This is a genomic window from Polaribacter litoreus (assembly GCF_054584775.1).
On record NZ_JBTLRD010000002.1, the window covers coordinates 57672 to 173014 of the forward strand.

The window sequence follows — 115343 nt, forward strand, 5'->3', positions numbered from 1 at the left end:
ATAAAATGTCGTTTATTTTTACAATTACATAATCGTTTTTATGTGGAATTGCAATTTTTCTATTGTTTTCTTCTAACAATTTATAACGCAGAATAGCATTTCTGTTTTTTATATTTTGTGCTACTTTAGCAACAGCCTCTTTTAGTAAATCTATATCTATAGGTTTTAGTAAATAATCTACGGCTGCCACTTGAAATGCTTTAATGGCATAGTTATCGAAAGCAGTTACAAAAATTACTTGAAAGTTAATTTCATTGAATTGTTTTAACAATTGAAAGCCGTTTTTTTGCGGCATTTGTATGTCTAAAAACACCAAATCTGGCTTTAGGGTTTTTATTAAGTGTACAGCATCATCTACATTTGCGGCTTCTGCCAAAATAGTTACATTGGTGCAAAAGTCTTTTAATAAAAACCGTAGGTTTTCTCTTGCATTAATTTCATCATCAACAATTATAGTGCTAATTTTATTCATCTGAAAAAGAGTAGGGTATGTTTATAATTACTTTGGTTCCGTTTTCTATTTTTTCATATTTATAACCAATATTTGTTTTATAGTGGTCTTTTAAAATTTTTAGTTTGCTACTTATTGAGTTTGTAGAAAAAGATTTTTTGGTTCTATTATTTTTAGTATTAATAATTGTAGAAGCTTCTATGCCTATGCCATTATCAATAATAACACATTTTAATGTTTCTTTTAAATAAAATTTAATTTCTATTTTACCAATACCATCAGTTTTATGCAGCAAACCATGGTTTATGGCATTTTCTATAAACGGCTGAATAATCATAGTTGGTATTTTTACATTATCTATTGTTTCTGCACCTGTAATTTTATAGGTAAATCCATTTTGAAACCTCAATTTTTCTAATTCTAAATATTTTTTTATGATGGACAACTCTTCATCAAAATACACAAAACTCTTGTTGCTTAACATTAAATTTTCTCTTAATAATGATGAAAATTTTGTAAGGTAATTATAGGCATCTTGTTTTTTACCTTTTAGAACTAAATTCTGTATTGAGTTGAGTGCATTAAACGTAAAATGCGGATTCATTTGAGACTGTAAGGTTTCTAGTTTAGAGGTTATTAATTCTCTTTGCATTCGTTCTTTTTCAATAACTTGTTTTTGTTTTCTTTGTTTTTTTCTAAGATTTTTTAAAATTATGAACCATAAAATAACAAAGCAAAAACTAATCATTAAAAATATAAACCAAAGTTGTTTATAATAAGGCGTTTTAATTTTTAGTTTTATTTGTTTAACCATAGCTTTTTTGTCTGAGCCTTCTTGTATCGCTTTTAATTTGATGGTATAATTACCTGGAGCTAAGTTGTTAAACGTAATTTGATTTATTCCTTTTTCTATAGTGTTCCAGTTGTTGGAGTTGGTATCATCTAATAATTTATAAGAATAAATGATATCACTATTTCCTAAAAAACCATTGGTTTGAAAATTAATTTTTATTTTTGTTTGGTCGGATTTTAATACATAATCAGCTTTCTTTTCTACTTTTTTGTCATTGATTAAAATTGAAGTAATATAAAAGTCTAAATTTTTTCTTGTTATAAAAACTTTTTCTTTGTGTACTTTAAATAACCCTTTATTAGAGCTAAAAAAAATATAATTTTTAAACGGAATAATTTCTGAAATGCTGAAAGAGTTTATACCGTCTTTGAGTGTTATGTTTTTAAATGTCCCTGTTTGGGTATTTAATAATTGCAGACTTTTATCTGTTGCTACCCATAAAAAATTACCATCTCCTTTTATTTTACCAGCTTGGTTAGATAATAATCCGTTTTTAACAGTATAATTAAATAGAGGTTTGTTGTTTTTAATACCAATAATTCCATCTTTTAAAGTAGAAATCCAAATAATTCCGTTATCAGTTTCATCAATATCTATGGCAATTATGGGTTTTTTATTAAATTCAATTTTTATGTTTTGGTTATTATTGGGATGTTTTCTTACACCATCTACATACCCCACAAAAATTTCGTTGTTTTTACTATAATGTATTGTATATGCTCTTGTATTTCTTAAAATTGTTCTTTTTTTAGTATCAATATTAGTAATTCGAGCACCATTATGGGCAGCATAAAGTACGTTATGATTATCAGTTACAACAAAATCTTTTGCATTATCTAAAAACCTGTGTATTGTATATTTTTTTCTCTTTTTGTTATAAATTAACGAAAATTTGCTTAAACTAATAAAGATATTATCTTTACTAGCCTCTATATCATATACTTTGTATTTAGCTTTCTTGCGTAAATAATTTAATTTGTTACTTTCGATATTTAAGGTTATTAAGCCACCATCTACAGAACCAATAAATAATGAGTTTTTGTCTATTTTGGTCATTGCACTTATGTTATTCCTATCTTCTGGAATTTCATATTTTTGGATGTGTAAATTGGGCATTATATAAATACCATTCCTTAAAGAAATAAACCAGTAATTGTAATCTCTATCTTTTAATAGACCGCCAACATCTTTTCCTTTAAAATAGGTAGTAATTTGTTGCAATTGTCTGTTTTTAATAGTGTAGGTAAAAACGCCTGAATATGTACAGAACCAAAGTTGGTTATTGACCTCGTATATGTTTATAATTTCATTGCTCTCAAAAAACTTAGGCAGCTTAATTTCTCTAAGTTCATTATCAATTTCATAAAGTAATTTTGGTTTTATTTTATTATTATTTGCTCTATATGTATAGATTAACTCTTTGTTTTGGTAAGAATAAATTGCCCATTGATTAAGATTTAGTTCTTTGCGATTCTCAAAATTGTATATCGTTTTTGGTTCTGATTGTTTTGTAGATAATATTATTTTATTATTAACAATAGTATATAAACTATCGTTAGAGGTCTTTTGTTTTATTAGTTTTTCTGTGTTAAATTTTCGTTTTTTAGAAGAGTTATTTATGTTATAACTAACAATTCCAGAACCTGTACCTATAAGTATATTGTTATTATAAAAAGTAAAAAAGGTTAAAGATCCATTGGTTTCATCTCCTAAATCAGCAAAAAGATTTAGTTCATTATTTTCTATAAAAAAGAATTGTCCAGAAATATTGTTGCACCAAATTCTGCCTTTATGATCTTTTTTTAAACCAAACACAGAAAGACCTCTTTTCTTTTGATGTGTATAGTTTGTAAATACTTTTCCATCGTACCTAAAAAGCCCTTTATTTGCTGCCAACCAAATAAAACCTTTGTTATCTTCAATAATATCGTAAAATTCAATATCGGGTAAATTGTCTTTTTCTGTTAAATGATAGTAAACCGGATGTTGGGCTAAAGTTTTAGCGCCAATAAGCAAAAGATAGAAAAAAAGATAAAAAGCAATTCTTTTCATAAAGGTTACAATCAACATTTTAAAAATAGTTAATATAAATAATAAAACCCATTGCAAAAAATTGCAATGGGTTTTTATATATAGAAATGTTGTTTTTTGTTAATATCAGAATTATTGATTCAGATAAAAAGAATAAAACTTCTATTGCTTATTTTACTTCTTCAAAATCAACATCTTCAACATTATCTCCTTGATTTGAATTGCCTTCAGGTTGCCCTTGCTGTGCACCAGCTTCTGAGTTAGCACCAGCAGCTTGTTCTGCTTTGTACATTTCTTCAGAAGCTGCTTTCCAAGCTTCATTGATTTTTTCCATTGCAGCATCAATCTGAGCTAAATCTTTAGACTCGTGTGCAGCTTTTAATTCAGTTAAAGCCGCTTCAATTGGTTCTTTTTTATCTGCGGATAATTTATCACCAAATTCTTTCAATTGCTTTTCTGTTTGGAAAATCATAGAATCTGCACCATTCACTTTTTCAGCAGTTTCTTTTGCAATTTTATCAGCATCAGCATTTGCTTCTGCTTCACGTTTCATTTTTTCGATTTCTTCTTCAGATAAACCAGAAGACGCTTCTATACGAATATCTTGAGATTTTCCTGTTGCTTTGTCCACTGCAGAAACTTTAATAATTCCGTTTGCATCAATATCAAAAGTTACCTCAATTTGTGGTACACCTCTTTGTGCTGGTGGAATATCTGTCAATTGAAAACGTCCAATTGTTTTGTTATCAGCAGCCATTGCTCTTTCTCCTTGTAATACGTGAATATCTACAGAAGGTTGATTATCTACAGCAGTAGAAAATACTTGCGATTTTTTAGTAGGGATTGTTGTATTGGCATCAATTAATTTTGTGAAAACATTACCCATAGTTTCAATACCTAATGATAAAGGCGTAACATCTAATAACAATACATCTTTTACATCACCCGTTAAAACACCACCTTGTATCGCAGCACCTAAAGAAACAACTTCATCTGGGTTTACACCTTTACTTGGCGCTTTACCAAAGAATTTTTCTACAGCTTCTTGAATTGCAGGAATTCTTGTAGAACCACCTACTAAGATAATTTCGTCAATTTCTGAAGTTGATAAATCTGCATTTTTTAACGCCGTTTTACAAGGCTCAATAGTTCTTTTTACTAAATCATCTATTAATTGCTCAAATTTAGCTCTAGATAAAGTTCTTACCAAGTGTTTTGGTCCGCTTGCAGTAGCAGTTACATAAGGTAAGTTAATTTCAGTAGATGAAGAACTAGATAATTCAATTTTTGCTTTTTCAGCAGCTTCTTTTAAACGTTGTAAAGCCATTGGGTCTTTACGTAAGTCCATATTTTCATCAGCTAAAAATTCATCAGCTAACCAATTAATAATTTTTTCATCAACATCATCACCACCTAAGTGTGTATCTCCATCAGTAGCCAATACTTCAAAAACACCATCACCTAATTCTAAGATAGAAACGTCATGCGTACCACCACCAAAGTCAAAAACAACAATTTTTTTATCATCATTTGCTTTGTCTAAACCATAAGCTAATGCAGCAGCAGTAGGCTCGTTGATAATTCTTTCTACTTTTAAACCAGCAATTTCACCAGCTTCTTTAGTAGCCTGTCTTTGTGCATCATTAAAATAAGCAGGTACAGTTATTACTGCACCAGATACATCAGTACCTAAATAATCTTCTGCAGTTTTTTTCATTTTTTGCAATACCATTGCAGAAATTTCTTGAGGTGTATATAAACGACCATCAACGTCTACTCTTGGTGTATCATTGTCTCCTTGCACTACTTTATAAGGTACTCTTTTTACTTCTTGTGTAGATTCAGAAAATTTATTACCCATAAAACGTTTAATAGAATACACAGTTTTAGTAGGGTTTGTTACTGCTTGTCTTTTTGCAGGGTCACCAATCTTACGTTCTCCTCCTTCAACAAAGGCAACAATAGATGGTGTAGTTCTTTTTCCTTCAGCGTTAGGAATTACAACTGGCTCATTACCTTCCATTACAGAAACACACGAGTTTGTTGTTCCTAAATCTATTCCTATAATTTTACTCATAATATTTATTTTATATTAAATTTTGTTTTCAATTTTACAATTTCTATTAGTCAAATGCTGTGCCAACAGGTTTTTGCCTGAAAAATGTCAGTTTTTGAAATAAATACACTCATAGTTATGACAATATGACACAACTTGTTAATAGTGCAACTCAACGAAATGTGTTTTCCTTTACGCTTTAATTTTTATATATTTGAAATGTTCTATATGAAACAAAACAATATTTAATACATTAAACAAAAAATCATGAGTAAATTTGACGAGAAAGTTGCTTTGTACAAAAAATTTATGGACGATAGAGATATCCGTTCAAATACAGAATTATTAACTGCGGTAACTAAAGGTTTAGGCCCATCTATCTATAAAAAAGACGCAGAAACAGTTTCTGGTTCTGATGCAAAAGAATTAGCTACTGTTAAAAACAATTTTTTAATTAAAAAATTAGGTTTAGAAGATACACCAGAATTGGATGAAAAAATTGGAGAAGTAATCGAAAGAATTGGTAAATCTGAAAGAAATAAGTACAGAGCAGTAGTTTATTATATGCTTGTCAAAAAATTTGATAAAGAATCTGTTTACGGTTTTTAAATAGTAGATTTTAATAAATTGTAAAAATCCAGCTCAATTGAGTTGGATTTTTTATTTTTACAGTAAAATCTTTAATCTATTTTACGAATGTCGCAATTTATTAGTGTTTTTGATATACTTAAAATTGGTGTTGGTCCATCTAGCTCACATACTTTAGGTCCTTGGAGAGCTGCCCAAGAATGGATTAGTAAATTGAGAACTACTAACCTGTTTGATAAAATTGATGCAGTAAAAGTAGATTTATACGGTTCTTTGTCTTTAACAGGAAAAGGACATGCTACAGACTTGGCCATTTTATTGGGTTTAAGCGAAGCTGACCCAGAATACATTCCTATTGAAGATATTGCAATTATTGTAGATCGAATTAATACCCAACAAGAAATTTATTTTAAAGGAGGTAAAAAAATACCATTTTACAAAGATGCTATTGTTTTTAATCGAGATTTTTTGCCTTTCCATTCTAATGGTGTCACTTTTAGAGGTTTTTCTGATGGCAAAGAAATATCTACAGAAACGTATTATTCTATTGGAGGTGGATTTATTGTACAAGAAAACAATAATTTAGAAGAAGAAATAGAAATTAATAAAACCAATTTTCCTTATCCTATAAATCGTGCAAAACAATTAGAAGAGTATTGTGAAAAAGAAAATTTGCTAATATCTGACATCGTTTTTAAAAATGAATTAGAAATTAATTCAGCAGAAAAAATTGATGCTGAATTGCATAGAATTTGGGATGCCATGTTAGAGTGCATGTACATTGGCTGCCATACAAATGGTACACTTCCTGGTGGATTAAATGTAAAACGTAGGGCTTTTGATACTCATTTAAAATTGATAAAAGACGCAGCATATACCAATCCTAAAGAATGGATTACTGCTATAAGAAGTTCTGAAGTTAAATTTAGAGAAATTTTAAAATGGGTAAGTTGCTTTGCACTTTCTGTAAATGAAGTAAATGCAGCTTTAGGTAGAGTAGTAACAGCACCAACAAATGGAAGTGCAGGAGTTATACCAGCAGTTTTAATGTATTATTTGGTGATTGAAAATCACGATGCAGATTTTAAACAAATCAAACAATTTTTATTAACTGCTGGCGAAATTGGCAGTATTTTTAAGAAAAATGCTACAATTTCTGCAGCAATGGGTGGTTGTCAAGCAGAAATTGGTGTGTCTTCTGCAATGGCTGCAGGCGCATTAACAGAATTGTTAGGAGGTTCACCTGCTCAATCTTTAGTCGCAGCAGAAATAGCCATGGAACATCATCTGGGTTTAACTTGCGATCCTATAGGTGGTTTGGTACAAGTGCCTTGTATTGAACGTAATTCTATGGGAGCAATAAAAGCAATTAACGCAGCAGAAATGGCGTTAGAAACAGATCCTAAAGAAGTAAAAGTACCATTAGACAAAGTGATTGACACCATGTGGGAAACAGCAAAAGACATGCACAAAAATTACAAAGAAACTTCTGAAGGTGGTTTAGCCATTCATGTTGGTTTGGCTGATTGTTAATTCAGTCTACAGTCTACAGTTTGCAGTATTCAGTTTAATTAAGACTGCAAACTGAATACTGTAAATTAAGTTCTATCTAGTAAAAACCAATTCTGTATCACTAGACATTTCTTCAGAAAAACCATAACCTTCAACATTAAAACCTTTTAAATCTTCTAAAGTTTTTACGTTGTTTTCTATAATATAACGTACCATATATCCACGTGCCATTTTAGCATAGGTCATAATGGTTTTATATTGTCCGTTTTTAAAATCTTTAAAAACTGGGGTTATCATTGGTACTTTTAAAACTTTTTTTGGCACAGCTTTAAAGTATTCTGTACTTGCCAAATTAATGAGTAATTCATCATCTTCTAATTCATCATTTAAAGATTTTGCTAAAGTGTCATCCCAAAATTTATATAAGTTTTCTTTTCTGCCCACCTTTAATTTTGTGCCCATTTCTAATCTGTAAGGTTGTATTAAATCTAAAGGTTTTAATAAACCATACAAACCCGATAAAATTCGTAATCGATCTTGTAATAAAGGCAATTTTTCTTCTTCCAAAGAATTTACATCAATTCCTTGAAAAACCGCACCTGTAAACGCATAAATAGCTTGTTTGGCATTTTGTGGTGTAAATGGTGTTTGCCATTCTTGGTTCCGTTGATAATTTAATCTTGCCAAATCATCAGAAATAGACATTAAATCTGATAACTTATTTTTAGACAGTGTTTTTAGTTTTTTGTTTAGTTTTTCAGATTGGGCTAAAAAACGAGGTTGTGTATGCAAACTTGTAGGCACTTTACTTTCAAAATCTAAAGATTTTGCTGGAGATATAATGATTTTCATTTGTTTCTATTTTACTATTGTAAAAATACTAATGATTCTAAAAAACCTAAAACAATGTCATCAATTTATATTGATAAAACTATTCATAAAATTGATGCTATTTTCTATTTCGATTTTTTTTTCCAATTAAAATCAAACTATTTCATTTATATTGGGTCTAATGATTACAATTAACCAAAAACAACTTGAGTAAAGACGCTGAACTTGTAAAAAAGTTGAAAAACCCAGCACTAAAAGAGAGTGCTTTTAGTGAGCTGATCGATGCTTATCAAGAGCGGTTATATTGGCATATCAGAAAAATTGTTTATACTCATGAAAATGCAGATGATGTATTGCAAAATACCTTCATCAGAATTTATAAAAATATTGCTAATTTTCAAGAAAAGAGTACTTTACATACTTGGATGTATAGAATTGCGTTCAATGAATCCGTACGTTTTATAGAAAAAAATAATAAAAAACGTTATGATAATATTGAAACTATTTCTCAATCAAATTTAGAAGTTTTCTTTGAAGATGAATATTTTGATGGTGATGATATCCAGAAAAAACTAAACACAATTATTGAAGGATTTAAAGAAAAACAAAAACAGATTTTTCAAATGAAATACTTTGACGATTTAAGTTTTCGGCAAATTTCAGAGATTTTAGACGTATCTGAAAGTACTTTAAAATCTACCTATTATACTTGTGTAAAAATTATAGAAAAAAAAATAATAACCTAACACCAAACTATTGTTGAAAAGTTGGGTCTAAACTTATATACTATGCAAAAGTCTACAGAAAAAAATAACCAAAATAACTTTCTAAAAGAAGGCATACAAGATGGTATTTCTAAACATCATGCCGAATATTTAGGTACTACTATACCAGAAGGTTATTTTTCAACATCTAAACGTTCCATCTTAGATAAAATTAAAGAAGAAACAAAACAAGATGGAATTGCTGAGAAACAGCAAGCCAAAAAACAGTTGGTGTTTTACATGCAACCTCAATTTAAATATATTGCTGTAGCCTCTTTAGTGTTTGTTTTGAGTATAACAATATGGTTGCAAAATATAAATAATCAGAGTGATGTTACTACCAATATTATAGAATCTGTTGCTTATCAAAATGATGTTTTAATTGAATCATTATTAGTTGCAGATGAAGATGTAGATGCGTTTGCAGATGCCACTTTGTTTAACGAAGTTGTAGTAAAAGCAGAATTAAAAGAACAAAAATTAGATAATTTAATTTTAGATTCGTTAATCTTAGAAGATTCATTATTAGATGATTACATGGATAAAAAACTCATAGAAACAATCATTTTATAAAAAAATAAAAAACTTTCAAACTATTTTAAAAATTTTAGTTCTAAGTAAATAGAAACTTTAATCATTAACAAAATAAACAATATTATGAGAACTTCAATTTCAAAAGAAAACATTTTAAAATCGAGTATTTTATTTTTTACAATCAGTGCATTTGTATTACTAGCTTTGGTATTTACATCTTGTTCAGATACTGATGGTGTAGAGGTAATTGACGATACAGCCTTGATAGAAAAAATAGAAAGCGCTACAAAAATTACTGTAGAAGCATCAACTCTACCAACTGCAACAGTGTCTGTATTGAATAATGATTTTGCAGATACTTATGTAGAAAAAATACAATTAGCAGAAGGTTTAGGATTTAAAGTTGCTGTGGTTTCAGATGATCAATCTTTACAAGAAGCAACAAGTGATGTGTTTTTCACGATCCAAGGTAAACAATTAGCAGATACCAACGAAAAAAGATTTAGAAGAAGTAAATGTTTTGAGTTTGTATACCCTATCGTTTTAATTATGCCAGATGATTCTTCAATCACTTTAAATAGTAAAGAAGATTGGAGTTTAAAAAAGGACTGGTATACAGCAAATCCTGAGGCAACAGAAAGACCAGAATTGGTATTTCCTGTAGATGTAACACTAGAAGATGGTACTGTGCAAACCTTAATTGATAGTGATGAGTTAAGCACAATTAAAGATTCTTGTAAAAGAGGAAAAGATAGAAGAAAATGTTTTAAAATAGTATTGCCAGTTAGCTTTACAATGGCAGATGCAAGTGTAATTGAAGTTGCAGAAAGAGCAGATTATAAGTTGTTGAGAGAATGGAAAAAAGCAAATCCGGATGCTACTCAAAAACCAGTAATTAACTTTCCTGTAGATATTGAGTTTAGAGACGGAACTGTTGAAACTATTGAAGATTTAGCGTCTTACGTAGCAGCAAGAGTAAGTTGTAGAAATTAATTTGTAATTTTGTCCTCTAGGGTAAAAGAGTAAAATAAAAATAATGAAATTAAAAAGTATCATACACATAATTAGTTTTTTAGGTTTGATGGTATTTCATACAACAAGTTTTGCTCAAGATTCCAATTATAGTTTAATTAAAAAAGAGCTTACCCAAAAGCAAAGAGATTTACTGCAAAAAGAACGAGAGGTAATTAAAGCAAATCGCGAAGCTTTTAAAGCGTCTCTAACTCAAGAGCAATTGGCAATTTTAAGAGATAAAACCATTTCAAAATCAGAAATTAGAAAACGTTTAGTGGCTACTTTTTCTAGAAATCAAAAAAGTATGGTACAAAGTCAACAAGTTCGTTTACGTAAAACCAGAGAAACTTTTAGAAAAACCCTAACTGGTGAGCAACGTAAAATGTTAAAAGAACGGATTGACAAAATTAGAAATTCTAAAGATAGAGGAGAGTTAAAAAACGGACCGAGAATTACAAATGATAAAAATAAAAAAGTAAGAAATAGAGGTAATTAGCCTTAAGGCATTTATGACATATTTATATCAAGAATTAAAAACAACTTTAAAAGTTTTTGGGTTGCTACTATTTTCGGTAGCAACCTCTTTTTGTTCTTATGCACAAGAAAATTCAGTTGATAATTTAGATGATATAGATGAGTTAATTGACGAACTTTTTTTTGACGATCAACAATTTTTAGACGAAATACTAGAAAGCAGTTTATCCTATAACTTTTTATACACTTCAGTATCTTATAATAGCAACACTTTTTTTTCTGGTAGAGATTCTGGGACAGATCAATTTAATATAATTCCACAAGTTTCTTATTGTCATTCGTCTGGATTTAATGCCAGTATTTCTGGTATTTATTATCAAGAATTTGCGCCAGCTTGGGATTTTACAAGCGTTTCTTTAAGCTACTTTAATACTTTAGGAAAAAACAATTCTTTTGTTTATAACATAGGATACAGCAAGTTTTTTTATACTGATGAATTTGATGATTTTACCAACTCTTTAGATATCAATTTAGGGATAAGAAATAAAAAGAGAACTTTAGGAACAACCATTGCAGCCTCCTATTTATTTGGTTCAGATGAATCGTATCAAATTGTGTCTAGCAGTTTTGCCAACATCACTTTAAAAAGAACTCCTAATTTTGCAATACGATTTAGACCTAGTGTTAATTTTATAATTGCAGATCAAAGTATTACCTTTAAAAGTCTTACAAGAGTTATTGGAGGTTTTAAAATTATTACAATAACACAAAATGTATTTGATTTGTTAAATACTCAAATTTCGTTACCTATATCCTTTTCTACGAGTTCTTGGGATTTTGAGTTCGGATACAACTTAAACATTCCTAAAGCTTTACCAAACGAAACCAATCTGAGTAACACAGGTTTTTTTAATCTTTCTTTAGGATATATGTTTGATTTTGATACAAAGTAATAAGGTGTTTTTCAATCCATCTATTCATAAACAATGTATAAACAAATGCAAACACAATCAGAAAGATTATTTATTGATAATCGATTTTAAGTGATTGAGCTGAAAAAACTCCAATTTTTTAAAACGTTTTTATGTACAGATTAAATAATATGAGTTTGAGATTAAAAACGCTGATTATTAGTATATTATAGTTTTATGCTATCAAGTGAATATCATTTTTACTAAAATGGCGAAATCTTAATTTAAATTTGAGATTTCTCAGCCACACATCGTTTCTATCGAATTAACAACCTGCTGTTTTTTAGTAAATTAAGCCTACATCACGCTAAAAACTTATATCAAAATCACGTTAAAAATAACTTTTGTTATGAAACTGCCTCTTTATAAACTTTTAAACAGCGTTCTCTGGCAAATTTATGGTCAACAATTTCTTTATCGTAGTTTAATTCTTGAAATTCTGGAACCCATTTTTTAATATATTTTAAATCTTTATCAAATTTTTTGATTTGGGTTGTAGGATTAAAAATTCTAAAATAGGGTGATGCATCAACACCAGAACCAGCTACCCATTGCCAATTACCTACATTGCTAGACATCTCATAATCATGCAATTTTTCTGCAAAGTAAGCTTCGCCCCATCTCCAATCAATTAATAAATGTTTACATAAAAAACTACCAACTAACATACGTACTCTGTTGTGCATAAAACCAGTTTTGTTGAGTTCTCGCATACCTGCATCTACTAAAGGATAACCCGTTTTTCCTTTACACCAAGCTTCAAATTCAGTTTCATTATTTCTCCACTCTATTTTATCGTATTTGGCTTTAAATGCTTTGTTAGGTGTATGCGGAAAATGCCATAAAATTTGCATAAAAAATTCTCTCCAAATCAACTCTTTTAAAAAAGTGCTATTATCGCTTTCAGCTGCTTTTTCTACCATTCTGCGAATACTAACTGTGCCAAAACGCAAATGTGTTCCTAATTTTGATGTTGCATTTTTAGCCGGGAAATTGCGTGTTTCTTGATATTCATTAATTAATTTAGAAGAAACTGTATAAGAAGCTACTTTTATAGATGATTCTGTAAAACCAATAGCATCTAGAGATAAAAAAGGGTGATTTGTGTTTTTAACAAAATTATCCATTTTTTTTTCTGATGGATAAAACTGAATTTTTTGGTTTTGAAAAGCTTCTAACCATTTTTTAGAGTAGGGTGTATATACTTTATACGGATCTCCATCTTGTTTTACAATTTCATTTTCCTCGTAAATAACTTGATCTTTATAAGTCTTAAAGTCGATATTTTTAGAGGATAAGAACGTTTTTATTTCAGTGTCTCTGTCTTTAGCATAAGGCTCATAATCTCTATTTGTAAAAACGGTGTTTATGTGATTTTTTTCTGATAAATCTTTATAAATATCAATTGGTTTTCCATGAAAAACAGCCAAAGAGCTGCCTATTTTTTTTAATTGATTATTGATGTTTTCTAACTCTTGATGTATAAATGTAACTCTAGAATCATCAGAGGGAAGTTTAGAAAGAATTGTATCATCAAAAATAAAAATAGGAAGTACTTTTTTACCAGATGTTAAGGCGTTGAATAAACCACAATTGTCATTTAATCGTAAGTCTCTTCGAAACCAAAATATGTTTATTTGTTCTTTCATTTTAATATTTGTAATTTTTAAAGAAAGCGTGTCATTTCGACCTTGTGGAGAAATCTAAATTCTAATTTTTAAAGTAGATTCCTCAATTTCGCTATCGCTTCATTCGGAATGACAGATTGAATTTCAAAAAAAGTTTAATCCTCTTTAAACGCTCCAAAAAGTTCAGTCAATTTTTCTTGTCTATAATTAAAAATTTCTTCTAGTTTAGGCTTAACTAAAAACGGATGTACGAGTTGCCCCAAAAACCCGAGAGGTACTTTATAATGTATAATATCTTCAAACTCAACTCCTCCTTTAACTTCTTTAATAAAATGTTTGTGATCCCATAAGGCATATGGGCCATATAACTGTTCATCAACAAAATACGCTTTGTGTTTTACTTGCGTTATTTTAGAAACCCATTTTGTTTTGATGCCTAAAAGCGGCGTAACAATATATTGAATAATTTGTCCTGCATATAAAGGTCTATCTGCCCCAGATTCGATATTAAAACCCATATATTCTGGAGTAATAATTTTTAGATTTTTTGGGTTTGATAAAAAATCCCAAGCTTTATCTAAACTTATTGGAAATTTTTGTTTTCTATGGAATGTGTATATTTTCACAATTATTTAATTTAAAATAGGGCTAGGTTCAGAAGTTTTTTTTCTTTTGATTTGATCATTTATACCATTCCAAAGTTGTATTCTTTTTTGTAACGACTGTTGGGCTACATGGTTTGCCTCACCCCATTTTTTATTATCATTACCACAAAGTTCTTCAACCATTTGTAAAGAAAGTGGGCCATGCTCGTCTCCATCCAATTCAATATGACGTTCTAAGTAATATTTTAATTTGTTATAAGATGTATGTTCTGCACCAGAATTCTTTAAAATTTCTATAAACATATCAGGTATTACATCTTCTCTACCAAACGTAAACGCAGCAGCTATAAGATGAGGTTTATTGGTACGAATGATAGAGAATGTATATTTAACAAAATCAACAATTCTATAATCTAGATGTATTTCATTAAAAGCATAATCAATACTATTACCAACTTTTATAGCATTTAAAAAATGTGATATATTTTCAGTTTTTGCATCAATTTGTAGCATAGCATCAAGATACATTTCAAAATGACTTTTTGGTTCGCCAATTTCGTTAACATCACTTTCTTCCCCATGTACTATTTCATTGATAAACCTAGACAAGGTTGGGTTTTTTGGAGGAATCCAAGGTAAAGTTGTTGTAGTTAAATGGTTCTGTAAACTTTTTAAGAGAGACATAAAATCCCAAACTGCAAATACATGATGCTCCATAAAAATTTTAATATCTTCTACAGTGCTTAAATTTCTATACAATTCATGATTTTGGAGCTGTACCCTTAAGTTTTGTATGTTATGTTCAATTTGTTCTATGCCATTCATGCAAATGTATATTTTTTATTTAATTGTAAATTAACACGTACAGATTTAATGATGTTGCAATACATAACCAAATCATGTAAGGTAGTATAAGGTATTTATAATGGTTTATTTTTGTGCTAAATTTAAAGAAATAGAGGCATAATAGTGCAGTGAGGAAAGTAATATTTACGAGCCCCAAAAATACCCAGTGCTGGTTAAAAAAAAGGTAATTCCAACTTACATTCAAAATAAATTGAACAAAGAAAAGAACTTTCATTTTTTGAGAGTTATCAACCAAAAAAAGTTTCCCTAAATAAATAGAAAAACAAATCATAATTGTTGTCCATGCTACACCAAATACCCAACCTGGAGGTGTCCAAGGAGCTTTGTTAAGGTTTGCATACCAATCTGTCATTGGTCCATTATCCATCAACCAATTTCCAATGGCCAACCCACCAAAATTAATCACTAAAAATAAAAGGGTGAGCTTAATTTGTTTCATTATGATTTGGCTTGTAGCGCTTCAATTTTTTTCAGTAAATTATCGGCCTCTAGGTATTTTTGATCACTATCGCTTCTATTGATCGATTGCAATTTATAACCTTCTTCCATTAATTTTTTATACTTTTCTTGCAGTTTTTCTACTTCAGATTTCTTTTTAAATAATCCAAACATATTTTTAGTTTAAGAATTTAGTAATTTTTTTACTTGTAGGTTTGGTAATTGAAAAATAATAATCAATCAATTTACCCTCAGGAGAAACCAAATACTTTTGGAAGTTCCATTTTACAGAAGAACTTTTTTTTCCATTTAAACTTTTGCTTGTTAACCAAGTATAAAGCGGATGTTGATTTTGACCTTTTACATCAACTTTTTCAGTAATTAGAAAAGATACACCATAATTTACTTGACAGAATTCTTGAATTTCATCTGCTGATCCAGGCTCTTGTTTACCAAATTGATTACAAGGCACTCCGATTACAACAATTTTATCTTTATATGCTTTATGCAATTGTTCTAATTCTTTGTACTGAGGTGTAAAACCACACTTAGATGCCACATTTACAAATAAAATGTGTTTCCCTTTAAAATCAGAAAATTGTATAGGATTATTGGTGAGACTATTCATCTCAATTGCGTAAATATCTGTCATAATTAAAAGTTATATTTTAAAGCTTACGATTCCGCAGTCCAATTCAAATATTTGACCTGATATGGAGTTAGCTTTATCTGAAATTAAAAAACCAGCTAAATCTGCTACTTCTTTTGGGGCTAAGAATTTTTTAAGAGGATGACGCTCTTTAATACTTTCTATCATACGATCATTACGAAGTAATTTAGATGCTAAATCTGTATCAGTTACAGTGGGTGCAATAGCGTTTACACGAATGGTTGGAGCTAATTCTGCACCTAAAGATTTGGTTAAACCTTCAACACCAGATTTAGCAGCAGCCACACTAGCATGAAAAGGCATTCCTAGTTTTGCAGCAACTGTACTAAATAATAAAATTGATGGGTTATTTCCTTTTTTTAAGGCTGGTAAATAATGTTGTATTGCTTTTACGGCGCCAATAACATTTATTTCGAAATCGTTTCTAAAATCTTCTGCTTTTAACCTTGAAATTGGTTTTAAGTTGATACTTCCTGGACAATAGATTAAGGTATCTATTTGGTCTATTTCTGGTAAGTCATCTTTAAGAATATCACCATCATAATGGGTCAAGTTATTGTGAGGCTGCAAAGGAGCAGTCCTACTAATATTAATAATTTGATGTTCACTAACTAAAGCATTTACAATTGCATTACCAATTCCTTTGCTTCCTCCAATAACTAAAATTTTATTCATATTGCTTTAAGGTCTTCCTTTCAAGCGCTTTTCAATTTTTTGTTTAACTGCTGTTAAGCGCTTCATTTGATCCATTATAGCCGGATCTTTATCTACTTTGTATACTTCATTAAGCTCTAAGATAAGAGCTTTTACTTCTCTTGATGCTAAAATACGATCGCTGGTTGTTTTAAATGAAAACTTTCTGTTTTCAAACTCTACAGCTCTTTCTAATAAATTCATTCTTTGTTTTCTCTATTTTTATCTAATTCGGCAATATAGATATAAAAGTTAGAAATGCAAGAAAAATCTGAATTTATTATATTTTAAGCAGCGGTTAACGGTTTACCTTTTAAACGCTTTTCTATACGCTGTTTTATAGCAGTTAAGCGTTTCATGATATCCATTATTTTTTGGTCTTTATTTTTTTTATAGATTTCATTTAAATCAAGTATTAAAGATTTAGCCTCTCTAGAAGCTAAAATACGATCACTGGTTGTTGGAAATCTCATTTTTCTGTTTTCGAATTCTAGTGCTTTTTCGATAAGTTCCATAACTTAGTATTTTAAAGTGTTTTGTAATTCAACGATTTTTTGTTGGTTTTTAAATGTACCACCAAAGTAAGAAGTTACTGTGGATGAAGTATCATCTTTAATTCCTCTAGATGATACACATAGATGTTTAGCGTCTATAATAACAGCTACATCTTCGGTGTCTAAAATAGTTTTAAGCTCCTCTGCAATTTGGTTGGTTAAACGTTCTTGAACCTGAGGTCTTTTGGCATAATATTGTACAATTCTATTTAGTTTAGATAACCCAATTACTTTACCCGATGATATGTAAGCCACGTGTGCTTTACCAATAATTGGAACAAAATGGTGTTCGCAATTGGAATAAAATGTGATATTCTTTTCTACCAACATTTGGTTATATTGGTACTTGTTATCAAACAAAGCTACTTTTGGTTTATTGATTGGATTTAAGCCAGAAAATATTTCATCTATATACATTTTGGCTACTCGTTTTGGCGTTCCTTTTAAAGAATCATCAGTAAGATCTAAACCCATAACATCCATAATTTCGGAAAATAGATGCGTTATTTTTTCCTTCTTTTGTTCGTCAGAGAGTACAAAAGCATCTTTTTTCATTGGTGTTTCTAAACCAGTATATAAATGGTCGTTGCCAATGTCTTCAAACGAAAAACTATTTAATTTTTCTGATGCTTTTTTTTCTTTTAATGTTACTTCTGTAATCATCTTGTATCTTTTTAATGTGCTGTCCTTAAGTACTCTAATCTTAAAGGCAAAGCACTGTTTGTATTATCTTTTAGATATAGAGTTGTTAGATATTGTTCTTTGTCTTGTGCATTTAAACCTTCCTTTTTCGAAAGTTCTTAATTGTTGATGCTTTGTTTTTCTACCTTGTACTCTTTTCCTCCACATTCTAAAGCTTGATGGCTTCATTTCTCTTCGCATCAAATTGATTACTTCTTGTTCTTTCAATCCAAACTGAAATTGAATGGATTCGAAAGTTGTTCTGTCTTCCCAAGCCATTTCAATAATTCTGTCAATTTCAATTTCATTTAATTTCTTCATCTAGTAGAATTCGTATAATTTGTCGTTTTCTATTTTTAAATCAATAATTTTGTCGAGAAATTTTTTGTTTTCTTTCATTAGCTTATTGTTTTTGAAACGAACAAAATTCCCATGCGCGTGAATACTAAATCCGCTTGTTTTATAAATATGTAATTGATAAGTTGGTATTGCCCAACTAAAGTTTTGCAATCCTTTATTTATATGAACAATAATGCCTTTTTCTCTAATTTCTATATTACCATAATTGATATCAGAGACTGTATTCATATACTTTAGAAAACCTGGGCTAACAGTGTCAATCATCATTCTTTTAGAACCAACACCACCTAATTTAATTGCTTTAAAAAAAGAATAAGGCTTGCCTAACAAGTCGTTAAATATGGCGTCTGCTTCTTTGTTTGTATGTGTTGTGTTGTAAATCATAATTACTTCAAATATAAGAATGTTTAACTTATTTTAAAAAAGGTTAAACACAAATTAACAAAACATTATGAATCTATAAGATCTTGACTTTTTTAGTCTGTAAGTAGCTGATTTCTATCAGATAAAGTATGCTTTTTTAAGATTCTTTTATTTTCTAGAAGTACATCAAGTCTTTTTTTCATATTAAAGAGAATTTCGCTAGCTTTTTTACGAGCAGACGATCCATTTACAATAGGCAAAGGATAATCTTCTCCCAAAGTAAAGTTATTAAATTGCTGATCTAAAGGCGTCATTAAATATGGTTCATGAATAAAAGGTAAGGGCAATTTTGCCAACTCAGGAACCCATTTTTTAATAAAAACAGCATCTGCATCATGCTCTAAACTATTTTTAACGGGGTTATAAATACGCACGTTGTTAATGCCTGTTTCTGCTGCTTGCATTTGTAATTGCGGAAAATGTATACCAGGTTCAAAATCTAAAAATTGCTGCGATAAATGGTGGGTAGCAGCTTGCCAAGGTTGCCATAAAATATGAGTAAAAAATGAAACAAGTAAAGATCGCATTCTAAAATTTAAATATCCAGTTTCTACTAGGCAACGCATAGAAGCATCTACCAAAGGGAAACCAGTTTTGCCTTCTTTCCAAGCTTTTTGGTAACTTAAAGAAATACTTTTTTTTAGTTTATGGTAGCCTTTATTTATGCTAGCTTCTTCCATAGTATGCTCCATTTCAAATTTTTGTATAAAATGAGCTTGCCAGCGTAATCTAGATATAAATGCACCCAAAGAGCGTTTGTTTTTTTCAGTTTTATGTGCCAGTGCTTTTTGATAAACTTGGCGAATAGAAAGGTTTCCCCATGCAATATAAGGTGATAATCTGCTTGAACTTATTCTAGATAATGCTGGTTTAGAAATATGATACATATATTCTTTATGCCTTTCTTTAAAAAAACTATCTGCATATTTCCAAGCTGTTTTTGTACCTCCTTTTTGAAAAAAAGGATGTTTTACTGTAGTTAGATTTGTGGTAAAAAAACTTTGTTCTATCGTCTTAAATTCATCTAGAGTAATACATTGTTTGGGCTTTATTTGATATGTAAATTGGGGCGAACTCATATAATCATCCCATTTGTCAAACCAATCTTCTCTATTTAATAAACCTCTTAAAACGCCATTATTATTGTTTTCTACCCAATTAATTGTGTTGTTTCTGCAGTATCTAGCAAAATCTCTGTCTCTATTATATGTAATTAGTAAACCTGTTTCTTGATGCGAAAAAACGGTATCAATCTTATAATAATTTTGTAGTTGATTAAACGCAGTAATTACCTCAGTAGTAACTGAAAGTACTTTTGTATTGTATTTTTGTAAATCGTCATTAAGATCTGTAATAGATTGTTTTATAAAATCCCAATGGCGCTCTGAGTAATGAGGATCGTTCATTAAAGAATTTTCAAAAACATATAAAAATAATACACGTTTGTCTGATTTTAAAGCATTTTTTATCGCTTCATTATCTTGCAAACGCAAATCTCGTTTTAACCAAACTACATTTATTTTTTCTCTATCAGCCATTGTCTAATTCTTTAAAAAATTGTTTCGCATTTTTAAAATGCACTTCTTTTTTTTCTTGATTCATCTTGTCAAAAGTTCTAATTAGCATTCCTAATCTTGGGTTACTTAAAAAAAAGTCTCTGTGTTTGTCCATAAACGTCCAAAACAAACCATCCCAAGTTTGTTGCCAATCGCCTTTTTTGTAATTACTCATTTTCATAATGTAATTACTACTGCTTATGTAAGGTTTTGTGCTCATCATTCCACCATCTGCAAACAGACTCATTCCGTAAACGTTTGGCACCATTACCCAATCGTATGCATCAATAAAAAGCTCCATAAACCACTGGTACACTTCATCTGGGTCAAATTCGCACAATACCATAAAGTTGCCTAAAATCATTAAACGTTCTATATGATGTGCATAAGCGGTTTTATTTACTTTTTTGATGACATCGTCTACAGGCTGAATTCCAGTTGTTCCATCATAAAACGATTTTGGAATTTTTCTAGAGAATTTCCAAAAATTTTTGGTGCGTTCTTCAGTTCCTTTTGCTTCATAAACTCCTCTTATAAATTCTCGCCAACCCAAAATTTGACGTACAAATCCTTCAGTAGAATTGATAGGGATATCATTTTTATTAGCATATTCAATGGCCAATTCAATGACTTTTTTAGGATGCAACAAACCCACATTAATTAAAGGCGATAATAAACTATGATTCAAAAAATGTTCTTCTCTCACTATAGCATCTTCATAAGCACCGAATTCGTGAAATCGAATTTCAAAAAATTGTGTTAACCATTTTTCTGCAGACTCAAAATCAATTGGATAGACTGCAAAATCATTCAGTTTTCCGTAATTATCTGCAAAGTTTTCGTGTACATATTTTGCAGCTTCTTTATGATAATTTGTATGTTTAGGAAAGTGAATTATTGGTGGCGTTTTTCCTTTCGGATATTTTTTTCTGTTTTCGTCATCAAACGTCCATTTACCCCCAGTAGGATTTTTACCATCCATTAAAATAGCTCTTTCTTTTCGTTCATTTTTGTAAAATGAAGTTTGAAAAAATTTCTTTTTGGTAGGTTTAAAAAAGGATGATAATTTTTCTTTACTGTTGATGAATAATGGATTATTGTACCAAATTATCTCAAGCCTGCCTTTAGATTGATGAATGTGTTTTTCTAGCCAATTGTCTGTAGGATCTATAATATGGATTTTAGAAACGCCATCATCAGCTAATTTTGGCAGTAGTTTTCGAATATCACTCAACTCGTCTATGGCATCAATATAACGTACTTTTTTGTCTTGTTTGATGAGATAATTTTCATAAGCTTTCATGCTGGCTCTATGAAATGCAATTTTTTGTTGATGGAATTTATACTGATTGAAAAACAAATATTCTTCAATTAATATAATGTCATCAACCGTTTCTAAAACATCACTCGTTTTAAAAATTTGATGTGGAAAAATAATATGTACTTCAGTAATATTCATACTAAAACAAGGTTTTTTCTAACCATAAATTTCTAAATTTATGATTGCTGTCATAACGTTCTGCTTGCAGTTGTGTGTTAAATTTTCGATCTCTTGGGTCATTGCCCACTCCAGCCACATACATCCAATTGCCATAATTGCTATGTACGTCATAATCTAATAAAAGCGATTCGAAATAAGCTGCTCCAATTCGCCAATCTTGCAAGAGTTCTTTTGCAAAATACGAAGCCACATTTTGCCTGCCTCTGTTGCTCATCCATCCAGTTTCTTTGAGTTCTGTCATATTGGCATTTACAAAATCATCTTTTGTTTTTCCATGTATCCAACTTTGAATGATATATTGATCTGTATTCCAATGATATTCTCTTTCTAAAATTCCGCCAATTTTAAAGATGTTGTTGTTGTATTTTAGAGAAATGTATTTGAAAAAATCTCTCCAAATTAACTCAAAAATCACCCAATAGGTAGACTGATTTTTATCAAATTCGGTTTCGTATTTTTTTATTTGATGATAAATGGTTTTGGCAGATAGGCTTCCGTTTGCCAACCAAGGAGAAAATTTTGTAGCATAATCGAGCCCAACCAAACCATTTCTTGTTTTTTTGTAAAAACTGACTTTTTTACTTTCAAATAAGTAATAATTCAATCGTTGTAAAGCTTCAGTTTCTCCGCCTTTAAATGGAAAAGCAGTTTTATTCGGTATTGTAAAATCTTCAAAACCTAAATCACTAAGAGTTGGAATTGTAGTTGGATTATCAATTTTATGATGTTCAGGAAGTTTGGAAATCTCAACTTCATCTAAAATTGCAACGTACTTTTCTAATTTTTTTCGAAAACCCGTAAAAACATTAGGAATGTTGCTAAAGTTTTTAGAAACCGTATTTGGGTGATATAAAAATTGATCATAATCTTCTATAAAATCAATCTTTGGAATCGATTTTTTTACAGCTTCATTCGTGTTAATTTCTTCTTGAGTCCATTCTTTTTGAGTGTAGATGGCATCCACAGAAAATTCATCACACAATTGTTTTAATTTATTTTCTGGAGGATCAAAATAGGTGAGGAGTGTAATGTTTAATTTAGCCAAACTTTGTTGCAAATCAGTAATGGTTTCAAGCAAAAATTTGGCTCTAAATTTTGCAGTTTTTTGAAATCCGAATTCATCCAAAGAAAAATATTTAGGATCAAAAAAATAGACCGCAATTGTCTTTTCGTTTTCAGTTACTGCTTTTTGTAAAGAACAATTATCTCTTGTTCGTAAGTTATTACGAAACCAAACTAATCCTACTTTTTTTTGTTGCTGCTGCATTTTTTACTACAATATTTAACGTTTTCCCAATTCTTTTCCCACTTTTTTCGCCAAGTAAAAGGTCTTTCACAAACGATGCATATTTTTGTGGGTAAATGTTGTTTTTTCAAAAAATTACACTTTTACAATTTTGTTAATCATCCCATTAAAAATAAACCAATGAAAAGGCACAACAGCATACCAATACAATCTGCCAGCCAAACCTGTGGGCCTAAAAGTTGCGGTTTGGTGTAGTTTGCCATCTTCAATATTAAATTCTAGCCAAGCCTCTCCTGGTAAAATCATTTCTGCATAGAGTAGGAGTTTACCCTTTTCTTTATCCGCATAAATAACTCGCCAAAAATCTAAAGCATCACCAGCATTGAGTTCTGTTGGGTGTCTTCTGCCTCTACGCAAGCCTGCACCACCAAAAAACTGATCTAAAAAGCCTCTTATTTTCCAGAGAAAGGTTCCATAATACCAGCCAGTTTCGCCACCAATTGCCCAAATTTTGTCTAAGGTTTTAGCCCTGTCTTTTACTTTACGTTTCTTAAAATCTTTAAAACAACCAAATTTTGGAACATTGATAAACTCACCAACATAGTTTTTTAATTTTCCACTACTTACATAAGAATCTTTCCAACTCGAAACAATGCTATTTTGTTCAATTTTTTTAAAAGCTAATTTTACAGCCTGTTTATATGTCATTGGCTCAACATCTAAAATTTGATTGATGTTACTTTTTTTACCAATAACCTCTACACCCATAGAATTAACCAAAGAACTTGCTAGTTTGTATGAGGTTGATGTAACAAAATACAGCCAGTATGAAGATAATTTTGGGGTCATTACAGGAACTGTTATAATTGATCGTTTTAGTTTTCTTACATCTGCAAACTGCAATAACATGGTTTTATAAGTCAGTACTTCTGGCCCAAAAATATCATAAGAAGTATTGTACAAATCTTTTTGACCAAGTGCCTTGTGTAAAAAGGCCAACACATCTCTAATTGATAAGGGTTGGGTTTTGGTATTTAACCATTTAGGCGCAATCATTGCTGGCAGTTTTTCTACCAAATCTCTAATAATTTCGAAAGAGGAACTCCCTGAACCTACTATAATTCCCGCTTTAAAAGTAGTTAAAGCATAATTATTAGACCTTAAGGTGTTTTCTACATTTTTTCTTGATAATAAGTGTTTAGAGAGTTTTGTGTCGTTGGTAATTCCGCTTAAATAAATAACTTGTTTTATAGTGGTAGTTTCAGCAAATCGTTTAAAATTAAATGCGCATTTTTCTTCTAAAACATGAAACTCTTTTGCAGAATTAGACATAGAATGAATTAAATAATACGCAACATCTATATCTTTAGGAATTACTTTTAATGAGTTTGCATCTAAAAAATCAGCTTCAATTAGTGTGATGTTTTGTTGCTCTTTATAGTAATTTTCAGCTCTTTTTTTGTCTCTTACAGGGCATACGATTTTATGGCCATCATTTAATAAAAGTGGTATTAAACGTTTACCTATATAACCTGTTGCACCTGTTACGAGTATTTTCATATATTTTTTGTGGCTTTTGGTCTTTGGTAAGAAAGTTGTTTTTTAAATTGAGGAATAGCATAAGTATCTAACCCATTTATGGTAACCACTTTACCTTTTGATAGGTTAATTAACCCATCTTCTTGTAATAGTTCGTTTTTTACATATAATTCTTGAATTTGAGCAACAACAAGCATTACATCATTAGAAGGTACGTAAATTTCTTCTATAAACTTCATTGCCATTTGAACTGGTGCATTTTTTACAAAAGGCGCTTTAAAATTTCCTTTGAATTCGGGTTCTAAATTGGTCATATCAAATTCTGAAATAGCATCAGGATATTTTGCTGAGGTATGATGCGCATCTTCAAAAACATCTTCCCAAATATGATTTATGGTAAAATACCCTGTGTCTTTTAAGTTTTTATGTGTATTTCTAGGCACTGTAGTTGGTCTTAAAATAAAACCTAATGTTGGTGGGTTTGAGCCTAAATGAGTTACAGAGCTAAACACGGCTACATTGGTATTGCCATCCTCAGAAATTGAGCCTAAAAGATTTGCCGATTTAAAACCAGAGCAACTATTAATTAAGTTGATTCTGTAAATTTTGTTGAGTTTGTATATGTCTTGATTGCTAAAGAATTGCATTGTGTTGCTTTATATATACACAAAGATACAAATTGTTTAACTTATGATGTTTTAAGTTAAACAAAAAAAGCCGTTAAAGTTTCTATAGACGTTTATAAAAAAAATAAGGCTGTCTAAAAAGTAGTAAAACTTGTCATTTTAAATGTAATTGAGCAATCTTAATTTTTGATAATCAATTGTATAGTTTTTTTTTGCACAACTAGATTCTCTTTAAAATACCATTTCTAAAAAAGATTTTACCAAATACTTTATCGTTAAAATTTTTTTCTGTTGATGGCCATCATTCTAGTTTAAGAACTGATTTCTGCAACTCAATAAGAAGACTGTAAAAACTAAATCAGAGTAGTAATTATCCATATGTTTAGGTATTTAACTTTACTTTCACTCTTTTCGTTTTCTATTTTGTTTGTTAGGTAATGAAGTATTAGAAATGCGATATTTTTTATAAAATCGGCTAGATTAAAAAAAAATCAATAGTTTTAGAATCAGAAAATCAAAAGCATAATAATTTTAGTTAATTAAGTGTGATAACCTTTGATTTACTAAATTTTGTGCTTTTTTATTATTAAAATCTGAGTTCGTCTTAAGCACTGCTGTTTGTGAATTAGATTACCATTTTATTATTTATAACGAATGTCTTTTCAACTCAAATGGAAAAATCTTGGTAGTATTTTGATACTGTTTGCTTCACGAGCTATTTTCAAAAAATATTTTATTTCAGTAATTTTTAAAAAGATAACAATTTTAATTTCAAGCAAATAAACCTTTTTAAACCCAAAAGTTACATCTAAAATACCTTAAACACCGTAGTTAAATACGGTAAATACACTATTTACTCCCTTTTATTTCAGAAGTATTTTTGGAGTGTTAATTCATCCTACTTAAAAAAATACAGAACAGTATTCATTTCGCATTCTTTTCTAGGATGAATTAACAATTTAGAAATGGATGCTGTTTTAATTGTTGTCACTTTTAGTTGTGTTCTAAAATATTTACATGGTTACAGTTTCTAAGGACATTAAAAAAAAATGAAAAAGAATTTTAAAGAGTGATAAAAGGAAAATCTATTGAATAAGATTTGAATTTTTTGAAACAGCATAATTAAAATTTACAATAACATTTTAAATGAAGAGATATGAAAAGAAAATTAATAGTAGTATTTAATTTAGTAGTAACCACAATAGCTTTTGCTCAAATTGAGTTGGTTAAAGATATTAATGAAGGGAATAAAGATAGTTTTTCAACAAACTTTATTACTTATAAAAATCAGGTTTATTTTACAGCTTCGCAAAATTTTAGCAATTATTTGTTTAAATATTCTAATGGCATTGTAGAACTGGTAAAAGACCAAAATAACAATGAGGTAAAATCCTCTAATAAACCATTAGAATTTAATGGTATGCTTTATCTTAATGCTAGAATTAATAATGTTCAAGGTGCTTATGCTTTTGATGGTGATAATTTTACACTTTTAACAGAAACTTATTTTTATAAACCACAAGTACTCAATAATAAAATATTCTTTTACAATCAATTTAATTCCTTCGATTTTACTTTATGGTCTACAGAGGGTACACAAGCCAATACAAATAAGTTCTTAGACATACAAGTATATAGTTTTTTAGGATCAGGTTACGAAAACATGGTTATTGGAAATAAACTATTCTTTGTAGCTAAAAATTCCGAATCAGGAAGAGAACTTTGGGTTACAGACGGCTCTGTTTCTGGTACAAAATTGGTAAAAGACATCAATTCAGGTGCTTCAGGATCTGATCCTAAAGATTTTTTTAGTGCAACTGACGGTAAAATGTATTTTACTGCAGAAACTACAGAGTATGGTAGAGAGTTATATGTAACAGATGGCACAGAGAACGGAACATTTATGTTAAAAGATTTTTACGAAGGAACATCAGGTGGCGATTTTTATCTAGAAGAGCTAAATAGTACTATTTTTATCACTAAAAAAGATGGAACAACTGATGTGTTGTTTTCTTCGGATGGAACTACAGCCGGAACCAATGCTATTGACAGCTCAATAAAAAGTGAAAAGTTACTAAAAGTACATAATGGACTTCTTTTTTTTGAAGGCGCTTTAACAGGACAAAATGAAAACTTATTGGTAACTGATGGTACTTTAAACGGAACAAGAGTATTAAAAAGTAATCTTAATTTTGAGAGTTTAGAGATGTTTCCTTACAAAGACGATCTTTATTTTAGAGGAAATGAAGGTGATGACGTTGAGCTCTGGAAAACAGACGGAACAGAATCAGGTACTACTAAAGTTATAGATATAGATAATGATAGTGCCCTAGATGGATCTTTTCCTTTTTATTTTTCAATTTTTAAAGATGAATTATATTTTGTTGCTACTCAATTTGGCAATACTGGTACTGAACTCTGGAAAACAGATGGAACAGAATCGGGTACACAAATTATTCAAGATTTAACTCAAGGAGCTGGAAATACAATGTTCTATGAATTTTATCCAACAGCCAATGAATTATTAATAAACTTAGAACAAAGTAGCGATTTAGGAAGAGAACTTTATAAATATGTAGGTAGTAATACAGTGTCTGTAAGTGAGTTTAAACTAAATCAAATTCAAATATACTTCACTGATCAACTGTATATTAAAGGGCTAAAAGATGTAAAAGCAAGTTTAAAAATTTATGATATTCTGGGTAAAGAAATAGTATATCAACCTCAAATATCATCCAAAGCAAACCGAGTTAGTTTTTATGCATCTAAAGGTGTTTATATGGTTAATTTGTTTTTAGATACAGGAGAGTTAATCAGTAAAAAAATTATAATTCAATAAAAAATAGGTTGTCTGAAAAGTATTAAAACTTGTCATTTAGACTGTAATGAAGAAATCTTATTTATTGAAAATCAAACGTATATATTTTTCGATGCTCCTCGAAATTACATATAACGCTAACCATCAGACAGCCTCTTTTATTTTATGTTTACGGCTAGGTATTTTGCTTTTGTACATTTTCTTTCCATTTCGTTCATGAGAATCACTTTTTGCCTACACTTGTTTAACTTCAATTATTTTAACAGGACACGCTTTTTTGGCTTCTAAAGAAGTATCAAAAATAGATTCATCAAAAGATTTTATAGTAAAAAAGCCTTTCTTTTCTGTAGCATGTAACAACACAGATTTTCCATCTTTTTTAGACATTTGAAACTGTTCTGGTGCAACCTCTACGCAGTAATTGCAACCAATACATTTGTTTCTTTGTAAGGTAATTACAACCATTAGTTTTTAGCAAATTCTGTTTTTACAATTTTGTACAACTTATCAGATCTTCTAATCCTAAAATCTAATTTCATAGTAACTTCATCGCCTTTGGTTGCTTTTTCTGATGGTTTATCATTTACAAACATTTGCTTTAATTCCATTTCTTTTGCACCTGTTGTTGGGCCAGTAATTAAAATGGTATCGCCAATAGTTACATCGTAAGCATCAATTTTAAACTGACCAATTTTGGCTTTATCAAAATAATGTTCTCCTTTACCTAAATACACTTTCTTTTGTGTTGCGTTAGAGCTCGAATTTTTACTCCATTCGCCCAATTTCTGACCTAAATAATAACCATTCCAAAAACCACGATTGTATACTTTTTCTAATTCTTGCATCCAAGAAATTACTTTTTCCTTATCGTAAGTTCCTGCAGCTAAACTATCAATGGCAGCTCTGTAACATTTAATTACTTTGGCAACATATTCTGGTGCTCTTCCTCTTCCTTCAATCTTCAAAACTTTGATACCTGCATCTGCAACTTGATCTAAAAAATCTATGGTACACAAATCTTTTGGAGACATAATATATTCATTATCCAACTCCATTTCAAAACCCGTTTCTTGATCAATAACTGTATATTTTTTTCTGCAATTTTGTTTACACGCTCCTCTATTTGCAGATGAATTTGACGAGTGCAAACTCATATAACACTTACCAGAAACAGCCATACACAAAGCTCCGTGACCAAAAATTTCAATTTCTATCAATCTTCCTGAAGGTCCTTTTATTTGCTCTCTTTCTATAGTCTCTGTAATCTTTTTTACTTGACGCAAACTCAATTCTCTACTCAACACAATAGTATCTGCAAAAAGTGCATAAAACTTAACTGTTTCAATATTTGTTATATTGATTTGTGTTGATATATGCACTTCCATTTGTTGCTCTCTTGCCATAGAAATTACAGCCTGATCCATAGCAATTACAGCTGTAATGTTTGCTTCTTTAGCTCTTTTTATCAATGTTTTTACAATTGATAAATCGTGATCATAAACAATAGTATTTAAGGTAAGATACGTTCTTACGTCTTTTTCTGAACATCTTTTTGCAATCTCTTCTAAATCATCTAAAGTAAAATTTATAGAAGCTCTTGCACGCATATTTAGTTGTTCTACTCCAAAATAAATAGAATCACAACCATTGTCTAAGGCAGCTTGTAAACTTTCGAAGTTTCCTGCAGGCGCCATTAATTCGATTTTTTGCATGATTTTATTTTTTAATTTTTGAACAACAAAGCTATTTTGTGCTTTATAGTTTTATTTAATAAGATTTTATTTCCCATAATGATATCGACAAGCAGCAATAAATAACTGTTCATTTTCATATTTATATACTAATCTATGTTCAGATGTTATTCTTCTAGACCAATAACCTTGTAAATCTCCTTTTAAAGCTTCTGGCTTTCCAATACCTTCAAAAGGTGTTCTCATACAACTTTTAAGAAGCTCATTAATTCGTTTTACAAGTTTTTTATCAACTTTTTGCCAGTATAAGTAATCATTCCAAGAAGAAATAGACCAAATTAATTTCATCTATTCATTTAATTCTTTTTCTATCCCTTTATCAGCCTCTAATTCTTTAATAGAATTTAATAAAACATCTCTGTTTTTACCCGTAAGTAAATAAGTAGTTTCTTTTAGTGAGTTATATTCATCTAGTGAAATTAAAACCAAGTCTTTGCCTCCTTTACGTTTAATAACAACATCGCTAACATCATTAAAAACCTTATCGAACCAATATTTTAAATTAGATCGAAAATCTGTATAATTTACTATTTCCATACTTCAAATATATAAAAAAGAACTTGTTTAAGTACGTTTGTGTTTATTTTTTGAATTTTAGAACTTCAGAACGCCCTTTCTTAAAAATCTTATTGCTATTGGCTTTGCCTTTTCGTAGTTCTTTTTGCTCTTCGTAAGACAAATGGATAATTTCTTGACAATCTGTAGAACAGGTGTTTTCCATTTTTTCTGAGCAATCATCACACTGAATAAATAATAAATGGCAACCTTCGTTAGCACAGTTGGTGTGTGTATCGCAAGGCTTACCACATTGATGGCAATTGGCAATTACATCATCAGAAATTTTCTCTGCTCTTCTATGATCAAAAACAAAATTTTTACCAATAAATTTATTTTCAATTCCTTCTGATTTTACCTGACGTGTGTATTCTATAATTCCGCCTTCTAACTGAAACACATTTTTAAAACCTTTGTGTTTGTAATAAGCTGATGCTTTTTCGCAACGAATTCCGCCAGTACAATACATCAATAAATTTTTATCTTCTTTATGATCTTTTAAATCGGCTTCAATAATATCTAAAGAATCTCTAAATGTATCTACATCAGGAGTTACAGCACCATCAAAATGACCAATTTCACTTTCGTAATGGTTACGCATATCTACACAAACTGTATCCGGATTTGCCAACATTTCATTAAATTCTTTTGCATTTAAATGCACACCTTTATTAGTAACATCAAAAGTTTCGTCATTTAAACCATCTGCCACAATTTTATTTCTAACTTTTACTTTTAACTTTAAGAAAGATTTATTGTGTTGTTCTATAGCTATATTTAAGCGAATATCCTTTAAAAAAGCAATACGATCTAATTGATCTTTTAAAGCGTATAAATTTTCTGAAGGCACAGATAATTGTGCATTAATACCTTCGTAAGACACATAAATTCTACCCAAAACGTCTAAAGCATTCCACTCTAAAAATAATTTATCTCTAAGGATTTGAGGGTTTTTGATATGATGATATTGATAAAAAGAAATTGTGAGTCGGTCTTTACCAGCCTCATCAATTAAAGCAGCACGTTCTTTCGCGCTTAATTTATTGTACAGTTGCATGCTATACTAATTTTTTTAAGCTGAAATTATACACATTGCTTATTGCAATGCAATTCAGAATGGTTAAATAATAATTTTTGCAAATGTAGGTAATTCTTTAAAATACCAATAATGCAATTTTAACTTTCTAAAAATCAATATAAACACAACTAAAACGTTTTCTTAAAAAATTATAAAACCTAACTTTTATCATGTTTTATTATTCTTATCTCACCTAAATTTGATGTGTAGTTAAGAAATACATAAAACATTAAATACATAAAGTCATGCAATTAGAAGAAATCACCTTAGAAAAACCACAAGACAACAATTTTAAAGAAGGAATTTGGAACACAAAAATCAATGTTAGAGATTTTGTTTTCAAAAATATTACTCCTTATTACGGAGATGATAAATTTTTAGTTGGCCCAACACAAAAAACGGAAAAACTTTGGGAAGTTTGTAAAAAAGAATTACAACAAGAACGACAAAATAACGGGTTACATTCTGTAGATACAGAAACCATTTCTGGTGTTGCCAATTTTGGTGCAGGTTATATTGATAAAGAAAATGAAGTTATTGTTGGTTTACAAACTGATGGCTTACTAAAAAGAGCTATGAAACCTTTTGGAGGTTATAAAGTAGTCCAAAAAGCATTACAAGAACATGGCTTAAAACCAAGTGAAGAAATTAATGAATTATTTACCAAATACGTAAAAACGCACAATGATGGTGTGTTTGATGCCTATAATGCAGAGATTCGTAAATTCCGTTCTTTAGGATTTTTAACAGGATTACCAGATAATTATGCACGTGGTAGAATTATTGGAGATTACAGACGTGTAGCGTTATATGGTATTGATAAATTGATTGAAACCAAGCAAAGCGATCTTAACAATATTGATGGGCCAATGACAGATGCTGTTATTCGTTTAAGAGAAGAAGTTTCTGAACAAATAAGAGCGTTAAAAGATATGATTACGATGGGTAATCATTATGGATTAGAGTTAAATCGTCCTGCAGAAAATGCTCAAGAAGCGGTTCAATGGACCTACATGGCGTATTTAGCAGCTGTAAAAGAACAAGATGGGGCAGCAATGTCTTTAGGTAATGTATCAACTTTTTTAGATATTTTTATTGAAAAAGATTTGGAAGCTGGCGTTATCTCTGAAAACGAAGCGCAAGAATACATCGATCAATTTGTGATGAAATTAAGAATGGTACGTCACTTACGTATGGCTGCCTATGATGAAATTTTTGCTGGAGACCCAACTTGGATTACTGAAGCAATTGGTGGTATGTTAAACGATGGAAGAACAAAAGTAACCAAAACTGCATACCGTTTCTTAAACACCTTATACAATTTAGGGCCATCACCAGAACCAAATATTACAGTATTATGGTCGCCAACATTACCACAAAACTTTAAAAATTTCTGTGCAAAAGTATCTATTGACACCTCTTCAATTCAGTTTGAAAATGACGATTTAATGAGAAACTTAAGAGGTTCTGATGATTATGGAATTGCATGTTGTGTTTCTTACCAAGAAATTGGAAAACAAATTCAGTTTTTCGGAGCAAGAACCAATTTAGCTAAAACCTTGTTATTAGCCATTAATGGAGGTAGATGCGAAATAACAGGTAAACAAATGGTTAAAGGTATTGAACCTTGCGATTGTGAAGTGTTAGACTTTGATAAAGTAATGAAAAACTTTAAAGTAGCCATGACAGAAGTGGCAAGAGTATATAATGATGCCATGAACATTATTCACTACATGCATGATAAATATTACTACGAAAAAGCACAAATGGCGTTAATTGATACCAATCCAGATATTAATATTGCTTATGGTATTGCAGGTTTATCTATTGTAGCAGATTCTTTATCAGCCATAAAATATGCAACAGTAAAACCTATTAGAAATGAAGAGGGGTTAACTGTAGATTTTGAAATTAATGGTGAGTTTCCTAAATATGGTAATGATGATGATAGAGTAGATGTTTTTGCTCACAATGCTGTAGCAGATTTTAACAACGAATTGAAAAAGTTAAAAGTATATAAAGATGCAGAGCCAACAATGTCTGTATTAACCATCACTTCTAATGTAGTATATGGTAAGAAAACAGGAGCAACTCCAGATGGCAGAGCTAAAGGAATTCCTTTTGCACCAGGAGCAAACCCTATGCATGGTAGAGATACCAATGGTGCAATTGCATCTTTAAACTCTGTTGCAAAAATTGATTATAAAGATTCTCAAGACGGAATCTCTAACACGTTCTCAATTGTTCCTAAATCTTTAGGATCTACCCAAGAAGACAGAGTAGACAATTTAGTAGCTGCCTTAAATGGTTATTTTGATCATGGAGCACAACACTTAAATGTAAATGTGTTAGACAAAGAAACTTTATTAGATGCTATGGAACACCCAGAAAATCACCCACAATTAACTATTAGGGTTTCTGGATATGCTGTTAATTTTATTAGATTAACAAAAGAACAACAAATGGAAGTTATTTCGCGTTCGTTCCACGAGTCTATGTAGTCTTTTATGTATTTTTCTTAAAGGGATTCAAAAAATAAAATTTACTCGTTGTAGAGTTCGTTTATCAACAAGTATAAACATTTTAAGTATTTTTTGAGTCCCTTTCTTTTCATTAAAAATTTTTATTATCAAAACAAAAGAAAACATATTAAACGTACATTCTATCGAGTCTTTTGGTACACATGATGGCCCAGGAATTCGAATGGTTGTTTTTTTACAAGGTTGTAAATTAAAGTGCCAATATTGCCATAATCCAGACACTATAGATACGCATGGAGGCAAAGAAATGCATATAGAAGATCTGGTTAAAAAAGCGGTAAACATGAAATCTTATTTTGGAGACAAAGGTGGAGTAACCGTTTCTGGTGGAGAACCTGTTTTACAAGCTAAAAATTTAATTCCCTTTTTTAAACGATTAAAAGAAGAAGGCATTCATACCAATTTAGATACTAATGGTCGTGTTTTAAATCATCCAGTGATGGAATTGCTAGACAACTATACAGATTTGGTGATGCTAGACATTAAGCACATGACAGAAGAAGGTTTTCGAAAAATCACAGGAAAACAAAATAAAGAAACCACCTTTAATTTTGCCAAACACAGAGAAGCATCTGGAAAAAAAATGTGGCTGCGTTATGTTTTAATTCCAGAAATTACAAACACCCCAGAATTACTGCATCAATTAGGTAACTATTTTAAAGACTATACCTCTATTGAACAAATAGAGTTACAACCTTACCACAAATTAGGCATTCATAAATGGGAAGCTTTAGGCTGGGAATATGAATTAAAAGATGCTAGAGAAAATACAGCAGAAGAATTAGAAGAAGCTTCAAACATTTTAAGTAACTACTTTACAAAGGTAAAAATCAATTGATTTTTTAAACCTATTTCCAAAAATATCGTATGAAAACATACAAAGAAGAACATCAACCTGCTTCAGAATTTAAAACTAGAACAGCATATTTAGAAAATGAACTAAAAATCATGAAACCCAGAAGGTTTAAATTAAATCTTCCAGGTAGAGACTTTAAGTTTGAATGGGAAGATTTAGTACCAGCATTAGCAGGAACCTTAGGAATCATTGCCATGTATTCTTCTGTAATGATGGCTTGGGCTGAAGGCCTTACTAATGCTTGGGATCATATTACTTTAGGGAAAGAATTTGCTATAGAAGTTTCTAGAGTAGAAATGATTATCCCTGCATTTCTATTTGTTATTCTAGCCTCTGGTTTTTTTAATCCAAGAGCCAATTTAGCTGGTAATCATGGCCCTATGATTCCATTAATTGCAAGTATTGCTTTAGCTGGTGCACATCCTTTAGCCTTAGCTATTTTAATTGGTGTGTTTGGGTTAGTACTCAGCTTATTAAAAGGTGGGTCTCGTTTAGTAAATTTAACGAGTAAAGGTGTTGCTGGTGGTTTACTAATTTTCTTAGGATTTTCTGGAGCTCTCAGCCAAATTAAAACCATACAAAATTGGAGTATGGGGCTTACCACATCTTCTATAGAATTAGGTTCAATAGGATATCTAGGGCTTGTTATTTTAGCGGTTACGGTTTTGTTATACAGTTATTTAGCCAGAATAGACAAAAGATGGCTAGCTATTCCTTCTTGTGCTATTACTGCTTTGGCAATTGCTTTAATTGGTGGTGCAGGTTTCGATTTACAGTTTACAACAGAAATAGGATTACCCAATTTAAATCCTGCTTATTGGTGGGGCAGCACAGACGAAGGCTGGATGCTAGGTTTACCAAACACGCAGCATTTTGTGGCTTCTTTACCATTTGCCATTTTAGCTGTTGCCATGTGGTCTCCAGATTTTTTAGGACATCGTATTTTTCAAGAAATGAATTATCCTAAAAAAACCGAAAAAGTTTTAATGGATGTAGATGATACTATGACCATGTGTTCTATTCGTCAAATGGTAGGTACTGCTGTTGGTGGAGGAAATATTACCTCTTCTTGGGGAACGTATTTAATTCCTGCTGCTATCGCAAAAAGACCAATTCCTGCTGGTGCTATTTTATTAGGTATTATTGTAATTGCTGTAGCCGTTTTAGGAAGCCCTATGGATGTTGCAGTTTGGCCACCTGTTAGGTGTATTGCACTTTTAGTAGGTGTATTTTTACCAATGATTGAAGCCGGAATTCAAATGATAAAAGAAAGTGCTTCTGCACAAGCTGCAGGGATTTGTATATTTATGGCTATGGTAACCAACCCCGTAATTGCATGGGCTTTTGCTATGTTTTTAGATAATAATGGTTTAATTGGTGATAAATTAAGACCAAAAAATTTAAGTGTATTAGATAGGTTAATAATTCCTTTAAGCATTCTAGTCATTTGCATTGTTGCTGTCTTATCTGTTGGTATGTTTAAAAATATTTACGGTATAGATGCCTTTTTCTAAGTAAAGAATAAGCTTAAGAGTTTGTAAATTATATCAACTTGTTAAAAATTAAACATCAGGAATTATATTGGTAAATATTTTTTAAAATGATGGTTACTTTTGATTTTGTTATCATCTTTGCATCATAATTAAAATGTTATAAATAATAAACTGATGAAAATAGCTGTAGTTGGCGCCACTGGAATGGTTGGCACAGTAATGTTAAAAGTATTAGAAGAACGTAATTTACCAATTACGGAATTGATTCCTGTAGCTTCGGAAAGATCTGCTGGAAAAAAATTATCATACAAAGGAAATAATTATACTATCGTAACCTTACAAGATGCTGTAAACTTAAAACCAGATGTGGCTTTATTTTCTGCTGGAGGTGATACTTCTCTAGAATGGGCTCCTAAATTTGCAGAAGTGGGTACCACTGTAATTGACAATTCTTCTGCTTGGAGAATGGATCCTACTAAAAAATTAGTGGTTCCAGAAATTAATGGTGATGTGTTAACTGCAGATGATAAAATCATTGCAAACCCAAACTGTTCTACCATTCAACTGGTAATGGCATTAGCGCCTTTACATGCTAAGTACACCATGAAACGTGTAGTTATTTCTACCTATCAATCTGTTTCTGGAACTGGGGTTAAAGCAGTTCAACAATTGGATAACGAAGAGGCAGGCATAGATGGCGAAATGGCATATCCGCATAAAATAGGTAGAAATGCATTGCCTCATTGCGATATTTTCTTAGAAAATGGTTATACCAAAGAAGAAATGAAATTGGTTAAAGAACCAAAGAAAATTTTACGAGACGATTCTTTTTCAGTAACAGCAACTGCTGTGCGCATTCCTACAGCTGGTGGACATTCTGAGGCTGTAAATGTACAATTTGAAAATGATTTTGATTTGACTGAAGTTCGTCAAATTTTAAGCGAAACACCTGGAGTAGTTGTAGAAGATGACTTGGCAAACAACATTTATCCAATGCCAATAAACGCACATGATAAAGACGAAGTTTTTGTTGGGCGAATTAGACGTGATGAATCTCAAAAAAATACCTTAAATTTGTGGATTGTTGCTGATAACCTCAGAAAAGGTGCAGCTACCAATACTGTGCAAATTGCAGAGTATTTAATTGATAAGAATTTAGTGTAAGGTTTCTCCACAAGATTGAAATGGCAAATTATAAGTCATTCTGATTAAATTTAAATGTAGCCGAGAAATCAATAAACTTCCAAAAACAAAAAATATAAAATGGCAACATTTTACAAAACAACTATTAAAGAAATAAGACAAGAAACCGCTAATGCGGTTTCTGTTTTGTTTGACATACCTGAAAACTTAAAATCAGACTTTAATTTCACAGCAGGTCAATACATTACTTTGCAAAAAGAATTGGATGGAAAAGAAGTTCGAAGAGCATATTCTATTTGTTCTACTCCAAAAAGTGGTGATATTAGAGTTGCCATAAAATCAGTTGAAAACGGAACGTTTTCTGTGTACGCAACTTCAGATTTAAAAGCAGGTGATACTATAGAAATTTCTGCTCCTGAAGGACGTTTTTTACTTAATTCTGAACCGAATAAAAACTACATTGGTTTTGCAGCTGGTTCTGGAATTACGCCTATTTTATCAATGGTAAAAACAGTTTTAGAAAACCAACCCTCTTCTACATTCACTTTAGTGTATGGAAATAAATCTGTTGCAGATACTATTTTCTATGACGAATTATTAGCTTTAGACTCAAAATACGACAACTTTAATTTAGAGTTTGTTTGTAGTAGAGAACGTCAAGAAAACATGTTGTTTGGTAGAATAGATAAACCTTTTACCAATTTTTTTATCAAAAATAAATACAAAGAAGTCTCTTTTGATGCTGCTTTTCTATGTGGTCCAGAAGAAATGATTCATACTGTCTCTGATACTTTAAAAGAAGCTGGTTTTAGCGATGAAAACATCCATTTTGAGTTATTTACTGTTTCTGTTGATAAAGAAGCTGCATCAGAAATTAAAGAAGGTACTACCGAAATAACGATAGTATTAGATGATGAAGAAACTACCTTTACAATGGCACAAACAGACGATATTTTAGCAGCTACTTTACGTAACGATTTAGATCCTCCTTATTCTTGTCAAGGTGGAGTTTGTAGTTCTTGTTTGGCAAAAGTTACCGAGGGTAAAGCAATAATGACAAAAAATTCTATTTTAACCGATAGCGAAGTAGAAGAAGGTTTTATTTTAACTTGCCAAGCGCACCCAACTTCAGCAAAAATTAGCATAGATTTTGATGATGTTTAATCTTTAAAAAACACATATTTAAACGTAAAGGATGGTGCTTCCATCCTTTGTTTTTTTACAATTCAATGAAAAAATAGTATTTTTAAATAATGGATTTCTACGATTTTAAAAACGCAATTCTTATTGGTTTTTTTATGTCTTTTATGATTGGCCCTGTTTTTTTTATGCTAATTCAAACCAGTATTTTAAAAGGGGCTAAAGCAGCTATTACCTTTAATTTAGGAGTTATTTTTGGTGATGTTTCTTTTATTTTAATTGCTTATTATGGCAGTAGATCTATGTTAGAAAAAATTAAGGATGATCCTAGACTTTTTTTTATTGGTGGTTTTGTACTTATTATCTACGGATTAATTACTTATTTTGATAAAGAAAATAAAAAAGAGGCTATAGCTTCTGCAAAGACCATTGAAGTACCCATTGTAAAAAACAATTATATAAAGCTTTTTTTTAAGGGATACTTTTTAAACTTTATTAATATTGGTGTTTTAGCATTTTGGTTAGGTACTGTTTTGGTTATAGGGCCTAGTTTAAACATGAATCAACAAGCTATTTTCGCATATTTTGGTGCAATTATTATAACTTATTTTATTACAGATTTAGGTAAAATATTTTTAGCCAAACAGCTGAAAAACAAAATGACCCCTGTAATCATTTTTAGAATTAAAAAAATAATGGGCATCATATTAATAATATGTGGTGTATTTTTAATTTTAAAAGGTTTTATACCTAATGAAAGAATAGAAGAACTTATCAATTAAGGTAACTTTAGTATAAAATTTGTTTCGATAAAATTGTTGCGGTTACACAAATTATAATTACAGATAAGCCTGTAAGCCATTTAAATTTATCAACTTTTACGTAGTTAAAAAAAATTGTATTAGCAGTTACTAGCAATAAAGCTATTGAGTACAAAGCAATACTAAAGCCTAAGAAAACTTCTAAAACAGGTATAGTATTATTGGTTAATGCACCTATTTCTAGAATAAAATTTATCGATGATCCTAAACCATTATAAAAACCAAATAGTGCTGTTATTATTAAAACGATATACTCTTTTTTGATTTTGATATACCTACTTTTAAAAGTAAAAATTTTAGTAACCGCTAATGAAAAAATGGTAAATAGAATTAAAAGCTTAAGACTAACTAAATTAAAAGAGGCGCTACTAATTACTGCTAACAAAATTGCTATCAGGTAACTTATGGATAAAACAGATATTAATATTACTACTGTTTTCCAATCTTTTAAACGCAATACAGCCACTAATACAATTAGAAACAATAGATAGTTTAATAATGAATATCTTAGCACATGCTTTGCACCAATTTTTACAAACTTTGTAAATGAATTGTAACTAAGCCCTAATTTTTTTTTATTCCATAAGCGTTATTTTCTGCATTGATATCTGCCATTAAATTGGCTTTATCAATAACAACAGATTTTATATTTTTAGAAGTCTCAAAAGAATATGTTGGCATAGCCCAACCCCAATCTTCAATTATAGTGGCAGATGTTGGTTTTACACCCCTCATCATTCGTAATGGAATGTTAAAACTTTCTTTAGTACCATCTGTATAGGTAACTTCTAAATCAATTGGCATTGGCATTTTACCAATTCGCTCTAAAGTAATTTTTTTACCATCAACAGATTTAATTCCGTAATCAATAGTATGAGTTGTTTGTGTCCACTCGTTTAAATACCAATCTAAATGAATCCCCGAAACTTTTTCCATAGAGCGTTTAATATCATTTGGTGTTGGGTGTTTAAAACTAAAATCGTTAAAGTATTTTCTTAATCCTTTAGCAACATTATCCGAACCAATTACATACTCTAATTGAGATAAAAACATACTCCCTTTTACATAGCTACCTATACTGTACGCTCTGTTTGTATGATACCTATCTGCGTGTGTAGACAACACTTCTTCTGTACCCGTATTTACAAGATAATTATAAGCTCGGTAAGGACCAGCATTTGGGTTTTTATCTCCTCCTTGCATAATATCGTAAGAAGCTTTTCCAGAAATATAAGACGTAAAGCCTTCATCCATCCAAGGATGTAAACTCTCATTAGAAGCTAACAAGAATTGAAACCAAGTATGCGCCATTTCGTGAGCAGTTACTCCAAAAAGGCTCCCAAATTTACGCTCTCCAGTAACTAGTGTGGACATTGCGTATTCCATACCACCATCTCCACCCTGAATCACAGAATATTGTTTGTAAGGATATTGCCCCACGTTTTTAGAATAATATGTCATTAATTCAGCGGTTTTTGGTTGTAACTTTTTCCAATTCGCTAAATAATTTGGTTTTAATGTTTTCTTGTATAAGAAGTGTAAAGTAGGACCATTAGGCATTTCTAGAACATCGTGATTATAGTCTGGATCAGCAGCCCACATAAAATCGTGTACATTGGGTGCTTTAAAATGCCAAGTTAATTTATCGCCTTTTGGCAAATTTAAAGGTTTGGTTTTATCTTCATAATTATAGCCTACTTCTTGTGGATTTTGTAAATAGCCTGTACCACCAACTACATAATTTTTGTCTATATGAAGAGTTACATCAAAATCTCCCCAAACTCCATGAAATTCTCTTGCAATGTAAGGTGGTGTGTGCCATCCTTGAAAATCGTACTCAGCCATTTTAGGATACCACTGGCTCATTGATAAAGCCACACCCTCTGCACTATTTCTACCTGATCTTCTTATTTGTTTTGGTACTTGTGCGTCAAAAAGCATATCAAAAGTTACACTCTCTCCCGTTTTTATTGGTGTATTTAAAGTTACTTCTAAAATTGTACCTACAGTTTCGTAAGCTACATCAGCACCATTTTGTTGTAAAGAATTTACTTTGATGTAGCCGATTTCACTTGGTTTTAATTTGCCGATTTTATCACCAATTTTGCTGCTTGGATCTTGAATATTTAAAGAACGAATATCCATTTGAGAACCTGGCTGAAATGCATTAAAATATAAATGATAAAATACTTTGGTTAACTCATCAGGAGAATTGTTGGTATATACTACTTTTTGTTTTCCTTTATATTGATAATTATTTACATTCATATCAATATCCATAGTATAATTTATATGCTGTTGCCAGTAACTATTGGTAATAGTTGACGAAACATTTTTTTCGATATACTTTACCTCTTTGGTTTGTGCACAAGAGAATAATAAAACTACTGAAAGTGTTAAAAAGAAAGATTTTTTCATTATAAATTTTAATTTGATATAAAAATAGGAAACATCTTGTAAAAATAAACCTATTTTATTTTTTATTTGATAAGTAATCTGCTAATTGTAATGCATTGTATGCATTTATAATTCTACCAGAAACTGATAATTCAGAAAAAGGAATCATTTTACCATCTGGATTTTTTTCATTTTGAGAACCTGGTTGAATCACCTCAAAGTTAATTTTTACTCCAGAACTCATTAAAATATATTTTACTTCTTTTGCTGATAAATTTGGATAATAACCACGAATTAAAGCTGCTACTCCAGCTGTAGAAGGCGCTGCCATAGATGTACCACTTAAAGGTTCGTATTGGTTGTTAGGTGTTGTTGAATATATATCTACACCAGGCGCAAAAACATCTACATTAATTTTACCATAATTAGAGAAATTGGCTGGCAATTGTTTATCATAGTGCAAACTACTTGCCCCAATAGTAATTACATTATCTACAAACTCGGTTAATAAATCTTTTGAATCTGATGGAAAACTGTTTCGAACATCGATATTTTTTCCATCATTTCCAGCTGCGTTTACAATCAATACATCTTTTTCTGCTGCATATTTAAGTGCGTCATAAACCCATTGTTTATTTGGCGAAAAACGTTTTCCAAAACTTGTATTGATAATTTTTGCGTCATTATCTACAGCATATCGTATACCTAAAGCCACATCTTTATCATGCTCATCTCCATCTGGTACAATTCTTACAGTCATTAATTTTACATTATTTGCCACACCAACTGCGCCTAAATTATTGGTTCTAGAAGCTGCCACAATACCGCCAACATGTGTACCATGTTTTGCAGATTCTTTATCGCCTATAACATTGCTGTTCCCGTAAAATTTATCAGAAATATCATACAAATCATCACCCAAAGATTGACGATAATTCATATCTAAATCATAGCCTTTCATGGCTTTTTTAATTTCTTTGGTATAGTTTTCTACTTGATTTTTATAATCTAATAAATCTGCCTCATTCATGCCTTGTTTTAAGATGCCTTCTATATGCTGTTTTTGCATAATACCTTGTAAACTTGGGGGGTCTAATTTTTGAACGATTTCTAAAGTTAAGCTATCTGTTTTAGCCATTTTTTTTACCGCATCAAAGTTTACCTGAACCTGTTTTAAGTTGTATAGTGTTTCCTCCATTTGTTGAATTTCGGTATTTTTTTCAACTAATGTAGCTTTGTATTCTTGATTCATTTTCAAGTACTGCTCGTAATCTTTTTGGTTTTCTTTATCAATTTCTGATGCTTTTTTATCACCAAATTTATCTCTACCTCGTTTAACGATTCTGGTAATTTCTAATTGATCTATAGTTACGTTATCTCCTGCAGCATTTCCTAGAAAGTTCCAGCCATAAATATCATCAACATAACCATTATTATCATCATCTTTATTATTGCCTTCTATTTCATCAGCATTTATCCAAAGTACCTCTTTTAAATCTTCATGCTCTATGTCTATTCCAGAGTCTGCAATAGCTACAATTACCGGATTTGCTTTTTTACCCTCTAAAAACTTGTAGGCTTTTGCTAAGCTCATTCCTGCAATAGAATCTTTGGTAATATCTAAGTGAGACCACGTTTTAAGTTCTTTTTTTGTTAAACTCCCTTTTTTTGCAGGGGTTAAAATTACTTTGTCAAAAGTTGGTGCTTTTACTGCTATTTGGGTGGATTTACATCCCACAAATACAAGTGCTAATACAGCACTAAAAATTGTTGCTTGTATATGCTTCATTTATCTACTTCTCTTAATTAAAAATTTCTGAAAATTGGTGTGTCGTATTTAATCTTACTCCTTTTTCTGTGTGTTTTACGGTACAGATTTCGTTATGGGCATCGTGTTCTAAAAACAAGTAAAATCCTTCATCAGCAGCCCAATCTAAAAAGGCAGCTTTTTCTTTAAGGGTTAGTAAAGGTCTTGTGTCAAAGCCCATTACATACGGCAATGGTATATGCCCAATAGTGGGTAATAAATCTGCCATAAACACAATAGTTTTATCTTGATAGGTGATTTTTGGCAGCATTTGTTTTTCTGTATGACCATCCATAAACAACACATCAAAACCAATTTGATCTTTGTAATTGCTATGAATAAACTCTAACTGGCCACTTTCTTTTATAGGATTTATATTTTCTTTTAAAAAAGATGCTTTTTCTCTTGGATTTGGTACTGTTGCCCAATGCCAATGTTTATCATTACTCCAAACTTTTGCATTTTTAAAAGCGGGTACTAATAAGCCATTTTTATTTTTTTTGATAACTCCTCCACAATGGTCAAAGTGTAAATGAGTTAAAAAAACATCTGTAATATCATCTCTATGAAAACCATATTTTTTAAGTGATGTATCTAAAGAAAAATCGCCAAATAAATAGTAATAACTGTAAAATTTATCTGATTGTTTATTTCCCAAACCAGTATCTACTAAAATTAAACGATTGCCATCTTCAATTAGCATTGATCGCATGGTCATGTCAATCATATTATTAGCGTCTGCAGGATTTGTTTTTTGCCAAATAGATTTTGGAACAACACCAAACATTGCACCACCATCTAACTTAAAATTTCCTGTTTCTATAGAATATATTTTCATATTTTTTTATTTATGTAAAGGTTACAAAGATGTTAAAAAAATGATGATTTTACGTTAAGAAAATTTTAAAGTGCTTTTATAAATGGTTTTAGAAAAGGAACGGTTCCTCTTTTTATGCTTAGCAATGCCACTAGATGTTTTGAAGTACTATTATTTTCTAGATTTAATTTCGGATTTAATTTTATTCATTGAAGAAATTTGCAAAGGCAACATGGCACCACAAGAAACACCCACCACAAATAAAGCGATGAACGTGGTATTATTTTCTTTAGTGATTACGCCGTAAATACAAATAGAAAACAACAAGAATATTACCAAGGATAAAGAAATAGCAAGGATTTTTAAAATCTTTAAAGTGTCTTCTAATTCTTTGGGGGTTTTATTTTTAAAACTATTTGTATTCATACCTTTTTTAAATGTAAAATTATCTATTTTTTTGACCAAGAATCACGCAAACCAACGGTTTTATTAAAAACTAAATGTGTTGCTGTAGAATCATCATCAACATTAAAATACCCCAAACGTTGAAATTGGAAACGTTCACCAATTTTTGCGGTTTTCAAACTCGGTTCTACAAAAGCATTAATAATCTGTAAAGAATTCGGATTTATAAACTCCATATAATCCTTATCTTTATGAGCATCTGGCGCTTCATCTAAAAACAACCTGTCATAAGCTCTTACTTCTGCCTTTACAGCATGTTTTACAGATACCCAATGCAAAGTACCTTTTACTTTTCGCATGCTTTCTGGAGTACCACTACCAGATTTTGTTAATGGATCGTAAGTACATTGTATTTCTGTAATGTTTCCATCAGCATCTTTGGTACAACTATTTGCTGTAATAAAATAAGCATTTTTTAGACGCACTTCCTTCCCTAATTTCAATCTAAAAAACTTCTTATTGGCCTGTTCTCTAAAATCTTCTTTTTCTATATAAATTTCACGAGAAAAAGGTACTTTTCTACTTCCAAAACCATCTTCATAATCATTATAACTAGCCTCTAAAAGTTCTTCCTCTCCTTCAGGATAATTGGTAATGACCACTTTTACAGGGTCTAAAACCCCCATTACTCTTGGTGCTGTTTTATTTAAATCTTCACGAATTTTAAACTCTAATAAAGCCACATCAATTACATTTTCTCGTTTAGAAACCCCAACAGTTTCTACAAAACTTCTAATTGATGCAGGTGTGTACCCACGTCTTCTTAAACCAGATATGGTTGGCATTCTTGGATCATCCCAACCAGAAACAATATTATCTTCTACTAGTTTTAATAACTTACGTTTACTCATAATGGTGTAACTTAAGTTTAAACGCGAAAATTCTCTTTGTTTTGGTGGTAAAGGCAAAGTAGATGAACTGTACGTATATACATGATCACGAAACCAATTGTACAATTCTCTGTGTGGCTTAAACTCTAAAGAACACAACGAATGTGAAATTTGTTCAATATAATCACTCTCACCATGCGTCCAATCGTACATTGGGTAAATACACCAATCGTCTCCAGTTCTATGATGGCTTTTGTACATGATTCTATACATTAAAGGATCTCTCATTAGCATGTTGGGAGATTTCATATCAATTTTTGCGCGTAAGGTATGTTCACCTTCTTTAAATTTTCCAGCTTTCATTGCTTGAAACAGCTCCAAATTTTCTGCTACAGTTCTATTTCTGTAAGGACTATTTGTACCCGCTTCTGTTGGTGTTCCTTTTTGAATTCTCATTTCTTCAGAAGTTTGCGAATCTACATACGCTTTGCCATCTTTTATCAATAAAACAGCCCAGTCATACAATTGTTGAAAATAATCTGACGAATAACATTCGTTGGCCCAAGTATAACCCAACCAAGTAATATCACGTTTAATGGCATCTACATATTCTTGTTCTTCTTTGGCAGGGTTTGTATCATCAAAACGCAAATTTACTGGTGCATTATATTTTTCACCTAATCCAAAACTAATTCCAATGGCTTTGGTGTGCCCAATGTGCAAATAGCCATTAGGTTCTGGCGGAAACCGAAAACGCAATTCATCTTTTGGCATTCCGTTAGCCAAATCATCTTCTATTATATGCTCTATAAAATTGAGCGATTTATTTTCTTCAGACATAAAAGTAACTTTAAAGTACAGTTTGGTAAAATCAAAAAAGTATCTTAAATACAAATTCGAAATGCAAAATTACATAAATAATATGGTTTATTTGGGCGTTCGAGCGGGCTTTACGTTACAAATCCTCGCTCATTCTTCGCTGTGGGTTTTCCACTGCAATCCCTAACGCAATTTGTAAATAATATCCTATTTTTTCTATTAAATGTAACATTTTTAAAAATAAGCTACTAATTAATTATATAAGAACAAATTATGAGCAATCAAATACAAAATTATACCTGTCCGAAATGCAATAATAATAGCTATAAATTAGGACAAATGCGAGCAACTGGAGGAACATTATCTAAAATTTTTGATATTCAGAATCAAAAATTCACAAGTGTTACTTGCGAAAGATGTACTTATACAGAATTTTACAAAACAAAAACAAGTGCTATAAGTAATGTTTTTGATTTTTTTACGAATTAATAATCTGTTTATAAATAAAGTAAAGCCATCTGTTTTTAAAATATAGACTACTTTTTTTCAATCCTTGTTGGTAATTGCGATGAGAACAGCCGTTAAAGTTTTCAAAAAAAATAAATTGAAGGGTATTTATTATCGTATTTTTGCGGTATGAAGAAAGAAGCAAAAAAACCAGATTTGGTCGTTTTTAATGAAGAAAACCAACAGTATGATGCCGCTTTAAAACCTTACGGAACTTCGGCAAGTTCACCAGTTATACAACCTTTGAACACTGCTAGTTGGAAAAATGATGGAATTCAGCGTGTAAACAAACAGTTTAAGTCTAAATTTGATGAAGTTAAGCAACAATATGAAGAGTTGATGCAAAAGTTTCAATACAACGATTTGGTGTACAATGCTAAATTTAGTTTCGAACCTAATATTGGTGAAACCTATCATTTGTATAACAACAAAAAAAACGAATCTTTCTTATCTATAATTGCACCAGAACAATGTAGTTTTAAACATTTAGGATCATTCAGGTTAAACTCTGACAAAATGTGGGAAAAAGTAGAAAAATAATTACAAGACCTTAAAGGTTTTAAAAAAGGTAAGGCTTAAAAATAGTAGAATGGGTATCATAAAAGTCAATAATATTAAATTATACGCTTTTCACGGTTGTTTAGAAGAAGAAGCTAAAATTGGTTCTTGGTATAGAGTAGACGTTAAGGTAAAGGCAGACTTACAAAAATCGGCTAAAACTGATGATTTAAAAGATACTGTAGATTATGTGCGTTTAAATAAGATTGTAAAAGAAGAAATGGCTATTCGTTCTAAATTACTAGAAGAAGTTGCACAACGAATTTTAAATCGTTTTTTTAAAGAAATAGCAATGATTAAAAAAGCACGAGTTTGTGTTTCTAAAATTAACCCACCAATTGGAGGAAATGTCGAAGAAGTGGTTATTATTTTAACTAAAAAGCGATAATTTAAAAAAATGCTTGCAATAGTTATAAAAAAACGTAAATTTGCAAACCGATAGAAAAGGGTGTCTTGGCCGAGTGGCTAGGCAATGGTTTGCAAAACCATGTACAGCGGTTCGAATCCGCTAGACACCTCGAAATTAAAATACAAAACCCTAACAATTATCAAGTTGGGGTTTTGTTATTTCTAATATTATCCACTTCATTGCCCACATTTTAGATCAAATACAAAAAACAACTTTTTAAGGTCTTGATATTTTTGTGATTTTGAAAAGACATCGGGCTCTAATATAATGTTTTTTAGTAAGAATTTTCAATGGGATCAAATTAGACTGCATAAGTTCTGTAAATCTATTTTAGGAAACGGTTTGAGGAAATTCACTTTGCATATGCTTCTAAACGTAATAAATATAGAAGTGTTTAAAGGTTCTAAATCCGCTTAAATGAAAAAGCACTGCAATAGTAATTACTTCACTTTTTGACATTCTAGGTGGTCGCTTTGAAATATTACCAAGTAGTGATTTATCAACTATTTGGTCGTATTCTTTACAAAATTCATCAACAATACAAAATAAATCCGTAATTTTAGAGTAACAATACATAAATAGGTTTTTAGATTAATGAATTGAAATTCAGAACTTTAATTTACTAAAAAATCTATCTTTTTTACTAATAAAATTTATCTAAAAATTAATCGAACTCAGGTTTTTATATACTTACAGAACTTGAATCTAGCAACGATAATTTTGTTGAAGAGTTTGAAAAATTAAAAGTTCTAGTATTTTCTTTAAATGAATCTAATACCAATTTGCGTGCTTAAATGACATATTAAAATATCATAATTAAAATATTATCTAGAGTATTCCTATTTAGCCGTTTTATCTGTTCATGAATTAGATCAAAAACATTTTTTATATTCTATACAAGAGTTAATTGACTTATATTTATCTTTAATTTTAAGAATCGAAGAGTTTGATTGACCAAAAATCCATAGCAGTACTTCCCTTCGTCAATATGAGTAATGATATTGAAAACGAATATTTCTGCGATGGATTAACCGAAGAAATTATTAACGCACTAGCAAAAATTAAACAACTTTCGGTGACTTCTCGTACCTCTTCATTTTATTTTAAATATAAAACAGTAACAGCTAAAGAGATAAGAGAACAATTAAAGGTGGCTACTTTTATTGAAGGGAGTGTAAGAACCTCAAAAAACATAATGCGCATTACCGTGCAAATGATAGATACTCTAAAAGACCTTCACTTCTGGTCAGAAACCTTTGATAGGAACCCAGAAAATGTGTTTGAAATTCAAGATGAAATTAGTCTGTTTATTGCTGAAAAATTACGCGAGCATATTGGTCATCTCGAAATAAAAGAAAAGCTGATAACTCCTATTGATGTCCCAGTAGATGTATACAGAGAATACCTAAAAGGGAGATATTATATTATGAAGTTGGATTATAAAAACTCTATAAAGGGAATCAACATATTAAAAGAAGTCATACATACATCTCCTAATTTTTCAAGCCCTTACCTAGATATTAATTTAGCTTATGTTCAAATGGGAACCATGGGGCTTTTACCTGCATTTGAAGCCTATAAGAAGGCACAGCCTTATTTGTTAAAGGGGTTAGAGCTAGACCCAAATTCATCCAGGTCTCAATTGAATATGGCTTGGATAGAATGTTGGCAAAACAGGAATCTCAAGAAGGCTTACAAACACGCCAATAAGGCTTTGGAGATTCAACAATCAGACGATATTTATTTGACCATTTCTAATTTTTTGACCCTAGAAGTAAAATTAGATGCAGCAATGAATTATCTAGAAAAAGCCTTACAATTAGATCCGTATTCAGCTATCAACCATCATTACAAGGGTTTTTTATTCTACTTAAAAGAAGATTACAAAACCGCGATACTTCATCTAAAAAAGGCATTAGATTTAGACCCTAAATTACCATTTCCGCCAATCTATATAGGAATTTGCCTATTAATGTCAGGTCAGTCAAATGAAGCTTTGACATATTTTAGTTCACTTGAAGGTGTTTCTGTAAAAGACCTTACCAAAATAGGAGGTGAAACCTTGTGTTATGCCAAACTTAATGAAACTGAAAAGTATAATGAAAGGTTAAGAGAACTAGAAACGTACTTAAAAACTGAACTTATAGATAAGGCATTCATGTTTTTGATATTAGTTAATGCCTTACTGGGTAATAATGAAAAGGTAATTGATTTAATAACCCAAGCATACGATAAACGTTTGCCATTAATTTTATTACTTAATCCATCACCAATTCTTAAGCCTTTAAAAAATAACAAAAGGTTTAAAGAAATCATGCAAAAAGCTATTCCTGATAATATAAATTACAAACTAAAGAAAAAGTACAAACAAGTATTATTGAGTGCTAATGAAATTAAAAAGTACAACAAAGAACTAGAACAAATTATGATAGACTATAAACTATACTTAAATCCAGATTTATCATTAAAAGATTTAGCCTCTTACCTCGAACTTCCTTCCAATTATGTTTCTCAATTACTAAACTTAGGATTTCAAAAAAACTTCTCAGAATATGTAAACTCTTATAGAGTGAAAGAATTTAAAGAACGTATTCTTCTCCAAGAAAATAAAGACTTAACAATTATGGCTGTTGCCTATGATAGTGGTTTTAACTCTAAAACCGTATTTAATACTTTTTTTAAAAAAATTGAAGGCATGACGCCAAATGCTTATCTAAAATCTCATCAAGAGAGTTAGTTCTGATTTAATAACTAGCACTTTTATATTATCTCTTAAAATTACTTTTATCTTGTAATGTAATTAAAAACTACGAGGCATTTAACTCTAGCAATTTTTTTTAATATTTTTTGCAACGCATCAAATTCTCTCTTGTCTTTTTATAAAGAAAGTTTATTTTATTAAGGTGAGTTCGACGTAAGAAAGTTTATTTTTTATGCAATAGAAAAGTAGAAATTAATGACATTTAAGTATTTGACATTTATATACTTACAAATTTATACTTATGATTTCTAATGATAAAATTACTGAAATTCTCTATACTGTTGATGATTTTTGTAAGGAAATAAAGCAAATATTAGACGAGAACTCCCTTGAAAGTGATTCTTCTGTGAAAAAACGCAAACGAAAATGAAAATTAAGCGATAGTGAGGTGATATCCATAATGGTCTTTTTCCATCTTAAGGGTACCGTTGTAGAAAGTGTAAACGATATCCTTAAAAACCAGTGCCAAATAGAACATACCAGACACAGAAGTTTTGACAATTTTATAACAAATCTTATTTCTGGACTTATTGCATATGCTTTTTATCCAACAAAACCCAATATCAATATTGATAGACTTCAAAGAATTGGGTAAAACTTATATCGAACTCACGTATAATAGAAAAGAGGCTGTCTGAAAAGTAGGTTTGGATGTTATTTTGAGCGAAGTCGAAAAATCTATGTATTTAATTATCAAAAAATAAGATTTCTCCATTGCAGTCGAAATGACAAATTTTAATACTTTTCAGACAACCTCTTTTTTTTATTTCGTTTTGATGATAATTTCTTCAAAGTCATCAGTTTTGTCAGCCTTTAAAAATAAGTGTTGTGCCTTTTTAGGAGGTGTGGTTAATTTACGTTTAGTTAAATCTATCCAAGCCCCGTAAACTTTTATAATAGCCGATAATTTACCAACCTCATTAAAGACCTCGTGAGTTATTTTCCAGCGCTCATTGCTTTTAGATAACCCAGAAAGTTTCATATTTACAGTAATGTTCTCACCCAAATGAATTTCTTTTCTAAACGAAGTGTGCTCTTCAAATAAAATAGGTCCAATATTCAGTTTAATAAACTCATCTATAGAAAATTTTTGTGCAGCAAAATAACGAACTCGTACTTCTGCAGCATATTCGTTATAGGCGGTATGACGCATGTGTCTGTTTGGGTCAAAATCAGACCATTTTGTGGCAAATGTTACTTTATACTCCATATTAAAAAAAATAAAAACCTGATGTTTTAAAGTACATCAGGTTTTAAAATAGTTATTATATAAATTATTAATTCTTTACAATTTCTGTTTTTTTTCTCAGTTTCAATTCACTTAAAACGTTTAAAGCCTCAGAAATGTACATGTCTTTAGCTAAATTTTTATGCCAAGCCATTCTTTTATCTTTTAAATCTTGGTTTTCTTTAAATAAAGACTGCTCGTATTGAGGTGATGTAAAATTTAAATTTGATTTATAATCAAAAACAGATTTAAATTTTTCTGCTTCTTTTTCTTTTGTATTACTTTCTTTAAAAAATTGTTTATAATTTAGTGAATACGAGGTGTTCTCTTGGTTTTCTTTTAACCATTTTGCATACTCGTTTACCAATTTAAAATTTTCGCTATTGGCAATTCTTTGCTTGCTATTATATACAACATCATTAAAATTGGCATAAGAGTTGGTTTGCGTGTATTTTGCTTGTGGAACTTTATCCCAAGCCAAAGCACCTGTCATGTCTCGTTCTCCATATTCCATATAACTTAATCTACTTGGCATAGCAATATCTGAATATACACCTTCTTTTTGTGTAGATCCTCCATTAACTCTGTAGAATTTTTGAATGGTCATTTTTATATAACCTAAATCTTTTTTATACTTCGGATAAAATTGATTGATAGGCAATACATTTTGTACAGTTCCTTTTCCGTAAGTTTGATTTCCGCCTAATATAACGCCTCTTTTATAATCTTGCATTGCAGCTGCAAAAATTTCTGAAGCTGATGCAGAAAATTCATTTACCAAAACTACAACAGATTTATCCCACTGTACTTTAGGGTCAATATCTTTTTTTACAATTGGGTTTTCGCCTCTGTATTTTACTTGAACAACAGGTCCTTCATCAATAAACAAACCAGATATTTCAATGGCTGTTTTTAAAGAACCACCACCATTATTTCTTAAATCGATAATTAAACCTGTAACCCCCTCAGTTTTTAATCTTTCAATTTCTTTCTCCATGTCTTTAGCAGAATCTCTGTAATTGTTATCGCTAAAATCAATATAAAAACTTGGTAAATCTATGATAGCATATTTTTTACCCTCTTTTTCTACAATACTGGATTTTACAAAGGTTTCATCTAATTGAACTACGTCTCTAACAATCGAAATGATTTTTGTAGAACCATCTAATTTTTTCTTTACGGTTAATCGAACTTCGGTACCTTTTTTTCCTTTAATAAATTTTATAGCATCGTCTAAGCGCATCCCCACAATATCTAAAGGTTCTTCATCTCCTTGAGCAACTTTAAGAATAATATCACCGGGCTCTAAGTCTCCTTGTTTTGAAGCTGGACCTCCAGCAACCAATTCAAATACATGCGTATAAATTCCTTTTTTTTGCAAACGAGCTCCAATTCCTTCTAATTTTCCAGAAATGGTTTGATCAAAACGTTCTTTAATTCTTGGATCCATGTAGGTAGTATGCGGATCAAAAGCACTTACTACAGCGTTTAAGAAGGTAGAAAACCAATCATCATGTTCTAACTCTTCGATTCTTAGGTACAACTCTTGCATGTTTTTTAAAACTTCTGCTCTAGCTTCTTCTTCTAAAATTTTAAAAGATTTTACTTTATAGTTTTTATCTTTTTTTAGTTTTGCTTTTTGTAAATCGGTCTGCTCTTGAATTCTACTTAGTGTTTGCAGTTTTAACTGTTTTCTCCAATAATCAATCAGTTGGTTATCATTTTTTGCAAAGGGTACTTTAGAGTAATCTAAATCTATCGTTTCATTTTTATTAAAATTAAAAGGCTGATCTAATAAATTATTATAATAAGATTTTGCGTTTTTAATTTTCTTTAAAAAACGGCCATATACCAAATTGTAAAAACTCAAATCATCTTCTAAAAGCTGATTGTCTATTTGATATTTGTATTTCGAAAATTCTTTGATATCTTCTTGAGTAAAATATCTTTTGTTACTATCCAAAGCATCAATAAAAGAATTAAAAATTTGTTCAGACAAATCATCATTAATATCTTTTTGTACAAAATGTAATCTACTTAACACATTTTTCAATACATAAATAATCACTTTATCTTTTTCTGGATCATTATTGGTAATTGTACTGTTTATTGAAGCTTGTATCGTAAAACTATTAACCAATATAACAATTGCTAATAAAGCTGTATTTAACTTAAATTTCGTCTTCATATATCTACTGTCGTTGTTTTTTATTTATGCTTACTTGTCTTCGTTGCTAATCTACTAAAATAGTGCCAAAATTTGTAATAGAGTGTAATTTATTATTTTTAGAGTTTAAAATAATTTTATTTTATTGGGTTACTAAATTGTTTTTAGTTGATTTTTTGAATAAGTTAGTAAAAAATAAGAACATTAAATATTATTCTGTGTTTTAGCATCCTACAATATTAATTAAAATTCAAGTTTTTTATTCTTTACAAAATGTTAAAAAGAAAATCGGTTAAAATAAATTACATTTGCTTAAAAGATTCAATATTCAGTATTTAAAATTCAAGATTTATTGGCAAACTACAAATCAACTTGAATTTTGAATTTTAAACTTAAAACATAGAAATATGCAAGAAAGACCATTGATTTTAGTGACGAATGACGATGGAATTACTGCTCCAGGAATTAGAGCATTAATCAAAATAATGAATAAAATTGGAGAGGTTGTTGTTGTTGCACCTGATAGCCCCCAAAGTGGAATGGGACACGCAATTACAGTAGATAATGTGTTGACTTGTAATCCGATAACTATAGATGATGGTCCTCAGTTAGAATACACCTGCTCAGGAACGCCTGCTGATTGCGTAAAAATGGCTGTTAGTGAAATTTTAAATAAAAAACCAGATTTATGCGTTTCAGGGATTAACCACGGCTCAAATTCATCGATAAATGTAATTTATTCGGGTACAATGAGTGCCGCTATTGAAGCTGGTATAGAAGGGATACCTGCTATAGGGTTTTCTTTGTTAGATTTTAAATGGCATGCAGACTTTAAACCTTGCGAAACGTTTGTGAAAAACATTACTTTAAATACACTTTTAAATGGCTTGCCAGAAGGAGTTGTATTGAACGTAAACATACCGAGTTTAAAAAAGGAGGATATAAAAGGCACTAAAATTTGTAGACAAGCAATGGGGGTTTGGAAAGAAGATTTCGATAAACGAAAAAGCCCTTTTGGCAAAGAATACTATTGGCTCTCTGGCGAATTTATCAATAGAGATAAAGGACAGGATACAGATGTATACGCCTTAGAAAACGGTTATGTTTCTATTGTGCCTGTTCAGTTTGATTTAACAGCACATCATATGATTCAAAAATTAAACTCTTGGGAACTGTAAAAAAAGACATATTAATAGGTATTCTAGTATCGCTTTTTGCAACTGCAGCTGGTTGTTATTTGTATATAGAATATTTCTCTAAATTTGGTTTTGCTGAAACCTTACAAATGATAGAAGATGGCGATTTGTATGGCAAAATATTATCTATAGCTGCAATCCCTAATTTATTCGTGTTTTTGGTCTATATCAAAAAGAAACAAGACCATAGAGCTAAAGGGGTTTTAATGACCACAATTTTCATTGCTTTAATAACTCTAATCCTAAAGTTTATCTGATGAAATATTATATTATTGCTGGCGAAGCATCTGGAGATTTACACGGCTCTAATTTAATGAAAGCATTGTACAAAGAAGATGCGAATGCAGAAATTAAATTTTGGGGTGGCGATTTAATGCAAGCGGTTGGTGGTACTTTGGTAAGTCATTATAAAGACCGCGCTTTTATGGGCTTTTTCGAAGTACTTAGAAATCTAAATAAAGTACTGGTTTTTATTAAATTCTGTAAAAGCGATATTCAATTATTTCAACCAGATGTTATAATTTTCATCGATAATTCAGGTTTTAATTTACGCGTTGCTAAATGGGCAAAACAGCAAGGGTTTAGAACCAATTATTACATTTCTCCACAAGTTTGGGCAAGTAGAGCAAGTAGAGTAAAAGGTATTAAGAGAGATATAGATAAAATGTTTGTCATTCTTCCTTTTGAAAAAGAATTTTATAAGAAATTCGATTATTCAGTTGAATTTGTTGGGCATCCTTTAATTGATGCCATTGCAGATAGAAAGCTTTCAAATATAGAAGATTTTAGAGCTGAACATAATTTAGGTGATAAACCTATTATAGCCTTATTGCCAGGGAGTAGAAAGCAAGAAATTATAAAAATGTTATCAGTAATGCTGTCTTTGGTAGACGATTTTTCGGATTATAAATTTGTAATTGGGGGCGCACCAAGTCAAGATTTTTCGTTTTACCAACGAATTATTGGAGACAAAAAGGTGAGTTTTATTAACAATAAAACTTACGATTTATTAGCAATTTCTTCGGCAGCATTAGTTACTTCTGGAACTGCAACTTTAGAAACCGCTTTGTTTAAAGTGCCACAAGTGGTTTGTTATAAAGGTAGTTTTATTTCGTACCAAATTGCTAAAAGAATTATTACTTTAAAATACATTTCTTTAGTCAATTTAATTATGGATAAGGAAGTGGTTACAGAGTTAATTCAGAATGATTTTACAAAAACCAAGCTCAAAAAAGAACTCACCAAGATTTTAGATGCAAAAAATAGAGAAAAATTATTCTTAGATTATTTTGAACTCGAAAAAAAATTAGGTGGCAAAGGGGCGTCAGAAAAAACAGCAAAATTGATAATTAAAGGGTTAACCAAATAAATTAATGAAAAAAATCTTTTTTTTATTGATTTTATCATTGGTGTTTAACGCTTGTTCATCATCAAAAAAAATAGCGCATGCTTCAAAAAAACCAAAAACAAAAGTAGATCGAATTATTGCATCTGCTTTGCAGTACAAAGGGGTAAACTATAAGTTTGGTGGAATCACTAGAAAAGGAATGGATTGTTCTGGATTAGTTTATGTTGTATTCGGAAAGGAAAATATTCAATTGCCAAGAATTTCGAGAAATATGGCAAAAATGGGTCGAAAAATTTCTTTAAAAAACATTAAAAAAGGAGATTTAGTGTTCTTTAAAATTAATAGAAGATCCAATAAAATTAATCATGTGGGGTTAGTAACTTCAATTAAAAATGGAGTTGTTTATTTTATACATTCAACAAGTTCTAGAGGCGTAATTGTATCATCGTTATCAGAAAAATATTGGAAAAAGAACTTTGTAAAAGCAACCACAATTTTATAAAATTAATCGATTAATTATCGAGTTTTATTTTCCACGAGATTTGCTGTAATCTTTAAAAAGCTCTTTTTTTTAAAAACCTTATTGTTTCAAATTACTTTATTTACTACCTTTACAATGCTATGAAGAAGGTATTTAACTACTTGCCCTTGCAGTTTGTTGTAAGTGTAATTTTAGGAATTCTACTGCAATTCTATACTCAATTTTGGGAATTTGGTTCCCTAAACTTTCTGTTCGTTTTTTCGGTAATTTTACCTTTATTGCTTGTTATCAAAAATAATATTGTAAGAACAGTATTGTCCTTTTTATTATTTTTTACGATTGGTGTATCAAGCGTATTTGTAAATAATGATGCTAACCATAACAAGTATTTTAAGAATTATCTTAATACGAGTGCAACCGTTATTTTAAGAATAGATAAAGTATTAAAATCTAGTACTTATCATGATAAATATCAAGCTAAAGTTGTTCAAATAGGTTCTGTAAAAACCATTGGCAAAGTATTATTAAACGTTAAAAAGGATACTATTTCAAGTTTATTAAAAGTTGATGAGCTACTAATGGCTAGCTCAGCTTTTGTTGATATACCCAAGCCTTTAAATCCACATCAATTCAATTATCAATTGTATATGAAAAAACAGGGGATCTATCAACAGATATACCTTAATAATAACAATTTTAAAAACTTAGGAATTCAACAATTATCGATACAAGGTATATCAGCAAAGTTTAGAAAAAAAGTTCAAGAATCACTTATAAAATATCGGTTTAGCTCAGATGAATTTGCTGTAATTAATGCTTTGTTGTTAGGGCAGAGACAAGAAATTTCATCAGAATTAAGAGCCAATTATGCAAAAGCAGGCGCCATACATATTTTAGCAGTTTCTGGTTTACATGTTGGTATTATTCTTTGGATTTTAAATTGGTTGTTGAAACCGTTAGAAAGGCTACCTAATGGTAAAGTTATAAAAACAGCGTGTGTTGTTGTATTACTTTGGATGTTTGCCTTTATTGCAGGTTTGTCTGCATCTGTAACAAGAGCAGTTACCATGTTTACATTTTTAGCCATTGGTTTATCGTTTCAAAGAAAGAGTATTGTTTTATTTTCTTTAATTTCATCGATGTTTTTATTGTTAATATGTAAGCCCATGTTTTTGTTTGATGTTGGTTTTCAACTCAGCTATTTGGCGGTATTTGGTATTGTGTTTTTACAACCCAAATTGTTTAGGTTATACAATCCTAAATTTTGGTTAGATAAAAAGATTTGGGAAATAACATCGGTTTCTATTACTGCACAAGTAGGTGTTTTACCTTTAAGCTTGTTTTATTTCCATCAATTTCCAGGGCTTTTTATGCTGTCTAACCTAGTCATTATTCCTTTTTTGAGTGCTATTTTATTAGGTGGAATCCTTATAATTTTTTTAGCTTTAGTTGGGGGCTTACCTCAATTTTTAGCATCTATTTATGGTAAAATTATTACCCTATTAAACAATTTTGTTATTTGGGTTTCTAATCATGAAGAGTTTCTTTTTAAAGAAATTTCTTTCTCAGCCTTTATGGTTTTGGCAATGTATGTGATTTTTATTTCTTTTTATCAGTTTTTAATTGATAAATCACCAAAAAAAATGATGTATTTTTTGTTTAGTATTGTGATTATTCAAAGTGTTTATTTGTTTGAAAACTATCAAAAAGAAACCAAGAAAGAGTTTTTGGTTTTTCATAAAAGTAGAAATACAATTATGGGTAAAAGAATTGGAGGCAAGCTGTTTATAGATCATGATTTAGATAGTATTGATGTGCTAAAATTCAATGCAATAGCGTCTTATACTGTTGGTGAGCATATCAATACTACCATTAAAAAAAATGAAATATCGAATGTGTATCGTTTTAAAAATCAAGTGATTTTGGTTGTGGATAGTTTGGGTGTTTATCAAATTAAAAACCTAAAAAATCCAATCGTATTGTTGCAACAATCTCCTAAAATCAACTTAGAAAGAATGATTAAAACGCTATTACCAAAACGAATTATTGCAGACGGTTCTAATTATAAAACGTATGTAAAGAGTTGGCAAAAAACGGCTAAAAAACAAAAAACTCCTTTTTACTATACAGGTAAAAATGGAGCTTTTATTTATTAGTTTTATAAGTTTATTTTACTTTAAATTGTGGTGTAAAAGCATCGAAATATTTCTGAAACTCTTCTTTGGTTTTTATTTCTTTATGTTTGTTGTTTACGAATAATTTTAAATAAAACTCTAATTGTTGTGCTTGATAGAAACCTGTTAAAGGATATATAAAATTGGCTTCTTCATCAAAAAAAGCAATTGTAGGATAACCTCTTAAACGTAAATAATCTGCAAATTGATGAGAACTGTTTCTTCGGTTAGCTTTTGAAGGATCGTAGTTTGGGTTAGAAAATTCATTTTCTTTATAAACTAAAGTTTCATTACCCTCACCATTAAACTTTACAGCATAAAAATTTTCATTTACATAATTGGCTACATCTTTGTTTTGAAACGTTTGCTTATCTAACATTTTACAAGGGCCACACCAATTGGTATATACATCTACCATTATTTTCTTTGGATTTTTTTTCTGAAGTGCTAAAGCTTCATTCATAGAAATCCAGTTTATTTTTTGAGCATTCGTTGAAATACTCAGAAAAACAATTGCAATAAGTGTTAATATTATTTTTTTCATAGGTTTTAGGTCCGCAAATGATATGCCAAGCTGATTCACAAATTGATTTTTTTAGTGTACGTTACCCAATAATTTTTTCATTAATGGCGAAAACAATAAAACAATAGCTCCAGCACCTAAAGCATACATTGCAATTAAATGAAAACCATCAGTGTAAATGGTTAAAGTTTCTAAGCCACCAACATTACTATCGGTACTTTCAACAGCTAGTTGTTCTCCAATAAAACCTACAATTTGAAATGCAAAAGCCGATGATAAAAACCAAACCCCCATCATAAATGCTACGATGTTTATAGGAGATAAATCTGTGATTTTAGATAAACCTACAGGAGACATAAATAGCTCTCCAATAGATAGAATAAAATACATGATTAACAAATACACAAAAGGTACCATCCCGTTTTTATCTGCACTTGTACCACTAATGGATAAAATATAAAAGCATAAACCTGCTAATAATAAACCGAAACCAAATTTATAAGGTGTTCTTGGATTCATTCCTTTTTTAGCTAAATAGCCCCACAGTAAAGAAATAGGAATAGCTAAAATTATAATAAACATTGAATTTAATGAGTTTGTTTGTGCAGCACTCATAATACCATCTAAAGCCACGTTTCTTGATGCGAATAAAGTAATTACACTACCAGATAATTCATGAAACCCCCAAAATAATGTCATGAAAAATGTAATTAATACTGCCATTATTAATTTTTTTCTTGCGTCAGTATCTAGTTTTAACATGATGTAAATCAAGTATCCTAAAACAGCAAAACCAATAAATTTAAAAATTCCGCTTACATAATTTTGTTGCCAAGATGCTAATAAATACGCAATACCTGGAGCACATAGAAAAGCAATAACTGGTATTAATGTTTTTTGAGGAACTCCTAAAACTTTCTTTTCATAAATTTCTTTGTTAGGAGGCATTCCTTTATCACCAAAAATATTCTTTTTGATTCCGCTCCAAAAGAATACCAAACCTGTTAACATACCAATTCCTGCCAAACCAAAACCATAGTGATAACCGTATTCAAGGGCTAGCCAACCACATAAAAGTGGAGCAATCCAACCTCCTATATTAATTCCCATGTAAAAGATAGTAAAACCAGAATCTTTTCTTACATCACCTTCTTTATACAAAGCACCAACAAAGGTGGATATATTTGGTTTAAAGAACCCATTACCAACCACAATAAAAGCCAAAGCTAAAAAGAAGGCTATATCATTTTCTATGGCCAACACAAAATGACCTAAAGACATTAATATACCGCCTAAAAAAATTGATGCACGCATTCCTAAAATTTTATCAGAAATTTGCCCACCAATTACAGTTGAAGCGTAAACTAAAGAGCCATAAGAAGCATAAACTACTGCTGTAGCTGTATCTCTTTCTACAATTGCCTTAAAAATATGTTCTACCATGTAGAGCGTTAATAAAGCTCTCATCCCATAGAAGCTAAAACGCTCCCATAATTCTGCAAAGAATAAATAAAATAACCCTTTTGGGTGGCCAAACATTTGTGGGTCTTCTGTAGTTGTGGTAACTCCTTTATCTAACATAATTATCCTTTTATTTCAGTTGTTTTATTTGATTTTTCTATTAAGTGTTCTTCAACATAATTCGTCATTTTTGTAAACAAATTTAAACGAACATTTTTTCCTTTTCTAATGCCATGTGCTCTGTCTGGTACAATATGCATGTCAAATTGTTTGTTGGCATCAATTAAGGCATTTATCATTCTGTATGAGTTTTGTACGTGTACATTATCATCTCCTGTTCCATGAACTAGTAAATAATTTCCTTCTAGTTTATCAGCATAATTTATAGGCGAATTATCATCATAACCACTAGGGTTTTCTTGTGGAGTTTCCATATATCTTTCTGTATAAACAGAATCATAAAAACGCCAAGAAGTTACAGGTGCAACTGCAATAGCTGTAGAAAAAATATCATTTCCTTTTAAAAGAGCATTTGTACTCATAAAGCCACCAAAAGACCAGCCCCAAATACCAATGTTATCCTCATCTATATAAGAACGTTTTGCTAATTTTTTTGCAGCAGCAATTTGATCTTCAACTTCATACTTACCCAATTCTTTTTGTGTAACTTTTTTAAAATCAGCACCTTTTAAACCAGTTCCACGTCCGTCAATACAAACTACAATCATGCCTTTTTGGGCTAACATATTGTGCCAATAATCATTAGCGCTATTCCAACTATTTCCAACCTGTTGAGATCCTGGACCAGAATATTGAAACATTAACAGTGGATATTGTTTATTTTTATCAAAATCTACAGGTTTTACCATCCACATATTCAAGTCATTTCCATTGATATTGATGGTAGAAAATTCTTTCGGACTCATTTTATATTCGCCCAAATCCTCTTTTAATTCAGCATTGTCTAAAATTACTTTTAGCATTTCGCCTTCGGCAGTGTATAACGAATAAATTGGCGGAATTTCTGCGGATGAAAAGGTATTGATAAAGTAATTTAAATTGGTGCTAAAAGCCGCACTATTTTGCCCGTTTTTATTACTCAATAATTTTTTATTTTTGCCATCCAAACCAATTGAATAAATACCTCTATTGATCGATCCATTTTCTACAGATTGATAATAAATTGTTTTTTTAGAAGCATTAAAACCATAATATCTTGTTACTTCCCAATTTCCTTTTGTAATTTGATTAATGAGTTTACCATTAAAATCGTAATGATAAATATGATTAAATCCATCTTTTTCACTTGTCCAAATAAATGAATTATCGACTAAAAAAGTAAGGTTATCAGTAATATCAATATACGCATTATCGGTTTCATTCAATAATAAAGTAGATGAACTTCTTAGTGCATTAACTTTGTGTAGTTTTAAATTATTTTGATGGCGATTTAAAGTAGTTGCTACTAAAACAGCATCATTATTTGTCCATTTAATTCTTGGAATGTATTCATAATCACCTAAAGCAATTTTTTTACTGTTTTTTGTATCAACAGCATACATATGTAATGTAACTTTTGCATTTTTTTCACCAGCTTTTGGATATTTAAATACTTGTTGATCAGGGTACAAACCGTTACCAACAATATCCATAGAAAATGTTGGAACATCACGTTCATCGAAACGTAAAAAAGCGATATATTTACTATTGTTGCTCCACTCAAAAGCTCTTACAAAAGCAAATTCTTCTTCGTAAACCCAATCTGTAATTCCGTTTATAATGCTATTTTTCTTGCCATCTTTGGTAATTTGTGTTACGCTATTTTTAGAAAAATCTTTGATAAATAAATTGTTGTCTTTTGCATAAGCCACTTTTTTATTATCTGGAGAAAAAACGGGCTCTTGAATATCTTGGCCAATCAATGACAATTTTTTTGTAGCAATATCATACGCATAAAATGTTCCTTTAAATGAACGTCTGTAAATTTTTTCGAAGTCTGTTCCTAGAATAATTTTAGTTTCATCATTATTAAAACTGTAAGAATTAAAAGCGTTTATTTCTGGTAAATCTTTACTACTTACTATGGTTTCAATTTTCTCTAAAGTAGCATAGCTATATTTGTCTACAGTAGTATTTCCATCATCATCTGTATTTAACAGCGAATAAAAATCGCCATTCATAGAGTCTAAAGCGTTCATTCTTTGAGGAGAAAATGTACCATCCCAAATTTCTTGTAGTGTTATTTCTTTGGTTCCTGTGTTAATTTTTGCTGATTTTTCTATGGCTTGTTTACAATTAAAGAGAATAATAATGGTAGTTAATAAAAATAGTTTCCTCATTGGAGTTTTAATTTTTAAAAAAGTTTGTCAAGTTTACGAAATTATTGTCAAAGAATTGTAAAAACTGTATTTGATTACATACAATTTTAACATAAATGACTAGTGATTTTAGAAATGTCGTAAAGTAAAAGCGTTTTAATTGAGCATAAAAAAACTCGATATCTTTTCAAATATCGAGTTTGTATTGGGTTTTAGAAAAAAGATTATTTCTGTTTTGAGTCTTCTGCTTTGGCATCAGTTTCGTTACCAACAATTAAAGGTGTTTTTCCATCAGTAATAATCACTTTTGCATTTTGCGATCTTGCCAATTCTCTAAAGGCTTCAATAGCTTTAATTCTAATAATTCCGCTAGTTAAACCTTCAGCAATAATTAATTGTGCATCTCTTTCCCCTTTTGCATTGATAATTTTTCTTTCCGCTTCTAATTTTTCTTGCTTTAAAACAAATTCCATTCGCATGGCATCTTGTTCTGCTTGTAATTTTCGTTCTACAGAATTGGCAAGACCTCTAGGGAGCTGAATTCGTTTCATTAAAACAGCAATTAATTCGATACCATCAGCTTGTTTTTCGAGGTTAATTTTCATTTTTTCTAAAATGGCTTTTTCTATATTAGCTCTCATGCCAGAGTGCATGTCTTTAGCAAAAAATTGTGCGCAAACATCAGAGGCAGCAGATCTAAATACACTTGTAATTACGTTTTCGTAATCTGGTCCTAAGTTTTTTAATACAGAAGCTACTTTATCGCCTTCTAATCGATGTAAAATAGAAATCTCTGAATTTACGCTCAAACCTTCTTTACTTGGTAAACTCAATACTAGTTTAATGTTTTTAGTTTGAGTTGACTCTTTAACCACTTTACTGGTTATTGGGTTGTAAAAAACAGTACCCTCTGTTTGTACTTGGTTAGAAAACTTTCCTAAGGTTTGCTTAATACCAACTTCTCCAGGTCTAATTACAGCACAACTTGTGCAGATAATAGCAACTACTACTAAAAGGCTAATTTTTCTCATAATGTATGGTTTTTAATTTTAATAGAATCATAAGATTTCATATAAGACAGAATTATGTATAATGTTACACACAAATTTAATAGTAATACTTTTATTAGTGCGATTTTAAAAATAAATTTTACCTATTAAATAATTGCTAAATACTATGATTTGTTGTGTAAATGTTAATTTCTATTAAAATTTTATGGATAAAATATTGAATTCTTAATTTTTAGTTAAATAAGCGTGAAAAAGATATATTTCTACAAGAAAATTTTAGCTAAAGAACATGTTAAAATATCGTAAAAGATTATATTGGATTCGTTTATCTTTGTGGTGAATATATGCAATTAACTAATGAGTAAAATTATTTCTGGTTTCTCTAAATTTACCAAAGAAGAAAAAATAGCTTGGCTCGCTAAGAACTACTTTCATAATCCTTCTGAAACAATTTCAATTCTAAAACAATACTGGAATAAAGATAGTAGTTTACAAAAGTTACATGACGATTTTATCGAGAACACCATTACAAACTTTTATATGCCTTATGGGGTTGCTCCTAATTTTGTAATCAACCAAATACCTTATGCAATTCCTATGGTTGTAGAAGAAAGCTCTGTAGTTGCTGCAGCCTCTTTAGTAGGTAAGTTTTGGAGTACAAGAGGAGGTTTTAAAACCAAAGTGATTTCTACCACAAAAATAGGTCAAGTGCATTTTATGTTTGCTGGCGATAAAAGTAACTTAGAAAACTATTTTAATCAAAACAAAACAGAATTATTTGTAGCCACAGCTTCCATCACTAAAAATATGGAAAAAAGAGGAGGTGGAATTTTAGATATTCAACTTGTCGATAAAACCGATAAATTAGAAAATTACTATCAATTGCACGTCACCTTTGAAACCAAAGATTCAATGGGTGCAAACTTCATTAACTCTTGTTTAGAAGCAATTGCAAATCAATTTAAAAATGATGAGATTGAAATCGTAATGAGTATTTTATCTAATTATGTTCCTGAGTGTTTGGTTAGAGCAGAAGTTAGTTGTAAAATTGAAGATTTGGGTGGAGAAAATCCACAGAAATTTGCAGAGAAATTTTATCAAGCAGTAAAAATAGCAGAAATAGAACCTTACAGAGCAGTTACGCACAATAAGGGAATTATGAACGGAATTGATGCAGTGGTTTTAGCTACAGGTAACGATTTTAGAGCAGTAGAAGCTGGGGCGCACGCTTATGCATCTCGTTTAGGAGAATATTCAAGTTTATCTCATTGTGCTATTGATGATGGTGTTTTTAAATTTTGGATAGAAATTCCGTTAGCTTTGGGTACAGTTGGTGGTTTAACAGCTTTACATCCGATGGCTAAAATGTCTTTAGAGATGTTGCAAAAACCATCAGCTAAAACCTTAATGCAAATTATGGCAGCAGCAGGTTTAGCTCAGAATTTTGCTGCATTAAGAGCACTTACTACAAAAGGTATTCAGCATGGGCATATGAAAATGCACTTGCAAAACATCTTAACACAGTTAGGTGCAAATGACGAAGAGAAAAAAGAAATAACCAATTATTTTGATAAAAGAACGGTTTCACATTCGGCTGTAGTTAGTAAATTAAAGGCTTTGAGAAAACCAAAAATAAATTGGGTGAATTTTTTAAATATTGATGAGATTTCAGCAAAATTAAAAAAGGTATCAAGCACATCGAAACCTGTATTCGGAAAAATGAATGGACAACAAATGATTGAACATTTAAGTTTGTTGATGCAAATTTCAAACGGAAAAATTGATGCAGATTATTTTGTTTCTGATGAAAAAACAGCAAGAAGAAGACCATTTTTAGATAGTGATAGCGAATTATTTGTTGGTTTTAGAGCTTCTATTTTATCTGATGAGCCTGCTCCAGAAAAGTTCGATAATACAGAACGAGCTCTAGAAGATTTAATTACACAAATTAAAGATTTTGAAAATCATTTTAAAGAAGCAAAAACTGAAAACCATCCATTTTTTGGAGAGTTAAATTTTGAATATTGGAAGAAATTCCACATTAAACATTTTACACATCATTTTAAACAGTTTGATTTGTTATAAAGAATGTCACCTCGAGCGCAGTCGAGAGGTCATAAATAGTAAGGTTATTTTAAATTAGGGTCTCGACTGCGCTCGACCAGACAAGATATTTTGAAAAACTTTTATTCAAACGGAAAATTATTATTAACAGGAGAATATCTGGTTTTAGATGGCGCAAAATCTTTAGCCATACCTACTAAGTTTGGGCAAGATGTAATTGTTGAAAAAATAAAAGAACCTCAAATTATTTGGGGTAGTTTTACACATACTGGCCAATGTTGGTTTGAAGCAGTTATGGATTTGCCAAAATTAAGACTAGTAAGTTGTACCTTTAATTCAGATAAAGAAGGCAATGCAGAAACGATTGCTGAAACACTTTTAGAAATTCTACAAGAAGCGAAAAGACTAAACCCAGATTTTTTAAAAACAGATGGAGGTTTTGTAGTAAAAACAAAACTTACATTTCCACGAAATTGGGGGTTAGGGAGCTCATCCACTTTAATTAATTCTATTGCAAATTGGGCAAAAGTAGATGCTTTTCAATTGCTTTGGAATTCCTTTAAAGGAAGTGGTTATGATATAGCTTGCGCTCAAAATGATGCTCCAATTTTTTATCAAATTGAAGATAAAAAACCCATAGTAACTCAGGTTGCATTTAATCCGATATTTAAAGAAAATATATTTTTTGTTTTTCTGAATCAAAAACAAGATTCTAAAGAAGGTATTGCAAAATTTAGAGAAAGTAATTTAGATTTCTCGAAACAGATTAATAGAATATCAGCAATTTCAGATGCCTTTTTAAAAGCTAAAACTGTAAAAGAACTGAATGCTTTAATTGTTGAACACGAACAAATGATCAGTTCAATTATCAAACTACAACCCGTTAAAGAAAAGCTTTTTTCTGATTACAACTTAGGCGAAATTAAAAGTTTGGGAGCTTGGGGAGGTGATTTTGTGTTAGCTACAGGAAACAACCTAACTCCACAATATTTTAAAGACAAAGGTTATGAAACAATTTTTAACTACAATGATTTAATCCTTTAAAATTGAAAAATACAAAGAACAAAAAGAAAGATACGAACGTTTTATCCCCTTTGAGGGAAAGGGGGCAAATAATTATAATTGGTGGTGGAGCAGCTGGCTATTTTACAGCCATAAATGCTAAAGAAAACAACCCAGATCTCGATATTACGATTCTTGAAAAAGGTAAAGACGTTTTGCAAAAAGTAAAGATTTCTGGAGGTGGTAGATGCAATGTAACCCACGCTTGTTTTACACCAAAAGAATTAGTAGAATTTTATCCGAGAGGAAAAAAAGAATTGTTAGGGCCTTTTCATCAATTTATGACAGGAGATACGTTTGAATGGTTTGAACAAAGAGGAGTTCCTTTAAAAATTGAAGATGATAATCGTGTTTTTCCAGAGGCAAATACCAGTCAAGCAATTATTGATTGTTTTCAAAATACTGTTGATAAGTTACAAATTAAAGTGTTGACAAACTTTGGTGTAAATGCGGTTTATCAACAAGAAAATAAGTGGGTTATCAACACAAAAAACAAAATTTTTGAGGCTGATAAAGTAGTTGTAGCAGCAGGAAGTTCTAAAAAAGTATGGGAACTTTGTAAAACACTTAATCATTCTGTTGTTGAACCTGTTCCGTCTTTATTTACCTTCAACATTAATGATAAAAGATTGGTAGATTTATTAGGTACTTCTGTGCCAAATGCAACTGTAACAATTGTAGGTACAAAACTAGAAGCATCTGGACCATTGTTGATTACACATTGGGGAATGAGTGGGCCAGCAGTTTTAAAACTCTCTGCTTTTGGTGCAAGAATTTTAGCTGATAAAAAGTACCAATATAATGTAGTCGTGAATTGGTTGTCTAGACCAACAGATAAAGTACTAAATGTGTTGCTGAATTTAAAAAAGAAAGAGCCACGAAAAACGGTAATTTTAAAATCGCCATTTTCTGAAATTTCAAAAAGATTATGGGAGCGTTTTGTCTTGTTTTCTGATATTTCTAAAACCCAAAATTGGGCAGATTTGAATAATCATCAACTACAAAGTTTGGCAAATCAATTGACAAAAGGTGTATACAATGCCAATGGAAGAACTACTTTTAAAGACGAATTTGTAACTGCTGGAGGCGTTGATTTAAAAGAAATCAACTTTAAACGTTTTGAAAGTAAGCAACATCAAAACCTCTTTTTTGTAGGTGAAGTTTTAAATATTGATGCAGTAACTGGAGGATTTAATTTTCAAAATGCATGGACTGGTGGTTATATTTGTGCCCAAGCTTTAAGTGAATAAAATAAATTTAAATGTCATTTTGAGCGAAATAAAATGGAGTCTAAAAACCTCTTTATAGATGGTTAAAATTTGAGATTTCTCCATAAAGTCGAAATGAAAAACTAAAAAATATTAACTGATAACCGAATTATGGCAAGAACAGAATCTAACGAATTTGCAATTGGCACAAAAGCGCCTAATTTTAACTTAATCAATACAATAGATAATAAAAACTATGGATTAAACGATTTAAAAGGTGAAAAAGGAACTGTAATTATGTTCATTTGTAATCATTGTCCTTTTGTAATTCATGTAAATGATGAATTGGTAAAGTTAGCCAAAGATTATAAATCAAAAGGGATTAATTGTATTGCAATAAGCAGTAATGATATTGTAAATTATCCGCAAGATGCACCGCATTTAATGAAGCAGCTAGCAGAGAAAAAAGAATATCCTTTTCCGTATTTGTATGATGAAACCCAACAAGTAGCTAAAGCGTATGACGCTGCTTGTACGCCCGATTTTTATATTTTTGATAAAAACTTAGAGTCTGTTTATCATGGGCAATTAGACGATTCTAGACCAGGAAATGGAAAACCGGTAACAGGGGCAGATATTAGAAATGCATTGAACAATTTATTACAAAATAAACCGGTTGTAGAACATCAAAAACCAAGTGTAGGTTGTGGTATCAAGTGGAAATAATTCAATTGTTGAATTAGCTTAAAGTGAGTATGCATGGTTTGTTAATCACTTATATTCGTGTATTTGAAATTGTGTTGTAAATCAAGCATCTATTTGAACATTAATAATGCATAACTTAAGCAAGTTCTCCTCTATGAGGTTTTAAGGCGTCTCTATAAATTTTCATGTCTTTTTCTGCAACCGTAATAAACGCAGAAAATAACATCGGATTTTTTTCTAGAATATCAATTTCATGAAAATCTAAATTTTCTAAAGTTGCAAATTCTTTTAAATGAATGGTATGATGTATTGCAGTTTCCTGGGCATCTGGTCCTCTAAAATCCCACAATAATTTTATTTTTCTACTCAATTTTCTTGATTTTTATGGTTGATAAAAATAAACAGATTACCACTGTTAAAAGTAATGGTTACATTATTAGTAATGGCTTTATTTCTTGTGCCTATTCTTTTTCCGAATTCTAAATTTTCGTTGGTTAAAGGATATTGCAAACCTTTAGTGGTAATATTTTTTGCAATGGGTAATGGAAGTAAAGAAATAATTTTCTGATGACAATCTGTAATTTCTGTAACTGTATCAGCTAAAAAATAGTAACCATACTCATCAAAAAAAGTAAGATTTAACTCATTTTTCCATTGAATGGCCGTGTGTAAATTTCCTAAAAAATGATCTTGTTCTTTGCCACTTGCACCATAAACATCAATCTGAGTATAACCTTTATCAAACAAAATATTTAAAATTTTATCAAAATCTGTAAAATCTTGATTGGGTGTATGAATTATTTCTACATCAGTAGGTAAATGGTCTAAAGAATCAAAATCGCCACTAATAAAATTAGGTTGAATCTTTTTTTCTTTTAAATATTGATAAGCACCATCTGTGGCACAAATAAGATCGTATTTTGTTAAATCAGGAATTTTTTTTGGAGCTTCTCCATTTAACAATAAAAAGGCTTTTTTAGTGTACATAAGTTGCAAAAATACAAACAAAAAAGCATCAACTCTAATGAAGAGAGAAGATGCTTTCAACAAATTTACAAGAAAATTTTTTACCCTTTTTTCCAAGTTAGTATAATTGAAAATAGTTTTCCAATTAAAAATATAACCATTCCAAATGCTGGAGATATTAAACTAACTTTTAAACCACCTGCTAAAATTTGAGGAGAAATAGATACTGTATTTGCTGAAATTGCTTCCAACGCTCCTAAAAGTCCAACAACAAAACCTAAAACACCAAAAACAAAAGTAAATAGGGCTAAAGCGTTTAATAGTTTTAAGTTTTTTTCAGAATTATCTTTTAAACCTTTAAAAAATAAGACGATTATAACAATCAAGAGCAGTAATAAAGGAACCATAAAAATTGGTCCACCTTCAAAAATAAAATTCATAATAAAGTTTTTTAAATTATGCTGCTAAAGTATTTGTTAAAGCTAAGCAATATTTTATAATGCGACCAGTAACGGATTTTTAAAAGGATTTAGCAGAAATTCTATAGAAATACAAAAACAGCTTTAATTTGGTAGAATAGGGGTTTAAATCTAAAATTCATCTATATTTAAAGTGTATAGAAATTAATAATAGTTACTTTGTAAGATGAAGCATCACTTAAAACGATTATTAAAAAAGATTCCTTTACACCTGTTGTTTTGGTTGGTGGTTTGGTTTTTTTTCTTTGTGTTTTTTAGTGTGGGTTCAGAGAATAAAAATTTTATTTTTTGGTTTTCTACAATTTTAAGCGTCATTACCATAGTTGCATCTTATGTGGTAGTGTATTACTTAATTCCCGATTTTTTACTTACAAAAAAATACAAATCATTTGTGTTATATGTTTTTTATGCACTTGTATTTATAGTCTGTGCAGTGTTAATGACAGTGGTTTTTGGTTTTGTATTTTTCTACAATTTAGAGTTTCAGAAAATGCCAGGTTTAACTAAAAATTCAGGAGTAATTATAGTTTGTAGCTTGCTCATTATTGCGCTTGCAGGCGGATTTAAAATTCTAAAACACAATTATCAATCTATTGAAGAAAAAAAAGCATTAGAAAACAGATTTCTTCAAACACAACTCGAACTAAAAGAACAAGAGTTGAGGTTTTTAAAAATGCAAATTCACCCGCATTTTTTATTCAACACCTTAAATACTTTGTATGGTTTTGCTTTAAAAAAATCGGATCAAGCTCCAGAAATGATTTTAAAATTATCGAGTCTGTTAGATTATATTTTATATCAAGTAGAAAAGCCTTTTGTATTTTTAAAGGATGAAATCAATCATATAGAAGATTACATCATGCTAGAAAAAAGTAGATTTCAAGATAGTGTAGAGGTTGCTATTGTTAAAGATAATTTTGATGATGCATTACAGATTCCACCAATGTTATTATTACCATTTGTAGAAAATGCATTTAAACACGGATGGCAAATTGATGGCAGGTTAAAAGTGAATATTAGTTTAAAGGTTGATAATAAATTTATAAGTTTTAATGTCCAAAATACAGCCAAGCAAAAAGTCCGTTCAAAAAAAGGAATAGGTTTGCAAAACATTAAAAAAAGGTTAGACATGTTGTATGGTAAAGATGGTTTTTTAAAAATTTCTGAGGATGAAAACTTGTTTACCATCGATTTAAAAATACCCATAAAAAATGAAGCATAAAATGCGATGTGTTATTGTTGATGATGAACCAATGGCAAGAGAAATCTTAGCTTCTTACATAGAAAAAACTGCTAATTTACAATTAATAAAAAGTTGTAAAAATGCTTCAGAAGCCTTGGTTTTTATGCAAGAAAACGAAGTTGATGTCTATTTTTTAGACATTAATATGCCAGAAATATCTGGGTTAAGCTTGGCAAAAATCATCAATAAAAAAGCACAAATTATTTTTACAACAGCTTATAGAGATTATGCTGTAGATGGTTTCGATTTAATGGCGGCAGATTATTTGTTAAAACCCATTTCTTATGATCGTTTTTTGGCAGCTGTAGAGAAAGTAAATCCTATAAAAGATTCAAAAAACAACAACCATTTTATGTTTGTAAGAGCAGACAGAAAAATGGTAAAAATTGATTTTGAATCCATTTTATACATCGAAAGTTTAAGCGATTATGTAAAAATATTTACATCAAAAAAGAGTATTATAACCAGAGAAACCATTTCTAATTTAGAGCAAAAATTAGAGGGGAAATCGTTTATTAGAATTCATAGATCTTTTATTGTTTCTTTTGATAAAATTACTTCTTACACCAACGAATTTATTGAAATTGATAAAAAAGCCCTGCCCATAAGTAGGAGTTATAAAGAAAGCGTTTTGCAAAAATTAGCAGAAGTGTAGTTGAAACTTTATCTTTGTCATAAATTTTCAGACCTTGAATACAGATCAATTTTTAGTAAAATCCGATTTAAAATTTATTGACAAAACCAGTTTTACTTGGCAAACCCCAAGCAACATTGCTTTGGTAAAATATTGGGGAAAAAGCAACCCACAAATCCCAAAAAATGCATCCATTAGTTTTACGCTAAACAATTGCCATACCATAACAACCATAGCATTTGAACGTAAACTAACCAAAGACAAACGTGTTATTTTTGATTTGTTTTTCGAGGGCAAAGAAAAAGAAGAATTTAAACCTAAAATTGCAGCATTTTTTAAAAGAATTCAAACTTATTGTCCTTATATTTTTGATTATAAAATGACAATTAATTCAGAGAATTCTTTTCCGCATTCAAGTGGTATTGCTTCTTCTGCAAGCGGTTTATCTGCTATTGCAAGATGTTTATTAAGTTTAGAAAATGAAATTATTTCTGGATTGTCTGAGGAATATATCAACAAAAAAGCATCTTTTTTAGCAAGATTAGGTTCTGGATCTGCAAGCAGAAGTATAGAAGGGCCTTTAGTGGTTTGGGGAAAACATACAGAAATTGAAGGAAGTTCAGATTTATTTGGAGTGCAATTTCCATATCAAGTGCATCCGATTTTTGAGAATTATCAAGATGCCATTTTATTGGTAGATAAAGGCGAAAAACAAGTATCAAGTACAGTTGGTCATAATTTAATGCACAATCATCCTTATGCAGAAAGTCGTTTTGTACAAGCCAATGAAAATTTGGGTAAGATGTCTAAAATCCTTCAAGAAGGAAACCTAAAAGAGTTTGTCAATTTAGTAGAAAGTGAAGCTTTAACATTGCATGCAATGATGTTAACCAGCAACCCGTATTTTATTTTGATGAAACCCAATACTTTAGAAATTATCAATAAAATTTGGGAATATCGAAAAGAACAAAACAGTCATATTTGTTTTACCTTAGATGCAGGAGCTAATGTGCATGTTTTATATCCTTTTAAAGAAAAAGAAAGCGTGAATCAATTTATTGAAAATGAGCTTTCTAAATTCTGTCAGAAAAATCATTATATTTGTGATGCTGTTGGTTTTGGAGCAAAAATGATCTAAAATTGAGGTAGTAAAAACATAGCATATTATGAGAAGCTCAGCTTTAATTTTAGGATTTATAGTTATTTTTTTAACATCATCTTTTACAGTTCAAGAAACGGTTTGGTTAGATCAAAACTTAAAAGAAACCACAAAAGAAAATGCAGTTTATTATAAAGTTGGTAGAAACTTAAAAGGTAAAGTTTCTTATTTTTATAAAAACAAAACCTTGTACCGAAAAGTTTTTTATGTTGATGGAAAGTTAGACGGTTTTTTTAATGAATATTACCATACAGGCGAATTAAGAGCCGTTGGTAAATACAAAGAAGGTTTGCGAGAAGGCAATTGGAAAGAATATTATAAAACTGGAAAAATTTTTAAAAAAGGAAGATATCATAAAGGTGATAAAGTAGGAATTTGGAAGGTTTTCTACAAAAATGATTAATAACAATTCCTTAACATAAAATTTCCGTATTTTTGTAACTCATTAAACAACACTATGAAAGGACCTCTTTTTTACGCTAAAATTTTACTTTTTGGAGAATATGGTATCATAAAAGATTCTAAAGGATTAGCTATACCTTTTAACACGTATAGAGGCGCCTTAAAAACAACCGAACATTTAGAAGGCGATGCTTTGAAGTCTAACCAAAATTTGTACAAGTATTACAACTATATTTCAAATTTAAATTCAGATCTAGTATCCTTTAATTTAAAGCAGTTTAAACAAGATTTAGACAACGGAATGTATTTTGATTCATCAATTCCACAAGGCTATGGTGTTGGTAGTTCTGGTGCTTTAGTTGCTTCTATCTACGATAATTATGCAAATAATAAAATAACGGTTTTAGAAAATTTAACAAGAGAAAAATTACTAAAATTAAAAGCTACCTTTGGTTTAATGGAGTCTTTTTTTCATGGTAAAAGCTCTGGTTTAGATCCGTTAAACTCCTATTTAAGTCTACCGATTTTAATCAATTCAAAAGATAATTTAGAACCCGCAGGAATACCATCTCAAAAAGAAGGAAAAGGAGCTGTTTTTTTACTAGATTCCGAGCAAATTGGTGAAACTGAACCAATGGTAAATATCTTTATGAACAAGATGAAAAATGAAGGTTTTAGAAAAATGCTAAGCGAAGAATTTGTACTGCATACAGATGCTTGTATAGAAAATTTTTTACAAGGTGATGTAAAATCGTTATTTTCTAACGTAAAAAGTTTATCAAAAGTAGTCTTAAAAAACTTCAAGCCAATGATACCAGACGCTTTTCATAAAGTTTGGGCTAATGGTATTAAAACCAACGATTATTACTTAAAACTTTGTGGTTCTGGTGGTGGAGGTTATATTTTAGGTTTTACCGAAGATTATCCAAAAGCACAAGAAAGCTTAAAAGAGTATAAGTTAGAATTGGTATATAGATTCTAAAACTAAGCTACTTTATGAGTTCTTCAAAATCGAAGACTTTTCTTAAAAAAATATTGAGCTTATTTTCGGTAGTAAGAGGATATAATATTTTAGTATTAGTAATTGCTCAGTATTTAGCCTCTATCTTTATTTTTTCATCAGAAGATAATGCTTTAAATGTTTTTCTTGATATCGATTTATTCTTTATTGTTTTGGCTTCTGTTTGTGTTATTGCTTCTGGTTATATTATTAATAATTTCTACGATAGTAAAATAGATATAATAAACAGGCCTGTAAAAACAGGAATTGATAGCTATGTAAAGCAAGAAACAAAACTATCATTATACTTTACATTAAATTTTTTAGGCTTCGTTTTTGGGTTTCTAGTTTCTTGGAAAGCAGCTTTGTTTTTTGCAGTATATATATTCGGAATATGGTTCTATTCACATAAGTTGAAAAAAATGCCGTTTACGGGGTTAATTTCAGCAACAATACTTACTATTTTACCTTTTTTTGCCATTTTTGTATATTATAAAAACTTCTCAAAAATTATTTTTGTACACGCAATTTTTCTCTTTTTGGTGATTATGGTCAGAGAATTAATCAAAGATTTAGAGAATATAAAAGGGGCAATAGCCAATAACTACAAAACGTTTACAGTAGCTTATGGCGAAAGAAAAACAAAGCAACTCAGTGTGTTTTTACTTATTTTAACATTGTTTCCTATAGTAATTTTATTCAGTTACCCTGAATTGAGTTATATGAAATACTTCTTTTACGCGGCTTTAATAACTTTAATTTATGTGGGTATTTACCTGTGGAAATCAAGCAAAAGAAGCCAATACCGTTTTTTGCATAACATTCTAAAATTGTTATTGTTAATTGGTGTTTTCTGTTTAATTTTTATAGATACTTCACTGATTTTAGAAAAAGTAATTGATCGATTGAATTAGTCATCAAATTAAGTACCTTTGCCAAAATTTTAATAATGGAATCAAATAAAAACTCGTCGAGAAGACGACAAGCAGGTAAAAAAAGTACGCCTCTAAACAGAAAAACTACAAAACCTTTAAGCAGAAAACCTGTAAAAAAGGATTACAAAAAGGCTGATCCTGTAAAAAAATCCGACAATTCTTTAGGAATCCGTTTAAACAAATACATTGCCAATTCTGGAATTTGTTCGCGTAGAGAGGCAGACACTTATATAGAACATGGAAGTGTAGAGGTTAATGGTAAACTGGTTACAGAAATGGGCTACAAAGTACAACCAGACGATGTTGTTCGTTTTGACGGAACTGCAATATCACCAGAACAAAAAAGATATATTTTACTGAATAAACCTAAGAATTATATCACAACAATGGATGATGATCGAGGTCGTAAAACAGTAATGGAACTGATTGCAAATGCCTCTAAAGAACGTATTTATCCTGTAGGTAGGTTAGATAGAAACACCACAGGTTTATTGTTATTTACAAATGATGGCGATTTAGCTAAAAAACTAACACATCCAAAACATAATGTACGTAAACTATATCATGCATCTTTAGATAGAAAGCTAGATTTAAAGGATTTAGAAAAGTTAAGAGATGAAGTAATCATTGAAGGTAGAAAAGTATTTATTGATGCTGTTTCTTATATAAATGGTGAACCGAAATCAGAAATAGGCATCGAAATACACTCAGGTAGAAACAGAATTGTACGTAAAATTTTTGAACATGTAGGTTATAAAGTTATCAAATTAGATCGTGTAATTTTTGCGGAATTGACAAAGAAAAATTTGCCTAGAGGTAGATGGAGGTCTTTAACATCTTTAGAAGTGGCTAATCTTCAAAAAATGAAATAAATATAAATCCAGTTTTTACTGGATTTTTTTTGCATCAAACTAAAAATTAATACCATGTTAAAAATAGCCAATTCTTAAAAAATTAGAAACGCTTATATTTTTCTTTTATCGTATATTGAACCAATAGATTTTTACAGGTGATGGAAAAAAAATACGTAGTTGCTTTTGATCAAGGTACAACAAGTACCCGAACAATTATTTTTAATAAAGAAGGAGAAATTGTAAAGATTTCTCAAAAAGAATTAACCCAATACTACCCAAAGTCAGGCTGGGTAGAGCACAATCCAGAAGAAATTTATCAAGATCAACTACAAACGTTTCAAAACGCACTTCAAGAGGCACATATTCATCCAGAAGAAATTGTAGCTATTGGCATCACAAATCAGCGAGAAACTACTGTGGTTTGGGACAGAAAAAATCAAAAACCAATTTACAATGCCATAGTTTGGTTAGATAAGCGAACTACCCATATTTGTAATAATTTTAAAAAAAATGGATATGCTACATATATTCAAGAAAATACAGGATTAGTTATAGACGCTTATTTTTCAGCAACAAAACTACAATGGATTTTAGATAATGTGGATGGAGCAAAAGAAAAAGCACAAGCAGGAGATTTGTGTTTTGGTACCATTGATAGTTGGCTAATTTATAAGTTTACAAATGGTAAAAAACATCTAACAGATCATACAAATGCATCACGTACTTTACTTTATAATATCAAAGAATTGCAGTGGGATAAAAAACTCTTAAAAGCATTTGATATTCCAGAAAATATGTTGCCAAAAGTTCAAAAGTCTTCCTCAAACTTTGGTGCTATACAATACAAAAATGTCGAAATTCCAATTTATGGAGTTGCAGGAGATCAACAAGCAGCATTATTTGGTCAAGGAGGATTTCAATCTGGAATTGCAAAAAGTACCTATGGAACAGGCTGCTTTATACTTTTAAATACTGATGAAAAACAAGTGGTTTCTAAAAAAGGATTACTCACCACACTCACTTGTAGTTTAGAGCATCAACCTATAAATTACGCCTTAGAAGGTAGTGTTTTTATAGGTGGTGCAGCCATTCAATGGCTAAGAGATCAATTGCAGTTAATAGATAAAGCAGTAGATACAGAAAAAATTTGTAAAAGTATACCTCCTTTAAAAGATGTTTATGTGGTGCCCGCTTTTGCAGGTTTAGGCGCACCTTACTGGGATGCAAATGCAAAAGGAAGTGTATATGGAATGACATTAGATACGGGTAAAAAAGAACTTATAAAAGCCACAGTTGAATCTTTAGCTTATCAAACAAGAGACGTTATTGATGCAATGATTCAAGATTCTGATAAAGAAATGATAACATTAAAGGTAGATGGTGGTGCAAGTGCCAATAAATATTTAATGCAATTTCAATCAGATATTTTAAATGTTGCTGTAGATAGACCCAAAATGTTAGAAGTAACCGCTTTTGGAGCCGCACTTTTAGCCGGAATTAAAGCCGGTTTTTGGGTGCAAGAAAATGTCAAAGACTTACGTAAAATAGAAAAAATCTTTCAGCCTAAAATGAAAGCTAAACAGCGTAAGAAAAAAATAAAAGGTTGGTTAAAAGCAATTGATCAGACCAGAACTACACCCAAAAATAGAGTAGAAGAAAAAAACATGCGTTTTTCTGTTTTAGACAGAAATAAACAATTAAAAATAATGGCTACCAAAACCTTTGATTTAATTGTTATAGGTGGTGGTGTTACAGGTGCAGGTATAGCTTTAGATGCAGCTGCTAGAGGAATGAAAGTTTGTTTGATAGAAAAAGATGATTTTGCCTCAGGAACCAGTAATAAATCTACTAAATTAATACATGGAGGTTTACGTTACTTAAAGCAATTCGAAATAAGTTTGGTGAGAGAATCTGGCTCAGAAAGAGCTATTGTACATAAATTGGCTCCTCATTTGGTTTTGCCCGAAAAAATGCTATTACCATTAACAGAAGATGGTACTTATGGTAAGTTTATGACATCAATAGGATTAAAAGTATATGATTTATTGGCAAATGTTGGGGGAGAAGATAGCCGAAAAATGCTTGATAAAAAAGAAACTTTAGCTAAAGAACCTCTATTAGATAAAAACAAAGTTTTAGGGGGTGGTTATTACGCAGAATATAGAACAGATGATGCAAGATTAACCATTGAATTGCTAAAAAAAGCATCTGAATATGGAGCTACAATTATAAACTATTGTGCAATGGATTCTTTTGTTTATGATAGTAATTCAAAAATTGAAAGTATCAATTGTATTGATTATAATTCGGGTAAAAGACTCAATATTAGTTCAAAAAATTATGTGTCTGCTGCTGGGCCTTGGGTAGATAAAATTAGAAAAAAGGATAATTCTATTAATAATAAATATTTACACTTAACAAAAGGGGTGCATCTTGTTGTGCCGTTTGAAAAATTACCTATTCAACAATCTATTTATTTTGATGTTGATGATGGTAGAATGGTTTTTGCAATTCCAAGAGGCAGATGTACATATATTGGTACTACTGATACAAATTATGATGGAGATTTAAATAGGGTTGTTGCAACGAAAGAAGATGCAGCATATTTGTTAAAAGCCACAAATGCCGTGTTTCCTAATATCAATTTAACCATTGCTGATGTCGAATCGAACTGGGCAGGATTACGTCCATTAATTCATGAAGAAGGTAAAGATCCATCAGAATTATCAAGAAAAGACGAAATTTTTATATCAGACAGTGGTTTAATTTCTATTGCAGGTGGTAAATTAACAGGATATAGAAAAATGGCACATAGAGTTATTGATGTAGTTTTAGAAACTTTGCCAGAAAAAAGAAAAAAGAAATTAAAAAAGTCAACCACAGAAAAAATTTCTCTGGTTAATCCTATGCTCAAATCATTTAAAGAAGTAAAGTATTATCAAAAAGAACTAGAAAAGGAGTTGTTAGACAAGGGTGTACCTACAAAAGATGCAAGTTATTACGCTTTTTATTTAACAACAACTTATGGTAAAAACACCGCTTTAATTCTTAATAAATATGATTTTTTTAGAAGTGGAAATCCTTTAAATAAGCTAATTAGAGCTGAGGTTTGGTATTGCATTCATTATGAAATGACAAATAGTTTAGCAGATTTTTTTGTTAGAAGAACGGGGCGTTTGTACTTTAATATTAAGAGTATAGCACAATATTTACATGTAGTTATAAGTGATTGTAAAATGTATTTAGATTGGGATGAGCACAGAGTTACTCAAGAAATTGAAAGAATGAATTTGCTGCTAAAAGATGCTACCAATTATTACGATGAAGAATTTAAATAAATTACATGTAACTTAGTAAGATGTCAAGATTATTTTTAATGTGAGTTCCATTTAAAAACCTTTGATTATTAATACATTATAATTTTTATTCTTTGAGATGAATGTTATCTTGACTGGAATGTAGAAATATTAATTTAATTTGAAATTGCTCATTTAGAGTTCGTTGCTTTCGAAATGATAATTAGTTGTTTTTTAGTGAAATAAACCTGAATTAGCCTAAAAACTATATCTAATTTTTTAAGCAAAAGAGGCTGTTTGAAAAGTATGAAAACATGTCATTTTGGCTGTAATAGAAAAATTTTATTTGTTGATAATTAAATACCTATTTTTCTACTTCGCCAAAAATAACTTACAAATCTACTTTTCGAACAGCCTCTTAGGTTTACAGAAATATATACAATTAAAATCCTGATCCTGGATCTGAAGGAACAGATGCAGCCTGAGATTTTTGTGGATTTAATATCATATATGTACCCAATGCAGTTAAAGCTGCATATTTACTATAATTACCTATTTTTTTAATGGCATCTTTACGCGTAATATTCTGGTTTTCGTTATTATTTTTCATGATCTATTTCTTTAATATTGTTTATTCTAATACAATTTTCTTGCTAATTTGTCCACTTTCGTTTTCCAACTGAGCAATATAAACCCCTGTAGTTAAATTTGGTAATTGAACATTATAAACACCATTAGCAGTGAAGCTTTTGTTTACTACTTGCTTACCTAATATGGTAAATAATTTTATTTGAGATTTTCCTTGTGATAAACCAACGATTCTTAAGTTATTACTATTTGTTGGATACATACTAATAGTATTCAAAGTAAAAGCATCCGTACTTAAAACTGATGACGATTTTGTGTGTAAGTAAAAACGTCCAACACCATCTGTTTTTTCAGTTAATGTTACTGCATAACTAGCGTTAGTTTCATCTAATCTAGTGAACGTATTGTTTTCTCTATCTTCTAAAAACACTTTTAAACCATTTGGTAAATTCATTGCTTTTGCAGTAAAAGTAATTTTTCCAGCATCTGCAGTAATTCCAACAGGAATCACCATAGACTCCATATCCTTTTTTGGTAAAGATTGTACTTGGTAATTTTCACCAATATTATTTTCTAAAATATGCGTAAAAACCTCCATATTAGTTTTAACCCCAGTAAAAGTTTTACCTTCATAACCCCAGTCAAAACCTTTTGTAACATTGTCATCAAAATACATTAATCGTGCAGATCTGTTTACTTTACCATTGGCAATAAATAAAGAAATCTCTGTTTTATTGGTTTTCTGAAAATTATCTGTTCCAGATGTTTGGTTAGATTCTGCAAAATCTACTGTTGATCCGCTAGCTACGCTTACAAAGAAACCTTGTCCTGGAGCAATTATAAAGTTGTCTGCAGCAGTTCTAGCAGTATAACCACCTCCATCAGTCCAAGTCCATATTTGTCCAGTAGTATTAGTATTTGCATTTAAGAAAGTTTGACTACTCATGTAAGCAGTATACGGGTTACCTAATAAATTAAAACCACCATCAGCAGTACCAACAGTTACCCCATTCACATCACCAGTATTTATGGTTCCTGTAAAAGAAACTGTACCTGTTGAAGCTCTTTTCACTGAATATCCCATACCTGATGTAGAAGAAATACTACCACTAGGAGATTGAAGATAAGTCCATGTATTTCCAGTAGTATTGTATGAAGCAACTCCTAAATTAGTACTACTTCCAGAAGCAATATCATTATTTGTTGCAAATGTATTATCAAAAATTTCACCAGCAACAGGAGAACTCACTAAATGCCATCCATTAGTATTACCAGAAACAAAATTTAATGTTCTATTGTAAGTAACATTTCCTGTTGAAGTGCCTCCAATTCTTAATGATGAACCCGCATTTGCAGTTAAAGTTCCACTATTTGATAAGTTACCAGATATATTTAGATCTATGTTAGAACTAACCGTTACAGAACTTCCAGATTCAATTGTTAAATATGGTGCAGTTGTATTAGAAGATACAGTAACAGAAGAGTTTGCATTTATGGAATACAAACTTGTAAACTCGAAAGAGTTGAAATATAAATTTCTCTCTCCTGAGCCACCATCACCATTTGTTCCAGAGCTTACATTATAAAGTCTAAGATTGGTAATTGTGCCTGCATTAATGCTATTTATTGTTCCACTTTGTGTGCCTGTTAAACCACCAGTTCTATCAGCAGTCCAATCTAAAGATGTTGCGTTTTGAGTAAACGTAAATGTTATTACAGTATTGGCGTCGTAAGCATTACTAAATAAGTCAATGCCTGCAATAGTATATTTATCACTACCTACATTAAAGTTTACAATTGTAGAATTTGAGGCATCTCTTAAATCAAATCCTTTTGCGCCATCTCTAAAATTTACACCAACAGAAATTTTAAAAACATCACCTTCTTGTAAGTTTTGAGGCAAAGATCTTGTAGCACCAGATGTTGTATTATTTTGGCTATTCGCAAATAAACCAAAAGAAGTAGAACTAACATCTAATGCAGCAGAAAAAGAACCCGTAAATCTGCCTGCAAATCCACCACCACCATCACCAGCATAGGTGTCAAAGACCCAATCACCAAAACCCGTTCCAGCGCTTGTTTCATTCCAAGTTCCACCATAATTGTTGGCGTTATCTAAACCTAACGTATATGTATCAGTACCTAATTGGGCATAGCTAGTAGCACTTATAAAAAGTGATAAAAACAAAATACTCAATTCTTTAATAAAATAATTTTTTTTCATTCTTAAGTTTTATGGTTAGTTTATAATTAATTTTTTGGTTGCTATTTTGTTAGAACTATTACCCATTCTAACAAAATAAACACCCGATTTTAATCCGGTTATAGAGAAAACTTTTGTTTTTATGATGCTTTTAGAAAATTCTTTTACTTTTTTTCCTGTAATATCATAAATACTAAGACTTTGTATATCTTTTGAAACTGAAAAAGCGTGTGTAGTTGGATTTGGGTAAATTCTTAGACCATTTTCAGCTAAAACACCATCTGTAGAAAGTGTTGCTTTTTGATTACCGAAAATTCTGAATTCTCCTGGTTGTAACGTAATACTGTTGGCAGCATAGGTTGTATTCCCTGAAGGATCCATTAAATCTACCCAATCTCCAGAAATAGGAAAATTGGTATCCATGTTTTGAGCAACAACATCAAAATTAGCTAAAACAACCACGTTTCTTAGTTCCGTTTCAGGAATATTGGTATTATAAATATCTATTCTAGGTGTTAAAGTACCTGAAGTAATGGTGTAATCACCTTCAAAAACAGGTAAAGAAGTTTTCAGTAAATTTATTCTAGCCCAATCATCATAAATTATTTTTCTATTGGCGTTTGTTAGCCAATTATTTGCCCACTGAGGTTGTGGTTTTGTTGCTAATTTACAATCACCATCAGTTCCTCCAGGTTCGTTTACAGTTCCATTATCACAAGTAAAAATAGAATTTTGCATCCCTAAATCTCCAAAATGCCAAATCATTTTTGGCCCAGGAATTGTTAAAGTAACTGCGCCTAAAGCTGACATTCTTGATAAAGCTGTATTTAAATCTCTTACATTATGAGAAGTTGTTGAGTTGTTTCCAAACTCTAAGTTTTTATACATTAAACGTTCCTCATCGTGGCTTTCTGCATATCCTAAAAGTCTAGGTTGATTAAAACCTCTACTTTTATGCCCCATTCTGTTAAAGTTTTTATTACCAGAGGTACCCATTGTGAGTTCATTATACTCATTTGTCATTTTACCCCATAACATTATTCCATCTTTGTAATTTGCCCATTGCTGTTCTTCATTATCAGAACCTAAATGTTCAAAAATTACATAGTGATCATTGTCTAAACTCCAAGAATAATCTGCGTAAGATTTTAAAACATCAACTCTATCTTGCTGATAAGCATTTGTACAACCTTCATCACTACCAGAACAGTTTTGTGTAAACCCTTTGGTTAAATCCCAACGAAAACCATCGATTTTAAAATCTTCAATCCAATGTTTAATAACACGTTTTGAATATTCTTGTGTTAAACTACTTTGGTGATTAAAATCTGAACCTACATTGTAACTATGTCTAGAAAACTCATTAAAATAAGGATTATCTGCACTTGGTTCTCCCCAACCATCATTATCAGCATCATTCATCCACATTCTAACCATTGGGTTTCTACCAAATGCGTGATTTAAAACAACGTCAAGAATAACTGCAATTCCGTTTTGATGGCATAGATCTATAAACTCTTTTAATTTATTTTCTGTACCATAGAATTTGTCTAAAGCCAAATGAAATGAGGTATTGTATCCCCAACTTTCATTACCTTCAAATTCCATAACTGGCATAAGGTGTATGGCATTGATGTTTAATCCTTTGAAATAGTCGATTTTATCAATTAAGTCTTGATAATTTCTGTCTTCGTCAAAATCTCTAACTAATACTTCATAAACAATTAAGTCTTCTTTTTTAGGTTTTTGAAAGTCGGTAACTTGCCAGTTATACTCAGTTTGACCTGTTTGTAAAACAGTTACTTCTCTTTCTTGACCAGAAGGATACGTTGGCATATTTGGGTAGGTATCTTCTGAAATCCAAGGGTCATCAAAAGGCGATAAAACTAAAGTAGAAAATGGATCAGCAGTTTTTACCAAGTTTGGTGAATTTGTTGCTGGAGATTGATCAAAAACCCAATATTGATAGGTTTCGATTTGGCCAGCTGTTAAGTTTGATATTTCTAACCAAAACTTACCACTTGCTGGGTCTTTTTTCATATTGTAAGCGTCAGTAGGGGTATAGTTGTTAAAACTACCTGCAACTTGTACAAAGTCTTTGCCAGGTGCATTTAAAACTAAAATGGCTTTTGTATCATCAGAAACATAATTAATACCGTCTTCCATACCAGAAGGCATGGTTTCATTAGCAACATTAGGTACAACAACAACGTTAAATTTAGCATCGCCAGTTTCTGTAGAATTTGGTGGTGTACCCACTATTTTTACAACTCCACTTTCTGTAATATTAGGTATGGTTGCATTACATGAAGGAAAACCACAGGTTGCAGTGGCAACAGATACATCATTATAAAAAACCTCTATGTTACCTTGAACTGTGGTTGAAGATTGAAAAACAATTTCTGCGCTAACATTTAAATTATCACCAGAATTTACAACAACTAAATCTGTTGTAGGATTTGTAATATTTACTTGTACAGCACCAATAGGAAAAATGAAATCTTCACAAGATCCACCATTGTTTCTTTTTAGCTCTTGACTACCATCTTCATTTCTAAAAACCATTCCTATTTGGGTGGCAGTATCAATTTGAGTTTGTGTTAAGGTAAAGTAGTTTTGAGGGGTTATGGTGATGCTGTAAGTTCCATTTCCATTCGCAGTCATTTCTCCAACACCATCATCTTGGCCCCAATTACCAATTACATTAAAACCAAATGCATTAGCATTGTTTCCAATACCAGCGTGCATGTATACTTTATTAGGATTTGATAATCCGTTACAACTGCTAGTAGCAGTAATATCTACAGTAATAGTTACAGGTTCGTTCATTTCAATTGCACTAACATCAAAAGTAACTTGAGCTATAGAAGCAAAAGAAATGAGTACTATATAAATTGAAAGTAATTTTTTTATCATAGGTTTATGTTTAAAAAAAGGCCATAGAAATTTCTATGACCTTTTTAGTGAAACTTTATTATTGTAAAGTAATGATTCTATTAACCGTGTCGATTGTTAAAGTATACGTTCCTGGAGTGCCAATAAATCTTACATTATTGTCACCATCTAGCGCATCTTCAAAATTAGCATCAATAGTATAACCTTCACCTACATAGTAAGGAAAGTTAAAACTAGGAGAACCCCATTCTAATGTAGCATCTGTAAAGAATCTAAACGCATCATTAGCAAAAGTTACTTGACCAGAATACACACCAGCACCAGTACAAGGTAATGCAACAGGAGAATCCCAACCCCAACCAGCATCAGGTACACCAGCACCAACTAACCAAAGTTGATCCAATTCGCATAATTTAATAGGATCGCTTAATGTGATTGTTTTGTTTACATCATCTATTGTTAAACCATAGTCACCAGGAGTTCCTGTAAACCTAAAGTTGCTATCTCCATCACCTGCATTTTCTAACCTAGAGTCTATAGTGTAGCCTTCATTTTCGTAATAAGGATAGTTGAAGCTTGTAGAAGACCACTGAGTAACTGCATCTGTAAAGAATCTAAAAGCATCGTTTTTTAAGTTGATATTACCTTCGTAAACACCAGTTCCTGTACATGAAATTTGTACTGGATTATCCCAGTTCCAGCCATTTGCACCAGCACCAACTACCCAAAGTTGGTCGTAATTACAATTTGGTCCTACCACTGCAGGGCCTAAGGTAATGGTTTCGTTTTCTGTATCAATTTCTAAGAAATACTCACCAGCTGTACCTGTAAATAAGAAGTTGTTGTCACCATCCATAGCATCTTCAAAATTACTATCTATGGTATAACCTCTATCTGAAAAATAAGGGAAATTGAAACTAGGAGAACTCCAAGTTAATGTAGCGTCTGTAAAAAATCTGAAGTTACCACCATTGTCTGGAGATAAATTAATGTTTCCGGACCATTTTTTACCTTGTAACACAAGTTCTACAGGAGAATCCCATCCCCAGCCAGCATCAACTGCACCAGCGCCAACTACATAAAGTATTGGGGCTAAAGCTACATCATAAGGAGTTATAGATAAAGTAATATTTGCTGAAGTTCTAAACAAATCACCAGCAGCAGTTTCTGCGATTGCTACAATTCTAAAATCATAGTCTTTTGCATTGGCAGCAACACCATTGTTGTCTAACACAAAGGTATTTAATTCTCCATGAGTTAAGTCTAAGCTGTTATCATCTGTTTCTCCTAACACAAACGGAGTTGCAAAATTGGTTCCTGATTCTGCAGCTTCTAATCGATAGCTAACTGGTACAGTAGATGATGCTGTAATTTCTGGATCATTCCAAGTAATGGTTACCGCAACTAAATCTGGATCAACATCAGAAAGTGTAAAGGCATCACCACTTGTAGGACTTGTAATACTAGGAAGTTGTACCGCATATTTAGATACCTGAAACAAAATAGTATTTGATATTTCAGACCCTGTATTTAACCTCATGTAAACAGCAGTTGCAGAAAAAGATTTAATATCTTGATTGTCTAAAACTTGATTAAAGTTTGCAACCGTCATAGAAAAGTTAGTTAAATCTGTAGAACCTAATGAAATTGGATTTTCAAATTCTGACGTTGTTGCCATTTCTATGGTATATGTTGCGCCTGTATTTATTTCATCAACCCAATTTATAGTAAATGCAGGGTTGTCTGGTACTTCAAAATTTAAGAAAATAGTACTAATTCCAGGTGTGTTTAAAACAAACTCTGGGTCTGGAGTAACGATAGTTAAACTTTCTTCTACATCACAAGAGCCTAAAACCAAGGTTAATGATAGAATTAAGTAACTAATTTTTTTAAAATATTTTTTCATTTTATCTTTTGTTTTAGGTGATCTTATAAGTTCAATGGAATTAAAATATAACGTCCTGTTAAGTCGTTAAACCAAACATCATAATCATCTTCTACAATAACAGGTATAGTGCCTCCACCATCAGTAGCAACACCAGAGAAAGCTGTTTCGCTTCCCCATTTTGCGCCTGAATCTGTAACAAATTCTATAGCTCCTGGTGTTAGTTTTACACTATTGGCATACCAAAGATGGCCATCAAAAGCCATTTGATTCATAGAAACATTTGCAGTACTTGAACCTTGAATTGTTAGTGAATTTGGACTTGTAATACCAGCAGCGCTAAAAGGAACTAAGGAATAGGTGTTTGAAGCAAAATTTATCATAAAGGTATAATATCCAGTACTTGATACACCAAATCTTCCAGGATCTCCAGATTGTGTACCTGGGTTACCTGCAACACTTCCACTGTTTGCTGGGTCATCACTACCTTCATCTCTAGAATCTCCCCATTGAGGTTGCCATAATCCTTTGCTTTCTAAAATTTTGAATCTTCCTTCATTATAATCTCCATTGTCATTTTTTATTAAACCCGTATAATAGAATACATTGCTATCTTCTTGGTCTCTAAACAAAGGTGGATTTTGATTGTTATTATTCCAACCAGGAGCTACGCCATTACCTACTAAAAAGTAATCATCAAAAGTATAATTAAAGTATGGGTATACATTAACTTGAATAGCGTTTGAAGCAGCACTTTCACTATTTCTTGTACCTAAAGACGATACAATTCTAATATAGATTGGTTTTAATTCAAAAGGATTTAAACCTGCATCACCAGCAGCAGCGTTTACTTCTGCAACAGATAAAGTTATTGCAGTTTCACCAGTGGTGGTTGCTGCAGTTGTTGGGTTGGTAAATGCATCATCACTAGAAAACTCAATAGCATAGTTAATTGCAGCTTGTTGCCCATAACTAGCGTCTTGCCAGTTAAGATTAAGAGCAGGATTGTTAGTGTTTACAGGATCTAAAGTTAACTCTGTAAAACTTAAATTTGCCAGTACAGGTGCTGTTGGATTTGATGTGGTTGTAAATAATTCAGAATCATCATCACATGCATTAAACATCAATAAGAACAAACCTATGATTGATATTGCTGAAAATCTTTTTATATTTTTTTTCATTTCTAAATATTTTTTATGTTTAATACCCGTCATTTTGAGTTAAGTTTGGGTTTGACGATAAACTTGCAGACGGTATTGGATACAATCTTCTTGTTGTAGGAATAGAAATACCATTGCTTCCATTACCTTTCCAAGCCCAGTTGTAAGAACCTCCTGTAAATTTTCCAAAACGAATTAAATCTTGTCTTCTATGTGCTTCCCAGTGTAACTCTCTTGCTCTTTCATCTAAAATAAAATCTAAGTTTAAGTCGGCAAGCGTTAAATTATTTTGAGGATTATTAGCTCTAGATCGAATTGCGTTAATATAGTTTACAGCATCTACAGGATCTGCGCCAGCACCTCCTCTAAGGTGAGCTTCTATATACATTAAGTATACATCTGCCAATCTAAACAAAGGAAAATCTGTATCTGCAAATGTTAACCCCACATCAGAGCCAGGCGCCCCAGTTGATGTTAGATTAGAATATTTTGCTAAAATGTAACCTTGGTCTTGATCAGAAATGTCTGTAATTTCTTTACTTCTTCCTTGAGAAATAATTGTGTTTCTGGCATCGTTATTAAAAATGCTTGGTTCAAATAACTCAACAAATTGTTTTCTTAATCTTATTGCTCCTCCCCAACCAGCAGGGCTTACTCCTAAAGATTCTCCATTACCTTCTATGCTTCCAACAGAGCCGTTTATCATTACTGTAGTAGGACCATAGTTTTGAGTGTAAATACCATCAGAAATTAATGGAAAAATAATTTCATTTGCTGCTGAATTGGTATCGTTATCTGCCATAAAGTTGTGTAAATAATTAGAGGCAAGTGTAAAACCACCTCCAATAATTTTTTTACAATAATCAATACATTCTGTGTACTTAGCTTCACCTATATATACTTCTGCATTTAAATAAATCTTAGATAAAATCATCCAAGCTACTGCTTGGTCTGCTCTACCATGCTCATTTGTTCTTGGTGCAGGTAAATCAGCTTCAATAGCTTTTAATTCAGTTTCAACATAGTCAAATAGTTGTTGTCTATTGTAAGCGGCAGGAGGAGCGTTGATAGCATCTTCTTCTGTTGTAAAATTAGCTTGACCAAATAAATCCATCATATAATAATATGACATTGCTCTTAACAAACGCGCTTCAGCTCTAAATTGCTTTACTTCTGCTTTTGTTGCATCAGACACATTTCTTTCAGCTAACTTAGCCTCTGTAGTTTCTCTTAAAAAATTATTTGCAAACGCTATGGTTACGTGAGTTCTACCATACATTCCTAAAAGAATAGGGTCTGCTTCGTTCCAAATATTACGTTGTATTTCACGAGTTCCAGGGTCATTTTCATACGACCAAATCATTTGGTCTGCAGATAATGTTTGTAGGTATAATAAAACCCTACCAAATTGGCTAGTACCAGCATCTAAACCTTGTATGTTTGATGATCCTGCACCATCTACACCTGTTAAGGATAGGTTGCCATATACACCAGCCAATAGTCTTTTGTATGAGGTTTCATCTGAAAAGAAATCTTCACCTAATAAATCTTGGTCGTCTTGTGGTGTAATGTCTAAATCTTTTGTACAAGAAGATAAAGCAACAACCATAACCAAAATAAAGACTGCTATTTTTTCTATTTTTAATATTTTTTTCATTATAAAATCTTTATGAATTAAAATTTAATGTTAGCACCTAACAAAAACACTCTTGGTCTTGGGTAGTTTTCGTTGTCTATACCATTGCTACCCAATTCAGGATCTAAACCAGAGTAGTTTGTTAGCAAAAACACATTTTGCATACCAGCCCAAAAACGAATGCTATTTGAAGCAAATTTTTTGATTGGTCTATCTAAAGTGTATCCTAAAGTGATATTATCCATTCTTAAGAAAGAAGCATTTTCTAAATAAATATCTGATCGAATAACATTAGCTGTTGTATTAAAGTTTGTGTTTAATACAGATGTTGGTACATTACCTAAAACAGCGTTATCTCTTAATAAATCGTATTGTGCTAAAGCTGAATTTACGTTATTGTACAAATAATTACCTACGCTTGCTCTTAAGTTAAAAGCTAAATCAAAGCTTTTGTAATTAAAGTTCGATTGAAAACCAAACGTTAGGTTTGCTTGTGGATCTTCTTTTAAATATCTATCAGAGTCATTAGTAATTCCATCTCCATTTAAATCTGCATAGGCACCTTCAATTGGGTTTCCATTACTGTCGTATAATTGTTTGTAAACGTAAAACGAGTTTGGTGCAAAACCTTCTCTATGCAATTGAATAAAGTTTCCTGTACCTCCTGCAATTCCACCTTGAGTAATGTCTTGTCCTAAAGCCAATTCTTTAATTTCTCTACCTATATAAGTAGTGTTAAAGTTAACATTCCAACTAAAATCTTCTGTTTTTAAAACATCTGCATTTACGGCAAATTCTACACCATTAACCTGTAAATCTCCAATATTTTGTAAAACTCTGTTTGTAAAATTAGTACCATCTGCAACTGGCGCTTCAGATAATAAATCTGTCGAGTTTTTTTGAAAAACGTTTAAAGAACCTGTAATTTTATTATCAAATAAACCATAATCTACACCTAATTCTACAGTTGCTGTTTTTTCCCATCTTAAGTTACTTCTTGCAGAAGGTATGGTTGATAATATTGGGTTACCGCCAAAAATGTATTGAGAATCTTGATTTCCAAAACGATATCTATCTAAATATAAATCTCCAGCAATACCTTCAGATTGTCCGTTAACACCATAAGATGCGCGTAATTTTAAATCAGAAATAACCTCGTTATCTTTTAAGAAATCTTCGTCACTAACTCTCCAAGCCAAAGCAGCTCCCCCAAAGTTACCCCATCTATTTTCTGGGCCAAATCTAGAAGTACCATCTCTTCTATAGTTTAAAGTAAGTAAATACTTTTCATTAAAAGTTACATTAGCTCTTGCTAAGATACCAATGAGCACTGTTGGTGTACCTGCGCTAAAATTAGGAAAGCTATTAGGATCTCTTCTGTTTCCTGTGCTTCTTCCAAAACCTTCAAAAGATTGATAATCGTACCCAAGAGTTACGTCTGTTTTAAATTTACCAAATGTATTGATATAATTTAAATAGGTTTTAAAGTTTTCATTTGTACCTTCTCCATAACTCTCAGAATCATTACCCATAATGCTATTATTGGTAGGAACATTTAGAGAGGTAATATCTGTGTTGGTTGATTCAGACTTATCAAAACCAGCAGATACAGTAACTGTAAGTTCTGGTAAAAAATGCAATTTATAGTCTAATTTTAAATTACCAAATTGTCTAAATCTGCTTCCTCTACTTTCATTTTGTAACAAGCTAGCAACAGGGTTTTGAGTACCATTTGCTATTTGACCATTACCATCTAAATGTTGATAAAAGCCATCGTAAGGAGAGCTTGAGTCGTATACAGGTTGAGTTGGGTCGTATCTTAACGCAGCGTTAATAGCGCCTGCATTTCCATATCTTTCATTAATAAAGTTTCTGTTGTAGTTTAAGCTTACTTTTAAATGATCATCAAAAAATGAAGGGTTCATAGAAAGTGAAACTGTATTTCTTTCAAATTGAGACGTTAAGATATTTCCTTCAACATCAGAAAAGTTTACTGAAAGTCTTGTAGGTATAAATCCTAAAATTTGACCACGAACACTTAAGTTATGAAAAGTAGAAACCGATTTTTGTAAAACTTCGTCTTGCCAATTTGTATTTGCACTACCTAATAAACCAACGTCACCAGGTCTTCTTTGGTTTACAATTTGTCTGTAAGCATCAGCGTCAAAAACACTAATTCTATCTTTTATTTCTCCAAAATTTACCTGATAATCGTAATCTAAAGAATATTCAGTTCTACCTTTCTTTGTTGTAATTATAATTACACCATTTGCACCTCTAGCACCATAAATAGCAGTAGCAGATGCATCTTTTAATACAGAAAAAGATTCAATATCATTTGGGTTAATACTATTTAAGTCAACACCAGAAAGAGGCAAACCATTAATAACAATTAAAGGATCATTAGAGGCATTTAAAGAAGAACCACCACGAATTCTTATTTCAGAACCAGAACCTGGTGCACCACTAGTTGTAATATTTACACCCGCAACTCTACCACTTATTAGATTTTCAGCAGTTACAATATTTCCTTTTGTCATGTCTTTAGCTGTAATTGCCTCAATAGATCCGGTTGCATCTTTTACAGTAGTAGTACCATAACCAACCACAACTATTTCATCCAATTGCTCCGCAGATTCTTCTAAAAGAACAGTAAGATTAAAGTTAGATGTAATAGTGATTTCTTTATCAGCAAAACCCAAATACCTAAAAACTAAAATATCTCCAGTAGTTATTCTTTCTAAAGAGAAATTTCCATCAAAGTCGGTCTGAGTACCTCTAGTAGTACCTTTTACGACAACACTAACTCCAGGTAAAAATTCTCCTGAAGATTTTTCTTTTACGACACCTTTTACCGTTTGTTGAGCAAACATTGTAAAAGATGAAGTAAAAAGAATTCCAATTAATAATAATTTAAAATTTTTCATGTATAATTTGTTAAATAATAACTGTAAATTTGATTTTGTTTAACAATAAATTTATATTCCACCTAGTAAAGATATAGTGTATCGCTGTAATTTCAATATTCAAAAAGTTACGAAATCGGTTTCGTGTTAACAACTTTTTTTGGAAAATTATTATTATATTAACACAAAATAACGTTAAAAATTATCTTTTAATAAAAAATGAAACAAAAAATTACCATAAAAACAATTGCTAAAGAGTTGGGGGTTTCTACATCAACAGTGTCTAAAGCTTTAAAAGATAGTCACGAGATAAGTATTGAAACCAAAAAAAAGATACAAGCCTATGCCAATCTTTACAACTACAAGCCTAATCATTTGGCACTACAATTACGTAATCAAAAAACCAAAGTAATAGGGGTTATTTTACCAAAAATAGTACATCACTTTTTCTCCACAGTTATAATGGGTATTGAAGATGGAGCTAACACAAAAGGGTATAATATAATGGTTTGTTTTTCTAATGAATCTTATAAAAAAGAGGTAGAAACTTTAAAGGTGTTATCAAATGGTAGTGTAGATGGTATAATTGTTTCTATAGCTAGTGAAACCCTTGAAAATAAGGATTTTAATCATTTTGAAGGTTTGGTGTCTGAAGAAATCCCTTTAGTGCTTTTTGACAGGGTTGTTGATGAGGTTTTGTGTGATAAGGTAGTTGTTGATGATGTAGGAGCTGGTTATAAAGCAACCAAATACTTATTAGATAATGGAAGAAAAAAAATAGCTTTAATAACCACGCCTAAACATGTAAATGTAGGTGCATTAAGAAGACAGGGTTACGAAAAAGCCTTGATAGAAGCATATATTAAAACCAATGAAGATATTGTGGTAGAAATTGATGAAGATGCAGATATTAAATCGCAAATAGAAACTGTTTTTAAAGAAGATATTGATGCTGTTTTTGCTGTAAACGAAATTTATGCAGCCAATACTATGAGAGTAGCTAAAGAAAAAGGATTAAAAATTCCTGAAGACTTTTCTGTTATTGGTTTTACAGATGGATTGATTTCAGAATATTCCTCTCCGTCAATTACAACCATAGCACAACATGGATTTACTATGGGAAGACAAGCAGTAGAATTGTTAATAGAAAGAATCGAAAAAGAGTCTGAAAACTTCAAGCCAAAAAAGATTGTAATTTCAAGTGATTTAAAGATTAGAGAATCAACAAAGTCTTTAATTTAGATGTTGATTTAATCGTGTTATTTTTACGAAACCGTTTTCGTTATAATTATCATTTTTTTAACTTTCACGAAACCGTCGTCGTAATTTTACTGTCTTTTTTTTATCGATATCATAAAATTTAAATATATTTGTTGTCATATTAAGGTTTATCAATAAGTTTTATTCCACACTTTTAAACAATTGATAAGTCGATGTACTTATCGTAATATTAATTAACAATATTCGATAATGGAAAAGCGTAAATTAAGCTTCTGGCAAATCTGGAACATGAGTTTTGGGTTTCTGGGAATACAATTTGGATTCGCCCTTCAAGGTGGATTTATGTCAAGAATTTTTCAAACTCTAGGAGCAGGTAAAGATGATATACCCTTACTCTGGATTGCTGCTCCATTAACAGGTCTGCTTGTTCAACCTATTATTGGTTATATGAGTGATAGAACTTGGAGCTCAAAATGGGGTAGAAGAAGACCTTACTTTTTAATAGGTGCAATTTTAAGTTCGTTAGCTCTATTTTTTGTACCTCATTCTCCTGCTTTGTGGGTTGCAGCTGGATTTCTATGGATTTTAGACGCGTCCATTAACGTTTCTATGGAGCCTTTTAGAGCTTTGGTTGCAGACAAATTACCAAAGTCTCAACGTTCGTATGGTTTTGTAGTACAAACATTAATTATTGGTATTGGAACCTGGGTGGCAAGTAATTTACCTTGGATGGTTTCACAATTAGGAGTAAGTAACGAAGCTGCTTCTGGTGTTGTACCAATGTCTGTAAAAGTCGCTTTTGCTATTGGTGCATTTGTTTTTTTAGCAAGTATTTTATATACCGTTTTTACTACTGATGAATATCCTCCTGAGGATATGGAAGAGTTTGAAAAAGAAAAAGCAAAGAAAAATAATTTCATTCCCGACATTCTGAATAATATTGGAAGTATGCCAACTACTATGAAAAAATTGGGGATAATTCAATTTTTTTCATGGTTTGCTTTTTTTACAATGTGGAGTTTAGCTAATCCAGCATTAACAGAACATGTTTTTGGTACACCTGCTCCAGTAGAATCAGCTTATAACATGACTGATACAGTTGAAGCAGAGGCTTTTAATATTGCGAATACTAAATTTCAAGAATCTTCGAATTCAGTAGGTTCAGCAATGGGAGTTTATGGTTTGTCATCTATGGCTTTTGCTTTGTTATTAACATTATACACTGCTAAAAGAAATATTAATAGAAAATACGTGCATTTATTTTCTTTAATTTTAGGTGGAGTTGGGTTTTTGTCTATGAATTATGCATCCCCAGATACTCTAAAGTATTGCTTTGTATTAATAGGTTTTGCTTGGGGTAGTATATTATCTATGCCATACGCAATGTTATCTAGTTCAGTTGACCCCAAAAAAATGGGAGTAATTATGGGTATTTTCAATATGTTTATTGTAATCCCACAGATTATTGCAGCTTTAGGAGGAATCAATTATGTATCTAACTTATTAGGAGACGAAGCTATAAATGCAATGACTGTTGCAGGTGTTAGTTTGGTAATTGCGGGTTTATGTAATCTGTTAATCACCAACAACAATGCTATTCGTTATCAAGAAGAAAATTAAAGATTAAAATGAAAAAAGGATTTATATTCGATTTAGATGGTGTTATCGTAGATACTGCCAAATATCATTATTTAGCTTGGAAAAAATTAGCTAACCAATTAGGTTTCGAATTTACTGAAGAACAAAACGAACTTTTTAAAGGTGTGAGTAGAAAACGCTGTTTAGAAATTTTATTAGAAATCGGTAAAAGAGAAGCAACACAAGAAGAATTTGATAAATGGATGATTGACAAAAATGTCGATTATTTAGAATTTATAAGAAATATGGATGCATCAGAAATACTACCTGATGTACCAAAAATATTAGAATATTTAAAAGAAAATAACATACCAATTGCTTTAGGTTCTGCAAGTAAAAATGCAAAACCCATTTTAGAAAAAGTAGGTTTGTTACCTTATTTTGATGCAATTGTAGATGGTAATCACGTTACCAAAGCAAAACCAAATCCAGAAGTATTTTTATTAGCTGCACAGCAGTTAGGGGTAAATGCTAATGATTGTGTGGTTTTTGAAGATGCAGTTGCAGGTATACAAGCAGCCAATGCTGCAAAAATGATAAGTATTGGTATTGGAGATAAAAATGTGCTTTCTGAAGCGCAATTCAATTTTAATGATTTTACAGAAATCAGTACTCGTTTTATAAAAGATTTAATAGAAAATTAAGATGAATCAAGTTTATATACAACCAAATGAGTGGTCAATTCTAGAAGAAGGATTTGATACACAAATGGTAAAATCTTCAGAAAGTTTGTTCAGTATTGGTAATGGAGCCATGGGACAACGTGCCAATTTTGAAGAAGAATATACAGGCCCAACTTTTCAAGGAAGTTATATTGCAGGGGTTTATTATCCTGATAAAACTCGTGTAGGATGGTGGAAAAACGGATATCCAGAATATTTTGCAAAAGTTTTAAATGCACCAAACTGGATAGGAATTAACGTGTTAATTAACAATGAAAAATTAGATTTATATACCTGTAAAGAAGTTGTAAACTTTAAAAGAGAGCTCAACATGCAAGAGGGTTGGTTGTCAAGAAGTTTTGAAGCTGTTTTACAAAATGATGTAAAAATTAAAGTAGAAACCAAACGTTTTTTAAGTTTAGATTTAGATGAAGTTGGTGCCATTTCTTACAATATTACTCCTTTAAGTAATGATGTAAGCATCACTTATATTCCTTATTTAGATGCAGGTATTACCAATGAAGATACCAATTGGGATGACCAATTTTGGGATGTTTTGGGAGTTTCTCAAGACAATCATCAGTCTTTTATAGAAGCAAGAACCATGAAAACACATTTTTATACGTGTACTTTTATGGAGTCTAAAATATTTATTGATGGTAATGAAATTACAACGAATAGCGCAAATGAGCAATCAAGTAATTTTATAGCTAATAAATATCAACAAGAAATTAAAAAAGATCAAACCTATTCCATTCATAAATTTGGTGGATATGTTGTAGATCGAAATCACGATAAAAACGAATTGGTTGCTGCAGCAAAAACAGCTTTAGAGAAAGCTGTAAGTTTCGGTTTCGATGCTTTATTGGCCATGCAAAAAGAAGCTTGGGCAAAAATCTGGAGCATGTCAGACATCACCATAGAAGGTGATGTAAAAGCACAACAAGGTATTCGTTTTAATATTTTTCAGTTAAATCAGACCTATTTAGGTACAGATGCTTCTTTAAATATCGGTCCAAAAGGATTTACAGGAGAAAAATACGGAGGAAGTACGTATTGGGATACAGAAGCGTATTGTATTCCTTTTTATATGGCCACTAAAGATCAATCTGTAGCAAGAACTTTGTTAGAATACAGATACAAACATTTAGAGAAAGCTATTGAAAATGCTGAGAAATTAGGATTTACAAACGGAGCAGCATTGTATCCAATGGTTACCATGAATGGTGAAGAATGTCATAATGAATGGGAAATTACTTTCGAAGAAATTCATAGAAATGGTGCTATTGCTTTTGCCATTTATAATTACCATCGTTTTACGGAAGATTATTCTTACATCCCAGAAAAAGGTTTGGAAGTTTTAATCGGAATTGCACGTTTTTGGCATCAAAGAGTCAACTTTTCTACAGATAAAAATAAGTTTGTAATGTTAGGCGTAACTGGACCAAATGAATATGAGAATAACATCAACAATAATTTTTATACCAACTATATTGCAAAATGGTGTATCAATTACGCTTTAGAAAATATTGACATTGTTAAAAGCGATTTCACTGCTGATTATAGCAGAATTAAAGAAAAAGTAGCTTTTACAGATGAGGAATTGGCTTCTTGGAAAAATGTTGCAGACAATATGTATTTTCCATATTCAGAAAAGCACAATGTGTATTTGCAACAAGATGGTTTTTTAGACAAAGAATTAATTACTGTTGCAGATTTAGATCAAAGCCAAAGACCTATCAACCAGAAATGGAGTTGGGACAGAATTTTACGTTCGCCTTACATAAAACAAGCGGATACTTTGCAAGGTTTTTACATGTTCGAAGATCATTTTACAACAGAAGAATTAGAGCGTCATTTCGATTTTTACGAGCCATTTACTGTACACGAAAGTTCGCTTTCGCCTTGTGTGCATAGTATTCAAGCTGCAAAATTAGATAGAATGGAGCAAGCGTATACCTTCTATTTAAGAACCTCTCGTTTAGATTTAGATGATTACAATCACGAAGTAGAAGAAGGTTTACACATTACTTCTATGGCAGGAACTTGGATGAGTATTGTTGAAGGTTTTGGAGGAATGAGAATAGTAAATAACACACTTTCTTTTGCGCCAAAAATTCCTGAAGGATGGAATTCTTATTCGTTTAAAGTGAATTTTAGACAGCAAGTAATTACGGTAAACGTAAGTCAGAATGATACAAAATTTAAACTAGAAGGTACTAAAGCCATTGACATTTTAGTAAACGGAGAAACAGTAACTGTAACACCAAATTAATTTATTTTAGTAGAAATCATGAAACATTTCAGAAACATTTTTTTAGCAGTATTTACATTCATTTTAATTTCTTGTAACACTACAGAAACTCAAAAATATGTTTCTGAAGTTTCGGTTTCTAATTCGTTTTTAGAACGAGTAGAACCTTTGCATTGGTGGGTAAATATGAAAAATACTTCGCTGCAATTGTTGGTAAAAGAAACCAATATTGGGCAAGCAACACCCACAATTTCTTATGATGGTGTAACTTTAAAAAAAGTAAACAAAGCAAAGAGCAACAATTATTTATTTTTAGATTTAACTATAGATCCAAATACAAAACCAGGTAAATTCGACATCGTTTTTACTTTTGATGATCAAACAAAAAAAACACATACTTACGAGTTAAAACAACGTGAAAAAAAGGCTGAAGATTATGTTGGTTTTAATAATACTGATGCCATTTATCTAATTACTCCAGATCGTTTTGCAAATGCTGATGAAAGCAATGATGTTAACAAAAACTTGAATGAAACTGTTATAGACAGAACAGATAATTACAAACGTCATGGAGGAGATTTACAAGGAATTACCAATAACCTCGATTATATTTCAGATTTAGGTTTTACTACAGTTTGGCCAACTCCTGTGTTAGAAAATAACATGCACGAAGGTTCTTATCATGGTTATGCAATTACAGATTATTACAAAGTAGATCCTCGTTTTGGAAATTTATCTGACTATAAAAATTTAGCAGATGAATTGCGAAAAAAAGGAATGAAATTAATCATGGATCAGGTTGCAAATCATTGTGGTTTAGAGCACTGGTGGATGAAAGATTTGCCTTTTGAAGATTGGGTAAATCATCAAAAAAACTATGAAGACAATATTGAGAATTGGGATTATAAAACCAATATCAACTCAAATCATAGAAGAACTACAAATCAAGATTTGTATGCTTCAGAAGCCGATAGAAAAGGAAATAATGAAGGTTGGTTTGTGGCAACAATGCCAGATTTAAATCAGCGAAATCCATTTATGGCAAACTATATCATTCAAAATTCGATTTGGTGGATAGAAACTTTGGGTTTAGGAGGCATTCGTCAAGACACTTATCCTTATCCTGACAAAGATTTTATGGCAAATTGGGCAGGAGCAATTATGAATGAATATCCAAATTTTTCAATTGTTGGCGAAGAATGGAGCTACAATCCTTTATTGGTGGGTTATTGGCAAAAAGGGGCTAAAAACAAAGATGGTTACGAATCGAATCTAAAATCTACGATGGATTTCCCAATGGAAAAAGCAATTATAGACGGAATTAACGAAGAAGAATCTTGGGACAAAGGTTTGGTAAAATTATACGAAGGTTTGGCAAATGATTTTCATTATGCTTCTCCAAAAGACATCATGATTTTCTTAGACAATCATGACAAAAGTAGGTTATATACAGAAGTAAAAGAAGATGTAGCAAATGCAAAAATGGCATTAGGTTATATGTTGCTATTACCTAGAATTCCGCAAATTTATTACGGAACAGAAATTTTAATGGATGATACTGCAAATCCTGGAGATCATGGATTAATAAGAACAGATTTTCCTGGTGGTTGGCAAGGTGATCAAGTAAATGCTTTTACAAGTTTAGGTTTGTCTGATGATCAAAAATCGATGCAAGATTTTGTGAAAATCGTTCTAAATTATAGAAAAAATAGCAAGGCAATTCAAGAAGGAAAAACAATTCATTTTGCACCTTTTATGGGAACTTATTTTCTGTTTAGAGTTTTAAATGATGAGGTTGTAGTGCATATCATCAATAAAAATGACAAACCAATTAGTATCGATTTAAAACGTTTTAAAGAAGTTGGTTTAGAAGGTAAAACTTTAAAAAATATCATTACAGGTGAAGCTTTTTTATGGAAAGATGCTATTGAGCTGTCAGAAAAAGGAAGCGTAATTTTAAGTACAAAAAATAATTAATTTACAAGACCTTTTATGTTTTTAAAACCTGAAAGGTTTATATTTTTTAATCATGAAAAAAATACTCATCTTACTAGCAATCACAATTTGTATTTCTTGTCATAAAACTGAAAAAGATAAAAAGCAAGAATCATCAAAATCAGCAATAAAAGCACACGAATTATCAACAACAACTTTAGCTGCAGGAAAATTAATAAGAGTAGATTCTTTTACAAGTCAATTTATAAAACCAAGACCAGTTGATGTTTGGTTGCCAGAAAGCTATTCCGAAGAAAAAAAATATGCAGTTTTATACATGCATGATGGCCAAATGTTATTTGATGAAACCACCACTTGGAACAAACAAGAATGGAAGATAGATGAAGTGGCTTCAAAATTAATGAAAAATGGAGTTACCAAAGATTTTATTGTAGTGGCAATTCATAATATTGCTGAAATTAGATGGCTAGATTTGTATCCAGAAAAAGCAATGAATTTTCTAACCCAAAAAGAGTTAGAACTCGTAAAAAGTTTTTCGAATAATGATGTGGAATTGTCAGATTTAAAAGGAGATGAATACCTGAAATTTTTAGTTGAAGAACTTAAACCTTATATCGATAAAAATTATGCTGTTTTTACCAATAAAGAAAACACTTTTGTGGCAGGTTCTTCTATGGGCGGCTTAATGTCTATGTATGCAATTACCCAATATCCAGCCATTTTTCAAGGCGCTGCATGTATTTCTACACATTGGGTGGGTGCACAACCTGTAGAAAATAATCCATTACCAAAATCAATATTTACCTATTTAGAAAAGAATGTACCAGATGCAAAAACACATAAAATTTATTTTGATTATGGAAACAAAACTTTAGATCAATTTTATCCACAATATGCACCAAAAGTGGATGCTATTTTTCTAAATAATGGGTACACTTCAGAAAATTATAAGAATTTATTTTTTGAAGGCACCAATCATTCAGAAATTTCTTGGCAACAAAGAATAGACATTCCATTGACTTTTTTATTAAAAAAATAAACTATAAATCCTGCAAGATTTTTAAAACCTTGTAGGTATCAATCATATGAAAAAATATATAATCCCTTTCTTATTTCTTTTTCTAGTCAATTTTACAATTGCACAAAATCCCAATAGAGTATATAAATCTCATAATGAGGAGGATGGTGTTTTCACAGTAGTTACAAATGATGGTACCTATAAATTTCATTTTTATACAGATGCTATTGTTGAAACAACTTTTATCCCACTAAATGAAAAAGTAAATAAAAAAAGCCATGCAGTTATTTTAGAACAAAAACCAATTAAAACAACGTATAAATATAGTGGAAATATAATTTCATTTTCCAGTGAATCTATCTCTATTGACATTACTACAGAACCTTTTCAAATTTCATATTCTGATAAGAATAATAATTTGATTACCTCAGAAAAACAAGGGTATTACAAATCCAAACACATTCCTTTAGATTTGGTTAGTGGAAATATTGTTGCAGATGAAACCGAAAAAATCGAGTTCAATTTAACCAATGATGAGATTTTATATGGAACAGGAGCAAGAGCTTTAGGGATGAACAGAAGAGGAAACAGATTGCCTTTGTACAACCGAGCACATTATGGTTATGAAACAAAATCTGAGTTGATGAATTTTACAATTCCGTTAGTGATTTCATCAAAAAAATACATGATTCATTTTGATAATGCTCCAATTGGATATTTAGATTTAGACAGTAAAAAAGACAATACGTTAACTTACGAAACCATTTCTGGAAGTAAAACCTATCAAATTATTGTTGGTGATTCTTGGCAAGATTTAATCGAAAATTATACCAATTTAACAGGAAAACAACCTTTACCACCAAGATGGACATTAGGTAATTTTTCGAGTAGATTTGGATATCATTCTCAACAAGAAACAGAAGCTACAATAGCAAAATTTCAAGAAGAAAAGATTCCTGTAGATGCAGTAATTTTAGATTTGTATTGGTTTGGAAAAACAGTACAAGGAACCATGGGGAATTTAAAAGTGGATAAAGATTCTTTCCCAGATATGAAAGGGATGATTGCTCGTTTAAAAGACAAAGGCGTAAAAACAGTATTAATTACTGAGCCATTTATTTTATCGAATTCTAAAAAATGGAAAGAAGCAGATCAAAAAGGAATTTTGGCTAAAGACAGCATTGGCAATTCAGCAAAATATGATTTCTATTTTGGTAACACTAGCATTGTTGATATCTACAAAAAAGAAGGAAAAGATTGGTTCTGGAATATTTATAAAGAGATTCTAAACCTAGGTGCAAAAGGACTTTGGGGAGATTTAGGAGAACCAGAAGTATTGCCTTCGTGGGTTACTTTTAACCAAAATCTAAAAGCAGATGAAATCCATAATTTGTATGGTCATGATTGGGCAAAATTAATTTTTGAAGGTTATCAAAAAGAATATCCAACAGAAAGACCTTTTATTTTAATGCGAGCAGGAGCTGCTGGTTCACAACGATTTGGAATGATTCCTTGGTCTGGAGATGTCAATAGAACTTGGGGAGGTTTGCAATCGCAACCAGAAATTGCCTTACAAATGGGAATGCAAGGTTTGGGTTATATGCACTCAGATTTAGGCGGATTTGCAGGTGCAAATTTAGATGATAATTTATACACTCGCTGGTTGCAATATGGCGTTTTTCAGCCAATTTTTAGACCTCATGCACAAGAAGATGTGGCAAGTGAACCTGTTTTTAGAAGTGATAAAGCTAAGAGATTAGCTAAAAAATCTATAGAATTACGCTACAAATTATTGCCTTATAATTACAACTTGGCGTTCGAAAATAATCAAAAAGGAATGCCTTTAATGCGTCCTATTTTCTTTGAAGAAGAAGATGCAAATTTAATGACAAATTCAACGACTTATTTATGGGGAAAAGATTTTTTAATCACACCTATTTTAAAAGATTCAGTAGAAACAAAAGCAATTTATTTTCCGAAAACTGCCAATTGGATTGATTTTTATACGGATGAAAAAATTGAAGGAGGACAAACAAAAAGTGTTCAAGTTCAAGAAAATTCCATTCCTACTTATGTAAGAGAAGGCGCATTTATTTTAATGACGAATCTAGTGCAAAGTACAGACAAGTACAAAGCAGATGAATTAGAAGTTCATTATTATTACCATAGTTCAAAACAAGAAACCGAAAGAACGTTTTATAATGATGACGGTTTAACAGCCAATGCCTTTGAAAAAGACGCTTTTGAAATTTTAGAATTTGAAGCAGAGTTTGATAAAAAGTATCTAGAAATAGATTTTGAAGCTGAATTTGGAGAAAACTGGAATCCGTCAGAAAAAGAAATTAAATTGATTGTTCATAACATTCATCACAACCCTAAAAAAATAAAAGTAAATGGAAAAAGAACACGAATTTCATCAAAAGAAAACACGCTTACAATTCCGTTAAAATGGAATCCTAAAAAAGAATTAAAAATTAAAATATCCTTAAAATAAATCAATTATGAAAAAAATACATTCGTATGCATTAGCTGTAATTTTATCAATTGTAATTGGTTGTACATCCGAAAAAGTATCAGATAAAAAAATGAAAAATCCTAGTGTAAAGAAAAAAGCAGTGGTTTATCAGGTTTTTACGCGTTTGTTTGGAAATACAAACACCACCAATAAACCTTGGGGAACCATTGAAGAAAATGGCGTTGGTAAGTTCAATGATTTTACAGATAAAGCTTTGTCAGAAATTAAAGATTTAGGAGTTACGCATATTTGGTATACAGGTGTGCCACATCATGATGTAATTCGTGATTATACAAAATATGGCATTTCTAATGATGATCCTGATGTGGTTAAAGGTAGAGCAGGATCTCCTTACGCTGTAAAAGATTACTACAATGTAAATCCGGATTTGGCTGTAATTGTAGAAAATAGATTAGAAGAATTTGAAGCTTTAATAGCGCGTTCTCATAAAAACGGATTGAAAGTAATTATAGATATTGTACCTAATCACGTGGCCAGAAATTACAAAAGTCTGTCTAATCCAGAAGGAGTTAAAGATTTTGGAGCAGAAGATGATACTTCTGTGGTTTATGATGTAGATAATAATTTTTATTACAATCCTGAGAAACCTTTCCAAGTTCCAGAATTTTTAAATGATTATGCACCTTTGGGTGGAGAAAATCATCCTTTATCTGATGGAATGTTTGATGAAAATCCATCCAAATGGACAGGAAATGGAGCAAGATCTGTAAAGCCAAATTTTTACGATTGGTACGAAACTGTAAAAGTGAATTATGGAATATCACCAGAAGGTAAAAAAGATTTTTCTGATTTACCAGAAGGTGCAGAAAACCTAGATTACAAAAAACATTTTGAATTTTGGCAAGATAAAAAAATACCCAATTCTTGGATTAAATTCAGAGACATTGCCTTGTATTGGTTAGACAAAGGTGTGGATGGTTTTCGTTTTGACATGGCAGAAATGGTGCCAGTTGAGTTTTGGAGTTTTATGAACTCATCTATTAAAATGAAAAATCCGGATGCATTTTTATTGGCAGAAGTATATCAACCGCATTTATACAGAGATTATATTAAAAAAGGAAAAATGGATTATTTATACGACAAAGTTCAGTTGTATGATACCCTTAAAAACATCATGCAAGGTCGTGGTTCTACAGATCATATTGCGCCAATTCAAGACGATTTAAAAGATATAGAACATCACATGTTGCATTTTTTAGAAAATCATGATGAGCAAAGAATTGCAAGTCCAGAATTTGCAGGCAATGCATTAAAAGCCAAACCAGCCATGGTAGTTTCTGCCACTATTTCTACAGCACCAACCATGATATATTTTGGTCAAGAATTTGGAGAAGATGGTTCTGAAAATGCTGGTTTTGGAACGCCTTCTAGAACATCTATTTTCGATTATGTTGGAGTGCCATCTCTACAAAGATGGGTCAACAACAAGCAATTTGATGGTGGGCAATCTACCCAAGAAGAATTGTACTTGAGAGATTTTTACAAAAGATTGCTAAACTTTACATTACAAAGTGACGCATTGATGGGCGAATACCAAGACATACATCATCATAACAGATATAACACAGAATGGTACAATGATAAAGTAGTGTCTTTTGTACGTTATAAAGGTGATGAAAAATTGATTATTGTCGCTAATTTTAATGCAGAAAACACCTATGGTTTCGAGTTGAGTTTACCAGGTGATATCATTACAAAATGGAATTTAAAGGATGGTGAATATCAATTAAAAGACCAATTGTATAACGAATATTCATCAACTTTAAAAGTAGAAAACAATCAAGCAAAAGTTAGGATAGATATAAAACCTTTGGAATCTTTTATTTTAAAACTTCAATAATACCTATAAGTAACTTTCAGGTTTTTAAAACCTGAAAGCTCTATTATTTACACCATATAATTATGAAAAAAATATTTTTATTCTTAAGTCTAGTAGCATTTTATAGTTGTGCTACATCAGAAAAAAAAGATGATAAAAAAACGACCCAAAAAGAATTTGTTTGGGAAGGAGCAAATATCTATTTCTTGTTAACCGATCGTTTTAATAACGGTGATACAAAAAATGATATTAACTTTAATAGAACCAAAGAAACAGGAAAATTACGTGGTTTTGAAGGTGGAGATCTCAAAGGAATTACCCAAAAAATTAAAGAAGGCTATTTTACCAAATTAGGAATCAATGCCATTTGGATGACTCCGATTGTTGAGCAAATTCACGGAAGTACAGACGAAGGAACAGGCGTTTCTTACGGTTTTCATGGTTATTGGGCCAAAGATTGGACCAAAATCGATCCAAATTATGGAACCAAAGAAGATTTAAAAGAATTGGTAGCTGTTGCACATAAAAACGGAATTAGAATTTTGTTAGATGCTGTCATCAATCACACAGGGCCTGTTACCGAAAAAGATCCTGTTTGGCCAAGCAATTGGGTAAGAACAGAACCAAAATGCGAATACAATAATTACGAAAATACCATTAGTTGTACTTTGGTAAACAACTTGCCAGATATTAAAACAGAAAGTAATGAAACTGTAGATTTACCTCCGCAATTAGTTGCAAAATGGAAAGCAGAAGGACGTTATGAACAAGAAGTTAAAGAATTAAATGAATTCTTTGCAAGAACTGGACATCCAAGAGCACCGCGTTTTTACATCATGAAATGGTTGACAGATTATATTACTGAATTCGGAATTGATGGCTACAGAGTAGATACTGTAAAGCACACAGAAGAATATGTTTGGCAAGAATTTAAGCAAGCATGTGATTTTGCTTTTGCGGAATTCAAGAAAAATAATCCTGATAAAATTTTAGATGATACCCATTTTTATTTAGTTGGTGAGGTTTATAATTATGCAATTTCTCACGGAAAAGCTTTTGATTTTGGTGATAAAAAAGTCAATTATTTTGACAATGCTTTCAACAGTTTAATCAATTTTGAAATTAAATGGAATGCCAAACAAATGCCAGCAGCCGCTGTTTTTAAGAAATACGATAGTATTTTACAAAATGATTTAAAAGATTATGGCGTATTAAATTACATGACTTCTCATGATGATGGGCAACCTTTTGATAAAGAAAGAAAATTGCCTTACAAAACAGCAACCATGCTATTTTTAACACCAGGAACTGCACAGGTTTATTATGGTGATGAATCTGCAAGACCTTTAATAATTGAAGGAACTGTTGGTGATGCCACTTTACGTTCTACGATGAATTGGGATGCTATTGATGCTGATGCAGAAACTCAGAAAATTATGCAACACTGGCAAAAATTAGGTCAGTTTAGAGCCAATCATATGGCTGTTGGTGCTGGTAAACATCAAGTAATTTCAGAAGAAAATGGATTGGTTTTTTCTAGAGTTAGAAATGATGATCAAGTTGTTATCGGAATTGATTTGCCAAAAGGAAACAAAGAAATAGAAGTTGCTTCCCAATTTAAAAATGGAACGCAATTGCATGATTTTTATTCAAACCAAACCCTTGAGGTAAAAGACGGAAAGGTAGCACTAAACTCAGATTTTGATATGGTTCTTCTAGAAAAAAAATAATGATAAAAAAACAGTTTTAATTATTTTAGGTGCTGTAATTACATTTATTGCTTATGATCTAAAGTTTTTTGTTATATCATAAAAAGATTACGAGGAAGATAATCATAAGTTGTAAAATTTGGTGTTGAGTTTTCATTTAGCATTAGGTGGTGGTTTAGCAATCAGTATAAAAAAGAAAGATTAACTGAATAATTTTAGCATAAAAAAACCGAGCATTTGCTCTAGTCATGGTCGGAATTTCTTCCGACTATTTTTTTAGGTTTCAAAATGGTCTAATTTTCCTTCACATTTTAGAACTATAATAGCAATAGCTAAATTTCTGAGTTCCACCTTAAATCTTCTTTTAACGGTTTTAATCATCTTGATGGGGTAGATTTTTACATTTCATAAAATAAGTTTATCTTGCAATTGTTATGCATGCATAATAAATTAAAAAAAGTTTTTGTTTTAAACAAGAATTCAGATAAAACTCTTATTCCTGTAAAAATGGGAATTTAACATTATAATTATGAAATATCCACACATTTTCGAGCCATTAGATTTAGGATTTACCACATTAAAAAATAGAATTTTAATGGGGTCTATGCATACAGGTTTAGAAGAGGAGAAAAAAGGCTATGAAAAAATGGCAGTATATTTTGCTGAAAGAGCAAAAGGAGGTGTAGGATTAATTGTAACTGGAGGAATAGCACCAAACATACAAGGCTGGACAGCACCTTTTTCAGCAAGGCTAAGTTCAAAAAAACATGTTACCAACCACCAAAAGGTTACCAAAGCGGTTCATGACGAAGGAGGTAAAATATGTATGCAAATTTTACATTCAGGGCGTTATGGGTATCATCCTTTTAATGTAGCACCATCAAAAATAAAAGCACCTATAAATCCTTTTAAACCTTTTAAGTTGAGTGGTTTTGGAATTAAAAAAACAGTAAGAGATTTTGTAAACTGTGCAAAATTGGCTTTAGAATCTGGTTATGATGGGGTAGAAATAATGGGCTCTGAAGGGTATTTAATCAATCAATTTATAGCAAAAAGAACCAACAATAGAACTGATAATTATGGTGGGAGTTATAAAAATAGGATGCGACTTCCTGTTGAAATTGTTACCAAAATTAGACAAGCTGTAGGGGGTAAATTCATCATCATCTACAGATTATCTATGTTAGATTTGGTAGAAAAAGGGAGTTCTTGGGAAGAGGTTGTAGAGTTAGGAAAAGAAATTGAAAAAGCTGGCGCAACCATTATTAATACAGGAATTGGATGGCACGAATCTCGTATTCCTACAATTGCAACTTCTGTGCCAAGGGCAGCATTTACTTGGGTAACTAAAAAAATGAAAGAAGAAATTAAAATCCCTCTAATTACTTCTAATAGAATAAACATGCCAGAAACTGCAGAAAAAGTTTTGGCAGAAGGTCATGCAGATTTGGTTTCTATGGCACGTCCTTTTTTAGCAGATCCAGAATGGGTAAATAAAGCTAAAGCAGAAAAAGAAAATGAAATTAATACTTGTATTGCTTGTAACCAAGCGTGTTTAGATCACGCATTTCAGAAAAAAGTAGCAAGTTGTTTGGTAAATCCGAGAGCTTGTCACGAAACAGAATTGAATTACAAAATGACTTCAAATCCTAAAAAAATTGCGGTTATTGGTGCAGGACCAGCGGGTTTGGCTGCCTCTACAATTGCTGCTCAAAGAGGTCATATAGTTTCCTTATTTGATGCTGATTTAGAAATCGGAGGACAATTTAATATGGCAAAACAAATTCCTGGAAAAGAAGAGTTTTATGAAACCATTAGGTATTTTAAAAAGCAAATCGATTTGAATAATGTTAAAGTAAAACTGAATACAAAAGTTTCGGTCTCCGATTTAGAAAGTTCTGATTTTGATGAAATTATTCTAGCAACAGGCATCAAACCAAGAGTACTAAAAATTGAAGGAATCCATCATAAAAAAGTATTGAGTTATATTGATGTGTTAAAACATAAAAAACCTGTGGGTAAAAGAGTGGCTGTGATTGGTGCAGGAGGCATTGGTTTTGATGTTTCAGAATATTTAACACATCAAGGCGAATCTACGTCTAAAAATATTGAAGCTTGGTTGCAAGAGTGGGGCATAGATAAATCGCTTTCGGCAAGAAGTGGAATAGAAGGTATAACACCCGATTTTCACCCTGCTTCTAGAGAAATTTTTATGTTTAAAAGAAGCAAAGGAAAGTTTGGTGGCAATCTTGGTAAAACTACAGGGTGGATTCATAGAGCTAATTTAAAAAAGAAAAAAGTACAATTTATTGGTGAGGTTTCTTATACTAAAATTGATGATCAAGGCTTACATTATACTCAAAATGAAGTGCAAAAAGTTTTAGATGTAGATCATATTATTATTTGTGCTGGTCAAACTCCGTTTAAAGAATTGTATCAACCCTTATTAGATTTAGGTAAAAAAGTACATGTTATTGGTGGTGCAGATTTTGCTAGCGAATTAGATGCAAAAAGGGCTATTGATCAAGGAGCAAGGTTGGCTGCTGAGTTGTAAAAAATAATTAGTTACAATAGCAAGTTTTCTTAAAGAATAGCATCTAAATAGATAAATCAATTTAATAAACAAAAAATGAAAAATATTATAATATTAGTACTGTTTACAAGTAGTGTGGTCTATGCTCAGAGAGGTGGTGGAATGGAAAGAGGGCAGCAACAAAATCAAAACATGCAATCTAGGGCTAGAGAAATAAAAGAATTTAAAGCTAGTGATATAGCAGGTATTTTTTATTATGATGTAAAAACTGTAATTAAAAAAATAAAAGTTAAAGATAAAGAGCTTAAAAACAAAGTTTCTAAAACCTTAAAAGATTATAATTTTAAAATTAAAGAAATTGCATTTTTAAACAGCGATAATTTTAAATCACTTGATATTTTAATGAAATCTAACAGAGGCAATACAAGAAATGCAAGACAACAAAATAATAGCAGCCAACAGCCAAGAGAAGCAGATAGTTTGAGAATAAAAGTGCGAGAAATTATAAGACCGATAAAAAGAAATGTTCGTAAAAACGAAGAAGTTTTAAACGAAAATTTAGCTAGTATTTTGTCAGAAAAACAAAATAAAAAATGGTTAAAATATCAAAAAAGCCAAAAAGAAAAACTAGCACCCCAAAAACCTCAAAATAATAATAGAACAATGCAACAACGAGCACGCACATTTCAGAGTGCTGGAAGAAGGTTTTAACACTCTAAAAATACCAAGCTTAAAAATCTTCAAATAGCAATCATTACCTATTTTGTATAGCTAATATCCCTATTTTTTCTGATATTTGTAATTCAACTAATTCAATACAGATTATGGCGATGAATAAAAATACAGTCCTTGGGTGGGCTACAATGTTAATGATTGCAATGGGAGTGATATTAATTTTAATGGGCGCTACTAGATACGAAGATGTTGCTGGTTGGGGATTTGCAACAGTTGGTATTGGTTTTTTTTGCATAGCTTGGGTATTTAATGCCTTAAAAGGAAGAGTCTAAACAAGTCTACAATTTCAGTAGCATTTTCAGTTTAATTATTTTAAAGATTACAATACATGAGCGACGATAAAAAAGTCATCTTTTCGATGAATAAGGTTTCTAAAACCTATCAATCTACAGGAAAACAAGTTTTAAAAGATATTTATTTAAGTTTTTTTTACGGAGCCAAAATCGGGATTCTTGGTTTAAACGGATCAGGTAAATCAACCTTATTAAAAATTATTGCAGGTGTAGAAAAGAATTTTCAGGGTGATGTTACTTTTTCACCTGGTTATAAAGTAGGATACTTAGAGCAAGAGCCACAACTAGACCCAGAAAAAACAGTATTAGAAATTGTAAAAGAAGGGGTTGCAGAAACGGTTGCCATTTTAGATGAATACAACAAAATCAACGATATGTTCGGTTTAGAAGAGGTGTATTCTGATGCAGATAAAATGGAAAAGCTAATGAACCAACAAGCAGAATTACAAGATAAAATTGATGCTGCTAACGCATGGGAATTAGATACCAAACTAGAAATTGCCATGGATGCGTTACGAACGCCTGATTCTGATAAAAAAATCGGAGTACTTTCTGGTGGTGAAAAAAGACGTGTGGCTTTATGTAGACTGTTACTACAAGAACCAGAAATTTTATTGTTAGATGAGCCTACCAACCACTTAGATGCAGAATCCGTACATTGGTTAGAGCATCATTTAGCACAGTATAAAGGAACTGTAATTGCGGTAACGCATGATAGATATTTCTTAGATAATGTTGCAGGTTGGATTTTAGAACTCGATAGAGGAGAAGGTATTCCTTGGAAAGGAAATTACTCTTCTTGGTTAGATCAAAAATCACAACGATTGGCGCAAGAAAGCAAAACAGCTTCTAAACGTCAAAAGACATTAGAACGCGAGTTAGATTGGGTGCGTCAAGGGGCAAAAGGGCGTCAAACAAAGCAAAAAGCACGTTTGAAGAATTACGAAAAGTTAATGAGCCAAGATCAGAAACAAGTAGATGCTAAATTGGAAATTTATATTCCTAATGGTCCAAGACTAGGAACCAATGTAATTGAAGCAACAGGGGTTTCTAAAGCCTATGGCGATAAATTACTCTACGAAGAGTTAGCTTTTAATTTGCCACAAGCAGGAATCGTGGGAATTATTGGGCCAAATGGGGCAGGAAAAACAACTATTTTTAGAATGATAATGGGCGAAGAAACGCCTGATAAAGGAAGTTTTAAAGTAGGTGAAACTGCTAAACTGGCCTACGTAGATCAAGCACACTCAGATATTGATCCTAATAAAACCATTTGGGAAAACTTTTCTGATGGTCAAGATTTGGTAATGATGGGGGGCAGACAAGTAAATTCGAGAGCCTATTTAAGTCGATTTAATTTTTCTGGGAGTGAGCAAAACAAAAAAGTGGCTACACTTTCTGGTGGAGAGAGAAACAGATTGCATTTGGCAATGACCTTAAAAGAAGAAGGCAATGTTTTACTTTTAGATGAGCCCACCAACGATTTAGATGTAAATACCTTAAGAGCCTTAGAAGAAGGATTGGAAAACTTTGCAGGATGTGCAGTCGTAATTTCTCACGATAGATGGTTTTTAGATAGAATTTGTACTCATATTTTAGCTTTTGAAGGCGATAGCCAAGTGTATTTCTTTGAAGGTTCTTTCTCTGATTATGAAGAGAATAAAAAGAAACGTTTAGGTGGAGATTTAATGCCAAAACGTATCAAATACAAAAAATTGATTCGATAAACCAACCAATTTGTGCCTATCTTAAATAATAAAACCTTCATTCTTTTTTTAAGAATGAAGGTTTTAAATATTCAAATAATTAAAAAGTTGGGGGGTCAACGTTAATTAGATATTCAAAGATAATAATTTGATAAATAGTATGATAGGGGAAAAACCCTGTTTTTAAAACAGAAAAGAGACGGTCTAAAAAAGTATTAAAAAGTGTTATTTCGATTGTAATTGAGAATCTTATTTATTAATAAATAAATGTACAGGTTTTTCAACTTCGCTCAATATGACCTATAAATCTACTTTTCAGAAAGTCTCTTTTTTGTCAACTCTCAAATAGTTAGAAATCTACTAAAAAATTGCAATGTAAAAATGCATCTCATAATGCTTTTTCATACAAATGAAGTATAAAATATTGTTAGTTGTAAAACAAAATTTTATGCTAAAAATGTTATAAATAGTTAAAGTTTATTTTGTTTAACAAATTTTATTTATTTTTAAACAAAAATAGAATCATGAAAGTATCTTCATTTGTATACATCGCTATAACAACATTTATCTTGTTTTTTGTAACCATTCTTAGTGCTTTAAACTACTCATTTAGTTGGATATTTTATTTAACAGTTCTAGGTCAGTTTTTTGTGTTAGTTATGGTGTATAGGGTTTTAAAAGACAAATACACAACCAACAAAACTTTTGAGCATTTTTATGAAGATGCTCCTATACGTGTTGATGAAATCACAAAAGAAAAGTTTAGAAGCTCATAAATAGTGTGGGTTTTTTGTAATCATTTATAGTAAAAACAAAGTATTCATCTAAGGTTTTTTACATCACTAAAACAACATTCAATTTTTGTTTTCAGACTTATATAAAGAAGTCAAAACTTCTACAAAAAAAGACTCCAAACAAGCTAAATATTTAGAAATCTTTACAGTTTAAAATCGTTTTAAGAAGAAACAAATAAAGCACTAAAAATGGTAATTCAATTTTGTTTCATTCAATTTTTTTTAAAAAAAGAACTAAAAATAAATTAATGT

Annotated in this window: 98 protein-coding genes, 1 tRNA gene and 2 pseudogenes (1 of these 101 only partly in view); 51 read left to right on the forward strand and 50 right to left on the reverse strand. The window is 30.9% G+C overall.

Annotation, left to right across the window (positions count from 1 at the left end; genetic code table 11):
* The 3 genes from ACW9UN_RS01435 to dnaK all read right to left on the reverse strand — a co-directional run.
* Positions 1-472, reverse strand: partial view of a LytR/AlgR family response regulator transcription factor gene (locus ACW9UN_RS01435; protein WP_459483229.1) — the 5' portion only. The gene continues 269 nt to the left of window position 1, outside the view; only the first 472 of its 741 coding nucleotides appear in the window; it begins with the start codon at positions 470-472; its stop codon lies off the left edge, out of view.
* The gene (locus ACW9UN_RS01440; RefSeq protein WP_459483231.1) at positions 465-3356 is read right to left on the reverse strand and encodes a sensor histidine kinase; all 2892 of its coding nucleotides are present in this window, start codon (positions 3354-3356) and stop codon (positions 465-467) included. The genes ACW9UN_RS01435 and ACW9UN_RS01440 overlap by 8 nt, the downstream gene beginning before the upstream one ends.
* Before the next feature lie 148 nt (positions 3357-3504).
* The gene (gene dnaK, locus ACW9UN_RS01445) at positions 3505-5412 is read right to left on the reverse strand and encodes a molecular chaperone DnaK (protein WP_459483233.1); all 1908 of its coding nucleotides are present in this window, start codon (positions 5410-5412) and stop codon (positions 3505-3507) included.
* A gap of 246 nt (positions 5413-5658) precedes the next feature.
* Here dnaK and ACW9UN_RS01450 point away from each other — a divergent pair, with 246 nt between their 5' ends.
* Positions 5659-6000 (forward strand): DUF2853 family protein, encoded by a 342-nt coding sequence (locus ACW9UN_RS01450; protein WP_397445813.1) that lies wholly within the window; start codon positions 5659-5661, stop codon positions 5998-6000.
* Positions 6001-6087: 87 nt separating this feature from the next.
* Entirely contained in the window at positions 6088-7512 is a 1425-nt protein-coding gene (locus tag ACW9UN_RS01455) for an L-serine ammonia-lyase (RefSeq protein WP_459483235.1), read from the forward strand.
* Between the two features lie 72 nt (positions 7513-7584).
* On the opposite strand, the gene yaaA is transcribed toward ACW9UN_RS01455, so the two are convergent.
* Positions 7585-8343, reverse strand: a complete 759-nt coding sequence (yaaA, locus tag ACW9UN_RS01460; RefSeq protein WP_459483237.1) for a peroxide stress protein YaaA — start codon at positions 8341-8343, stop codon at positions 7585-7587.
* 185 nt (positions 8344-8528) lie between these two features.
* Between yaaA and ACW9UN_RS01465 the strand changes: the two genes are divergently transcribed.
* The 5 genes from ACW9UN_RS01465 to ACW9UN_RS01485 all read left to right on the forward strand — a co-directional run bounded on the left by ACW9UN_RS01465 (position 8529) and on the right by ACW9UN_RS01485 (position 12061).
* Positions 8529-9068, forward strand: a complete 540-nt coding sequence (locus ACW9UN_RS01465) for an RNA polymerase sigma factor (protein WP_459483238.1) — start codon at positions 8529-8531, stop codon at positions 9066-9068.
* A gap of 42 nt (positions 9069-9110) precedes the next feature.
* Complete coding sequence (locus ACW9UN_RS01470; RefSeq protein WP_459483240.1) at positions 9111-9659, forward strand: hypothetical protein; 549 nt, start codon at positions 9111-9113, stop codon at positions 9657-9659.
* Between the two features lie 84 nt (positions 9660-9743).
* Entirely contained in the window at positions 9744-10613 is an 870-nt protein-coding gene (locus tag ACW9UN_RS01475) for a hypothetical protein (protein WP_459483241.1), read from the forward strand.
* Positions 10614-10656: 43 nt separating this feature from the next.
* Positions 10657-11130, forward strand: a complete 474-nt coding sequence (locus ACW9UN_RS01480) for a hypothetical protein (RefSeq protein ID WP_459483243.1) — start codon at positions 10657-10659, stop codon at positions 11128-11130.
* Between the two features lie 13 nt (positions 11131-11143).
* Positions 11144-12061 carry a hypothetical protein gene (locus tag ACW9UN_RS01485; RefSeq protein ID WP_459483244.1) on the forward strand — a complete coding sequence of 306 codons (918 nt, stop codon included), beginning with the start codon at positions 11144-11146 and terminating at the stop codon, positions 12059-12061.
* A gap of 365 nt (positions 12062-12426) precedes the next feature.
* Here ACW9UN_RS01485 and ACW9UN_RS01490 read toward each other — a convergent pair whose 3' ends face one another.
* The 18 genes from ACW9UN_RS01490 to ACW9UN_RS01575 all read right to left on the reverse strand — a co-directional run bounded on the left by ACW9UN_RS01490 (position 12427) and on the right by ACW9UN_RS01575 (position 25487).
* Positions 12427-13728, reverse strand: coding sequence for a cryptochrome/photolyase family protein (locus ACW9UN_RS01490; protein ID WP_459483246.1), 1302 nt, complete (start codon positions 13726-13728; stop codon positions 12427-12429).
* Between the two features lie 134 nt (positions 13729-13862).
* A complete protein-coding gene (locus ACW9UN_RS01495) occupies positions 13863-14333 on the reverse strand; it encodes an SRPBCC family protein (protein WP_459483248.1) in 471 nt (156 codons plus the stop codon).
* A 6-nt stretch (positions 14334-14339) separates the two neighbouring features.
* Positions 14340-15137, reverse strand: coding sequence for a DUF3050 domain-containing protein (locus ACW9UN_RS01500; protein WP_459483250.1), 798 nt, complete (start codon positions 15135-15137; stop codon positions 14340-14342).
* 19 nt (positions 15138-15156) lie between these two features.
* A complete protein-coding gene (locus ACW9UN_RS01505) occupies positions 15157-15618 on the reverse strand; it encodes a TspO/MBR family protein (RefSeq protein WP_459483252.1) in 462 nt (153 codons plus the stop codon).
* Positions 15618-15791, reverse strand: coding sequence for a Lacal_2735 family protein (locus ACW9UN_RS01510; protein ID WP_459483254.1), 174 nt, complete (start codon positions 15789-15791; stop codon positions 15618-15620). The genes ACW9UN_RS01505 and ACW9UN_RS01510 overlap by 1 nt, the downstream gene beginning before the upstream one ends.
* A 4-nt stretch (positions 15792-15795) precedes the next feature.
* Positions 15796-16269, reverse strand: a complete 474-nt coding sequence (locus ACW9UN_RS01515) for a glutathione peroxidase (RefSeq protein ID WP_459483256.1) — start codon at positions 16267-16269, stop codon at positions 15796-15798.
* A 9-nt stretch (positions 16270-16278) separates the two neighbouring features.
* Entirely contained in the window at positions 16279-16962 is a 684-nt protein-coding gene (locus ACW9UN_RS01520; RefSeq protein WP_459483257.1) for an SDR family NAD(P)-dependent oxidoreductase, read from the reverse strand.
* 6 nt (positions 16963-16968) lie between these two features.
* Positions 16969-17184, reverse strand: coding sequence for a hypothetical protein (locus ACW9UN_RS01525; RefSeq protein ID WP_459483258.1), 216 nt, complete (start codon positions 17182-17184; stop codon positions 16969-16971).
* Positions 17185-17267: 83 nt separating this feature from the next.
* On the reverse strand, positions 17268-17495 hold the full coding sequence (locus ACW9UN_RS01530) for a hypothetical protein (protein ID WP_459483260.1): 228 nt from the start codon (positions 17493-17495) through the stop codon (positions 17268-17270).
* 3 nt (positions 17496-17498) lie between these two features.
* Positions 17499-18197, reverse strand: coding sequence for a GTP cyclohydrolase I FolE (gene folE, locus ACW9UN_RS01535; RefSeq protein ID WP_459483262.1), 699 nt, complete (start codon positions 18195-18197; stop codon positions 17499-17501).
* A gap of 63 nt (positions 18198-18260) precedes the next feature.
* Positions 18261-18536: a TIGR03643 family protein gene (locus ACW9UN_RS01540; RefSeq protein ID WP_459483263.1), complete on the reverse strand. Its 276-nt coding sequence runs from the start codon at positions 18534-18536 to the stop codon at positions 18261-18263.
* Entirely contained in the window at positions 18537-18959 is a 423-nt protein-coding gene (locus ACW9UN_RS01545) for a hypothetical protein (protein WP_459483264.1), read from the reverse strand.
* 92 nt (positions 18960-19051) lie between these two features.
* On the reverse strand, positions 19052-20536 hold the full coding sequence (locus ACW9UN_RS01550) for a cryptochrome/deoxyribodipyrimidine photo-lyase family protein (RefSeq protein WP_459483266.1): 1485 nt from the start codon (positions 20534-20536) through the stop codon (positions 19052-19054).
* On the reverse strand, positions 20529-22013 hold the full coding sequence (locus tag ACW9UN_RS01555) for a cryptochrome/photolyase family protein (RefSeq protein WP_459483267.1): 1485 nt from the start codon (positions 22011-22013) through the stop codon (positions 20529-20531). The genes ACW9UN_RS01550 and ACW9UN_RS01555 overlap by 8 nt, the downstream gene beginning before the upstream one ends.
* Before the next feature lies 1 nt (position 22014).
* Positions 22015-23322 carry a DASH family cryptochrome gene (locus ACW9UN_RS01560; RefSeq protein WP_459483269.1) on the reverse strand — a complete coding sequence of 436 codons (1308 nt, stop codon included), beginning with the start codon at positions 23320-23322 and terminating at the stop codon, positions 22015-22017.
* Positions 23298-23432, reverse strand: coding sequence for a DUF2256 domain-containing protein (locus ACW9UN_RS01565; RefSeq protein ID WP_397445838.1), 135 nt, complete (start codon positions 23430-23432; stop codon positions 23298-23300). Before ACW9UN_RS01565 ends, ACW9UN_RS01560 begins: the two co-directional genes overlap by 25 nt.
* 4 nt (positions 23433-23436) lie before the next feature.
* On the reverse strand, positions 23437-24861 hold the full coding sequence (locus ACW9UN_RS01570) for an SDR family oxidoreductase (RefSeq protein ID WP_459483271.1): 1425 nt from the start codon (positions 24859-24861) through the stop codon (positions 23437-23439).
* Entirely contained in the window at positions 24858-25487 is a 630-nt protein-coding gene (locus ACW9UN_RS01575; RefSeq protein WP_459483273.1) for a flavin reductase family protein, read from the reverse strand. The genes ACW9UN_RS01570 and ACW9UN_RS01575 overlap by 4 nt, the downstream gene beginning before the upstream one ends.
* 1135 nt (positions 25488-26622) lie before the next feature.
* On the opposite strand from ACW9UN_RS01575, the gene ACW9UN_RS01580 reads away from it, so the two are divergent.
* A complete protein-coding gene (locus tag ACW9UN_RS01580) occupies positions 26623-28305 on the forward strand; it encodes an ELWxxDGT repeat protein (protein WP_459483275.1) in 1683 nt (560 codons plus the stop codon).
* 213 nt (positions 28306-28518) lie between these two features.
* Here ACW9UN_RS01580 and ACW9UN_RS01585 read toward each other — a convergent pair whose 3' ends face one another.
* The 5 genes from ACW9UN_RS01585 to trhO all read right to left on the reverse strand — a co-directional run bounded on the left by ACW9UN_RS01585 (position 28519) and on the right by trhO (position 31647).
* On the reverse strand, positions 28519-28749 hold the full coding sequence (locus ACW9UN_RS01585; RefSeq protein WP_459483277.1) for a ferredoxin: 231 nt from the start codon (positions 28747-28749) through the stop codon (positions 28519-28521).
* Positions 28749-29996 (reverse strand): peptidase U32 family protein, encoded by a 1248-nt coding sequence (locus ACW9UN_RS01590; RefSeq protein ID WP_459483279.1) that lies wholly within the window; start codon positions 29994-29996, stop codon positions 28749-28751. The genes ACW9UN_RS01585 and ACW9UN_RS01590 overlap by 1 nt, the downstream gene beginning before the upstream one ends.
* 66 nt (positions 29997-30062) lie before the next feature.
* A complete protein-coding gene (locus ACW9UN_RS01595; protein ID WP_459483281.1) occupies positions 30063-30323 on the reverse strand; it encodes a Txe/YoeB family addiction module toxin in 261 nt (86 codons plus the stop codon).
* Positions 30324-30572: a type II toxin-antitoxin system Phd/YefM family antitoxin gene (locus tag ACW9UN_RS01600; protein ID WP_459483283.1), complete on the reverse strand. Its 249-nt coding sequence runs from the start codon at positions 30570-30572 to the stop codon at positions 30324-30326.
* Between the two features lie 43 nt (positions 30573-30615).
* Positions 30616-31647: an oxygen-dependent tRNA uridine(34) hydroxylase TrhO gene (gene trhO, locus ACW9UN_RS01605; RefSeq protein WP_459483285.1), complete on the reverse strand. Its 1032-nt coding sequence runs from the start codon at positions 31645-31647 to the stop codon at positions 30616-30618.
* Positions 31648-31913: 266 nt separating this feature from the next.
* Between trhO and pflB the strand changes: the two genes are divergently transcribed.
* The 6 genes from pflB (at position 31914) to ACW9UN_RS01635 (ending at position 39622) form a co-directional block, all read left to right on the forward strand.
* Positions 31914-34169, forward strand: a complete 2256-nt coding sequence (gene pflB / locus ACW9UN_RS01610; RefSeq protein ID WP_459483287.1) for a formate C-acetyltransferase — start codon at positions 31914-31916, stop codon at positions 34167-34169.
* Between the two features lie 163 nt (positions 34170-34332).
* Entirely contained in the window at positions 34333-35046 is a 714-nt protein-coding gene (gene pflA / locus ACW9UN_RS01615; protein ID WP_459483596.1) for a pyruvate formate-lyase-activating protein, read from the forward strand.
* 29 nt (positions 35047-35075) lie between these two features.
* Positions 35076-36578: a DUF3360 family protein gene (locus tag ACW9UN_RS01620; RefSeq protein ID WP_459483289.1), complete on the forward strand. Its 1503-nt coding sequence runs from the start codon at positions 35076-35078 to the stop codon at positions 36576-36578.
* Between the two features lie 153 nt (positions 36579-36731).
* Complete coding sequence (locus tag ACW9UN_RS01625) at positions 36732-37721, forward strand: aspartate-semialdehyde dehydrogenase (RefSeq protein WP_459483291.1); 990 nt, start codon at positions 36732-36734, stop codon at positions 37719-37721.
* A 99-nt stretch (positions 37722-37820) separates the two neighbouring features.
* Positions 37821-38864, forward strand: a complete 1044-nt coding sequence (locus ACW9UN_RS01630; RefSeq protein ID WP_459483293.1) for a 2Fe-2S iron-sulfur cluster-binding protein — start codon at positions 37821-37823, stop codon at positions 38862-38864.
* A gap of 89 nt (positions 38865-38953) precedes the next feature.
* On the forward strand, positions 38954-39622 hold the full coding sequence (locus tag ACW9UN_RS01635) for a LysE family translocator (protein WP_459483295.1): 669 nt from the start codon (positions 38954-38956) through the stop codon (positions 39620-39622).
* Positions 39623-39629: 7 nt separating this feature from the next.
* Here the strand turns inward: ACW9UN_RS01635 and ACW9UN_RS01640 are convergent, their stop codons facing one another.
* The 6 genes from ACW9UN_RS01640 to ACW9UN_RS01665 all read right to left on the reverse strand — a co-directional run bounded on the left by ACW9UN_RS01640 (position 39630) and on the right by ACW9UN_RS01665 (position 46817).
* Entirely contained in the window at positions 39630-40145 is a 516-nt protein-coding gene (locus ACW9UN_RS01640) for a hypothetical protein (RefSeq protein ID WP_518525012.1), read from the reverse strand.
* Positions 40146-40225: 80 nt separating this feature from the next.
* On the reverse strand, positions 40226-42079 hold the full coding sequence (locus tag ACW9UN_RS01645; protein WP_459483296.1) for a M1 family metallopeptidase: 1854 nt from the start codon (positions 42077-42079) through the stop codon (positions 40226-40228).
* Between the two features lie 55 nt (positions 42080-42134).
* Positions 42135-43847: a S8 family peptidase gene (locus ACW9UN_RS01650; RefSeq protein WP_459483298.1), complete on the reverse strand. Its 1713-nt coding sequence runs from the start codon at positions 43845-43847 to the stop codon at positions 42135-42137.
* Positions 43848-43860: 13 nt separating this feature from the next.
* On the reverse strand, positions 43861-44703 hold the full coding sequence (locus ACW9UN_RS01655; RefSeq protein ID WP_459483300.1) for an MBL fold metallo-hydrolase: 843 nt from the start codon (positions 44701-44703) through the stop codon (positions 43861-43863).
* A gap of 150 nt (positions 44704-44853) precedes the next feature.
* Positions 44854-45108, reverse strand: coding sequence for a hypothetical protein (locus tag ACW9UN_RS01660; RefSeq protein ID WP_459483302.1), 255 nt, complete (start codon positions 45106-45108; stop codon positions 44854-44856).
* Between the two features lie 23 nt (positions 45109-45131).
* Positions 45132-46817 (reverse strand): glutamine--tRNA ligase/YqeY domain fusion protein, encoded by a 1686-nt coding sequence (locus ACW9UN_RS01665; RefSeq protein ID WP_459483304.1) that lies wholly within the window; start codon positions 46815-46817, stop codon positions 45132-45134.
* A gap of 252 nt (positions 46818-47069) precedes the next feature.
* Here ACW9UN_RS01665 and ACW9UN_RS01670 point away from each other — a divergent pair, with 252 nt between their 5' ends.
* The 4 genes from ACW9UN_RS01670 to ACW9UN_RS01685 all read left to right on the forward strand — a co-directional run bounded on the left by ACW9UN_RS01670 (position 47070) and on the right by ACW9UN_RS01685 (position 48379).
* Positions 47070-47285: a zinc ribbon domain-containing protein gene (locus ACW9UN_RS01670; protein WP_459483305.1), complete on the forward strand. Its 216-nt coding sequence runs from the start codon at positions 47070-47072 to the stop codon at positions 47283-47285.
* A 147-nt stretch (positions 47286-47432) separates the two neighbouring features.
* Complete coding sequence (locus tag ACW9UN_RS01675) at positions 47433-47843, forward strand: DUF2452 domain-containing protein (protein ID WP_459483307.1); 411 nt, start codon at positions 47433-47435, stop codon at positions 47841-47843.
* A 49-nt stretch (positions 47844-47892) separates the two neighbouring features.
* Positions 47893-48249 carry a dihydroneopterin aldolase gene (gene folB / locus ACW9UN_RS01680; protein WP_459483309.1) on the forward strand — a complete coding sequence of 119 codons (357 nt, stop codon included), beginning with the start codon at positions 47893-47895 and terminating at the stop codon, positions 48247-48249.
* Between the two features lie 59 nt (positions 48250-48308).
* Positions 48309-48379: transfer RNA gene (locus ACW9UN_RS01685), tRNA-Cys, on the forward strand.
* A gap of 116 nt (positions 48380-48495) precedes the next feature.
* Here the strand turns inward: ACW9UN_RS01685 and ACW9UN_RS01690 are convergent.
* Positions 48496-48846, reverse strand: a pseudogene (locus tag ACW9UN_RS01690) (IS982 family transposase); the annotation flags it as partial.
* 370 nt (positions 48847-49216) lie between these two features.
* Between ACW9UN_RS01690 and ACW9UN_RS01695 the strand changes: the two are divergent.
* Both ACW9UN_RS01695 and ACW9UN_RS01700 read left to right on the forward strand, forming a co-directional pair.
* Positions 49217-51007 (forward strand): helix-turn-helix domain-containing protein, encoded by a 1791-nt coding sequence (locus ACW9UN_RS01695; protein WP_459483310.1) that lies wholly within the window; start codon positions 49217-49219, stop codon positions 51005-51007.
* 448 nt (positions 51008-51455) lie between these two features.
* Positions 51456-51626: pseudogene (locus ACW9UN_RS01700) on the forward strand (transposase); the annotation flags it as partial.
* A 168-nt stretch (positions 51627-51794) separates the two neighbouring features.
* Here the strand turns inward: ACW9UN_RS01700 and ACW9UN_RS01705 are convergent.
* Positions 51795-52241, reverse strand: a complete 447-nt coding sequence (locus tag ACW9UN_RS01705) for an acyl-CoA thioesterase (RefSeq protein WP_459483312.1) — start codon at positions 52239-52241, stop codon at positions 51795-51797.
* Between the two features lie 67 nt (positions 52242-52308).
* Positions 52309-54447, reverse strand: a complete 2139-nt coding sequence (locus ACW9UN_RS01710) for a carboxy terminal-processing peptidase (protein WP_459483314.1) — start codon at positions 54445-54447, stop codon at positions 52309-52311.
* Positions 54448-54833: 386 nt separating this feature from the next.
* Here ACW9UN_RS01710 and surE point away from each other — a divergent pair, with 386 nt between their 5' ends.
* The 5 genes from surE to ACW9UN_RS01735 all read left to right on the forward strand — a co-directional run bounded on the left by surE (position 54834) and on the right by ACW9UN_RS01735 (position 59607).
* Positions 54834-55604: a 5'/3'-nucleotidase SurE gene (surE, locus tag ACW9UN_RS01715; RefSeq protein WP_459483316.1), complete on the forward strand. Its 771-nt coding sequence runs from the start codon at positions 54834-54836 to the stop codon at positions 55602-55604.
* Positions 55592-55879 carry a hypothetical protein gene (locus tag ACW9UN_RS01720; protein WP_459483318.1) on the forward strand — a complete coding sequence of 96 codons (288 nt, stop codon included), beginning with the start codon at positions 55592-55594 and terminating at the stop codon, positions 55877-55879. The genes surE and ACW9UN_RS01720 overlap by 13 nt, the downstream gene beginning before the upstream one ends.
* A complete protein-coding gene (lpxB, locus tag ACW9UN_RS01725; RefSeq protein ID WP_459483320.1) occupies positions 55879-56991 on the forward strand; it encodes a lipid-A-disaccharide synthase in 1113 nt (370 codons plus the stop codon). Before ACW9UN_RS01720 ends, lpxB begins: the two co-directional genes overlap by 1 nt.
* A gap of 4 nt (positions 56992-56995) precedes the next feature.
* A complete protein-coding gene (locus ACW9UN_RS01730) occupies positions 56996-57472 on the forward strand; it encodes a C40 family peptidase (protein WP_459483321.1) in 477 nt (158 codons plus the stop codon).
* Between the two features lie 119 nt (positions 57473-57591).
* Positions 57592-59607: a ComEC/Rec2 family competence protein gene (locus ACW9UN_RS01735; RefSeq protein WP_459483323.1), complete on the forward strand. Its 2016-nt coding sequence runs from the start codon at positions 57592-57594 to the stop codon at positions 59605-59607.
* Positions 59608-59617: 10 nt separating this feature from the next.
* Here the strand turns inward: ACW9UN_RS01735 and ACW9UN_RS01740 are convergent, their stop codons facing one another.
* The 4 genes from ACW9UN_RS01740 to ACW9UN_RS01755 form a co-directional block, all read right to left on the reverse strand.
* Complete coding sequence (locus ACW9UN_RS01740; protein WP_459483325.1) at positions 59618-60169, reverse strand: thioredoxin family protein; 552 nt, start codon at positions 60167-60169, stop codon at positions 59618-59620.
* Positions 60170-60220: 51 nt separating this feature from the next.
* A complete protein-coding gene (locus ACW9UN_RS01745; RefSeq protein WP_459483327.1) occupies positions 60221-61729 on the reverse strand; it encodes a peptide MFS transporter in 1509 nt (502 codons plus the stop codon).
* A 2-nt stretch (positions 61730-61731) separates the two neighbouring features.
* Positions 61732-63948: a S9 family peptidase gene (locus tag ACW9UN_RS01750; RefSeq protein WP_459483329.1), complete on the reverse strand. Its 2217-nt coding sequence runs from the start codon at positions 63946-63948 to the stop codon at positions 61732-61734.
* Between the two features lie 203 nt (positions 63949-64151).
* Complete coding sequence (locus tag ACW9UN_RS01755; RefSeq protein ID WP_459483331.1) at positions 64152-64958, reverse strand: prohibitin family protein; 807 nt, start codon at positions 64956-64958, stop codon at positions 64152-64154.
* A 336-nt stretch (positions 64959-65294) separates the two neighbouring features.
* Here ACW9UN_RS01755 and ACW9UN_RS01760 point away from each other — a divergent pair, with 336 nt between their 5' ends.
* From ACW9UN_RS01760 to ACW9UN_RS01775, 4 genes are all read left to right on the forward strand, one after another.
* Positions 65295-67022 (forward strand): hydroxymethylglutaryl-CoA reductase, degradative, encoded by a 1728-nt coding sequence (locus ACW9UN_RS01760; protein ID WP_459483333.1) that lies wholly within the window; start codon positions 65295-65297, stop codon positions 67020-67022.
* Positions 67023-67112: 90 nt separating this feature from the next.
* Entirely contained in the window at positions 67113-68045 is a 933-nt protein-coding gene (locus tag ACW9UN_RS01765) for a GYDIA family GHMP kinase (RefSeq protein ID WP_459483335.1), read from the forward strand.
* 50 nt (positions 68046-68095) lie between these two features.
* Positions 68096-69313 carry a BaiN/RdsA family NAD(P)/FAD-dependent oxidoreductase gene (locus ACW9UN_RS01770; protein ID WP_459483600.1) on the forward strand — a complete coding sequence of 406 codons (1218 nt, stop codon included), beginning with the start codon at positions 68096-68098 and terminating at the stop codon, positions 69311-69313.
* 129 nt (positions 69314-69442) lie between these two features.
* Positions 69443-69997 carry a thioredoxin family protein gene (locus ACW9UN_RS01775; RefSeq protein ID WP_459483337.1) on the forward strand — a complete coding sequence of 185 codons (555 nt, stop codon included), beginning with the start codon at positions 69443-69445 and terminating at the stop codon, positions 69995-69997.
* Between the two features lie 115 nt (positions 69998-70112).
* Here ACW9UN_RS01775 and ACW9UN_RS01780 read toward each other — a convergent pair whose 3' ends face one another.
* The 3 genes from ACW9UN_RS01780 to ACW9UN_RS01790 all read right to left on the reverse strand — a co-directional run bounded on the left by ACW9UN_RS01780 (position 70113) and on the right by ACW9UN_RS01790 (position 71382).
* A complete protein-coding gene (locus ACW9UN_RS01780) occupies positions 70113-70346 on the reverse strand; it encodes a hypothetical protein (RefSeq protein WP_459483339.1) in 234 nt (77 codons plus the stop codon).
* The gene (locus ACW9UN_RS01785; RefSeq protein ID WP_459483341.1) at positions 70343-70963 is read right to left on the reverse strand and encodes a thiamine diphosphokinase; all 621 of its coding nucleotides are present in this window, start codon (positions 70961-70963) and stop codon (positions 70343-70345) included. Before ACW9UN_RS01785 ends, ACW9UN_RS01780 begins: the two co-directional genes overlap by 4 nt.
* Positions 70964-71043: 80 nt before the next feature.
* Positions 71044-71382 (reverse strand): MotA/TolQ/ExbB proton channel family protein, encoded by a 339-nt coding sequence (locus ACW9UN_RS01790; RefSeq protein WP_459483343.1) that lies wholly within the window; start codon positions 71380-71382, stop codon positions 71044-71046.
* Between the two features lie 205 nt (positions 71383-71587).
* Here ACW9UN_RS01790 and ACW9UN_RS01795 point away from each other — a divergent pair, with 205 nt between their 5' ends.
* The 8 genes from ACW9UN_RS01795 to glpK all read left to right on the forward strand — a co-directional run bounded on the left by ACW9UN_RS01795 (position 71588) and on the right by glpK (position 80986).
* Positions 71588-72643 (forward strand): sensor histidine kinase, encoded by a 1056-nt coding sequence (locus ACW9UN_RS01795; protein ID WP_459483344.1) that lies wholly within the window; start codon positions 71588-71590, stop codon positions 72641-72643.
* Positions 72633-73319, forward strand: coding sequence for a LytR/AlgR family response regulator transcription factor (locus ACW9UN_RS01800; protein WP_459483346.1), 687 nt, complete (start codon positions 72633-72635; stop codon positions 73317-73319). The genes ACW9UN_RS01795 and ACW9UN_RS01800 overlap by 11 nt, the downstream gene beginning before the upstream one ends.
* A 34-nt stretch (positions 73320-73353) precedes the next feature.
* Positions 73354-74436, forward strand: a complete 1083-nt coding sequence (locus tag ACW9UN_RS01805; RefSeq protein WP_459483347.1) for a diphosphomevalonate decarboxylase — start codon at positions 73354-73356, stop codon at positions 74434-74436.
* A 28-nt stretch (positions 74437-74464) separates the two neighbouring features.
* Complete coding sequence (locus ACW9UN_RS01810; protein WP_459483349.1) at positions 74465-74860, forward strand: toxin-antitoxin system YwqK family antitoxin; 396 nt, start codon at positions 74465-74467, stop codon at positions 74858-74860.
* A gap of 54 nt (positions 74861-74914) precedes the next feature.
* Entirely contained in the window at positions 74915-75841 is a 927-nt protein-coding gene (locus ACW9UN_RS01815) for a mevalonate kinase family protein (protein ID WP_459483351.1), read from the forward strand.
* A gap of 14 nt (positions 75842-75855) precedes the next feature.
* A complete protein-coding gene (locus tag ACW9UN_RS01820) occupies positions 75856-76773 on the forward strand; it encodes a geranylgeranylglycerol-phosphate geranylgeranyltransferase (protein WP_459483353.1) in 918 nt (305 codons plus the stop codon).
* 35 nt (positions 76774-76808) lie between these two features.
* Positions 76809-77666 (forward strand): pseudouridine synthase, encoded by an 858-nt coding sequence (locus tag ACW9UN_RS01825; protein WP_459483354.1) that lies wholly within the window; start codon positions 76809-76811, stop codon positions 77664-77666.
* Positions 77667-77806: 140 nt separating this feature from the next.
* Complete coding sequence (glpK, locus tag ACW9UN_RS01830) at positions 77807-80986, forward strand: glycerol kinase GlpK (protein WP_459483355.1); 3180 nt, start codon at positions 77807-77809, stop codon at positions 80984-80986.
* Between the two features lie 400 nt (positions 80987-81386).
* Here glpK and ACW9UN_RS01835 read toward each other — a convergent pair whose 3' ends face one another.
* The 7 genes from ACW9UN_RS01835 to ACW9UN_RS01865 are packed head-to-tail and all read right to left on the reverse strand — an operon-like array spanning position 81387 to position 94238.
* Positions 81387-81554 (reverse strand): hypothetical protein, encoded by a 168-nt coding sequence (locus tag ACW9UN_RS01835; RefSeq protein ID WP_459483357.1) that lies wholly within the window; start codon positions 81552-81554, stop codon positions 81387-81389.
* A gap of 21 nt (positions 81555-81575) precedes the next feature.
* Entirely contained in the window at positions 81576-83756 is a 2181-nt protein-coding gene (locus tag ACW9UN_RS01840) for a T9SS type A sorting domain-containing protein (RefSeq protein WP_459483358.1), read from the reverse strand.
* A gap of 15 nt (positions 83757-83771) precedes the next feature.
* Positions 83772-86651 (reverse strand): alpha-amylase family glycosyl hydrolase, encoded by a 2880-nt coding sequence (locus ACW9UN_RS01845; RefSeq protein WP_459483360.1) that lies wholly within the window; start codon positions 86649-86651, stop codon positions 83772-83774.
* Positions 86652-86709: 58 nt separating this feature from the next.
* Positions 86710-88536: a SusE domain-containing protein gene (locus ACW9UN_RS01850; protein WP_459483362.1), complete on the reverse strand. Its 1827-nt coding sequence runs from the start codon at positions 88534-88536 to the stop codon at positions 86710-86712.
* A 23-nt stretch (positions 88537-88559) separates the two neighbouring features.
* Positions 88560-89696, reverse strand: a complete 1137-nt coding sequence (locus tag ACW9UN_RS01855; protein ID WP_459483364.1) for a SusE domain-containing protein — start codon at positions 89694-89696, stop codon at positions 88560-88562.
* Between the two features lie 19 nt (positions 89697-89715).
* Positions 89716-91332, reverse strand: coding sequence for a RagB/SusD family nutrient uptake outer membrane protein (locus ACW9UN_RS01860; RefSeq protein WP_459483366.1), 1617 nt, complete (start codon positions 91330-91332; stop codon positions 89716-89718).
* A gap of 17 nt (positions 91333-91349) precedes the next feature.
* Entirely contained in the window at positions 91350-94238 is a 2889-nt protein-coding gene (locus ACW9UN_RS01865; protein ID WP_459483368.1) for a SusC/RagA family TonB-linked outer membrane protein, read from the reverse strand.
* A 198-nt stretch (positions 94239-94436) separates the two neighbouring features.
* On the opposite strand from ACW9UN_RS01865, the gene ACW9UN_RS01870 reads away from it, so the two are divergent.
* From ACW9UN_RS01870 to ACW9UN_RS01935, 14 genes are all read left to right on the forward strand, one after another.
* Positions 94437-95459 (forward strand): LacI family DNA-binding transcriptional regulator, encoded by a 1023-nt coding sequence (locus tag ACW9UN_RS01870; RefSeq protein ID WP_459483370.1) that lies wholly within the window; start codon positions 94437-94439, stop codon positions 95457-95459.
* 228 nt (positions 95460-95687) lie between these two features.
* On the forward strand, positions 95688-97058 hold the full coding sequence (locus ACW9UN_RS01875) for an MFS transporter (RefSeq protein WP_459483372.1): 1371 nt from the start codon (positions 95688-95690) through the stop codon (positions 97056-97058).
* Positions 97059-97066: 8 nt separating this feature from the next.
* Positions 97067-97720, forward strand: a complete 654-nt coding sequence (gene pgmB / locus ACW9UN_RS01880) for a beta-phosphoglucomutase (protein WP_459483374.1) — start codon at positions 97067-97069, stop codon at positions 97718-97720.
* Between the two features lies 1 nt (position 97721).
* Complete coding sequence (gene mdxK / locus ACW9UN_RS01885) at positions 97722-100013, forward strand: maltose phosphorylase MdxK (protein ID WP_459483376.1); 2292 nt, start codon at positions 97722-97724, stop codon at positions 100011-100013.
* A gap of 18 nt (positions 100014-100031) precedes the next feature.
* Positions 100032-101969 carry a glycoside hydrolase family 13 protein gene (locus ACW9UN_RS01890; protein ID WP_459483377.1) on the forward strand — a complete coding sequence of 646 codons (1938 nt, stop codon included), beginning with the start codon at positions 100032-100034 and terminating at the stop codon, positions 101967-101969.
* A 52-nt stretch (positions 101970-102021) separates the two neighbouring features.
* Positions 102022-102987: an alpha/beta hydrolase gene (locus tag ACW9UN_RS01895; RefSeq protein ID WP_459483378.1), complete on the forward strand. Its 966-nt coding sequence runs from the start codon at positions 102022-102024 to the stop codon at positions 102985-102987.
* Positions 102988-103033: 46 nt separating this feature from the next.
* Positions 103034-105460, forward strand: coding sequence for a TIM-barrel domain-containing protein (locus ACW9UN_RS01900; protein WP_459483380.1), 2427 nt, complete (start codon positions 103034-103036; stop codon positions 105458-105460).
* A gap of 7 nt (positions 105461-105467) precedes the next feature.
* Positions 105468-107342 carry an alpha-amylase family glycosyl hydrolase gene (locus ACW9UN_RS01905; protein ID WP_459483382.1) on the forward strand — a complete coding sequence of 625 codons (1875 nt, stop codon included), beginning with the start codon at positions 105468-105470 and terminating at the stop codon, positions 107340-107342.
* A 62-nt stretch (positions 107343-107404) separates the two neighbouring features.
* Positions 107405-109051, forward strand: coding sequence for an alpha-amylase family glycosyl hydrolase (locus ACW9UN_RS01910; RefSeq protein ID WP_459483384.1), 1647 nt, complete (start codon positions 107405-107407; stop codon positions 109049-109051).
* Positions 109052-109559: 508 nt separating this feature from the next.
* Positions 109560-111584, forward strand: coding sequence for an oxidoreductase (locus tag ACW9UN_RS01915; protein WP_459483386.1), 2025 nt, complete (start codon positions 109560-109562; stop codon positions 111582-111584).
* A 75-nt stretch (positions 111585-111659) separates the two neighbouring features.
* Positions 111660-112274 (forward strand): hypothetical protein, encoded by a 615-nt coding sequence (locus tag ACW9UN_RS01920; protein WP_459483388.1) that lies wholly within the window; start codon positions 111660-111662, stop codon positions 112272-112274.
* Positions 112275-112387: 113 nt separating this feature from the next.
* Positions 112388-112570 carry a CAL67264 family membrane protein gene (locus ACW9UN_RS01925; RefSeq protein WP_397445867.1) on the forward strand — a complete coding sequence of 61 codons (183 nt, stop codon included), beginning with the start codon at positions 112388-112390 and terminating at the stop codon, positions 112568-112570.
* Positions 112571-112626: 56 nt separating this feature from the next.
* Positions 112627-114318, forward strand: a complete 1692-nt coding sequence (gene ettA / locus ACW9UN_RS01930; protein WP_459483389.1) for an energy-dependent translational throttle protein EttA — start codon at positions 112627-112629, stop codon at positions 114316-114318.
* Between the two features lie 503 nt (positions 114319-114821).
* Positions 114822-115073, forward strand: coding sequence for a hypothetical protein (locus tag ACW9UN_RS01935; RefSeq protein WP_459483390.1), 252 nt, complete (start codon positions 114822-114824; stop codon positions 115071-115073).
* The last annotated feature ends 270 nt before the right edge of the window (positions 115074-115343 follow it).

Excerpts from the sequence above, each read along its gene's own strand:
- ACW9UN_RS01440 (WP_459483231.1), bottom strand. The coding sequence starts at position 3,356 with ATGAAAAGAATTGCTTTTTATCTTTTTTTCTATCTTTTGCTTATTGGC.
- dnaK (WP_459483233.1), bottom strand. The coding sequence starts at position 5,412 with ATGAGTAAAATTATAGGAATAGATTTAGGAACAACAAACTCGTGTGTT.
- ACW9UN_RS01450 (WP_397445813.1), top strand. The coding sequence starts at position 5,659 with ATGAGTAAATTTGACGAGAAAGTTGCTTTGTACAAAAAATTTATGGAC.
- ACW9UN_RS01455 (WP_459483235.1), top strand. The coding sequence starts at position 6,088 with ATGTCGCAATTTATTAGTGTTTTTGATATACTTAAAATTGGTGTTGGT.
- yaaA (WP_459483237.1), bottom strand. The coding sequence starts at position 8,343 with ATGAAAATCATTATATCTCCAGCAAAATCTTTAGATTTTGAAAGTAAA.
- ACW9UN_RS01470 (WP_459483240.1), top strand. The coding sequence starts at position 9,111 with ATGCAAAAGTCTACAGAAAAAAATAACCAAAATAACTTTCTAAAAGAA.
- ACW9UN_RS01475 (WP_459483241.1), top strand. The coding sequence starts at position 9,744 with ATGAGAACTTCAATTTCAAAAGAAAACATTTTAAAATCGAGTATTTTA.
- ACW9UN_RS01480 (WP_459483243.1), top strand. The coding sequence starts at position 10,657 with ATGAAATTAAAAAGTATCATACACATAATTAGTTTTTTAGGTTTGATG.
- ACW9UN_RS01485 (WP_459483244.1), top strand. The coding sequence starts at position 11,144 with ATGACATATTTATATCAAGAATTAAAAACAACTTTAAAAGTTTTTGGG.
- ACW9UN_RS01490 (WP_459483246.1), bottom strand. The coding sequence starts at position 13,728 with ATGAAAGAACAAATAAACATATTTTGGTTTCGAAGAGACTTACGATTA.
- ACW9UN_RS01500 (WP_459483250.1), bottom strand. The coding sequence starts at position 15,137 with ATGAATGGCATAGAACAAATTGAACATAACATACAAAACTTAAGGGTA.
- ACW9UN_RS01505 (WP_459483252.1), bottom strand. The coding sequence starts at position 15,618 with ATGAAACAAATTAAGCTCACCCTTTTATTTTTAGTGATTAATTTTGGT.
- ACW9UN_RS01510 (WP_459483254.1), bottom strand. The coding sequence starts at position 15,791 with ATGTTTGGATTATTTAAAAAGAAATCTGAAGTAGAAAAACTGCAAGAA.
- ACW9UN_RS01515 (WP_459483256.1), bottom strand. The coding sequence starts at position 16,269 with ATGACAGATATTTACGCAATTGAGATGAATAGTCTCACCAATAATCCT.
- ACW9UN_RS01520 (WP_459483257.1), bottom strand. The coding sequence starts at position 16,962 with ATGAATAAAATTTTAGTTATTGGAGGAAGCAAAGGAATTGGTAATGCA.
- ACW9UN_RS01525 (WP_459483258.1), bottom strand. The coding sequence starts at position 17,184 with ATGAATTTATTAGAAAGAGCTGTAGAGTTTGAAAACAGAAAGTTTTCA.
- ACW9UN_RS01530 (WP_459483260.1), bottom strand. The coding sequence starts at position 17,495 with ATGGAACTTATCGAAAAAGCACTAGAATTCGAAAACAGAAAAATGAGA.
- folE (WP_459483262.1), bottom strand. The coding sequence starts at position 18,197 with ATGATTACAGAAGTAACATTAAAAGAAAAAAAAGCATCAGAAAAATTA.
- ACW9UN_RS01540 (WP_459483263.1), bottom strand. The coding sequence starts at position 18,536 with ATGAAGAAATTAAATGAAATTGAAATTGACAGAATTATTGAAATGGCT.
- ACW9UN_RS01545 (WP_459483264.1), bottom strand. The coding sequence starts at position 18,959 with ATGATTTACAACACAACACATACAAACAAAGAAGCAGACGCCATATTT.
- ACW9UN_RS01550 (WP_459483266.1), bottom strand. The coding sequence starts at position 20,536 with ATGGCTGATAGAGAAAAAATAAATGTAGTTTGGTTAAAACGAGATTTG.
- ACW9UN_RS01555 (WP_459483267.1), bottom strand. The coding sequence starts at position 22,013 with ATGAATATTACTGAAGTACATATTATTTTTCCACATCAAATTTTTAAA.
- ACW9UN_RS01560 (WP_459483269.1), bottom strand. The coding sequence starts at position 23,322 with ATGCAGCAGCAACAAAAAAAAGTAGGATTAGTTTGGTTTCGTAATAAC.
- ACW9UN_RS01570 (WP_459483271.1), bottom strand. The coding sequence starts at position 24,861 with ATGAAAATACTCGTAACAGGTGCAACAGGTTATATAGGTAAACGTTTA.
- ACW9UN_RS01575 (WP_459483273.1), bottom strand. The coding sequence starts at position 25,487 with ATGCAATTCTTTAGCAATCAAGACATATACAAACTCAACAAAATTTAC.
- ACW9UN_RS01580 (WP_459483275.1), top strand. The coding sequence starts at position 26,623 with ATGAAAAGAAAATTAATAGTAGTATTTAATTTAGTAGTAACCACAATA.
- ACW9UN_RS01585 (WP_459483277.1), bottom strand. The coding sequence starts at position 28,749 with ATGGTTGTAATTACCTTACAAAGAAACAAATGTATTGGTTGCAATTAC.
- ACW9UN_RS01590 (WP_459483279.1), bottom strand. The coding sequence starts at position 29,996 with ATGCAAAAAATCGAATTAATGGCGCCTGCAGGAAACTTCGAAAGTTTA.
- ACW9UN_RS01595 (WP_459483281.1), bottom strand. The coding sequence starts at position 30,323 with ATGAAATTAATTTGGTCTATTTCTTCTTGGAATGATTACTTATACTGG.
- ACW9UN_RS01600 (WP_459483283.1), bottom strand. The coding sequence starts at position 30,572 with ATGGAAATAGTAAATTATACAGATTTTCGATCTAATTTAAAATATTGG.
- trhO (WP_459483285.1), bottom strand. The coding sequence starts at position 31,647 with ATGCAACTGTACAATAAATTAAGCGCGAAAGAACGTGCTGCTTTAATT.
- pflB (WP_459483287.1), top strand. The coding sequence starts at position 31,914 with ATGCAATTAGAAGAAATCACCTTAGAAAAACCACAAGACAACAATTTT.
- ACW9UN_RS01620 (WP_459483289.1), top strand. The coding sequence starts at position 35,076 with ATGAAAACATACAAAGAAGAACATCAACCTGCTTCAGAATTTAAAACT.
- ACW9UN_RS01625 (WP_459483291.1), top strand. The coding sequence starts at position 36,732 with ATGAAAATAGCTGTAGTTGGCGCCACTGGAATGGTTGGCACAGTAATG.
- ACW9UN_RS01630 (WP_459483293.1), top strand. The coding sequence starts at position 37,821 with ATGGCAACATTTTACAAAACAACTATTAAAGAAATAAGACAAGAAACC.
- ACW9UN_RS01635 (WP_459483295.1), top strand. The coding sequence starts at position 38,954 with ATGGATTTCTACGATTTTAAAAACGCAATTCTTATTGGTTTTTTTATG.
- ACW9UN_RS01645 (WP_459483296.1), bottom strand. The coding sequence starts at position 42,079 with ATGAAAAAATCTTTCTTTTTAACACTTTCAGTAGTTTTATTATTCTCT.
- ACW9UN_RS01650 (WP_459483298.1), bottom strand. The coding sequence starts at position 43,847 with ATGAAGCATATACAAGCAACAATTTTTAGTGCTGTATTAGCACTTGTA.
- ACW9UN_RS01655 (WP_459483300.1), bottom strand. The coding sequence starts at position 44,703 with ATGAAAATATATTCTATAGAAACAGGAAATTTTAAGTTAGATGGTGGT.
- ACW9UN_RS01660 (WP_459483302.1), bottom strand. The coding sequence starts at position 45,108 with ATGAATACAAATAGTTTTAAAAATAAAACCCCCAAAGAATTAGAAGAC.
- ACW9UN_RS01665 (WP_459483304.1), bottom strand. The coding sequence starts at position 46,817 with ATGTCTGAAGAAAATAAATCGCTCAATTTTATAGAGCATATAATAGAA.
- ACW9UN_RS01670 (WP_459483305.1), top strand. The coding sequence starts at position 47,070 with ATGAGCAATCAAATACAAAATTATACCTGTCCGAAATGCAATAATAAT.
- ACW9UN_RS01675 (WP_459483307.1), top strand. The coding sequence starts at position 47,433 with ATGAAGAAAGAAGCAAAAAAACCAGATTTGGTCGTTTTTAATGAAGAA.
- folB (WP_459483309.1), top strand. The coding sequence starts at position 47,893 with ATGGGTATCATAAAAGTCAATAATATTAAATTATACGCTTTTCACGGT.
- ACW9UN_RS01705 (WP_459483312.1), bottom strand. The coding sequence starts at position 52,241 with ATGGAGTATAAAGTAACATTTGCCACAAAATGGTCTGATTTTGACCCA.
- ACW9UN_RS01710 (WP_459483314.1), bottom strand. The coding sequence starts at position 54,447 with ATGAAGACGAAATTTAAGTTAAATACAGCTTTATTAGCAATTGTTATA.
- surE (WP_459483316.1), top strand. The coding sequence starts at position 54,834 with ATGCAAGAAAGACCATTGATTTTAGTGACGAATGACGATGGAATTACT.
- lpxB (WP_459483320.1), top strand. The coding sequence starts at position 55,879 with ATGAAATATTATATTATTGCTGGCGAAGCATCTGGAGATTTACACGGC.
- ACW9UN_RS01730 (WP_459483321.1), top strand. The coding sequence starts at position 56,996 with ATGAAAAAAATCTTTTTTTTATTGATTTTATCATTGGTGTTTAACGCT.
- ACW9UN_RS01735 (WP_459483323.1), top strand. The coding sequence starts at position 57,592 with ATGAAGAAGGTATTTAACTACTTGCCCTTGCAGTTTGTTGTAAGTGTA.
- ACW9UN_RS01740 (WP_459483325.1), bottom strand. The coding sequence starts at position 60,169 with ATGAAAAAAATAATATTAACACTTATTGCAATTGTTTTTCTGAGTATT.
- ACW9UN_RS01745 (WP_459483327.1), bottom strand. The coding sequence starts at position 61,729 with ATGTTAGATAAAGGAGTTACCACAACTACAGAAGACCCACAAATGTTT.
- ACW9UN_RS01750 (WP_459483329.1), bottom strand. The coding sequence starts at position 63,948 with ATGAGGAAACTATTTTTATTAACTACCATTATTATTCTCTTTAATTGT.
- ACW9UN_RS01755 (WP_459483331.1), bottom strand. The coding sequence starts at position 64,958 with ATGAGAAAAATTAGCCTTTTAGTAGTAGTTGCTATTATCTGCACAAGT.
- ACW9UN_RS01760 (WP_459483333.1), top strand. The coding sequence starts at position 65,295 with ATGAGTAAAATTATTTCTGGTTTCTCTAAATTTACCAAAGAAGAAAAA.
- ACW9UN_RS01775 (WP_459483337.1), top strand. The coding sequence starts at position 69,443 with ATGGCAAGAACAGAATCTAACGAATTTGCAATTGGCACAAAAGCGCCT.
- ACW9UN_RS01785 (WP_459483341.1), bottom strand. The coding sequence starts at position 70,963 with ATGTACACTAAAAAAGCCTTTTTATTGTTAAATGGAGAAGCTCCAAAA.
- ACW9UN_RS01790 (WP_459483343.1), bottom strand. The coding sequence starts at position 71,382 with ATGAATTTTATTTTTGAAGGTGGACCAATTTTTATGGTTCCTTTATTA.
- ACW9UN_RS01795 (WP_459483344.1), top strand. The coding sequence starts at position 71,588 with ATGAAGCATCACTTAAAACGATTATTAAAAAAGATTCCTTTACACCTG.
- ACW9UN_RS01800 (WP_459483346.1), top strand. The coding sequence starts at position 72,633 with ATGAAGCATAAAATGCGATGTGTTATTGTTGATGATGAACCAATGGCA.
- ACW9UN_RS01810 (WP_459483349.1), top strand. The coding sequence starts at position 74,465 with ATGAGAAGCTCAGCTTTAATTTTAGGATTTATAGTTATTTTTTTAACA.
- ACW9UN_RS01815 (WP_459483351.1), top strand. The coding sequence starts at position 74,915 with ATGAAAGGACCTCTTTTTTACGCTAAAATTTTACTTTTTGGAGAATAT.
- ACW9UN_RS01820 (WP_459483353.1), top strand. The coding sequence starts at position 75,856 with ATGAGTTCTTCAAAATCGAAGACTTTTCTTAAAAAAATATTGAGCTTA.
- ACW9UN_RS01825 (WP_459483354.1), top strand. The coding sequence starts at position 76,809 with ATGGAATCAAATAAAAACTCGTCGAGAAGACGACAAGCAGGTAAAAAA.
- glpK (WP_459483355.1), top strand. The coding sequence starts at position 77,807 with ATGGAAAAAAAATACGTAGTTGCTTTTGATCAAGGTACAACAAGTACC.
- ACW9UN_RS01835 (WP_459483357.1), bottom strand. The coding sequence starts at position 81,554 with ATGAAAAATAATAACGAAAACCAGAATATTACGCGTAAAGATGCCATT.
- ACW9UN_RS01840 (WP_459483358.1), bottom strand. The coding sequence starts at position 83,756 with ATGAAAAAAAATTATTTTATTAAAGAATTGAGTATTTTGTTTTTATCA.
- ACW9UN_RS01845 (WP_459483360.1), bottom strand. The coding sequence starts at position 86,651 with ATGATAAAAAAATTACTTTCAATTTATATAGTACTCATTTCTTTTGCT.
- ACW9UN_RS01850 (WP_459483362.1), bottom strand. The coding sequence starts at position 88,536 with ATGAAAAAATATTTTAAAAAAATTAGTTACTTAATTCTATCATTAACC.
- ACW9UN_RS01855 (WP_459483364.1), bottom strand. The coding sequence starts at position 89,696 with ATGAAAAAAAATATAAAAAGATTTTCAGCAATATCAATCATAGGTTTG.
- ACW9UN_RS01860 (WP_459483366.1), bottom strand. The coding sequence starts at position 91,332 with ATGAAAAAAATATTAAAAATAGAAAAAATAGCAGTCTTTATTTTGGTT.
- ACW9UN_RS01865 (WP_459483368.1), bottom strand. The coding sequence starts at position 94,238 with ATGAAAAATTTTAAATTATTATTAATTGGAATTCTTTTTACTTCATCT.
- ACW9UN_RS01870 (WP_459483370.1), top strand. The coding sequence starts at position 94,437 with ATGAAACAAAAAATTACCATAAAAACAATTGCTAAAGAGTTGGGGGTT.
- ACW9UN_RS01875 (WP_459483372.1), top strand. The coding sequence starts at position 95,688 with ATGGAAAAGCGTAAATTAAGCTTCTGGCAAATCTGGAACATGAGTTTT.
- pgmB (WP_459483374.1), top strand. The coding sequence starts at position 97,067 with ATGAAAAAAGGATTTATATTCGATTTAGATGGTGTTATCGTAGATACT.
- mdxK (WP_459483376.1), top strand. The coding sequence starts at position 97,722 with ATGAATCAAGTTTATATACAACCAAATGAGTGGTCAATTCTAGAAGAA.
- ACW9UN_RS01890 (WP_459483377.1), top strand. The coding sequence starts at position 100,032 with ATGAAACATTTCAGAAACATTTTTTTAGCAGTATTTACATTCATTTTA.
- ACW9UN_RS01895 (WP_459483378.1), top strand. The coding sequence starts at position 102,022 with ATGAAAAAAATACTCATCTTACTAGCAATCACAATTTGTATTTCTTGT.
- ACW9UN_RS01900 (WP_459483380.1), top strand. The coding sequence starts at position 103,034 with ATGAAAAAATATATAATCCCTTTCTTATTTCTTTTTCTAGTCAATTTT.
- ACW9UN_RS01905 (WP_459483382.1), top strand. The coding sequence starts at position 105,468 with ATGAAAAAAATACATTCGTATGCATTAGCTGTAATTTTATCAATTGTA.
- ACW9UN_RS01910 (WP_459483384.1), top strand. The coding sequence starts at position 107,405 with ATGAAAAAAATATTTTTATTCTTAAGTCTAGTAGCATTTTATAGTTGT.
- ACW9UN_RS01915 (WP_459483386.1), top strand. The coding sequence starts at position 109,560 with ATGAAATATCCACACATTTTCGAGCCATTAGATTTAGGATTTACCACA.
- ACW9UN_RS01920 (WP_459483388.1), top strand. The coding sequence starts at position 111,660 with ATGAAAAATATTATAATATTAGTACTGTTTACAAGTAGTGTGGTCTAT.
- ACW9UN_RS01925 (WP_397445867.1), top strand. The coding sequence starts at position 112,388 with ATGGCGATGAATAAAAATACAGTCCTTGGGTGGGCTACAATGTTAATG.
- ettA (WP_459483389.1), top strand. The coding sequence starts at position 112,627 with ATGAGCGACGATAAAAAAGTCATCTTTTCGATGAATAAGGTTTCTAAA.
- ACW9UN_RS01935 (WP_459483390.1), top strand. The coding sequence starts at position 114,822 with ATGAAAGTATCTTCATTTGTATACATCGCTATAACAACATTTATCTTG.